The 115,343-nt window shown below is 43.9% G+C and carries 97 protein-coding genes and 1 tRNA gene (2 of these 98 only partly in view); 45 read left to right on the forward strand and 53 right to left on the reverse strand.

What is annotated here, in order from left to right; genetic code table 11:
• Window positions 1-1,227, reverse strand: the 5' portion of a protein-coding gene (gene mutL / locus RHM67_RS19915) for a DNA mismatch repair endonuclease MutL (RefSeq protein WP_322229106.1). It extends 630 nt beyond the left edge of the window; only the first 1,227 of its 1,857 coding nucleotides appear in the window; the start codon lies at window positions 1,225-1,227; its stop codon lies off the left edge, out of view.
• Between the two features lie 219 nt (window positions 1,228-1,446).
• Here mutL and RHM67_RS19920 point away from each other — a divergent pair, with 219 nt between their 5' ends.
• Together RHM67_RS19920 and RHM67_RS19925 are read left to right on the forward strand one after the other, a co-directional pair.
• A complete protein-coding gene (locus RHM67_RS19920) occupies window positions 1,447-3,078 on the forward strand; it encodes an amidohydrolase (RefSeq protein ID WP_322229108.1) in 1,632 nt (543 codons plus the stop codon).
• Complete coding sequence (locus RHM67_RS19925; RefSeq protein ID WP_322229110.1) at window positions 3,065-4,882, forward strand: serine hydrolase domain-containing protein; 1,818 nt, start codon at window positions 3,065-3,067, stop codon at window positions 4,880-4,882. Before RHM67_RS19920 ends, RHM67_RS19925 begins: the two co-directional genes overlap by 14 nt.
• A 586-nt stretch (window positions 4,883-5,468) precedes the next feature.
• Here RHM67_RS19925 and serS read toward each other — a convergent pair.
• Complete coding sequence (gene serS, locus RHM67_RS19930; RefSeq protein ID WP_322229111.1) at window positions 5,469-6,740, reverse strand: serine--tRNA ligase; 1,272 nt, start codon at window positions 6,738-6,740, stop codon at window positions 5,469-5,471.
• A gap of 102 nt (window positions 6,741-6,842) precedes the next feature.
• Between serS and rsmI the strand changes: the two genes are divergently transcribed.
• Window positions 6,843-7,580 (forward strand): 16S rRNA (cytidine(1402)-2'-O)-methyltransferase, encoded by a 738-nt coding sequence (gene rsmI, locus RHM67_RS19935; RefSeq protein ID WP_322229113.1) that lies wholly within the window; start codon window positions 6,843-6,845, stop codon window positions 7,578-7,580.
• Window positions 7,581-7,646: 66 nt separating this feature from the next.
• Complete coding sequence (lnt, locus tag RHM67_RS19940; protein WP_322229115.1) at window positions 7,647-9,260, forward strand: apolipoprotein N-acyltransferase; 1,614 nt, start codon at window positions 7,647-7,649, stop codon at window positions 9,258-9,260.
• 182 nt (window positions 9,261-9,442) lie between these two features.
• On the opposite strand, the gene RHM67_RS19945 is transcribed toward lnt, so the two are convergent.
• From RHM67_RS19945 to RHM67_RS19965, 5 genes are read right to left on the reverse strand one after another with little or no spacing between them, the layout of a single operon-like run.
• Window positions 9,443-10,291 (reverse strand): N-acetylglucosamine kinase, encoded by an 849-nt coding sequence (locus tag RHM67_RS19945; protein ID WP_322229117.1) that lies wholly within the window; start codon window positions 10,289-10,291, stop codon window positions 9,443-9,445.
• Entirely contained in the window at window positions 10,288-10,671 is a 384-nt protein-coding gene (locus tag RHM67_RS19950) for a response regulator (protein ID WP_322229120.1), read from the reverse strand. Before RHM67_RS19950 ends, RHM67_RS19945 begins: the two co-directional genes overlap by 4 nt.
• A 40-nt stretch (window positions 10,672-10,711) precedes the next feature.
• Complete coding sequence (locus RHM67_RS19955; protein WP_322229121.1) at window positions 10,712-12,025, reverse strand: TolC family protein; 1,314 nt, start codon at window positions 12,023-12,025, stop codon at window positions 10,712-10,714.
• A 5-nt stretch (window positions 12,026-12,030) separates the two neighbouring features.
• Window positions 12,031-15,153, reverse strand: coding sequence for an efflux RND transporter permease subunit (locus RHM67_RS19960; RefSeq protein ID WP_322229123.1), 3,123 nt, complete (start codon window positions 15,151-15,153; stop codon window positions 12,031-12,033).
• A 5-nt stretch (window positions 15,154-15,158) separates the two neighbouring features.
• Window positions 15,159-16,232 (reverse strand): efflux RND transporter periplasmic adaptor subunit, encoded by a 1,074-nt coding sequence (locus tag RHM67_RS19965; RefSeq protein WP_322229126.1) that lies wholly within the window; start codon window positions 16,230-16,232, stop codon window positions 15,159-15,161.
• A gap of 237 nt (window positions 16,233-16,469) precedes the next feature.
• On the opposite strand from RHM67_RS19965, the gene RHM67_RS19970 reads away from it, so the two are divergent.
• The 4 genes from RHM67_RS19970 to RHM67_RS19985 all read left to right on the forward strand — a co-directional run bounded on the left by RHM67_RS19970 (window position 16,470) and on the right by RHM67_RS19985 (window position 19,315).
• Window positions 16,470-18,254, forward strand: coding sequence for a peptidase M61 (locus RHM67_RS19970; protein WP_322229128.1), 1,785 nt, complete (start codon window positions 16,470-16,472; stop codon window positions 18,252-18,254).
• Window positions 18,255-18,383: 129 nt separating this feature from the next.
• A complete protein-coding gene (locus tag RHM67_RS19975) occupies window positions 18,384-18,539 on the forward strand; it encodes a lmo0937 family membrane protein (RefSeq protein ID WP_322229129.1) in 156 nt (51 codons plus the stop codon).
• Between the two features lie 84 nt (window positions 18,540-18,623).
• A complete protein-coding gene (locus RHM67_RS19980; protein WP_322229130.1) occupies window positions 18,624-19,037 on the forward strand; it encodes a hypothetical protein in 414 nt (137 codons plus the stop codon).
• Window positions 19,001-19,315: a PAS domain-containing protein gene (locus tag RHM67_RS19985; protein WP_322232210.1), complete on the forward strand. Its 315-nt coding sequence runs from the start codon at window positions 19,001-19,003 to the stop codon at window positions 19,313-19,315. Before RHM67_RS19980 ends, RHM67_RS19985 begins: the two co-directional genes overlap by 37 nt.
• Before the next feature lie 109 nt (window positions 19,316-19,424).
• On the opposite strand, the gene RHM67_RS19990 is transcribed toward RHM67_RS19985, so the two are convergent.
• Together RHM67_RS19990 and RHM67_RS19995 are read right to left on the reverse strand one after the other, a co-directional pair.
• Complete coding sequence (locus RHM67_RS19990) at window positions 19,425-21,371, reverse strand: TonB family protein (RefSeq protein ID WP_322229132.1); 1,947 nt, start codon at window positions 21,369-21,371, stop codon at window positions 19,425-19,427.
• A 2-nt stretch (window positions 21,372-21,373) separates the two neighbouring features.
• Window positions 21,374-21,745 (reverse strand): BlaI/MecI/CopY family transcriptional regulator, encoded by a 372-nt coding sequence (locus tag RHM67_RS19995; RefSeq protein ID WP_322229134.1) that lies wholly within the window; start codon window positions 21,743-21,745, stop codon window positions 21,374-21,376.
• 130 nt (window positions 21,746-21,875) lie between these two features.
• Between RHM67_RS19995 and RHM67_RS20000 the strand changes: the two genes are divergently transcribed.
• Window positions 21,876-23,279: an MBL fold metallo-hydrolase gene (locus RHM67_RS20000; RefSeq protein WP_322229136.1), complete on the forward strand. Its 1,404-nt coding sequence runs from the start codon at window positions 21,876-21,878 to the stop codon at window positions 23,277-23,279.
• A gap of 52 nt (window positions 23,280-23,331) precedes the next feature.
• On the opposite strand, the gene RHM67_RS20005 is transcribed toward RHM67_RS20000, so the two are convergent.
• From RHM67_RS20005 to RHM67_RS20015, 3 genes are all read right to left on the reverse strand, one after another.
• Complete coding sequence (locus tag RHM67_RS20005; protein ID WP_322229139.1) at window positions 23,332-26,163, reverse strand: hypothetical protein; 2,832 nt, start codon at window positions 26,161-26,163, stop codon at window positions 23,332-23,334.
• A 103-nt stretch (window positions 26,164-26,266) separates the two neighbouring features.
• Complete coding sequence (locus RHM67_RS20010; protein WP_322229141.1) at window positions 26,267-26,458, reverse strand: hypothetical protein; 192 nt, start codon at window positions 26,456-26,458, stop codon at window positions 26,267-26,269.
• Between the two features lie 18 nt (window positions 26,459-26,476).
• Window positions 26,477-26,758 carry a hypothetical protein gene (locus RHM67_RS20015; protein ID WP_322229143.1) on the reverse strand — a complete coding sequence of 94 codons (282 nt, stop codon included), beginning with the start codon at window positions 26,756-26,758 and terminating at the stop codon, window positions 26,477-26,479.
• 149 nt (window positions 26,759-26,907) lie between these two features.
• On the opposite strand from RHM67_RS20015, the gene RHM67_RS20020 reads away from it, so the two are divergent.
• From RHM67_RS20020 to RHM67_RS20050, 8 genes are all read left to right on the forward strand, one after another.
• Window positions 26,908-28,230 (forward strand): sigma-54 dependent transcriptional regulator, encoded by a 1,323-nt coding sequence (locus RHM67_RS20020; protein ID WP_322229144.1) that lies wholly within the window; start codon window positions 26,908-26,910, stop codon window positions 28,228-28,230.
• Between the two features lie 501 nt (window positions 28,231-28,731).
• Entirely contained in the window at window positions 28,732-28,809 is a 78-nt protein-coding gene (locus RHM67_RS20705) for a potassium-transporting ATPase subunit F (RefSeq protein ID WP_369124773.1), read from the forward strand.
• Window positions 28,810-28,821: 12 nt separating this feature from the next.
• Window positions 28,822-30,540: a potassium-transporting ATPase subunit KdpA gene (kdpA, locus tag RHM67_RS20025; protein WP_322229146.1), complete on the forward strand. Its 1,719-nt coding sequence runs from the start codon at window positions 28,822-28,824 to the stop codon at window positions 30,538-30,540.
• An 8-nt stretch (window positions 30,541-30,548) separates the two neighbouring features.
• Window positions 30,549-32,582, forward strand: a complete 2,034-nt coding sequence (gene kdpB, locus RHM67_RS20030; RefSeq protein ID WP_322229147.1) for a potassium-transporting ATPase subunit KdpB — start codon at window positions 30,549-30,551, stop codon at window positions 32,580-32,582.
• Window positions 32,583-32,593: 11 nt separating this feature from the next.
• Complete coding sequence (locus tag RHM67_RS20035) at window positions 32,594-33,160, forward strand: K(+)-transporting ATPase subunit C (protein ID WP_322229149.1); 567 nt, start codon at window positions 32,594-32,596, stop codon at window positions 33,158-33,160.
• A gap of 86 nt (window positions 33,161-33,246) precedes the next feature.
• Entirely contained in the window at window positions 33,247-33,657 is a 411-nt protein-coding gene (locus RHM67_RS20040) for an outer membrane beta-barrel protein (protein ID WP_416182877.1), read from the forward strand.
• A 59-nt stretch (window positions 33,658-33,716) separates the two neighbouring features.
• Entirely contained in the window at window positions 33,717-34,841 is a 1,125-nt protein-coding gene (locus RHM67_RS20045) for a sensor protein KdpD (protein WP_322229151.1), read from the forward strand.
• Window positions 34,838-36,601 (forward strand): ATP-binding protein, encoded by a 1,764-nt coding sequence (locus RHM67_RS20050; RefSeq protein ID WP_322229153.1) that lies wholly within the window; start codon window positions 34,838-34,840, stop codon window positions 36,599-36,601. Before RHM67_RS20045 ends, RHM67_RS20050 begins: the two co-directional genes overlap by 4 nt.
• A gap of 10 nt (window positions 36,602-36,611) precedes the next feature.
• Here RHM67_RS20050 and RHM67_RS20055 read toward each other — a convergent pair whose 3' ends face one another.
• A complete protein-coding gene (locus RHM67_RS20055; protein WP_322229154.1) occupies window positions 36,612-37,589 on the reverse strand; it encodes a GlxA family transcriptional regulator in 978 nt (325 codons plus the stop codon).
• Window positions 37,590-37,802: 213 nt separating this feature from the next.
• Between RHM67_RS20055 and RHM67_RS20060 the strand changes: the two genes are divergently transcribed.
• Together RHM67_RS20060 and RHM67_RS20065 are read left to right on the forward strand one after the other, a co-directional pair.
• Window positions 37,803-38,384: a dihydrofolate reductase family protein gene (locus tag RHM67_RS20060; protein ID WP_322229156.1), complete on the forward strand. Its 582-nt coding sequence runs from the start codon at window positions 37,803-37,805 to the stop codon at window positions 38,382-38,384.
• A gap of 248 nt (window positions 38,385-38,632) precedes the next feature.
• Entirely contained in the window at window positions 38,633-38,986 is a 354-nt protein-coding gene (locus RHM67_RS20065; protein WP_322229158.1) for an SRPBCC domain-containing protein, read from the forward strand.
• Between the two features lie 110 nt (window positions 38,987-39,096).
• Here the strand turns inward: RHM67_RS20065 and RHM67_RS20070 are convergent, their stop codons facing one another.
• The 3 genes from RHM67_RS20070 to RHM67_RS20080 form a co-directional block, all read right to left on the reverse strand.
• Window positions 39,097-39,345: a GIY-YIG nuclease family protein gene (locus tag RHM67_RS20070; protein ID WP_322229159.1), complete on the reverse strand. Its 249-nt coding sequence runs from the start codon at window positions 39,343-39,345 to the stop codon at window positions 39,097-39,099.
• 99 nt (window positions 39,346-39,444) lie between these two features.
• On the reverse strand, window positions 39,445-39,693 hold the full coding sequence (locus tag RHM67_RS20075; RefSeq protein ID WP_322229161.1) for a GIY-YIG nuclease family protein: 249 nt from the start codon (window positions 39,691-39,693) through the stop codon (window positions 39,445-39,447).
• A 37-nt stretch (window positions 39,694-39,730) separates the two neighbouring features.
• Window positions 39,731-39,805: transfer RNA gene (locus RHM67_RS20080), tRNA-Val, on the reverse strand.
• Window positions 39,806-40,858: 1,053 nt separating this feature from the next.
• Here RHM67_RS20080 and RHM67_RS20085 point away from each other — a divergent pair.
• The gene (locus RHM67_RS20085; protein ID WP_322229163.1) at window positions 40,859-42,826 is read left to right on the forward strand and encodes a KUP/HAK/KT family potassium transporter; all 1,968 of its coding nucleotides are present in this window, start codon (window positions 40,859-40,861) and stop codon (window positions 42,824-42,826) included.
• Window positions 42,827-43,618: 792 nt separating this feature from the next.
• Here the strand turns inward: RHM67_RS20085 and RHM67_RS20090 are convergent.
• Window positions 43,619-44,017: a hypothetical protein gene (locus tag RHM67_RS20090; protein ID WP_322229166.1), complete on the reverse strand. Its 399-nt coding sequence runs from the start codon at window positions 44,015-44,017 to the stop codon at window positions 43,619-43,621.
• 330 nt (window positions 44,018-44,347) lie between these two features.
• Between RHM67_RS20090 and RHM67_RS20095 the strand changes: the two genes are divergently transcribed.
• Both RHM67_RS20095 and RHM67_RS20100 read left to right on the forward strand, forming a co-directional pair.
• On the forward strand, window positions 44,348-45,037 hold the full coding sequence (locus RHM67_RS20095; RefSeq protein WP_322229167.1) for a ferritin-like domain-containing protein: 690 nt from the start codon (window positions 44,348-44,350) through the stop codon (window positions 45,035-45,037).
• 12 nt (window positions 45,038-45,049) lie between these two features.
• On the forward strand, window positions 45,050-45,901 hold the full coding sequence (locus RHM67_RS20100; RefSeq protein ID WP_322229169.1) for a ferritin-like domain-containing protein: 852 nt from the start codon (window positions 45,050-45,052) through the stop codon (window positions 45,899-45,901).
• A gap of 116 nt (window positions 45,902-46,017) precedes the next feature.
• Here the strand turns inward: RHM67_RS20100 and RHM67_RS20105 are convergent, their stop codons facing one another.
• Window positions 46,018-47,667 (reverse strand): DUF6600 domain-containing protein, encoded by a 1,650-nt coding sequence (locus tag RHM67_RS20105; RefSeq protein WP_322229171.1) that lies wholly within the window; start codon window positions 47,665-47,667, stop codon window positions 46,018-46,020.
• A gap of 179 nt (window positions 47,668-47,846) precedes the next feature.
• Between RHM67_RS20105 and RHM67_RS20110 the strand changes: the two genes are divergently transcribed.
• Window positions 47,847-48,809: an isopenicillin N synthase family dioxygenase gene (locus RHM67_RS20110; RefSeq protein ID WP_322229172.1), complete on the forward strand. Its 963-nt coding sequence runs from the start codon at window positions 47,847-47,849 to the stop codon at window positions 48,807-48,809.
• Window positions 48,810-48,868: 59 nt separating this feature from the next.
• Here RHM67_RS20110 and RHM67_RS20115 read toward each other — a convergent pair whose 3' ends face one another.
• Window positions 48,869-49,042: a hypothetical protein gene (locus tag RHM67_RS20115; RefSeq protein WP_322229173.1), complete on the reverse strand. Its 174-nt coding sequence runs from the start codon at window positions 49,040-49,042 to the stop codon at window positions 48,869-48,871.
• Between the two features lie 54 nt (window positions 49,043-49,096).
• Entirely contained in the window at window positions 49,097-49,378 is a 282-nt protein-coding gene (locus RHM67_RS20120; RefSeq protein WP_322229175.1) for an ATP-dependent Clp protease adaptor ClpS, read from the reverse strand.
• 104 nt (window positions 49,379-49,482) lie between these two features.
• Between RHM67_RS20120 and RHM67_RS20125 the strand changes: the two genes are divergently transcribed.
• Window positions 49,483-50,319, forward strand: coding sequence for a hypothetical protein (locus tag RHM67_RS20125; RefSeq protein WP_322229176.1), 837 nt, complete (start codon window positions 49,483-49,485; stop codon window positions 50,317-50,319).
• 66 nt (window positions 50,320-50,385) lie between these two features.
• On the opposite strand, the gene RHM67_RS20130 is transcribed toward RHM67_RS20125, so the two are convergent.
• The 3 genes from RHM67_RS20130 to RHM67_RS20140 all read right to left on the reverse strand — a co-directional run bounded on the left by RHM67_RS20130 (window position 50,386) and on the right by RHM67_RS20140 (window position 53,975).
• Window positions 50,386-53,088 carry a TonB-dependent receptor plug domain-containing protein gene (locus RHM67_RS20130; protein ID WP_322229177.1) on the reverse strand — a complete coding sequence of 901 codons (2,703 nt, stop codon included), beginning with the start codon at window positions 53,086-53,088 and terminating at the stop codon, window positions 50,386-50,388.
• A 63-nt stretch (window positions 53,089-53,151) separates the two neighbouring features.
• On the reverse strand, window positions 53,152-53,688 hold the full coding sequence (dcd, locus tag RHM67_RS20135) for a dCTP deaminase (RefSeq protein ID WP_252759311.1): 537 nt from the start codon (window positions 53,686-53,688) through the stop codon (window positions 53,152-53,154).
• A 164-nt stretch (window positions 53,689-53,852) separates the two neighbouring features.
• Window positions 53,853-53,975, reverse strand: coding sequence for a hypothetical protein (locus tag RHM67_RS20140; RefSeq protein WP_322229178.1), 123 nt, complete (start codon window positions 53,973-53,975; stop codon window positions 53,853-53,855).
• A gap of 111 nt (window positions 53,976-54,086) precedes the next feature.
• Between RHM67_RS20140 and RHM67_RS20145 the strand changes: the two genes are divergently transcribed.
• The 4 genes from RHM67_RS20145 to RHM67_RS20160 are packed head-to-tail and all read left to right on the forward strand — an operon-like array spanning window position 54,087 to window position 56,926.
• Window positions 54,087-54,755, forward strand: a complete 669-nt coding sequence (locus tag RHM67_RS20145) for a 4'-phosphopantetheinyl transferase family protein (protein WP_322229180.1) — start codon at window positions 54,087-54,089, stop codon at window positions 54,753-54,755.
• Between the two features lie 5 nt (window positions 54,756-54,760).
• Window positions 54,761-55,489 carry a lipoyl(octanoyl) transferase LipB gene (gene lipB, locus RHM67_RS20150; protein ID WP_322229181.1) on the forward strand — a complete coding sequence of 243 codons (729 nt, stop codon included), beginning with the start codon at window positions 54,761-54,763 and terminating at the stop codon, window positions 55,487-55,489.
• A gap of 26 nt (window positions 55,490-55,515) precedes the next feature.
• Window positions 55,516-56,211 carry an SGNH/GDSL hydrolase family protein gene (locus tag RHM67_RS20155; protein WP_322229183.1) on the forward strand — a complete coding sequence of 232 codons (696 nt, stop codon included), beginning with the start codon at window positions 55,516-55,518 and terminating at the stop codon, window positions 56,209-56,211.
• Window positions 56,212-56,233: 22 nt separating this feature from the next.
• A complete protein-coding gene (locus tag RHM67_RS20160; RefSeq protein ID WP_322229185.1) occupies window positions 56,234-56,926 on the forward strand; it encodes an SGNH/GDSL hydrolase family protein in 693 nt (230 codons plus the stop codon).
• A 65-nt stretch (window positions 56,927-56,991) separates the two neighbouring features.
• On the opposite strand, the gene RHM67_RS20165 is transcribed toward RHM67_RS20160, so the two are convergent.
• The 9 genes from RHM67_RS20165 to RHM67_RS20205 form a co-directional block, all read right to left on the reverse strand.
• On the reverse strand, window positions 56,992-58,422 hold the full coding sequence (locus RHM67_RS20165; RefSeq protein ID WP_322229187.1) for an L-serine ammonia-lyase: 1,431 nt from the start codon (window positions 58,420-58,422) through the stop codon (window positions 56,992-56,994).
• A gap of 123 nt (window positions 58,423-58,545) precedes the next feature.
• Entirely contained in the window at window positions 58,546-59,199 is a 654-nt protein-coding gene (locus RHM67_RS20170) for a mechanosensitive ion channel family protein (RefSeq protein WP_322229189.1), read from the reverse strand.
• A gap of 485 nt (window positions 59,200-59,684) precedes the next feature.
• Window positions 59,685-61,322, reverse strand: a complete 1,638-nt coding sequence (groL, locus tag RHM67_RS20175; RefSeq protein WP_369124766.1) for a chaperonin GroEL — start codon at window positions 61,320-61,322, stop codon at window positions 59,685-59,687.
• Between the two features lie 100 nt (window positions 61,323-61,422).
• Window positions 61,423-61,716, reverse strand: a complete 294-nt coding sequence (locus RHM67_RS20180) for a co-chaperone GroES (RefSeq protein ID WP_322229192.1) — start codon at window positions 61,714-61,716, stop codon at window positions 61,423-61,425.
• A gap of 242 nt (window positions 61,717-61,958) precedes the next feature.
• Window positions 61,959-62,318, reverse strand: a complete 360-nt coding sequence (gene secG, locus RHM67_RS20185; protein WP_322229194.1) for a preprotein translocase subunit SecG — start codon at window positions 62,316-62,318, stop codon at window positions 61,959-61,961.
• Between the two features lie 11 nt (window positions 62,319-62,329).
• Window positions 62,330-64,252, reverse strand: a complete 1,923-nt coding sequence (locus RHM67_RS20190; protein WP_322229196.1) for a hypothetical protein — start codon at window positions 64,250-64,252, stop codon at window positions 62,330-62,332.
• Window positions 64,253-64,270: 18 nt separating this feature from the next.
• Window positions 64,271-64,795 (reverse strand): LptE family protein, encoded by a 525-nt coding sequence (locus tag RHM67_RS20195; RefSeq protein ID WP_322229198.1) that lies wholly within the window; start codon window positions 64,793-64,795, stop codon window positions 64,271-64,273.
• Between the two features lie 13 nt (window positions 64,796-64,808).
• A complete protein-coding gene (locus tag RHM67_RS20200) occupies window positions 64,809-66,056 on the reverse strand; it encodes a sigma-54 dependent transcriptional regulator (RefSeq protein WP_322229200.1) in 1,248 nt (415 codons plus the stop codon).
• A gap of 72 nt (window positions 66,057-66,128) precedes the next feature.
• Window positions 66,129-67,610 carry a MiaB/RimO family radical SAM methylthiotransferase gene (locus tag RHM67_RS20205; protein ID WP_322229202.1) on the reverse strand — a complete coding sequence of 494 codons (1,482 nt, stop codon included), beginning with the start codon at window positions 67,608-67,610 and terminating at the stop codon, window positions 66,129-66,131.
• 144 nt (window positions 67,611-67,754) lie between these two features.
• On the opposite strand from RHM67_RS20205, the gene RHM67_RS20210 reads away from it, so the two are divergent.
• Both RHM67_RS20210 and RHM67_RS20215 read left to right on the forward strand, forming a co-directional pair.
• The gene (locus tag RHM67_RS20210) at window positions 67,755-68,408 is read left to right on the forward strand and encodes a hypothetical protein (protein WP_322229204.1); all 654 of its coding nucleotides are present in this window, start codon (window positions 67,755-67,757) and stop codon (window positions 68,406-68,408) included.
• A gap of 553 nt (window positions 68,409-68,961) precedes the next feature.
• Window positions 68,962-69,537: a hypothetical protein gene (locus RHM67_RS20215; RefSeq protein WP_322229206.1), complete on the forward strand. Its 576-nt coding sequence runs from the start codon at window positions 68,962-68,964 to the stop codon at window positions 69,535-69,537.
• Window positions 69,538-69,549: 12 nt separating this feature from the next.
• Here RHM67_RS20215 and sprA read toward each other — a convergent pair whose 3' ends face one another.
• The 13 genes from sprA to RHM67_RS20280 all read right to left on the reverse strand — a co-directional run bounded on the left by sprA (window position 69,550) and on the right by RHM67_RS20280 (window position 90,327).
• On the reverse strand, window positions 69,550-76,770 hold the full coding sequence (gene sprA / locus RHM67_RS20220) for a cell surface protein SprA (RefSeq protein ID WP_322229208.1): 7,221 nt from the start codon (window positions 76,768-76,770) through the stop codon (window positions 69,550-69,552).
• A 24-nt stretch (window positions 76,771-76,794) separates the two neighbouring features.
• Window positions 76,795-77,379, reverse strand: a complete 585-nt coding sequence (ruvA, locus tag RHM67_RS20225; RefSeq protein WP_322229210.1) for a Holliday junction branch migration protein RuvA — start codon at window positions 77,377-77,379, stop codon at window positions 76,795-76,797.
• Between the two features lie 6 nt (window positions 77,380-77,385).
• A complete protein-coding gene (locus RHM67_RS20230) occupies window positions 77,386-79,683 on the reverse strand; it encodes an NADP-dependent malic enzyme (protein WP_322229212.1) in 2,298 nt (765 codons plus the stop codon).
• A 108-nt stretch (window positions 79,684-79,791) separates the two neighbouring features.
• Window positions 79,792-81,015 carry a lytic transglycosylase domain-containing protein gene (locus RHM67_RS20235; RefSeq protein ID WP_322229214.1) on the reverse strand — a complete coding sequence of 408 codons (1,224 nt, stop codon included), beginning with the start codon at window positions 81,013-81,015 and terminating at the stop codon, window positions 79,792-79,794.
• Window positions 81,016-81,076: 61 nt separating this feature from the next.
• Window positions 81,077-82,501: an Asp-tRNA(Asn)/Glu-tRNA(Gln) amidotransferase subunit GatA gene (gene gatA, locus RHM67_RS20240; RefSeq protein ID WP_322229216.1), complete on the reverse strand. Its 1,425-nt coding sequence runs from the start codon at window positions 82,499-82,501 to the stop codon at window positions 81,077-81,079.
• Window positions 82,502-82,604: 103 nt separating this feature from the next.
• On the reverse strand, window positions 82,605-82,793 hold the full coding sequence (tatA, locus tag RHM67_RS20245; RefSeq protein WP_252759340.1) for a twin-arginine translocase TatA/TatE family subunit: 189 nt from the start codon (window positions 82,791-82,793) through the stop codon (window positions 82,605-82,607).
• Window positions 82,794-82,831: 38 nt separating this feature from the next.
• On the reverse strand, window positions 82,832-83,350 hold the full coding sequence (locus RHM67_RS20250) for a Sec-independent protein translocase subunit TatA/TatB (RefSeq protein ID WP_322229219.1): 519 nt from the start codon (window positions 83,348-83,350) through the stop codon (window positions 82,832-82,834).
• Between the two features lie 52 nt (window positions 83,351-83,402).
• Entirely contained in the window at window positions 83,403-84,695 is a 1,293-nt protein-coding gene (locus tag RHM67_RS20255; RefSeq protein ID WP_322229222.1) for a murein hydrolase activator EnvC family protein, read from the reverse strand.
• 16 nt (window positions 84,696-84,711) lie between these two features.
• Window positions 84,712-85,509 carry a DUF4292 domain-containing protein gene (locus tag RHM67_RS20260; RefSeq protein WP_322229224.1) on the reverse strand — a complete coding sequence of 266 codons (798 nt, stop codon included), beginning with the start codon at window positions 85,507-85,509 and terminating at the stop codon, window positions 84,712-84,714.
• Entirely contained in the window at window positions 85,487-87,223 is a 1,737-nt protein-coding gene (locus RHM67_RS20265) for a tetratricopeptide repeat protein (RefSeq protein ID WP_322229227.1), read from the reverse strand. Before RHM67_RS20265 ends, RHM67_RS20260 begins: the two co-directional genes overlap by 23 nt.
• Window positions 87,224-87,242: 19 nt before the next feature.
• A complete protein-coding gene (locus RHM67_RS20270) occupies window positions 87,243-88,748 on the reverse strand; it encodes a lipopolysaccharide biosynthesis protein (RefSeq protein ID WP_322229230.1) in 1,506 nt (501 codons plus the stop codon).
• A gap of 19 nt (window positions 88,749-88,767) precedes the next feature.
• Window positions 88,768-89,049, reverse strand: a complete 282-nt coding sequence (locus RHM67_RS20275) for an acylphosphatase (protein ID WP_322229232.1) — start codon at window positions 89,047-89,049, stop codon at window positions 88,768-88,770.
• A gap of 105 nt (window positions 89,050-89,154) precedes the next feature.
• Window positions 89,155-90,327: an amidohydrolase family protein gene (locus RHM67_RS20280; RefSeq protein ID WP_322229234.1), complete on the reverse strand. Its 1,173-nt coding sequence runs from the start codon at window positions 90,325-90,327 to the stop codon at window positions 89,155-89,157.
• Between the two features lie 140 nt (window positions 90,328-90,467).
• Between RHM67_RS20280 and rlmN the strand changes: the two genes are divergently transcribed.
• Window positions 90,468-91,538, forward strand: a complete 1,071-nt coding sequence (gene rlmN / locus RHM67_RS20285) for a 23S rRNA (adenine(2503)-C(2))-methyltransferase RlmN (protein WP_322229236.1) — start codon at window positions 90,468-90,470, stop codon at window positions 91,536-91,538.
• A gap of 204 nt (window positions 91,539-91,742) precedes the next feature.
• Entirely contained in the window at window positions 91,743-92,441 is a 699-nt protein-coding gene (locus RHM67_RS20290) for a ComF family protein (protein ID WP_322229237.1), read from the forward strand.
• Between the two features lie 121 nt (window positions 92,442-92,562).
• Here the strand turns inward: RHM67_RS20290 and RHM67_RS20295 are convergent, their stop codons facing one another.
• The 3 genes from RHM67_RS20295 to RHM67_RS20305 all read right to left on the reverse strand — a co-directional run bounded on the left by RHM67_RS20295 (window position 92,563) and on the right by RHM67_RS20305 (window position 97,871).
• Window positions 92,563-95,691: a PAS domain S-box protein gene (locus tag RHM67_RS20295; protein WP_322229241.1), complete on the reverse strand. Its 3,129-nt coding sequence runs from the start codon at window positions 95,689-95,691 to the stop codon at window positions 92,563-92,565.
• A 14-nt stretch (window positions 95,692-95,705) separates the two neighbouring features.
• Window positions 95,706-96,980, reverse strand: coding sequence for a serine hydroxymethyltransferase (gene glyA / locus RHM67_RS20300; protein ID WP_322229243.1), 1,275 nt, complete (start codon window positions 96,978-96,980; stop codon window positions 95,706-95,708).
• A gap of 141 nt (window positions 96,981-97,121) precedes the next feature.
• Window positions 97,122-97,871 (reverse strand): segregation and condensation protein A, encoded by a 750-nt coding sequence (locus tag RHM67_RS20305; RefSeq protein WP_322229245.1) that lies wholly within the window; start codon window positions 97,869-97,871, stop codon window positions 97,122-97,124.
• A gap of 136 nt (window positions 97,872-98,007) precedes the next feature.
• Here RHM67_RS20305 and dxs point away from each other — a divergent pair, with 136 nt between their 5' ends.
• On the forward strand, window positions 98,008-99,939 hold the full coding sequence (dxs, locus tag RHM67_RS20310; RefSeq protein ID WP_322229248.1) for a 1-deoxy-D-xylulose-5-phosphate synthase: 1,932 nt from the start codon (window positions 98,008-98,010) through the stop codon (window positions 99,937-99,939).
• A 71-nt stretch (window positions 99,940-100,010) separates the two neighbouring features.
• Here the strand turns inward: dxs and RHM67_RS20315 are convergent, their stop codons facing one another.
• Window positions 100,011-101,585 carry a M28 family metallopeptidase gene (locus tag RHM67_RS20315; RefSeq protein WP_322229250.1) on the reverse strand — a complete coding sequence of 525 codons (1,575 nt, stop codon included), beginning with the start codon at window positions 101,583-101,585 and terminating at the stop codon, window positions 100,011-100,013.
• 112 nt (window positions 101,586-101,697) lie between these two features.
• Here RHM67_RS20315 and RHM67_RS20320 point away from each other — a divergent pair, with 112 nt between their 5' ends.
• The gene (locus RHM67_RS20320) at window positions 101,698-101,904 is read left to right on the forward strand and encodes a hypothetical protein (RefSeq protein ID WP_322229252.1); all 207 of its coding nucleotides are present in this window, start codon (window positions 101,698-101,700) and stop codon (window positions 101,902-101,904) included.
• Window positions 101,905-102,085: 181 nt separating this feature from the next.
• Here the strand turns inward: RHM67_RS20320 and RHM67_RS20325 are convergent, their stop codons facing one another.
• Window positions 102,086-102,778: a response regulator transcription factor gene (locus RHM67_RS20325; RefSeq protein WP_322229254.1), complete on the reverse strand. Its 693-nt coding sequence runs from the start codon at window positions 102,776-102,778 to the stop codon at window positions 102,086-102,088.
• A gap of 90 nt (window positions 102,779-102,868) precedes the next feature.
• Complete coding sequence (locus RHM67_RS20330) at window positions 102,869-104,686, reverse strand: HAMP domain-containing sensor histidine kinase (RefSeq protein WP_322229256.1); 1,818 nt, start codon at window positions 104,684-104,686, stop codon at window positions 102,869-102,871.
• Window positions 104,687-104,824: 138 nt separating this feature from the next.
• Here RHM67_RS20330 and RHM67_RS20335 point away from each other — a divergent pair, with 138 nt between their 5' ends.
• The gene (locus tag RHM67_RS20335) at window positions 104,825-105,706 is read left to right on the forward strand and encodes a T9SS type A sorting domain-containing protein (protein ID WP_322229258.1); all 882 of its coding nucleotides are present in this window, start codon (window positions 104,825-104,827) and stop codon (window positions 105,704-105,706) included.
• A gap of 131 nt (window positions 105,707-105,837) precedes the next feature.
• Here RHM67_RS20335 and RHM67_RS20340 read toward each other — a convergent pair whose 3' ends face one another.
• Entirely contained in the window at window positions 105,838-106,200 is a 363-nt protein-coding gene (locus RHM67_RS20340; protein WP_322229260.1) for a DUF3127 domain-containing protein, read from the reverse strand.
• 84 nt (window positions 106,201-106,284) lie between these two features.
• On the opposite strand from RHM67_RS20340, the gene RHM67_RS20345 reads away from it, so the two are divergent.
• The 10 genes from RHM67_RS20345 to RHM67_RS20390 all read left to right on the forward strand — a co-directional run bounded on the left by RHM67_RS20345 (window position 106,285) and on the right by RHM67_RS20390 (window position 114,654).
• Complete coding sequence (locus RHM67_RS20345; protein ID WP_322229263.1) at window positions 106,285-107,460, forward strand: THUMP domain-containing class I SAM-dependent RNA methyltransferase; 1,176 nt, start codon at window positions 106,285-106,287, stop codon at window positions 107,458-107,460.
• Window positions 107,457-107,948, forward strand: coding sequence for a hypothetical protein (locus RHM67_RS20350; RefSeq protein WP_322229265.1), 492 nt, complete (start codon window positions 107,457-107,459; stop codon window positions 107,946-107,948). The genes RHM67_RS20345 and RHM67_RS20350 overlap by 4 nt, the downstream gene beginning before the upstream one ends.
• A 170-nt stretch (window positions 107,949-108,118) precedes the next feature.
• Window positions 108,119-108,358 (forward strand): helix-turn-helix transcriptional regulator, encoded by a 240-nt coding sequence (locus RHM67_RS20355; RefSeq protein WP_322229268.1) that lies wholly within the window; start codon window positions 108,119-108,121, stop codon window positions 108,356-108,358.
• A gap of 61 nt (window positions 108,359-108,419) precedes the next feature.
• Window positions 108,420-109,064 carry an HD domain-containing protein gene (locus tag RHM67_RS20360; RefSeq protein ID WP_322229270.1) on the forward strand — a complete coding sequence of 215 codons (645 nt, stop codon included), beginning with the start codon at window positions 108,420-108,422 and terminating at the stop codon, window positions 109,062-109,064.
• A gap of 30 nt (window positions 109,065-109,094) precedes the next feature.
• Complete coding sequence (locus RHM67_RS20365; RefSeq protein ID WP_322229272.1) at window positions 109,095-110,405, forward strand: carbohydrate porin; 1,311 nt, start codon at window positions 109,095-109,097, stop codon at window positions 110,403-110,405.
• A 65-nt stretch (window positions 110,406-110,470) separates the two neighbouring features.
• The gene (locus RHM67_RS20370; RefSeq protein WP_322229274.1) at window positions 110,471-110,998 is read left to right on the forward strand and encodes a YceI family protein; all 528 of its coding nucleotides are present in this window, start codon (window positions 110,471-110,473) and stop codon (window positions 110,996-110,998) included.
• 99 nt (window positions 110,999-111,097) lie between these two features.
• Complete coding sequence (locus RHM67_RS20375) at window positions 111,098-112,162, forward strand: sensor histidine kinase (protein WP_322229276.1); 1,065 nt, start codon at window positions 111,098-111,100, stop codon at window positions 112,160-112,162.
• Between the two features lie 50 nt (window positions 112,163-112,212).
• Window positions 112,213-112,863: a DUF47 domain-containing protein gene (locus tag RHM67_RS20380; protein ID WP_067059170.1), complete on the forward strand. Its 651-nt coding sequence runs from the start codon at window positions 112,213-112,215 to the stop codon at window positions 112,861-112,863.
• Window positions 112,864-112,884: 21 nt separating this feature from the next.
• Complete coding sequence (locus tag RHM67_RS20385; protein WP_252759367.1) at window positions 112,885-113,892, forward strand: inorganic phosphate transporter; 1,008 nt, start codon at window positions 112,885-112,887, stop codon at window positions 113,890-113,892.
• Between the two features lie 39 nt (window positions 113,893-113,931).
• Window positions 113,932-114,654: a DUF4197 domain-containing protein gene (locus RHM67_RS20390; RefSeq protein WP_322229281.1), complete on the forward strand. Its 723-nt coding sequence runs from the start codon at window positions 113,932-113,934 to the stop codon at window positions 114,652-114,654.
• Between the two features lie 121 nt (window positions 114,655-114,775).
• Here the strand turns inward: RHM67_RS20390 and RHM67_RS20395 are convergent, their stop codons facing one another.
• Window positions 114,776-115,343, reverse strand: the final stretch of a protein-coding gene (locus RHM67_RS20395; protein WP_322229284.1) for an energy transducer TonB. It continues 737 nt past the right edge of the window; only the last 568 of its 1,305 coding nucleotides appear in the window; its start codon lies beyond the right edge, outside the window; the stop codon is at window positions 114,776-114,778.

Below are 115,343 nucleotides of genomic sequence, written 5' to 3' on the forward strand. Positions count from 1 at the left end.
GGTTTCTTCTTTCTTACTTATCTCATATAACGTATCCCAATTACGCGGGATGGCCGTATGATGATTCTTGTTATCGCGCAGAAAAGGGATCTCCCGCTCGCTCGTTCTTTTTTCGGAAGCGAAGGGGTTAAAGTCCGGATTAAAAGCGATGGTCGGCTGTTTAATTTCCTCAAAAGGTGTTGGGGTGATGAGGTGGCCGATGCTGTTCTCCTGGTCAAAATCTAACGTGGGTGTAATATTATACTTACCCAACGAGCGCTTTACCGCCGAGCGGATGATGGCGTAGATGGATTTCTCGTCCTGGTATTTGATCTCGGTTTTTGTAGGGTGCACGTTGATATCGATCTTGGCCGGGTCGATATCAATAAATAGCACATACAGCGGGAAAGTTTCATCGGGCAGCAACTCCTGGAAAGCCGTTAGCACCGCGTGGTTTAGGTAAGCATCTTTAATGAAACGGTTGTTCACAAAAAAGAATTGCTCGCCGCGGGTTTTACGCGCAAATTCGGGCTTGCCCACAAAACCCCGTAAGTTTATGATGGTAGTTTCCTCTTCAACAGGCACTAACCTTTGGTTATAGTTATTACCAAACAGGTGCACAATGCGCTGTTTCATAGCAGATGCAGGCAGGTGGTAAACCTCCTGCCCATCGTGGTGCATGGTTAAAAACACTTGCGGATTAGCCAACGCCACGCGCTGAAACTCGTCGATAATGTGGCGCATTTCTACCGGGTTACTTTTTAAAAAGTTACGGCGGGCGGGCGTGTTATAAAAAAGGTTTTTGATGGATATAGATGTACCAAAGTTGGCCGAACAAGCCTCCTGGTTCATCACTTCCGATCCTTCTATCTGGATGCAGGTACCCAATTCATCTTCGTGGCGGCGGGTTTTTAACTCCACCTGGGCAATAGCGGCTATCGAAGCCATAGCCTCGCCCCTGAAACCCATGGTACGGATCGCAAAAAGGTCTTCGGCCTTGCGGATCTTTGATGTGGCGTGGCGTTCAAAACACATGCGCGCGTCGGTAAGGCTCATACCGCAGCCATTGTCAATAACCTGTATCAGTGATTTCCCGGCGTCCTTTAATATCAGTTGAATTTTATCGGCACCTGCATCTATCGCATTCTCTATTAATTCTTTTACTGCGGATGCAGGGCGTTGTACTACTTCGCCCGCGGCAATCTGGTTGGCAACGGCATCCGGTAAAAGCTGAATTATATCTGGCATTAAAAATATTTCCCTTCTCTGTTTAGCCTCTCCCCGCCCTCTCCAAAGGAAAGGGGTCAAAAAGGTAATTCCCTCTCCTTTGGAGAGGGGTTTGGGTGAGGCTTTTATTATACACCCTTTTTCAGGTGCTAAATTAATTATTTGATTGCATAACTTTACCTTTACATACTTGTATATAGTATTTACGTTATTATTATTTACATCTACCTGTTTATTAACATGAAGAAACTCTGGCCCGTGCTGCTTTTGCTTGCCGCGGCATGCAAGCAAAAAGAATATAATGCCGATCTGATCGTAAAAAACGCCCTCGTATATACGGTTGACAGTACCTTTAGCACCGCGAATGCCTTTGTGGTAAGCAGTGGTAAGATAACCGCCGTTGGCGATATTGGCACCCTCGAAAAAAAATACTTAGCCCGCGAAGTAATAGATGCCGGCGGCAAAGCCGTTTACCCCGGCTTTATTGATGCCCACGCCCACTTTTATGAATATGGCTTAGGCCTGCAAAACGTAAACCTGGTTGGCCTAAAAAGCTGGACAGCCATAGTTGATACCGTAAATAAATATGCAAGCCATAAAACCGATGGCTGGATAATAGGTGGCGGCTGGGACCAAAACATTTGGGATAATAAAGCATTCCCCAACAAAGCGAAGCTCGATTCCCTTTTCCCGGTACGCCCGGTGATCCTTAATCGTATTGACGGCCACGCCGCCATTGCCAACCAGGCGGCCCTGAACATTGCAGGTGTAAAACCGGGCCAAAAGATCATCGGTGGCGAGGTAGAAACCATTAACGGTAAACTTACCGGTATACTGGTAGATAATGCCGTTGGTATTGTTACACGCAAGATTCCCGAGCCTACCGAACAACTTACACAAGCCGCCTTGCTTGATGCACAACGTAATTGCTTCGCGGTTGGTTTAACCACGGTTGATGATTGCGGCCTGCCTTACACCATGATAAGTACCATAGCGGCATTACAACACAAAGGCGACCTTAAAATGCGCATGTACGTAATGCTGGCCGACCAGCCCGCGAATTATGAATACCTGTTTAAACGCGGTGCCTACAAAACACCCGGCCTAAACGTGCGCTCGTTTAAGGTTTATGCCGATGGTGCTTTAGGCTCGCGCGGTGCATGTTTGCTGCACCCTTATGCCGACCAAAAGAACTGGAATGGTTTTTTATTAAGCAGCAAAGCGCATTTTGAAGAGGTCGCCAAAAAGATAGCGGCCAAGGGTTTTCAGATGTGTACGCATGCTATTGGCGATAGCGCTAACCGGGTGATCCTGAAAATTTATGCCGAGAACCTGAAAGGTAAAAATAATAAACGATGGAGGATAGAGCACGCGCAGATCGTATCTCCGGATGATATCAAAATGTTCGGCGCTAATAATATCATCCCATCGGTACAACCAACACACGCTACATCTGATATGGCCTGGGCAGTAAAACGCCTTGGTGCCGACCGATTAAAAACCGGTTACGCTTACAAAAGCCTGATGAAACAGAACGGATGGATCCCGCTGGGGACTGATTTCCCGGTAGAGAATATAAACCCCATGTACACGTTTTATGCTGCTACCGAGCGCAAAAATTTACAAGGCCAGCCCGCTGGTGGTTTCCAGATGGATAATGCGCTTAGCCGTATAGAAGCCCTGCGCGGCATGACCATGTGGGCGGCAAAAGCCAACTTTGAGGAAAAAGAAAAAGGCAGCATTGAAGTTGGCAAATACGCCGACTTTGTAATACTTGACCAGGATATAATGAAAACCAAGGGCAGTAATTTGCCAAATGTTAAAGTTTTAAAAACGTATATAAATGGTGTTAAGGTTTATGAGAAAAAATAAGCAGCGTATGTATCTCCTGCTGCTATCCGGGTTCGCGCTTTTCAATTCGGCATGTGCGCAAAACCCGCCATTAACGGGTAAGGCTTATGTAAAAGAGCAGCTGTCGGTTGAGCAAGCCACGGTTTTACTGAATAACGAAAAGCAACTTATCCCCCTGCAAAACCTGGACAATAACAAGATAGCCAGCATCCATTTCTCGTCGGTTAACAGTACATCTTTTGATAGCCTGCTTAACAAGTACACCAAGGTTGATGCCTTTAACGGTAACGATTACATGAGCGTTAAAACGCTTGATATGCTGGTGCAGGATACCAAGTTCTACAACATGCTTATCGTTCAGTTAACTGATGCCGAAGCGGGCAACCCGGCTATCATCGCTTTCATCAACAATAATCAAAAGATGAAGAATGTGGTGGTGTCGTTGTTAGGTACTAACTCATCACTTACTAAGTTGAACGATGTAACATCGCCCATTATCTGGTCGACCAAAAAATCGCAGATAGCGGCGTTTTACAGCGCGCAAGTCATTTTTGGCGGGGTGGCTATTACGCAAAAGCTAACTAAAACGTACTCGCCAAAGTACGCTACCAATACAGGATACCTAACCTCCAAAACCCGTTTGCAATACACGGTGCCCGAAGACGCCGGCATTAACGCCGACAACCTGAAAGAAATTGATGCCATTGCGCAGGAAGCGATCAGCAACAGGGCTACACCAGGTTGCGTGGTACTGGTTGCTAAAGATGGCAAGGTAATTTTCAACAAAGCATACGGTTACCACACCTATGACAACAGCATCCCCGACAGGATAACCGACATCTTCGACATCGCGTCCATGACCAAGATCTCGGCTACCACAATGGAGGCCATGCAGCTTTATGATCAGGGCAAATTGAACCTGGATTCGACCCTGGGAACTTACTTAGCCATATCTCGCAACAGCAACAAAAAGACTTTGGCCGTTCGTGAAATACTGGAACACCAGGCAGGGTTGATCCCGGATATTTCCACCTTCGAGATGATTAAACCGGCCGATCATAGTACCGATTCGTCCGCGGCGTTCCCTGTTAAGGTGAGTGATAACTATTATGTTAGTAAAGGATACTTTGATGAAGTGATGCTGCCTGCAGCGCTGCGTTCGCTGGTGAAAACCCGTGGGCAATATGTGTACAGTGATGTGGGTATGATATTTATGCAGCAAATTGAGGAAGCAATCACAGCTATCCCACTAAATAAATATGTGCAGGATAAATTTTATAACCCGTTGGGGATGCAAACTGCAGGCTTCTTGCCGCTGTACCGTTTCCCGGCCAACCGGATCCCCCCAACCGAGGACGATAGAAAAGACCGCAAAACATTAATTGATGGCTACGTGCACGACCCAACCGCCGCCCTGATGGGTGGCGTTGCAGGCCATGCGGGCGTATTTGCAGGCGCTAATGATGTTGCTATCATGTACCAAATGATGCTTAACCGCGGCACCTATGGCGGCGTACAATATGTTAAAGCCGCAACGGTAGACCTTTGGACATCCAAACAATCGGCAGTTAGTCGCCGTGGTTTGGGTTTTGACCGCTGGGACCCGATAGCCGACAGAAATTACCCATCTAAATTAGCATCAGACCAGGCATATGGCCACACCGGTTTCACCGGCACCTGCGTTTGGGTAGATCCTAAATATGGGTTGGTGTATGTGTTCCTTTCAAACCGCGTGCATCCAAATGTGGGCAACAAACTGGGCAGCCTAAACATTCGCCCAAGGATACAGGATGCAGTTTATGAGGCGATACAGAAGGGGATGTAAGGAACACACTGCGCTCGTCTTTGACGAGTGCTTAACTTGCGGGATTAACGGCTTTTGACGGCTTTTATTCGCTCATAAACGACTTGAACAAAATTTTCTTTTTTCGGATAAATATTGATAAAAAGCGTTCACGTTCACTGCCGTGAACACATATTAATACTTGTAAATCAAGTGTTAACGTATTTTAACAAAGATCATTTAACAGTCTTTTTGGATTATGTAAACAAACCTGAAGTCGCGTCACAGAGCTAAACCATTTTAAGCACTCATCATAGACGAGCGCAAGTAAAGCGGGCTCCTTTCACTATATTAGCATTCTAAACCTTTTGTAATGAATAAAATTTATGCAATGTTACTCTATTTAGCTGCGATAGTTTTATGGATAGTAGCAGTAGTAGCGTTCATCACGGTGCTTCTTCAACGCGACAAAAACGGGGATTTTTTCTACAATATTGGCTATATAATCGGAACTTTCATTGTGCCATCGTTAATTATATATCTTGGTATTAAAGTATTCAAGACAGGTAACAAGTTTGTAAAGAAAGTGAGCCTTTAATTTTTTTCATAGGGGGAGATCAAACTCTTTTTAATCTATCCACTCAAACTTCGTATAAGGCACAAGCGCCTCAGGTATTTTAATACCTTTCTCCGTTTGGTTATTCTCTAACAACGTAGCCACTATACGTGGTAAAGCTAAAGCGCTACCATTAAGTGTATGGGCCAGTTGAGTTTTACCCTCGGCATTACGGAAACGTAATTTTAAGCGGTTGCTTTGGAAGGTTTCGAAATTTGATACAGATGATACCTCTAACCAGCGTTGCTGCGCGGCGCTCCAGGTTTCCATATCATAGGTTAGGGCGCTGCCGAAACCCATATCGCCGCCGCAAAGGCGCAATACACGATATGGCAAGCCAAGTTTTTGTAACAGGCCCTGTACATGTGCGCTCATATCTTCCAATACCTCGTACGAATTATCGGGGTGTACCACCTGTACTATTTCTACCTTATCAAACTGGTGCAGGCGGTTTAGGCCACGTACGTGTGCGCCGTAAGAACCTGCCTCGCGGCGGAAACAGGGCGTATGTCCACAATTTTTAACAGGCAGTTCATCGCCTTTCAAGATCACATCGCGGTACATATTGGTGATAGGCACTTCGGCAGTAGGGATCAGGTATAGATCGTCCACACCTACATGATACATCTGTCCTTCCTTATCCGGCAATTGGCTTGTACCAAAGCCCGAAGCCGCGTTCACCATTAATGGCACACTTACTTCGCTATAACCTGCTTTTTCGGCTTCGTCAATAAAAAAGTTGATGAGCGCGCGCTGCAGTTTGGCACCTTTGTTTTTATACACAGGGAAACCGGCACCGGTTATTTTAACACCCAGTTCAAAATCTATCAGATTATATTTCGCGGCAAGCTCCCAGTGCGGCAAGGCATTGGCGGGCAATTCCGGGATGCTACCATTCTCCAGTACTACTTCGTTCTCTTCGGGCGTTAACCCTTTGGGTACTGATGAGTGCGGCAGGTTGGGTAACTGCACAAGCGCGTCATAAAGCTCTTTTTCTGCTTTTGCTAATTCTTCATCAAACTTTTTAATACTCTCTTTTGAATTGCCGGTTTGAGATTTTAGCACTTCTGCCTCTTCCTTTTTACCGGCACGCATTAGTTCGCCAATTTGTTTGGCAGATGCATTGGCCCTTGCTTTTTCTTCTTCTCCACCGCGTTGCGCAATCGAACGTTCGCTATCCAGTTCAAGGATCCTATCTACCAATTCGGGCTGTTTAAAATTTTTTACAGCCAAACGTTCTAAAACCTGTTCCCTGTTATCGCGGATATAACTAACTTGCAGCATTGATTTTATTTTAAAAGGCAAAGATATAAATTAGTTGATGGTTTGTGGTTCATGGTTCATAGCCGAATTACACTTTTGACCATCAACTATCAACCATCAACTATGAACCCAACACCCACCGGCAAACTATATTTAGTACCCACACCCATTGGCAACCTGGAGGATATGACCTTTAGGGCTATCCGCATTTTGAAGGAGGCCGACCTAATACTGGCCGAGGACACGCGTACCTCCGCGCCTATGCTAAAGCACTTCGACATCCAGAACAAGGTATTCGCGCATCATCAGCATAACGAGCGTCAAGCCAGCAACGAGATCATCAAATTCCTGCTGATGGGCCAAAACATCGCGCTGATCTCTGACGCAGGTACGCCTGCTATATCCGATCCGGGGTTTTTCCTGGTGCGCGAGGCTTTGAAGTTCAACATAGCTGTAGAGTGCCTGCCCGGTGCAACGGCTTTTGTGCCTGCACTGGTTAATTCTGGTTTCCCTACCGATAAGTTTTGCTTTGAGGGGTTTTTACCGTTGAAGAAAGGCCGCCAAACCCGCTATAAATTCCTGGCGACAGAAGAGCGCACCATTATACTTTACGAGTCGCCGCACCGTTTATTAAAAACGCTCGACGAAATGGCCACCTTTTTCGGTGCCGACCGCCAGCTGTCCGTATCGCGCGAGCTGACAAAAATGTTCGAAGAAACTGTAAGGGGTACAGTAACCGAGGTAAAAGCATATTTTGAAACCCACCCGCTTAAAGGCGAGTTTGTAATGTGCGTTGCCGGTGCCGCGCCCGCCGAGGATAAAAAGAAAAAGAAATATGCTGAGGAAGAGGAGGAGGATTAGCCTCAGTCCACTTCCCCACACGTCATTACGAGGCGCGAAGCAATGACGTTAGTTTAATAAAACCAAATGAAAAAAAACCTATTACTCTCTATATTCTCCGGACTGCTGCTTTGGGTTGCCTGGCCGCCTACACAGTACACCACGTTTTTTTTATTTGTGGGCTTAGTTCCGATGCTGCTGGCGATGGAAAACATTATTCAATCTGATGCTAACGGGAAAGGCAAAAAGATCTTTAATACCACATTCATAGGGTTTTTCATCTGGAATACGCTTTGTATCTATTGGGTGTATAACTCATTAAAAATTATTGGGCCTATTGTTGCAATACCTATTACTTTAATACCTTACGCGCTTGGGCCCTTGTTAATGGCTACGGCTTGCTGGTTGTATTACAGGGCAAGGCTGATAGCCGGCCGTACGCTTTCACTTATCGCGCTGGTTTGTTTTTGGATAGGCTACGAATACCTGCACCAAAGCTGGGACCTTAACTTCCCATGGATGACGCTTGGTAACGGCTTTGCCACTTCGCATAAATGGGTCCAGTGGTATGAATACACCGGCGTTTATGGTGGCACCATCTGGGTATGGGCAATAAACATCCTGCTGTTTTTACTTTATGTTGGCTTACGTGAGAAACAGGCTAAGCACACCCAGAAAAAGCTTATTATCAGCATTACTTTAGTTTTAATACTGCCTTTAGGCCTGTCGCTTTTTAAATATTATAGCTACAAGGAACAGATCAATCCATCAAATATTGTAGTGGCTCAACCCAATATTGATCCTTATGAGAAAGAGGGCATCATCCCTATTCAAACGCAAATAGAAGCGCTTACACATCTTTCAGATTCTATTGGCCAACGCAATACCGAATACTTTATCTGGCCCGAAACCGCCCTTTCGCAGGACATGGACGAGGATCATATTTATACCGAAGCCAGCTACCTTCAAGTAAGGAAGTTTTTAACCCGTTTTAAAAACGCTAACGTTTTAACAGGTGGCGAAACACATAAATTCTACAACAAACGCGCTACAAATACGGCAAGCGAAATGCCAGGTCAGCCGGGGGTATTTTATGACCGGTTTAGTACGGCCATCAATATCGAAAACTCATCTAAAGTACAGTTCTATCATAAATCGAGGTTAGTGCCCGGGGCAGAATCATTGCCCTTTGGCAATACTTTATCATTCCTGAAACCTGCCTTTGAACATTTGGGGGGTGCAACGGGCGCTTATGGCATCCAAACGGAACCAACCGTACTGTACTCGCAAAGTGGGATAGGCGCTGCACCAGTAATCTGCTATGAATCTATCTGGGGCGAATGGGTATCTAAATACGTAAAGCAGGGCGCGCAATTCATCGCCATTATCACCAACGATGGCTGGTGGGAAAACACCTCGGGTAAAGACCAACATTTGGATTACGCCAAGCTCCGCGCCATTGAAACCCGTCGCTGGGTTTGTCGCTCGGCTAATACAGGTATTTCGGCATTCATTAACCAGCGTGGCGATATTGTGCAGCAAAGCAAATGGTGGGTACGTACCGCATTAAAGCAGGATATCAATCTAAATTCAGATATTACTTTTTACGTGGAGTATGGCGATTACCTGCCTAAGATCGCGAGCTTTTTAGCCGTGCTTGGGATATTTTTGATCGGGGTAAAGAAGGGGTTTAGTCACTAAGCAAGCTACCCCAATACTGGTCTAAGTTTTCAATTTAGACCTAAAACAAAGCAAGCTTTCGGCTTGCGAAACAAGCCACTAAATAGGTTTAAAATTCATTGGATAGTACTGTTAAGCTGAAAGCTTAACTCATTTTGGGTCTAAGTTGAAAACTTAGACCAGTGATGGAGGCCAGTAATAGCCTATCCCCTTTTCAAAATAAATTCCATCAAATCTGCAATGGGCTGGCGGATGATCTTGCCTATATGCACATCATTTTCTTCGCAAACGGCTTTTAGCTCATCGGCAAAAACATAGGCAATAGAGCCTACAAAATGGCATTTGAATTTATTGAATTGCGGGTAAGATTTGATGTTGGTATCTACAAATTCAAGCAAGCCTTTTCTCAGCAGCTCCTGCCCATATTCCGATGCGCGAATCTCTGTTAAAAATTTAGAGAAACTTGCCAGGTAGGAATTTGGCCGTTGCTTTTGATAGGTATTAATAATAACTTCTTCCTTCTGCAGGTTATAAGCAGCCTTAAATTTGGCATTGATCTCATCGGGCATATTGCCGTACAGGTAGTCGGTTACCAGGGCTTTGCCAAACCATGTGCCCGATCCTTCATCGCCCAGTGCATAACCCAGGCCGTGCTGCCCGTCGTGGATGTCCTCGCCATCAAAAAAAGAAATATTGGAGCCTGTACCTAACACACAACAAAAACCCTTCTCCTGCCCGCAGGTGGCGTACGCCGATGCCAGCAGGTCGCTGTCTACACTTACATAGGCATTCGGGATCAAACTGCTGATAGCATTAGATACGATCTCGTGCCTGTCCGGGCTGGAGCAGCCCGCGCCAAAAAAATAGATCTCGGTAATATCCGCGGCCAGCGCTACCATATCAGGCACTTGCTCCTGGATGATCTTGGTTATTTCCTTTTCAGTTAAAAAGTATGGGTTTAATCCGGCGGACTTAAAAGCTTTGTTTTCCTGGCCCGGTGCTGAGAGTAGCCAGTCTGTTTTTGATGATCCGCTATCTGCTACTAATATCATGTAATAAGTTCCTCAAGCGCCTGGAGGGTAAGCGGCTTATGAACAAACTGGGCAACGTATTTATTGCTTTTTGAGTTGTTCATGTCGGTTGGATTCAGAGACGAGGAAAGCATAAAGATCTTCACTACGTCCTTATTGTCCAGATCAAGCGCTTCGTACTCCTGTAAAAACTCAAATCCACTCATCATAGGCATGCGGATATCCAGGAAAATAGCGTCGGGCTTAACGCTCCCATCGCGCAAGGCGTTTATAGCATCTTGTGCTGATTGTATTACAATTATGTTATCTGCGAAGTTGGCAGTCTCTAAAATTTTACGCGTGACAAAGTTGTCAATAAAATTGTCATCAATGAGCAGGCATGTATTAAAGCGAATAGGCATCGTTTTTCAAAAATAAACTTTTAATGCAATTAAATATAGTTTATTGAATATTTATGCTGTTGGTTATTTGCTGCAAGGTTACTTCGGCCATTTTTGCCTGGTATTGTGCCGAAAAGAACTTGGATTGTGCATCCAGGTAGTTCCTTTGCGCTTCGCGGATCTCTAATTGGGTGATGTTACCTATCTTATATTTCTCTAACGAGATGTCCAGGTTTTTTTTAGCCAGTTCCACGCTGGATTGCCCTATCTTGATCAGATCCAACCCCGAAATGTAGGCCACATAAAAATTGCTGATCTGCGCTTCCACATCCAGCATCACCTGCTTTTGGCTTAGGTCGGCATTGGCAATTTGCAGTTTGGCATTGCGTTCGCGTCGCCATTGGTTAAGGCCGTCGAATATATTTACAGAAGCCGTTAAGCCATAAGCAAAACCATGCGCATTTTGGCTAAGCGTAAAGCCTGCCGGTGTTTTGCTATTGCTGAATGTATAGCCGGATGTTACCCCAATAACCGGGTATCGGGTTGATTTTACCTGGCGCAGACTGATCTCGGCAAGGCGCTTATTTATTTGTGCCGATAATATGTTAGGATTTTGCGCCTGGGCTTTGGTGATAATATCGCCTAATATCAACATGTTGTTTACCGCTATGGTATCGCCAACAACAAAATCTGTTTGCAGGTTGCGCACCAGCAGTTGGTTCATCTGAATTTTTGTTTGCCGGTACTGTTGCTGTTGTGTTATCAGGTTTGCCGTATCGGTATTCAAATTCACCTGGGCATTGTAAACATCCAGTTTGGAAACGCGGCCTACGGTAAACTTATCGTTAGAATAGCGCAGTTGCGTGCGCGAGATCTCTATCGCACCGCGTAAAGCTTTTATCTGCTCAGTTTGGTTTATGAGGTTATAGTAAGTATTGATAACATTGGCAACCGTGCTTTGAATGGTATCCTGCAAACGGATGGCGCCCAGTTTATCCTGCTCCTTCAGTATATCATAATTAGCGAACATATTAAAGCCATCAAATATGGCCCAGTTAAGGTTTACGCCGTAATTATTGTTGTTGTTATTGGCGGTAAGGTTATTAACCGTACCATCGCTACGGGTTTGCTTTATTTTTTGATTACTGGCGTTAAGCGCACCACCGCCGGTTACTAAAGGCAGGAACCCGGCATTACCAAGCGTTACATTATTACCCGCTATGGTAGCGTTATTTTGCGACAGCTTAATATTGTAATTGTTCTTTAGTGCTATTTCAACGGCTTCTTTCAGGGTAAGCATAGGGCCATACTGCGCCTTTGCACCCGCAACGGTAGCAACGCAAAAGATCAAGCAAATTATTTTTTTAAGATTCATATTGCTTAAAGTTTTTCGATTAATAAAGGCGCTTTGGTTTCCACTTCCTCTTCCGGCTCATGATCAGGATCGCGGCGGGTTTTAGCGGCGAACACCATGTACATGGTTGGGATAACATATAGGGTTAATACCAGCGAAAACAACATCCCCCCAATAATTACAATACCTAACGATACGCGGCTTTTTGCACCTGCACCCAATGCTAACGCAATAGGTACCGAACCTAGTACCACTGCCAAACTAGTCATTAATATAGGGCGTAAACGCGATGTGGCCGCCTCAACAACAGCTTCATATTTACTGAGGCCATGCTCCATACGCTGGTTGGCAAACTCTACTATCAGGATGCCGTTTTTGGTTACCAAACCTACCAGGGTAATGATACCTATCTGGCTAAATATGTTAAACGTTTGATCGAACAACCAAAGCGACAGGAACGCCCCAGATATTGCCAATGGCACGGTAAGCATCACAATAAACGGATCCACAAAACTTTCGAACTGGGCGGCAAGCACCAGGTAGATCAGCAATAAGGCAAACCCAAACGCGAACAGGATGTTTGACGAACCCTCGGCATAATCCCTTGATGGGCCGCTCAATGCGGTGCTAAAAGTATCATCCAATAATTTAGCTTTTATACGTTCCATTTCGGCAATACCATCGCCTACTGTTTCGCCCGGTGCAAGGCCTGCCTGTAGCGTTGCCGATTTATACCTATTAAAGTGATAGATAGACGGCGGGCTGGCGCTTTCTGTAACCTTCACCACGTTATCAAGCTGTACCAAGCCACCTTTTGTGCTGCGTACATAAACAGATTTCAGATCCAGCGGCTGGTCGCGGTTGGCGCGGTCTACCTGGGCAATTACCTGGTATTGCTTACCGTTGATGAGGAAGTAATCTAACCTGCCGGCGCTATAGTATAATTGTAGTGTTTGAGCGATATCATCTACCGAAATACCAAGGTCGCGGGCACGGTCACGATCTGTAGTAACCCTAAGCTCCGGCTTGGTGAATTTTAAGTTAACGTCCGCTCCCTGGAAGACCGGGCTTTTAGATACCTCGGCAAAAAACTCGGGCAGTACCTTTCTTATTTTTTCAAAATCCTGGTTTTGAATCACATACTGCACCGGTAATGATGTACGTGCGCCGCTACCACCGCCGCTTATGGTTTGCTCCTGCACCACTATGGCGCGGGCATCGGGCATTTGGGTTAATTTTTTGTTGAGCCAGTCGGCAAGTTCTTGCTGGGTGCGTCCGCGCTGGTCAGGAGCTACCAAACCCACACGGCCAAAGCCCGAATTGGCAGAGCCACCGCCGCCAAACGATGGGGATACAATTTCCAGGTTAACATTTGCTTCGGGAATAGAATCGGCAACCAGGTTGGCAACCTTATCCATATAGCGGGTCATATACTCGTAAGTGGCACCTTCAGACCCGGTAACCGAGTAACGCAACAGGCTACGGTCATCAAGCGGTGCCAACTCTGACGGGGTTATTTTAAACAGCACGCCGGTTAGTGCCAACGAACCGCCAAGTATCACCCATGAAACCCATGTTTTCTTCATGAAGTTAACCAGCGTTTCGGTATAGCCGGTGGTCATGCCTACAAAGAATGGTTCGCTCCACTCATAAAACTTCGATTTCTTTTGGTTCTTGCGGATCAGCTTTACGTTCAGCATCGGTGTTAGCGACAGCGACACAAACGCAGAGATCAACACCGCCCCGGCGACGACGACCGCAAACTCGCGGAATAACCTCCCGGTAAAGCCCTGTAAAAATACGATAGGTAAGAACACCGCGGCCAAGGTTACCGATGTAGATACTACCGCGAAGAAGATCTCTGCACTACCTTCAAAAGCCGCCTTGCGGACGGCCATACCGGCTTCTACTTTTTTATAAATATTCTCGGTTACCACAATACCATCATCTACCACCAAACCCGTTGCAAGCACAATCCCCAGCAGCGTTAGTATATTGATAGAGAACCCAAACACATACATAATAAAGAATGCACCGATCAGCGATACCGGGATATCTATCAGCGGTCGGAAAGCGATCAGCCAATCCCTAAAGAACAGATAAATGATAATTACCACCAGGATGAACGAGATCAGCAAAGTTTCTTTTACCTCGGCAATAGAGTTGTTAATGAACTTGGTATTATCTAAAGCCACCTTTACGGTAATATCGGGCGGTAAGTCTTTTTTGATCTGATCTAAACGCTTATAAAAATCTTCGGCAATTTGCACATAGTTGGCACCCGGCTGCGGCACAATGGCCAAACCAACCATCGGGATACCAGATTCTTTCAATGATGTTTCCTCATTTGCAGAACCTAATACGGCATAGCCAATATCGTTAAGCCTGATCACCCGATTGATATCTGCACGAATGATGAGGTTATTAAAATCTTTCTCTGTAGTAAGTTTACCCAATGCACGGATGGTGATCTCGGTATTGTTACCTTCAATTTTACCTGCGGGCAACTCTACGTTCTCACGGGCTAATGCTGCACCAATATCGGTGGCAGTAAGGCCAAGGGATGATAATTTATTAGGATCGATCCATAAACGCATGGCGTACTGGCGCTGGCCTTGCACGTTAATGGTACTTACACCGGGGATAGTCTGCAAACCTTCCAACAATACATTCTCGGCGTAATCATCCACCTGGGTAATGTTACGGGTGTTACTGCTTACGGTAAGGGTGATGATCTGGTCGGCGCTGGCATCGGCTTTAGTAACTACCGGCGGGGCATTAATATCCTGCGGTAACTGGCGCTGCGCCTGGCTTACTTTATCGCGCACGTCATTGGCAGCAGTTTCCAGATCGGCATCCAGATCAAACTCTACAGTGATGTTACTGGAACCTACCGAACTTGTGGATGATATATTACGGATACCCGGTACACCGTTAATGGCTTTCTCTAAAGGTTCGGTAATTTGCGATTCGATAACATCCGAGTTGGCACCCGAGTAACTGGTAGATACTGAAATAATAGGAGGATCTACCGAAGGGAAATCCCGCACACCCAAAAACTTGTACCCAATTATACCAAATACAACTATCACAACAGATAATACTGTTGCCAATACAGGTCTCTTTATACTTACGGAAGATAAACTCATATTGGTTATTTGATAACTTTAAGTATCCTAACCGGCGCTTTGGGGCGAATTTGGATCAAGCCTGATACGATGATACTATCTCCGGCTTTTAAACCATCTATGATCTGGATCTTGGTATCGGTACGCAGGTCTGTTTTTACATCTTTAGCTACCGCGATACCGTTTTTATACAGGTATATCTTGCTGCTCTTCAGATCGGGAATCACACATTCGGTTGGTACCATAATGGTTTTAGGGATCTGATCGAGTGTTAACTTTATCTTGGCGAAAGCGCCTGCTGTTAAAATATTTTTAGGATTAGGAGATTTTGCACGCACGGTTATGGTACGCGAGTTGGCATCCAAAGCCGGCTCAATGGCGTAAACTGTCGCTTTGAAGGTTTCCCTAGAGCTTTCTACCATAAAGCTCACCTTACTACCCATCCCGATAATTGGCAGGTAACGCTCAGGTACCGAAAAGGTAACCTTTGCAGGGTCGATATTTACCAAAGTGGCAATTGATGTAGATGGAGAAAGATAACCACCCGGACTAACAGTTCTTAAACCAATAACGCCAGAGAATGGCGCACGAATTTCGGTACGGCTTATTTGGGCTTTAACCACATCGGCCTGTGCCTGTAACGATTGTAAGGACGATTGCGAGGTTTGATACTCCTCCTTACTTACGGCCTCTTTTTGGTATAATATTTTGTTGCGGTTATTGATATCGCGGGCAAGCACCATTTGCGCCTGGTATTGTTGTAAAGATGCCTGCAAGTCTTGGTTGTAAACTTTAACAAGTAACTGCCCTTTTTGTACACGGGTACCTTCTGTAAAGTATATGCCGGTAATGTTACCCGCGGTTTGGCTAATCAGGTTTACCCTTTCGTTGGCATCAATAGTACCGGTAATATCTATCTGGTTGCTTACAGCGGTATCTTTAACCACCATTACGTTTACAGATACAGGGCCATTTTTACGTTTGCCTTTACCGGCAGCGGCAGCACTGTTTTGTTTACCCCTTTTACTAAAGAATTTGTTATAAATTAAGAATGCAACAAGCAGCGCAAGTAATGTGTAAATAATATATTTGGCTTTCATATCTGCTTATTAGGGGTATAAGTATCCATTTATAGTTTTATTTAGGCAAACCTTGTGTAAATATAAACTGTTAAACCATCGCCTGTATATATTGATGGTAATACATGATATAGTATAACGGGGCCAATTTGCAATATTAATCGCTTAACTATCAATTTAATTGCTTGTATCAAGCATTTTACATCGCAACTATTTTCACCCCATTTATTTAAAAACATAAATTTTATAACTTGCCGCATGAAAAAATTGCAACTATCAGCACTACTTTTAACCCTATTTTTTATGAACGTAACTATGGGCAGCGCAGCTGGCCTTGCTAAAATATCCTACAAGGTTAGTTTCCCCGAAGCACAGGCACATTATGTAGATGTGGAAATGACCATATCCGGCCTTGCACAGCCATCATTGGAAGTTAAAATGCCCGTTTGGGCACCCGGCTCATACCTGGTAAGGGAATTTGCCAAAAACATCGAATCGTTTGGCGTTAGCGCTGATGGCAAAGCGGTATCGGCACCCAAGATCAACAAAAATACCTGGAAGATAAATACTACCGGCCTTACATCGGTAACGGTAAAATATAAAGTTTACGCGTTCGAGTTATCGGTGCGTACGAGCTTTATCGATGTATCGCACGCGTTCCTTTCTACCACAGGCATTTTCCTGTTCCCTAAAGGCATGCTGGCACAACCATCAACCATCACCATAAAACCTTATAAAGAATGGAATAAAGTATCTACCAGCCTGGAAATGGTTAATGGCGATGTGTTTACCCGTACTGCACCAAACTACGACATCTTGTACGATTCTCCGTTGGAAATTGGCACCCAGGATATATTCGACTTTGATGTTGCTAACACCCATTACGAAGTAGCGATGTACGGCGGCGGTAACTATGATAAAGAACGCCTTAAGAAAGATATGGCTAAGATCATCGAGGCCGAGGCGGCTGTTTTCGGCGAAAACCCTAACAAACACTACACCTTCATCGTTCATAATAAAGCACGCAATGGCGGCGGTTTAGAGCATTTAAGCTCTACAGTTTTAGGCGCATCACGAGATGGTTATACCAACGAGCGTACTTACCACGGCTTTTTAGGTTTGGTAGCGCATGAGCATTTCCACCTGTGGAATGTGAAACGTTTACGCCCAATTGCTTTAGGCCCGTTTGATTATGATAACGAAAATTACACCACCAACCTTTGGATAGCCGAGGGCTTTACGGCCTACTACCAGAACATCATTTTGCGTTACGCTGATCTGGCTAATACAGAAACCTTCCTGGGCGATATGGTAAGCGACATTAACACCGTGGAAAACCAGCCGGGCACCAAGGTGCAACCGTTATCAGAGTCGAGCTTTGACGCGTGGATAAAAAGTTACCGCCCTAACGAGAACTCGTACAACACGGGCATTTCTTACTATGATAAAGGCGCAGTTATCGGCATGTTGTTAGACCTTGAGATCATCAATAACAGCAATGGCAAATACAGCCTTAACGATGTAATGAAGTACATGTACGATACTTATTACAAAGGCAAAAAACGCGGTTATACTGACGCGGAGTTTAAAGCAGGCTTTGAAAAATTCGCGGGTAAAAACCTAAATGATTTTTACGCACAATACATTAATGGCTTATCTGCTATTAAATATGATAAATACCTGGGCTACGCAGGTTACAAATTAGTTGATGACCTTGCAGCTACCAATGATGCAACCTTAGGCATCGCTGTTAATACCCGCAATATCATCACCACTGTTTTCCGCGATGGCGCGGGATGGATTGATGGCCTAAACGTTGGCGACCAGATCACTAACATTGATGATACCCCGGTTACCGACCTAACTGCCATTAAAGGCAAAAAAGCAGGCGACAAAATTGTGGTCACCGTAAGCCGCGATGCGCAGGCATTTAAGATCCCGGTTACGCTAAAACGTAACGATAATGTTAAATACACCATTACCGAACTGCCCAACGCTACGCCACAGCAATTAGCTGTACGTAAAAAATGGTTGAAATTGTAATTGAATAATATCCTTTTTATAAAACCCCTGTTCGGAAACGGACAGGGGTTTTTTCGTTCTAAGCAAAAACCTTAAAACATTTTTAAAGGATTTAATATTAGTATATCAACACTTTAAAAACCATCAACCATGAACTCTTTATTATATACAATAGCCGTTATCCTGATAATTGGCTGGGCAATAGGCTTTTTCTTTACTGCCGTAGGTAGCCTTATCCATGTATTACTTGTAATTGCGGTAATATCCGTGGTATTGGGCATTATACGCAGGCCTACAGCGGTATAACCGTTTCCGGCATAAAATAAAAGGCCGGGCTTTGTCCCGGCCTTTTATGTATCTGCTTGTCTTTTATTAATAGTTCTTCCGATCATGAAAATTCCATTCACCCCGCAGTTATTCGGCGACCTTATTGAAAAGGGTTACACATACGTTTTGGCAAGTACCTCTGCCGCCCCATCGTCGGCAGAGGCATCAAACATGGTTTTAAAACCGGTAAGGGAAAAACCAAAATTGATTGCCCCGCCCTATGGCTACTATACCTTTTACAAAATAACGCGCGAGCCTATGCAGCTTGCCTGTGGCGTTGAAGGGGTAACCGATGAGGTTGATTACGCCACGCTTAACCAAACCATAACCGGCGAAGATATTTTTGAGGATAGCTATTTTAGGATGAGTGAGGATTTTTTCCGCCTGGTGTTGGATAGCCTGGAGGATTACGCCGTTATCATCATAGACAAAATGGCGATATCAACAGCTGGAACAGCGGTGTCGAGCGTGTTTTAGGTTATACCGAAACGGAAGCGGTAGGCCAATGCGCAGATATGTTTTTTACACCTGAGGATGTTGCTATAGGGGCCCCAGAATATGAGCTAAACACCGCGTTAAAAGAAGGGCGCGCTATTGAAGAACGCTACCACATGCGCAAAGATGGATCCCGCTTTTGGGGGTCGGGTTTTGTGTTCCCATTGTTTGATGAGGAAGGTAACCACAGAGGCTATACCAAAATTATGCGCAACCTGAGCGAGGAGGAAAACGCGAGGAAAAAAGGATCACAGCTTTAAATAGATATGAGATTTGAGACCTGAAACCAAATTATTTTCAATTCTAATACACATAAAAAAAGCTGGCCTGTTTACACAGGCCGACTTAGTTAAAATTATAACTGATTGATTATTTAACTTTTAAACCTTTTTTAGTTGTTATTAGCACAACACCATTCTCTCCGCTTGTTCCGTAAAGAGAGACTGCTGATTTATCTTTAAGTATCGATATATTTTCTATCTCGCTCGCTGCAATTAATTGCATTTTATCCTGCTTAATAATTTCGCCATTAAGCACATACAGGGGGTTGGTTCCATACCCATTACGTATTTTTATTAATGGTGATACTTGGCTGGTGTCTGAATAATTATTAAGCGATTTTGAAGGCATATAACCAGTTTTGGTTGGCTTGTCATCAGTAGCCAATGCAAAGTTTATTGGGATTGTGTAAGCTGTTTTAACTGCCTGGCCATCATGTATACCTGGTTTCCAGGCAGGGCTCAAACTTATTACACGTAAAGCTTCCTTATCTATATCAGCACTTACGCTCCTAAGCACCTTTAATCCGGTTAATTGCCCATCTTCCTCAACAAAAAATGTTATAATAACCCTGCCCTGGATGTTTTTTTCCCTTGCATCTTTAGGATACCTAACATTTGCTCCAAGCCATTTGTAAAGTTCTTTATCCCCCCCGGGGAAGCTTGGATACTGGTCAACTTTTGTATAAACCTTGTCGCTTTTTGTAGATGGTGATACTGCGCCAACTTTGCCGTTACTTTTATCAATGGAAAAACTGATTGGCACCGAGTATTGTACACGCACCTTTCTTTTATTTTGTATGCCTGCGTTCCATTTTGGTGAAGCCTTTAATACACGTACAGCCTCTTCGTCGGTACCGCTACCTAAGCCTCTTACTACTTTAATATCCGTAAGAGAGCCATCTTTTTCAATCACAAAAGTTAGAATAGCGCGGCCCTGTACATTCTTTTTTACTGCCTCAGCAGGGTATTTTAAATTTTTAGCTAAATACTGATAAAAAGCCTCCTGCCCTCCCGGGAAGCTTGGTGACTGTTCTACCGCTGTAAAAACAATATCTTTGGCACCGGGTATGGTATCCGGATCCACCTTTGGTAACTTATCCTTTTTAGGGTCGTAGGTAACAATGGTTGTTTTGTAGGTGGTATCGGTTAATACCGCTTTTGCAGGTGCTTCAAAAACCTTTTCGGCTTTGTTGTGGATGGCACTTACCGCCTTGCTATTTTCTATTGTTGCCGATGATAGTACCAGCATCAATATAAATAGCGGTGCCGAGAGGCCATATTTGATCAGCTTTATGCGCTGCGATCTGTTTTTCTGTAACATCATGATCCGTTTTTTTAGTAAACTGTGATTGTAAAATGGGTTAACTAATTGGTGTGCCGGCGTGGCAAACGTTTGGCTCAGCAATAACAATGCGTACTCTGCCTTGTTAGTACCTGCTTTAAGCGTATGCCTGTCGGCGATGTACTCGTGCACGTGTTTAATAGCAAACCGGTATAAGTAAACCACGGGGTTAAACCAATTGATGATCATCACCGCTTCTATGATCAGCACGTCTGCTGAGTGGAATTGGCGTGCATGCACCAGCTCGTGGCTTTCTATAACTTCTTTGCCATTTATACCATCGCTTACCCTTATCTTGCTAAAAAAAGAATAGGATACTGATGGTGAAGGGTCTTTTATTATCTGTCGTAATAGTATCAGCTGTATAATAAGCTTTATAGCTAAGATCAATACCCCTGCCGCGTATAGCGCAACCAGCACCTGGCCTATGGTTACGGGGTTATCTTTAATGGGAGCCAGATCTGTTATGGTGATGGCACTGCCGTAAATACTGTATTGTACCTTTTGGGTAATGAACAGGCCTTTAACCCATTCGCTTTGTATCAGCGGGATAAAAAACGAAAGGATGGCTGTACCAACCAGGTAAACACGGTTAAGCTGAAAAAATGTTTCGCGGCGCAGCAATAAGCTATAGAAGCCGAAAAACAGCGTCAGGTAAATATTTACCAGCAATAAATAATGCCACCAATTCATAACTATTTGTCTTTTAGTTTTTCAATCAATTTCATGATCTCATCAGCCTCTTTCAGGTTAATTTTTTCCTTGTTCACAAAAAAGGAAAGGATCCTGTTTACCGAGTTATCAAAATAGCCGCTCAGTAATTTATCGGCCGCGAAGTTTTTGTATTGCTCTTTGCTCACTATCGGGTAATACTCGTGGCTTTTACCAAATGCGTTATGGTCTACAAAACCCTTGGTTTCCAGTATCCTGATGATGGTTGACACCGTGTTATAGGCGGGTTTCGGCTCGGGCAAAACGTCTAAAACATCTTTTACGAAGCCTTTTTCCAGCTGCCACAGCACTTGCATTATCTGTTCTTCGGCGCGGGTTAAATCTTTTATTTCCATTTAATTAAGATGATTATTGTTACGTTAGTACTAAGGTATATCATATAAACCAAATTTACAACTAAATCTTTAGTTTATTTTATTTAAACTTTTAGTTGTCTATTTGGTTCTCCAAAACAACCTATTATAAATGGATATTACATTTCACGGAGCTGCCCGTAACGTAACCGGCAGCAAGCACTTATTACGTTTACAGGATGGTACAGGCATACTTTTAGATTGCGGCATGTTCCAGGGCCTTGGCGAGCAAACCGAGGACATGAACGAGCACTTTGGCTTCCCCCCTAAAAAAGTTGACCACCTCATCCTGTCGCACGCGCATATAGATCACTGCGGCTTGATACCACGCCTGGTTAAAGAAGGTTTTGAGGGGCCAATTTATTGCACTGCCGCTACTATGGACCTGGCGAGGATACTTCTAATGGACTCCGCCAAGATCCAGATGCAGGATGTGGAGTATAGCAATAAGCAGCGCAAAAAGAAAAATGAGCCACTGCTGGAGGCTTTATATACCGAGGAAGACGCGATAGCCGCTTTAGGCCAATTTAAGATAGTAGACTATAACGAGGAATACCACATTAACCCCAACCTTAAATTTAAATTTACCGATGCCGGGCATGTTTTAGGTAGCGCCGCCGTACATATTGCCGCAACAGAAAATGGCAAAAAAACCTATATAACCTTTAGTGGCGATGTTGGCCGCTACGGCGACCTGCTATTGAACAGCCCGCAAACCTTCCCGCAGGCCGATTATATTTTGCTGGAATCTACCTACGGTGATTCGCTGCATAAGGACATAGGGCCTATTGAGGATGCGTTGTTAGAGATCATCAAACACACCTGTATCGAAAAAAAGGGTAAAGTAATTATCCCTGCATTTAGCGTTGGCCGCACACAGGAACTTTTATACGCCCTGAATACTTTGGAACTGAAAGGTGAATTGCCGGATGTGCCTTATTATGTAGATAGCCCGCTATCTGAAAAAGCTACCCAGGTTTTAAAGAACCACCCCGAAGTGTATAATAAAGGTGTAAAAGAAGTAATGAAGGTTGATGCCGATCCGTTTGGGTTTAAAGGCCTACGCTTTGTGCAAACTACAGAAGAATCCATCGCGCTAAATGACGATGTAAGGCCTTGCGTAATCATTTCCTCATCGGGCATGGCCGAGGCAGGGCGTGTGAAGCATCATATCAAAAACAATATAAACAACCAAAAAAACACCATATTAATGGTTGGCTACGCCGAGCCAAACTCGTTAGGTGGCAGGCTTGCCCGCGGCGAAAAAGAGGTTCACATTTTTGGAGAGCAATATCAGGTGAATGCCGAAGTACAATCCATCAAAAGCATGAGCGCCCACGGCGATTATGAAGACCTGCTGCATTTCCTATCCTGCCAGGACCCAAAGCTGGTTAAAAAGCTTTTCCTGGTACACGGCGAGTACGAGGTGCAACAGCACTTTGCCGAAAAGCTGAAAGAGAAAGGCTTTAATGATATCCAGATCCCTTACCAGCACGAGAAAGTAGTTTTGGAATAGTATAATCAATTTAATGAGCCACCTGTTATCAATAGCAGGTGGTTCATTAACACTAATTCTTCTTATTAATAATTGCCTCTGCCGACCGGCAAACGGCACCCACCTGTTTGATCTCTTTATTTTTAACAAGGCTTTTTTGCATTTGATCTAATGCAAAATCAGAGATCTGCCAGCCTAATGGGAGTACAGGCCATATTTTTTCTCCGGTATTACCAATGGCTTCATTTGTGGGGCGAATTTGGGTGTAGGTATATCCTCTTCTTATCGCTCTGGCATAATTTTGCCCCTCCCTTGCATCTGCAATGGTACTAATAAGGCTCAGTATCCCGCTTGGCGGGGCCAATGGCTCAAATAAATGCGCTGGCTTACTGCTGGGGAACACTTTGATACCATTTGGAAGCGATAAAATATGCACTCCAACGTGTTTATATATCGTATCGGTTAATGCCAGTTTTGCCCTTGCCCGTTCAAATACATCGATAATAGCTCCCGAAGTTTCTGCGGCAGAATTGTCCCACGTGCCACCATCGGTATAATTATGTTCGCCATAAAGTTTTGCGGTTGGGCTTACATACGGGAACCTTGCGCTTAAAAAAGCTGCGGTGCTCAGGCGCAGGTCGTTGTCTTTTCTGATCTCCTGCTCAGGAAACTCTGCCCCGGGGAAATCAAGCGAATCCAATATCAACGATGCAATTACGCCCCTTTGGCCTTTTTTAGCATCGTAAGTATTGGGGAAAAATAATGGCACTTCATAACCCGTTTTATTTAATATATCGTGCATTTTTATACCGAGGTGGATACCTTTATTACCGCAGTGGCGCTCCCAATCTTCTTCCTGTAACTTACTACGGTCGTCCCAGGCTTTGTTTGATAAACCAAATGCGGAGGCAATAGCATCCCTGCCCAACAGCCCCACAACATCCGCCGTTAGATAGTCGTAAGTAAACACCTGTTTAATATTGGGCGGATAAAAGATGCGGTCTTTGCCGGGAGTATTAAATTTTTCTATTCGTGACCCTATAACAAGCGAAAAACCAACCGAACCACCGGAAGCCCCGGAGCATGAAAATACATAATGCTGAAAATCCCGCGCGGTGCTGTCTGCATTGCGGCCATCCATAACAAGGCTATCGAGCGTGCCCATTATCATCGATGTCCACGCGGCTGCACGGATGCCTCCCCCATGTGCGTTCACAAAAAATACCGGGAAGTTTTGCCCGTTGCCATTTTGCACCATTTTAGCGATCTCCGGCCGCCTGTTGCGCAGCCAGTTTGTTGCATAGTTCTCCAGGCTATCGGCATAGGGTTTATAATCTTTTTGCTGTTCTACTATAATATTATGATAGTTGGTTGCTTTGAACACCGCAAAGCAAGTTGTAATAACCAGCAAAATGCTTACATATTGCACATTACGGCGTTTGCCCAAATACATTAAAAAGGCAAAAAATAAAAGATAACCCGCAACACCCGAGAAAACAACAGGCATTGTCCAGAAACGGTCTATCCGGATAGCGTTTTGATAAACAGGTCTAAAATTAAACGCAACAAATATCAACCCTAATGCCAATGCACTAAAAGTTATAAATGGTGCTATCTTCCAGCTATTTAAAGCAATATCACAGGTACGCAGTGTGGTAGTTATCAAAAAGATTAAAGATATGATCAGCAGGTCTAAACTTAAGTAGATCAGGTAATCTGGTTTGTTGATGTGATGCCCGCCACTTATTCCCCAACACAAAATCAAAGCGCCAAGTACAATAACTGTGCCCCAATACAACGGCTTATTTACACTATTCCCTTTTTTGAAGATCTTATCAATGATGTTATATTGCAATATAATGCTGTAAATAATTGCTACTATAATAGGGATAGCCATTGGCGGTATCTGCGAAAGCGGGTACTCAATATGGTACTTTTGCATTGTTTGCAATATGCCGGCAGCGGGTATCACAAATGCTATACAGCCCAGCAGCCTGCCGGCATCAACCTTACCGGATGGGCGGCTATCTTTTTTATCATCCGTTACAAAATCTACCGGCCCAAGCCAAAATTGTTTGAACGTGATTTTTTGAGCATTATCAATTGCTTTTGGTAAATGCCAGCACAATGCGGCCAAAACCGTTACCGAAAATAGGAAATACACACAGGCAACCCGGGTACCATTAATAGTAACCAAAAGGTCCTGCCCCTGGTCACTTAAAAACAACACCAGGAAAAATAAAATGAGCGTTATAAATACGATCCGAAACTGCCATAAATAACCAATGGCACCCAGGAGGTTATCAGATACCAGCTTTATCCAACCGGCCCATTTTTTAAGTTCAAAGGCTTTTTTTATGAGAAATGTTACCAGTACTACAATACATAACCATTTAATTGTGGCCGGCAGAAAGATCCTGAAGCTACTGATGCCTCTGAGGTTGGAGTGCAGTGCCTGGTAAGTGCCCAGGTTTTCTATGATATCTGTTACACATGCCAATATGATCAAACCTGAATAAAAGCCTGCATTTTTAACGTGCTTATGAGCGGCTAACCGCAGAAAAAGCAATGCAAAAACAAGTGTGTAGAATGTAATGAAAAGGTAGTCGGATTTGTTCTGATCTTCGGCTACTTTGATGCCGTCGATAGTTTTATGGGAGGTACTGTCAGAAAATATGAGGACAGTTTCGGTATTGCTCTTCCAGTCCTGCAATATTGCACGCTGAACCGAATCACTTGTGTTAAGTTGCCAAGACACTGGGCCATGTGGCAGGTGCTGCGACTTTAACAACCAGGCATTTTGATTAACGATAATAGCGGCCGTAATTAAGCCACACATTAACAGAAAAAATAGTGGCCTGAAATGCGCTACGCACCAGGCTTGGAACTTTTTAAATATCAGCATGTTAGTAAGGTTTGGGTGCCGGAAATTTAACAAAAAACCAAACCGAAACCAAACAAAAAAAGCCTCACATTTCTGCAAGGCTTTTCAATATTAATTGCTGAAATTACAATCTAAAATTGAGCGACACATATGGGTACCAACCCTCGGTAGAATGGCCTGCCAGCACTTGCAATACTATTAAGGATGCCGGGGCAAAATACAAGCCACCACCTGTGCCGCTATGCCATTGGTTTGAAGTATCGTTATCAACCCACACCCTACCTACATCATAAAAGCCGGCAAACTTCGCCCACAAACCTTTTGCTGTATTCGCCTAATTCGATTTTGTTTGTGTACCGCCCCCCGCTTTAACAACGGTAAGGCCGCCATTAATTTTAGATAACCTTAGCACGGGCAGCTTTACCGGCACAGCCCATTCCTTACGGTAATTTTCGCCGAAGAAGATTTTATGGAAACATTTTGCCTTATTATAAGAAGGGTACACTTTCACCACCATGCTATCCGGGAACTTTTGCCCTGCGGACGGCTTTATCTTTTGTGCAGACGCATTTATATAGGTAATAAGTAATAGAAATGCAATGCAATAGGTTTTCATTGAGGCGATATTTATCACTTAATAAATACTTACATCAAAAGGTTGGGTTGTAAGGCAATTATAATATTAATTGGGTGCCGAATAATATTATAAATCCTTTTGCTTAGTCGTGCATCTTGCCGTTATTTGCACAGTTTTAACATCTAAAAATGCAAGCCACCATCCTCATCATCGACGACGAAAAAAAACTGAACGATCTGCTTTCGCGCATTATCGGTTTAGAAGGCTTCCGCGTGGTGCAGGCTTTTACAGGTAAAGAGGGTTTAAAGCTTTTAGAGAACGAGGATGTGCTGGTGGTGCTCAGCGATGTTAAACTCCCCGATGTTAACGGCTTAGACCTGGTAAAAACCATCAAAACCAAAAAGCCATATGTAGAGGTTATAAACCTTACTGCTTACGGCACTATTAATGATGGCGTGCAATCTATTAAGAACGGCGCTTTCAATTACATTGTTAAAGGTGATGATAACGATAAGATAATCCCCCTGCTAAACCAGGCAGTAGAAAAAGCACAGCTACAACAAAACGCATTTAATGCCGATAAAAAGGTAAACAGCAAATTTAGTTTTGCGCAGATCATAGGGCAATCGCAATCGGTTTTAGACGCTGTAAACCTTGCCCGCCGGGTGGCATCAACCGATACCACCGTTTTACTTTTGGGCGAAACCGGTACAGGCAAGGAAGTTTTTGCATCGGCCATACATTACGAAAGTCAGCGCAGGCAGATGCCTTTTGTAGCCATCAACTGCAGCAGCTTTACCGGCGAACTTTTAGAGAGTGAGCTATTCGGCTATAAAGCAGGTGCATTTACCGGGGCTTTTAAAGATAAAAAAGGCTTGTTTGAAGAGGCCCACCATGGCAGTATTTTTTTAGATGAGATAGGCGAAATGAACCTGGACCTGCAGGCCAAACTACTGCGTGTACTGGAAAGTAAAACCTTCATCAAACTTGGCGACACCCAAACCACCAAAGTAAACATCCGCATTATGGCGGCCACCAACCGCGACCTGCAAAAAGAGGCTGAAGAAGGCAAATTCAGGTTAGATCTATTTTACCGCCTATCTGTTTTCACCATATCACTACCTTCACTTAACGAGCGTAAAGGCGATATAGAGGCACTGGCGAAATACTACCTGAAACAGTTTGCAGACAAGGCAGGCAAGCCCGTTAAAATGAGTGCCGATTTTTTAGCCCTGCTAACCCGCCATCAATGGAAAGGCAATATCCGCGAGTTAAAGAATATTATTGAACGCGCCGTGATATTGGCCGACGATGAACTTACACCATCTGCCCTTCCTCCTCAATTCAACATCCAAAACGCAGACAGTAGCTCGCTCGATCTGCAAAGCATCGAGAAACAACACATCAGCAAGGTATTGGCCTACACCAAAGGCAGTAAAGCCGAAACCGCAAGACTGTTGGGTATTGGGTTGACTACCCTTTATCGGAAGATTGATGAGTACGGATTGTAAAACATAATAATCGACGATTTTACTCACCCGGTCTTTGCTACGCTCGGCCATCCTCTCTACTGCGCAAAGAGGATTTAAGAAACATATTTTCACTCTGTTTTCACCCTCTTTGCGCCGAAGGCGAAGAGAGAATCGCGCACGTAGTGCTGCGGGTGAGTAAACTAACCGCGCGTATTATTTTTTGCCAATCTGAGCTTGTCGAAGAATTATGCACCTTGCTAATGGTTCGACAGGCTCACCATCACAACCCTTCCCTTGCTCCCCAAAACGATAATCGGCCCTTCCAAAATGGAAGGGTTTTTTTGTTTGTTAACGGTTGAAACAAATGCAATTTACTGATTTATAAATAATTACCTTATATAATTTCTCTATGGCATTAGTATTGGCATAGTTGTATTAAATAATAACAATATGATCACAATAATCCTTTTCGTTGCCATCCTGCTGGGATGGTGGTTTATTTTTAAATCCATCGACTGGTTCGAAAAAATCTAACGCATCATGATCGCACTATTTATCATTTCTATTGCAGTTTTCTTATACATGGTATATGTACTGCTTAAACCCGAAAAATTTTAACCTTAACACACAATGAACACAGAACTATTTGGAATCATTGCCTCCTTCGCCCTGATGCTGGTTATCGGCATCCCGCTGGGCAAGTACCTGGCAAAAATGTTTGCCGGCGAAAAGGTATGGACCGATTTTATGAAGCCTGTAGAAAGTGGCATCTACAAATTGTCGGGCATCAACCCTAACGAGCCCATGACCTGGAAACAGTTTTTAAAAGCCATGATGTGCATCAATCTTTTATGGTTGGTTTACGGCTTTTTTGTATTAATGCACCAGGATAAGCTGCCCCTTAATCCCGATGGCAACCCCGGCATGACGGCCGACCTGGCCTTTAATAGCATTATCAGTTTTGTGGTAAACTGTAATTTACAGCAATATAGCGGCGAAAGTGGTGCCAGTTACCTGGTACAGCATTTCATATTTATGTTTTTACAGTTTGTGAGTGCCGCAACAGGTATTGCCTGCGCAGTAGGTTTCTTTAAAGCTTTCCGTGATAAGACCACTAATGACATCGGTAACTTTTGGAACTTTTTTCTAAAAGCGATCACCCGTTTATTATTGCCTCTATCTATAGTAGTAGCCTTAATATTAACCTTTAACGGCACGCCAAGCAGCTACGCCGGTAAAGACCAATTCATATCCCTGCAGGGCGATACCGTACACGTATCGCGTGGCCCGGCAGCGCAGTTCATCGCTATTAAGCACTTAGGTACAAATGGTGGCGGCTGGTTTGGTGCAAACTCGACACACCCGCTGGAAAACCCTAACTACTTAACTAATATTACCGAGATCGTTTCGCAGATGATCATCCCTATTGCGATGGTTCTTTGTTTCGGATACTTCATCCGCCGCAAAAAATTGGGCTGGATAATTTTTGGGGTGATGATGATAGGCGCTTTGCTCCTGCTTATCCCAAGCATCGGTAGCGAAACGGGTGGTAATACCGCTATTGCCAAAATGGGCATCGCCCAGCCAACCGGCGCTATGGAGGGTAAAGAAGTGCGCATAGGGCCAACCGCGACAGCCTTCTGGAGTACATTTACCACCATTGTATCAACCGGTTCAGTTAATGGGATGCACGATAGCACCATGCCACTTACCGGCTTATGGCAGTTACTGGGCATGATGATCAACGGCTTCTTTGGTGGCTGTGGTGTGGGTGTGTTAAACTACTTCATATATCTCATCATCGCCGTATTTATATCCGGGTTGATGGTTGGCCGAACCCCTGAGTTTTTAGGCCACAAAGTAGAAGCCCGGGAAGTGAAGATCGCCGCTTTGATAACCTTGCTTAGTCCGTTTTTAATTATGGCGGGCACAGCTCTCGCAGCCTTTGTATTCACCAACCATGGCAATGCCGACTGGGCAGTTAAGCCATCGGCATGGTTAAATAACCCAAGTTTCCACGGCTTTAGCGAGATGCTTTACGAGATGACCTCAGCTAACGCCAACAACGGCTCGGGCTTCGAGGGTTTGGGCGATAACAATATCTTCTGGAACGTATCAACAGGTTTTGTTATGCTGTTAGGCAGGTTCCTGCCTATAATTGGCCCTGTTGCCATTGCAGGTTTGCTTGCCCAAAAGAAATACATCCCGGAATCAGCAGGTACTTTGAAGGTAGACACGGTGACTTTCGGCCTGATGACCTTCGCTGTAATACTTGTTCTAAACGCATTATCGTACTTCCCTGCTTTGGCCCTGGGCCCTATTGCAGAGTTCTTTTCAATGCCTAAGTAATTAATCACATGAAAACTCAATCTAATAAATTATTTGAAGCTGTGTTGGTGCAAACCGCATTGAAGCAGTCATTCATCAAACTGAATCCAAAGGTCATGCTGCGTAACCCGGTGATGTTCACCGTGGAAATAGGCACCGCCGTTATGCTGTATATGAGCGTTTACAGCTTGCTAAACACCGGCCAGGGTTCGTTCGCCTATAACTTTATCATCTTCATCGTACTGCTGCTAACCCTGCTGTTTGCCAACTTTGCCGAGGCTATAGCCGAAGCACGCGGTAAGGCACAGGCCGACAGTTTACGCAAAACCCGTGAAGAAACACCTGCCAATGTTTTAATGCCCGACGGCAGCGTTGTTAGTAAATCATCAAACGACCTGCGTAAAGGTGATGTGTTCGTTTGTGAGACAGGTGATACTATACCTACCGATGGTGAAATCACCGAAGGTTTGGCAACTATAGATGAGTCGGCAATTACAGGCGAGTCTGCCCCGGTTATCCGCGAGGCGGGTGGCGATAAATCATCGGTAACAGGCGGTACAAAGGTATTGTCAGACAAGATAAAAGTGGTTGTTACCACTGAACCGGGCGAAAGCTTTTTAGATAAGATGATCGCGCTGGTAGAAGGTGCATCGCGCCAAAAAACGCCAAATGAGATCGCCTTAACGATCCTGTTGGCCAGCTTTACGCTGATCTTTATTATTGTATGTGTTACGCTAAAGCCATTTGCAGATTATGCCAACACCCCGATAACCATTGCGGCATTAATATCCCTTTTCGTTTGTTTGATCCCTACAACCATCGGTGGCCTTTTATCGGCCATCGGTATTGCGGGGATGGACAGGGCATTGCGTGCCAATGTGATCACCAAATCTGGTAAAGCGGTGGAAACTGCAGGTGATATTGACGTACTATTGTTAGATAAAACCGGTACAATCACAATTGGCAACCGTAAAGCGACCCAATTTTGGCCTGCACCCGGTGTATTGCCTGATGATTTGGTAAGGGCGGCGGTACTATCATCATTGGCTGATGAAACGCCCGAAGGTAAATCTATCATCGAGCTGGCACAGCAAAGTAACATGCGTATTTCAATGACCCCGCCTGCAGGGGCCGAGTTCATCAAATTTTCCGCAGAAACCCGTGCAAGCGGTATCAACACTACTGAGGGTTTGCGGATCCGTAAAGGTGCTTTTGATTCTATCAGGAACATGTCCGTAGCTGCCGGTAATAAGTTTTCTGCCGATGTAGAAGAACGGGTTAAAGCTATTGCAAGCAACGGTGGTACACCACTGGTGGTTTCACAAAATGAGGTTGTTTTGGGTACAATAGAATTGCAGGACATTATTAAACCCGGCATCGCCGAACGTTTTGAGCGCCTGCGTAAAATGGGGATCAAAACGGTAATGGTGACCGGGGATAACCCGTTAACTGCCAAATTTATTGCCGAAAAAGCCGGTGTGGATGATTTTATCGCCGAGGCTAAGCCCGAGGATAAAATGAACTACATCAAAGCTGAACAACAGGCAGGCCGCCTGGTTGCCATGATGGGCGACGGCACAAACGATGCCCCGGCATTGGCCCAGGCAGATGTAGGTGTAGCCATGAACAGCGGTACACAAGCTGCCAAAGAAGCCGGTAACATGGTGGATCTGGATAATGACCCCACCAAACTGATCGAGATCGTAGAAATAGGTAAGCAATTGCTGATCACACGTGGTACGTTAACCACCTTCTCCATCGCCAATGACGTGGCTAAGTATTTCGCTATTGTCCCGGCATTGTTTATCGCGTCGATACCAGCCCTGCAGGCTATTAATATTATGCACCTGCACAGCCCGGAGAGCGCCATACTATCTGCGGTGATCTTCAACGCGATCATCATCCCGATGCTGATACCACTGGCCCTTAAAGGGGTAGAATACAAACCGATCGGTGCCAGTGCATTGCTTCGCCGCAACCTGTTGATCTACGGTTTGGGTGGTGTTATCGCGCCATTTATCGGCATCAAACTAATCGACTTACTTATTTCATTATTCTTTTAATAACAACGATCATGAAATCAAATATCATCAAATCAATCCGCATCACACTGGTATTAACCGTGATACTATGCGTAATATACCCGGTAGCCATTTCCCTTGCCGGTAAGCTATCAAAAGGCCATGGCGATGGCGAAACCATTATGGTTAACGGCAAAGTGGTTGGCTATGCCAACGAAGGCCAAAGCTTTACCCAGCCTAAATACTTCTGGGGCAGGCCATCGGCTGTTGGCTACAATGCAGCAGGTAGTGCAGGCTCTAACAAAGGCCCAAGCAATCCCGATTATTTGAAAGAGGTAAGCAACCGCATAGATACCCTGCTTAAATACCACCCGTACCTTAAACGTGCCGATATCCCTACAGAAATGGTTACCGCATCAGGCAGTGGACTTGACCCGGACATATCTCCGGCTGCTGCTAAGATCCAGATACAACGGGTAGCAAAAGTACGCGGCCTTGATGCAGAAGCAGTTACCGCTTTGGTAAACCAGCATACCGAAACCCCGCTAATGGGCCTGTTTGGACCCGCAAAAGTGAACGTTTTAAAATTGAATGTAGCACTTGACGAATTAAAAAAATAATTGCCTCTAATTACATATATAGCTTGCCGCACAGCAAATTGTGCTGTGCGGTTTCAATCACACTAATATGAATAAAGTACATCAACCTGTTAAGCGGTAAAACATCAGGTACCATCATCGACCTGACCACCGCTTACCAAATTACCGATGCCTTTAAATTAGGGCTGAATGGCGCAAGCTTCTCGGCACCCGATGCTGTAAAAGGTGGTTTTGAAGGTGTAGCATTATACCCGCAATTAGCAGTGTCAAAAGATGTAACTTTAGGCTTAAGGGGCGAATACTTTAAAACTAAAAACGGTGGCTTTGTAACCGCAGGCCCACCGGCAGGCGAATCTATCACCGCGTTTACTTTAACAGCAAATATTAAAGCAGGCCCGTTAAATTTGATACCCGAGGTTAGGTTAGATAATGGCTCGACAGCGCAGTTCATCAACAAAAATGCAGGGCCAGCAAAACAGGCTTCGCAATTTTTAATAGCTGCGGTTTACGCGTTTTAAGGGCCTCACCTAAATCCTCTCCTTTGGAGGGGGCCGGGGTGAGGTAACAAAATAAAACAATGGCAGAAAAAGACACATCCGTAAAAAACTTCCTCGATCTGGTGAAAAAATCCAGGCGGGGCAAGCTGAAGATCTACATCGGCATGAGTGCCGGTGTGGGTAAAAGCTACAGGATGCTGCAGGAAGCCCACGCTTTGCAACGCAATGGCATAGGCATCCAGATAGGTTATATAGAAACCCATAACCGCGCCGAAACCCATGCCTTGCTGGAAGGCCTGCCCGTTATTGCCCGCCGTAAAACGTTCTACAAGGGCAAGGAATTGGAAGAAATGGACCTGCAAGCCATCATTAACCGCCACCCCGAGGTTGTTATTGTGGATGAACTTGCCCATAGCAATATTGAAGGTAGTAAAAACTCCAAACGCTGGCAGGATGTGTTGGATATTTTAGAGGCAGGCATTAGCGTGATAACCGCGGTAAACATCCAGCACCTCGAAAGCCTGAACGAGGACGTAGAGCAGATAACCGGCATTGCCATTACCGAACGCATCCCCGATAAAATATTAGACCTGGCAGATGAAGTGGTGAACATAGACCTAACCGCCGATGAATTGGTGGACAGGTTAAAGGAAGGCAAGATCTACGAAAAAGCAAAAATTGAACGCGCCCTGCAAAACTTTTTCCAGAGTGATAAGATCCTGCAATTGCGGGAGCTGGCTTTAAAAGAGGTTGCCCACCATGTAGAGCGCAAGATAGATACCGAGATCCCAAAGCAGATCAAACTTCGCCCCGAGAAATTCCTGGCCTGTATCTCATCAAATGCCGAAACGGCTAAGATCGTTATCCGCAAAACCGCCCGGTTGGCTTCCTACTACCGGTCGCCGTGGATTGTGCTTTACGTACAAAGCAGCAGTGAAAGTTTAGACAGGATAAAACTGGATAAGCAACGCCACCTCATTAACAATTTTAAACTGGCTACCGAGCTTGGTGCCGAACTCATCAAGCTGAAAAGCGACGCCATTACCCAAACCATTATGAAAGTAGCCGAAGAAAAAGAAGTGACTACCATTTGCATTGGCAAGCCCCATTTAAATTTATGGCAGGTTATATTAAGAACAGCTATATTTAACGAGTTACTAAACAAGATTGCGCTAACAGAAACTGACCTGGTCATATTATCATGAAAGTAAGAACTAAACTCCGGTTAGGCTTCGGCTTTTTATTTATAGTGGTGCTATTTTTTGGCGCTACCGCCTTGTTTTATATCCGCGATATCTCCGAAAATTCTAAGGTGATTCTGAAGAATAACTACGAATCGCTAAGTTTTGCAAGGGAAATTCGGACTATTTTAGACGACAACGACCTGCCGCTTAGCACCGCAGCTACAATAAAGTTTAACGATTACCTGCTAAAACAGGAAAATAACATCACCGAGCCCGGCGAAAGCAAGTATACAATCAATCTTCGCGCCTCATTTGAAGAACTTAAAAAACTGCCCTCCAACACCCCGGCAGAACAGCACGCAGACCGTACCGTACGCCACAGCCTGCGCGAGATCGAGCAATTAAACATGCAAGCCATCGTCCGTAAGGACAACAACGCCCGTGCATCGGTAAAAAGTGCGACATTGTTTCTTGGGCTGGTGGGCACTTTTACATTTTTGGTGCTGTTTAGCTTTAGCGTGAATTTCCCGGGATACATCGCCAATCCGCTTAAGGCATTGTTAGACGGGATCCGCGAGATTGGCCAGGGCAACTATGGCAAACGCCTGCATTTTGAACAAAACGATGAGTTTGCCGAGGTAGCAAATGCCTTTAACTTAATGGCTGCCAGGTTAAATGATTGGGAGAATAGCAACCTGGCAACGGTAATATCCGAGAAACGACGCATCGAAACCATCATCGATCAGATGCAGGATGCCATTATAGGCGTGAACGAAAAGCAGGAGGTGCTTTTCATGAATGATGCCGCCCGTAAAACGCTGAATATTACGGGTGATAAGGTGATTGGCCAAAACACAGCCAACCTTGCAAAAAATAACGATCTGCTAAAATCTATCCTGAAGGATGATGCCGGTATTAAGCCATTCAAAATTGTGCTGGATAGCCGCGAAATGTATTTCCAGATGCAGAGCAGCGATATTATAGTGCCCAATATGCAGGAGAAAAAAGGCGCGCTGCAACTGGCAAACCGCTCGGCAGGTAAGGTTTATATCCTTAAAAACATCACCGAGTTTAAAGAACGCGACGAGGCCAAAACAAATTTTATTGCAACCATATCGCATGAGCTAAAAACCCCTATCGCATCCATAAAAATGAGCCTGCAATTGCTAAACGACCAGCGCGTGGGCACCATTAATAGCGAGCAGGAACAATTGGTTAACCACATCAAAGATGATAACGACCGCCTGTTAAAAATAACCAGCGAATTGCTGGAGCTATCGCAGGTAGAAACCGGTAATATCCAACTCAACTTTGTGCCGGTAAACCCGATGCAGATAGTGGATTATGCCATCACATCCATCAAGTTCCAGGCAGATCAAAAACAGGTACAGTTGGAGATACTAAAAGATGATAATTTGCCCGAGGTGCAGGTAGATATCGAAAAAACGGCCTGGGTGCTTGTCAATTTCCTATCCAACGCTTTACGCTACAGTGCCGAGAAATCAAAAATAGAGATCCGGGTAACCGCCAAAAACAAGCAGGTGCAATTCGCGGTGAAAGACTTTGGCAAAGGTATCGACGAAACTTACCAGAAACGCCTGTTTGACCGCTACTTCCAGGTACCGACTGATGGGCAAAACAAATCGGGTTCGGGCCTTGGCCTGGCTATTTCTAAAGATTTTATAAACGCGCAAGGCGGTACTATAGGTGTTGAAAGTGAGATTGGGGCAGGCAGCAGGTTTTATTTTGCGTTGCCAATAACCAATGCCTCAGGCGAGTAACTTAAGGCTTTTAAGCCGCGGCCTGCCTGTTATATTTATTTTTATAATCAATAGGCGATAACCCGGTTAACTTTTTAAACACCGTTCTAAACGCTTTTACATCGGTATAACCAACATCGTACATAACTTCTGATATATTCTTAGCGGAATTTTCGAGTTCTTTTTTTGCTGCTTCTACCTTTACCCTTTGTATATATTCGGCGGGGGTATTATTTGTGGCCTTTTTAAAACGCCTTTCAAAATGTCGCTTTCCAATGGCAAACTTATCTGCCAGTTCGTCAACAGAAAATTTTAATGTGTAATTTTCCTCAATATACTCCTGCGCTAATTTAACAGACTCGTCCTCGTGCTTTTTTTGCCCGTTAAACATCACAAACGGCGATTGGCTTTTTCTGTCTATTTCTATCGCGAAAAATTTGGCTGCCATAATAGACATTTCGCGCCCTGCATATTTCTCTACAATGTGGAGCAACAAATTCCAATAACTGCTTGCGCCGCCGCTTGAGTAAAGGCCATCTGCCTCGGTAATGATACTGCCCTCGGTCATGGTAACCTTAGGGAACATCTCCCTAAAATCATTTGCCGAAAGCCAGTGCGTAGAACACGATTTACCATCGAGCAAACCGGTAGATGCTAATAGGAACGCACCAAGGCAAAGTGACGCTACCTCTGCTCCGTTTTTGTGTTGAGTTACGATCCAGGGCAACAACTCTTCGTTAAGCCGTAACATGGTTTTCATATCTCCCGCTAAAGCCGGTATAACCACCAAGTCGGTTTTTTTAAGATCTTTTATCAGCACATCTGTTTTAACCGAAAAGCTACCGCTGTTTAATGGCACATGCTCGGTAAGCCCTACTAACTGCACATTAAACAAGGGATGCTTGCCCGAATTAATGAGGAATTGATTTACCGCGGTAAACATATAGCGAGGATCAACCACAGATGAAGGCACCGATTCATACGGCACTAAAATAGAAATGTGTTTCATAATTACCTGATGATGTTACAGGATGGGGTTTATTCTATCAAATTTAATGAATTAACCTTAAATAAAAATTAAAAAGCTACGGCACTTCTTGCCAGGTGCTGTCTGTTTTGTATGTCGTAAATGCCCCCTAATAAAGTCAGTATCGCACGCCGTTAGCATTTTTGGGGCAGGTTAACTTTGTATTATTAAATAGGTTTTAACCAGGTGCAGGAAATGAGGAATATAGTAGTGTCAATGAATGTTACCGCAGATGGTTTTATGTCGGGCCTTAACGGTGAGCTAAACTGGCATTTTAACTTTTGGGATGATGAAATGTGCGAGTGCGTATGCGAACAACTGTACCATGCCGATGCGCTTTTGCTTGGTAAGAACACTTACAATGCGCTGGCCCGTTATTGGCCTTATAAAGTAATTGACCAGAGTATGCCACGCGGAGACATCATCCTTGCAGATATGATGAACCGCCACCAAAAAATTGTTTATTCACACATGCTTACCCTGTTGCCCTGGGCAAACTCATCCCTGCTGCGGGGTGATTTAAAGCAACGGATTGAAGAATTGAAACAAACAGATGGCAGGAATATAATAACGTACGGCAGCGGGCAGCTTATTGCTTCGTTGTTAAAAGAAGACCTTATTGACCGCTTTGAACTTTGGACGCACCCGGTTAGGATCAGATCGGGTATCCCACTGTTCAGATCCCGGCATGCCCCCCCGGGCATGCTCCTTTCCAATACCAGGAAACTAAGATCAGGCGTTGAGATCCTTTATTATGAACGGAATTATAAGATTTGATTTATGTGTAGCAGCATCCGGGTATATACTTAATGCATTCCCATAAGTCGCAAACAAACCCTAAAGAAGCCGCAATTACACGCTATTGCCTTTTAACAGACGCCTTATCTTTACAGAAATAAATAACACATCAATTATAATACCTTAAAAATCAAAGATATGAGCAATAAGATCACTGTTTCCAATACGGTAAATGCAGACACAAAAAAAACATGGGACTATTATACCCAACCAAAACACATTACACAATGGAACTTTACAGACCCTTCATGGCAATGCCCTCTGCATCTAATGATCTGCAGGTTGGTGGGAAATACACTGCCCGGATGGAAGCAAAAGACGGCAACTTCGGTTTTGATTTGGGGGGCACATACACCGAATTTATCGATGGTAAAAAATTAACCTTCAAATTGGATGATGGCAGAGATGTTACCGCATCTTTTACCGCTAATGGTAATGTTACCCATGTAAGCGTAGTATTTGACGCGGAAGATATAAGCCCTGTTGAAATGCAAAAAGGTGGCTGGCAGCTATACTCGACAACTTTAAAAAGTATACCGAAGGAAACTAACGATCACCTGCAACGATGGCGAAATATATAAGTGAAAAACATGCTATACAAAAAAGCCTCACATTTCTGTGAGGCTGTGTGGGAGTTACTGGGTTCGAACCAGTGACCCTCCCGATGTAAAATCGGGATGATCTGGACCAGCTATTTTATTGTAGAAATTAGTTGTTCTATCATTTTTCTGCTTTTCCAAGCCTTTATTTGCCGCTCTCTTCTTCCAGCTTCTTCTTTCGTAAGATGTGGCTCCGACCATTTGATTACACAATCTGGTGCCCTGCCTGTAAACCCTTTATGATTAGAATTATGTTTTTTTAAACGCTCTTCCACGTTGGATGTTGATCCGACATAATATTTATTAAGAGATTGCGAATAAAGTATATAAGTGAAAAACATGCTATACAAAAAAGCCTCACATTTCTGTGAGGCTGTGTGGGAGTTACTGGGTTCGAACCAGTGACCCTCCCGATGTAAAATCGGGATGATCTGGACCAGCTATTTTATTGTAGAAATTAGTTGTTCTATCATTTTTCTACTTTTCCAAGCCTTTATTTGCCGCTCTCTTCTTCCAGCTTCTTCTTTCGTAAGATGAGGCTCCGACCATTTGATTATCCAATCTGGTGCCCTGCCTGTAAACCCTTTATGATTAGAATTATGCTTTTTTAAACGCTCTTCCACGTTGGATGTTGATCCGACATAATATTTATTAAGCGATTGCGAATAAAGTATATAAGTGAAAAACATGCTATACAAAAAAGCCTCACATTTCTGTGAGGCTGTGTGGGAGTTACTGGGTTCGAACCAGTGACCCTCTGCTTGTAAGGCAGATGCTCTGAACCAGCTGAGCTAAACTCCCTTTGGTTTTCCTTTAACATTGGGCGAATGCCTGTTCGTTTTGGGATTGCAAATATAGAAATTACAGCCTATTCGTCAAAAAAATATTTCAAATAATTTATAATTAGTACATATACAGCTTATTGTATTTAATTACATGGCTATATTCTTCTCTAAATGTTGTTAAAATTGATTGTTCTCTCAATAAAAAGAAGTTGTATGACTTTACAGAGAATAATTAGCACTGGTCAAAAACGGACTAGTGTTTGCGCACAGTTTGCACAAACAGGGTAGCCACAAACACGCAACCCACCTAATCAACTGGCACCGCCAGTTTTTTGTGAGCATACTGAGCAGTCGTACTGCGTACTATTTCTGCTCAGACCCTCGCTCAACTCGCAGGACGTCTCGCGTAAAAATAAACTTATTCTTACGACTCAGCAATATTATATGGCTTTCATTAACTTAGCAAAATGAAAGGAATAATACTTCTAGTTAACGGCTTCGATTTGGCTCATGGACCATGCCATCCCTTCCATTTTGGGAATCGACCCTTCCATTTTGGGAATTGACCCTTCCATTTCGGTAAGCTTTGAAAAAAACTTATAAAGATTAAAAACCATATATGCCTCATATATAAATTATTAGTAGAGCTTTTGCTAAAATGGCATGGTTTTCGCCTATTGAAAAAAATGCAATTTATACCACTCCCCAATTTGGGTTTCCTTAAAGAATTTTTGACAAATGAAATTTCGGATATACAGTTAGGTCATTTGAATTATACAAATAATTTTACAACGCTTATTAACGACTTAGTAAATCACATAGTTATCGTCATATCTTCAGGAAATTCATTAGCGTAAAGTAAAAGTATAGACATATCTGAGCAAATTTTTCTATTAGAAAATAAAGCATTCAACTCAGTTTTGGTAAAAAACTATATTACCGTAATCTTTCCTTTATTAGAAAAATTTCGACCTTCCCATGACTATCACGAAATCTATCCGCCATCACTCACCAATTTATTTAATTATTACATCATACTGGACCATAGCTGGTTTTATTAAATTAACACATGAACTCACATTTAAAGAAACTTTCAGCGGCAGGGGTGCTAATTACATTGGGCATAATTTTTGGAGATATTGGAACATCCCCTTTATATGTTTTTCAAACTTTACTCATCGAGGGTGGAAAAGTTAATGCAGACCTTGTTTTAGGTTCCATTTCTTGTATTTTTTGGACTCTTACCTTACAAACAACATTCAAATATATTATCATAACCTTACAGGCGGATAACCGTGGCGAAGGTGGAATTTTCTCGTTGTATGCGCTAGTCAGAAGATATGGTAAATGGCTTGCAATACCAGCAATTATAGGTGCAGGCACCTTACTTGCAGACGGGATCATTACTCCTCCTATCTCAGTTACTTCGGCTATTGAAGGTTTGAACCTTGTGCCGGCTTTTGCGAAGGAGATTGTTCCAGGAAATAATCTGGTTTTAATTATTGTGATTTCCATAATGATCGTCCTGTTCTTCTTCCAGCAATTTGGGACCAAGATTATTGGCTCGTCTTTTGGGCCTGTCATGCTAATCTGGTTTTCAATGCTTAGCATTTTAGGTATTATGCAGCTGATGCATTATCCGCAAATATTTAAAGCCCTTAACCCATATTATGGTGCGCGGTTATTGATATATCATCCCAATGGTTTCTGGTTATTAGGAGCTGTTTTTTTATGTACAACAGGAGCTGAAGCTTTGTATTCTGATTTGGGCCATTGTGGCAGAAAAAACATTCAGGTAACCTGGATATTTGTAAAAACCGCATTAATGTTAAATTACCTTGGCCAGGGGGCATGGGTATTAATGCAGCCGGTTACTAAAAATTTTAACGGGGTCAATCCTTTCTTCGAGATTGTACCACATTTTTTTCTAATACCAAGTATCGCTATTGCAACCCTAGCAACTATTATTGCAAGCCAGGCGTTAATAAGCGGATCGTTTACGTTGATAAGCGAGGCAATCAGTATGAATTTCTGGCCACGCATAACGGTGAAATATCCGTCAAATATTCGCGGGCAGATCTATATTCCAAGTATCAACTGGATTTTATGTTTTGGCTGTATCGCGGTTTCCTTATATTTCCGCACATCTGCTAACATGACCAATGCCTACGGTTTCTCTATTACTATCGCTATGTTGATGACTACAATATTAATGTATTATTTTATGCGTTACGTAAAGCATTGGCCAGTATGGCTGGTTACTATTATTCTTTGCGTGTTCTTAACTGTAGAGTTTTCTTTTTTTGTTACTAATGCCGTTAAATTACTAAAAAGGTTGTTCTTTCTTGTCTTTGAATTTGGATTGATTTTTACCATGTATATCTGGTTCAGGGCTCGTAAGATCAATAACCGGTTTCTCCATTTTATTGACCTGAAAGAACAAATTCCTTTTCTTAAAGCATTAAGTGCTGATCAGGGTGTTTCAAAATATGCAACACATTTGATTTACTTAACTAAAGCCAACAACAGTAAGCAAATCGAGCAAAAAATAATGTATTCCATATTAAGCAGAAAGCCAAAAAGAGCTGACGTTTACTGGTTCATACATATTGAGCGCACCGATGAACCGTACACTATGGAATATACGGTGGATGAGATGGAAAATGATAAAGTAATCAGGGTGGAGTTCCGGTTAGGATTTAGAATCCAACCTCGTATCAATTTACTTTTTAGAAAAGTTGTAGAAGACATGGTTGCAAGGAAAGAGCTCGATATAACCAGCAAGTACGCATCTTTAAGCCACTTTAACCTCGCAGCCGATTTTCAATTTGTGATCATGGAAAAATTTTTATCCTATAATAATGAATTTAGTGTACGGGAAGGGTTTATATTGACCAGTTATTTTGCGATCAAAAAATTAGCCCAGAGCGAAGCCAAAGCATTTGGGCTGGATACCAGTGAAACCCGTATAGAAAAAATACCGCTTATTGTTAAACCGATAAGTAATATTCTTTTAAAAAGGGTAGAATCGACCTAAATTAGTTTAACACAAATAAAATAGATTATTATATTAATAACAAAAACCTTTCCACAATGGGAAGGTTTTTTTGCTTCACAGAATATTTATTCACAATCAGCCAATTTTTATAAGGTACTGCGAACCTTACCTTTTAAAAAACCAGGGTAAGCTGTATCTATAACTTACATCGAAATCTTAATCAAATAACAGCAATCACAAATTCTACTCAATATTCATCTACTACACATTAGTTAACATGGGGTTATAATAACCCATTTTTGTAAAGCGTAGTAGTAGATTTTACAGAAACTCCATCTCGAAGGTGACCTTTTAAGAAATAAGTTAAAACTGCATCCACAACAATTTCTAACATTCAATCCAAGAAATAGTAAGGGTCTATAAAAGTTAAAACTCGAATTTCTCTGGATTAAGAGAAAAGAGGGTGAGAATTATTATTCATTCACTTAAAACAAATAGATATGGAAGACACAAGTTAAAACAGATTGCCTAAATCAGAGTAATAGCTTAAATTAACTAAATAATTTATTAATTTATTTACAAGGCTGCTCTGTTTGCACAGATTAATAAATTTAGAGAAGAAAGTGCTTTTAAATGATTTGAGAGGATATTGTATGACTGCTTGTAAGGCAGATGCTCTGAACCAGCTGAGCTAAACTCCCTTTGGTTCTCCTTCAACGTTGGGCGAATGCCTGTTTATTTTGGGATTGCAACTATAAAAATTACAGCCTATTCGTCAAAAAAATATTCCAATAATTTATAATTGATACATATACAGCTTATTGTATTTAATTACATGGCTATATTTTGACTTCCGCGGGGGTCTTCGGGTAAAATTTCCATCTTCGGGAACTCGATATAATCTGCATACCACTGTATTGCACCTACTACATCAAGCGCATCATCGGCAGTAATGTTTATGGTTTCAAAGGCATATAGCCTAGCATTGGCATAGCCATAAAGCTGAATTTCGCTTTCGCTTGGGGTAAAACGGTCTTCGGTAAGGCAATATACGCGGATCTTTAATCCGGTATCGCGCGAGTGTATCACATCCCTGCAAGGGTTGTTGGGATCGGTAGCCAATAAATACACATTGTAATCCATAATGTTTATAACATTGGTAGTTATAATAAGTTTCCAATAATTTATTATACCGGTAAATGTATAAGTGTAAGTGTAATTATCTGGCATATAGCTTCAGGGAATATAATTTCTACAGTGTGGGAAGCCAATTCTACATCCAAAATATGGCATATTTAAAAAACATTCGTTTTTAAGCAAACTTGGGCTGTTTGCAATTGGGCACCAGGTTTGTATGTATTTTAAGAGCCCTTCTAAAAGGGCGTTTTTCATAGGTAGATGTAGGGCCGAAATACTGCGAGAGTGTTTCGGCCTTTTTTGTGCCTCTTACTTTCCTCACTCCCTTTTGCTATAAACGGCACTTTTTAAAATCCGAGTTAAAGCTTTGGTCGTAAATGCTTGTATTATAAGTTATATAAAAAACTACTAAACACCAACTTTATGAAAACAGAACTTAACCCAACAACAGACGGGGCAAATATGGCCAGAAGGTCGTTTTTGCGCTATGCGGGTGCAAGCGCAGCGGGTATAGCCCTAATAGGCTCTGCGGCATCATGTAAGAAAGACAAAATCATGACAACCAATGGCATTGACATTGGCAGTGGCGACATTGGTATCTTAAATTATGCTTATGCGCTTGAACAATTAGAGGCTTCGTTTTACCTACAAGTAGTTGCAACCCCTTACAGCGGAATGACTTCCTTGGAAACCACCTATTTGACAGACATTCGTGACCACGAAGTTTTACACCGCGATTTCTTTAAAGCAGCCATTGGCTCTAAAGCGATTGGCATGCTAACAACCGATTTCTCTACAATTAATTTTAGCAGCCGTGCATCAGTGCTTGCTGCAGCTAAATTGTTAGAAGATACCGGTGTACGTGCTTATGATGGTGCCGGCTATTTAATTAAAGACCCGGGTTACTTAACCATTGCAGGTAAAATTGTATCTGTAGAGGCAAGGCATGCTGCCTTAATATCTAACCTGATAGCTCCGGGCAGTTTTGTTGGAGATGATCAGATAGATGAAAATGGCTTGAACAAATCAAATACTATTGCCGAAGTATTAGGCGCTGCTAACGGTTTCTTAAAAACCAAAGTAAACGCGGTTAACTATAATTATAAAGCTTAAAAAAACATCGCCATGAATTTATTTAATATAATAGACGAGATAGAAAAAGTTGATCCCGAAATACGCGACAGGTTAAACCCACGCCGTGCTGCGATCAAAAATATAACCAGCTTTGGTTCAAAAGTAGCTGTTGCTGCTATGCCATTTGCAATTGGTACCATGTTCAAAAAAGCATATGGCCAAAGTTCAACCTCTGTTACTGAAGTTTTAAACTTTGCCTTAACTTTAGAACACCTTGAGGCTGCATTTTACAATGCAGGTGCTGCAAAAGCTGGTTTAATACCTGCTGCCGACATCGCTTATTTAAACCCGATCAAAAGGGATGAGAATGCTCACGTTAAGTTTTTACAAAGTGTTATTACTACCCTTGGCGGTATGCCTGTAACCCCGGCTACTTATGATTTTACCGGTGGTAATAACAAAGGTAACGGCCCGTTTGCAGATGTGCTTTCAAACTACGCGACATTTTTAGCGGTAGCACAAGTGCTTGAAGATACAGGTGTACGTGCTTATAAAGGCCAGGCGCCAAATCTTATTGGTAATAAGGATATCCTTACACCGGCGTTATCAATACACGCTGTTGAGGCACGCCACGCAGCTGCCATCCGTCAACTGCGCCGCAGTTTAGGCCAGGCACCTAACATTAAACCTTATATAGTTAGTTCGGCTACTTTAGGTAACGATACCGGTGTACCTGCCGCTAACAACAACTACAAAGGCGAAGAAAACGTAACACAAGGTGGCGTTAATTTAGTTACTGCGCTTGGTGTATCTGTCCAGGTGGCTACCGCATCTTTTGATGAGCCATTATCAAAAGAAGATGTTGTTGCCTTAGTAGTTGGATCATTTATAGTTACTAATTAGTATTTTAACACTGATGTTATAACGAAACGACCGTCAATATGCCGGTCGTTTTTTCGTTTGACATAATGTGGCAACAAAAAAGCACGGGAATAATACCCGTGCTTTTTGCTTTTATTTTAGTTTCTTACGGGCCTGCCACTACTTGCCGGTGCTGATTCTGCCGGTTGCGGTTGTTGCCTTTGCTGTTCCTGTTGCTGGCGTTGCTGCTCTTGTTGTTGCTGGCGCTGTTGGTCCTGCTGTTGGCGGGCTTGCTGCTGCTGAGCCTGCTGTTGCTGGCGCTGTTGATCCTGTTGTTGGCGCACTTGCTGTTGCTGATGAACTTGCTGTTGCTGGCGTTGCTGATCCTGCTGTTGGCGTACTTGCTGTTGCTGCTGAACTTGCTGTTGCTGGCGTTGCTGATCCTGCTGCTGGCGGGCCTGTTCGCGTTGTTGCGCCTGTGCATCGTCGCTAACCCCGGGGCGTGTACCTCTGCTTGGTCGTCCCTGTTGTTGCCTTTGCTCATCGGGGGCTTGCTGCTGCTGTTGGCGTTGCTGATCGGCAACTTGCTTTTGCTGGTCGGTTTGCTGCTGGGTAGCTCGTTGTTGCTGCGTTTGTTGTTCGCGCTGTTGCCTTTGCTGCTCACGTTGCTGTTGTTGGCGAACCTGCTGTTGCTGCGCATCACCCTGTTGCCTGTCAACATTTCGCTGTTGCTGTACATCACCGGATACCGGGCGGCTACCACGGCTTGGCCTGTTACCATTGTTGTTATTATCGGGCAATACATTGCACGGGGTTGTGCCGGGGCTGTTGTTATTGGCCGGGTTATTACGCTGTGGCCTGCCATCAACATTTGCATTGTTATTATTTACCCTTACAATTTTGCCATCGGGGTTATTGGTCCTTGCTGCTTCGGCCAGTTTAGAGGCATTGGCAGGGTTATAACGTGTACCACGGCTGCGATCGGTGCCGCCAATACGCTGTGCAGGGTTTTGCTGCCTGTAGGCCGCGCCATCTACCACCCTTGCAGGGCGTGCATTAGTATTATCCCTAACCCCCGGCCTGTATACATTAATATTATTGTTATTAACTGTAGTGCGCGATGGCCTGCTTACGTTAGTAATATTATACACCCTTACCGGCCTGTTGCTGTAACGCTGTATATCCTCGCGCCTTGGGCTGTAGTAGCTATGGTTATTATAAGTATAGCGGTTACGCACCCAATTGGTGTTGCGGATAATTACGCTTACCCTATTATATGGCACATAGTAATTATATACGTTTGGATAGTTGATGTATGCATAAGGCGCAAACACCCAATAATTATTACTTATAGCATAATTGTTATCATCATAATAGGTATCATAGTTCATATTGGGTTGCATTGGCGCCCAGCCGTAATAACCGCCGCCATCTCTCCAGTTTACCCAAGCCGGTGCCCATTCGGTTCCCGGCGACCATTCCCAGCCATAGTAATTATCGTAGTGCCACCTGCCGTAGTGGAAGGCTGCCCATCCCCATGGGTAATCAGACACCCAAGTATTACCGGCATCCGTCATAGCCCAATATCCGCGGGTAGCATAGGGTTTAAAATCTTCTTCAACATTCGGGATCCAAACATTACCATATTGCTGGTCGTAGATCCAGGTGCCGTAGGGTTGCAGCTCGTCATAAAATTGCTGGTCGGATATATATTGGCCCTCCTGCTGGGCCATGATCCTGCTTGATGCGCAGGATGTGAACAAAAACGCCAATACCGCTATGCCCAATATTTTATTTAAGATTTTCATACTATGAGATTTAATATAACTGGTATATTGTATTCGACTGGTTATTAATTCAAACGTTTAACCGACTATTTGTTTTAAAGGCAATGTTATAAAACAAATCCGTCAAAACAGATATTTTATATACTGTCACCATTATCTACGCAAAAAATAGATAATTTTGTCTTATAATATTCAACCCTATGAGTACAGTAAACATCCCGCGCCTGGATCTTAACACCTATATAAATGGCACTGCCGATGAGCGCAAAGCGTTTTCGGACAGTATTGGCCAGGCATTTAACGAAACCGGTTTTGTAACCATTACCAACCACGGGCTAAGTAAGGAGTTGATCGATAAGCTTTATACAGAAGTTAAAGCGCTTTTTGCTTTATCGCAAGATGTAAAAGACAAATACGAGATCCCGGGATTGGCAGGCCAGCGCGGTTACACCGGCAAAAACAAAGAAACCGCCAAAGGCTTTAAAGTGCCCGATCTGAAAGAGTTTTGGCAGATTGGCCAAACCGTAACCGATGGCGACCCTATAAAAGAACTGTATCCGGATAATATCCAGGTAGCCGAAAAGCCCGGGTTTAACACCACCACTTTAGAAGTTTATAAAAAGCTGGAAGCAGCCGGCACGCACCTGTTACGCGCCATTGCGGTATACTTAGGGCTTGATGAAAATTATTTTGATGATAAGGTGCATAACGGTAACTCCATATTACGCACCCTGCATTACTTCCCTATAGAAAACCCCGATGCATTGCCTGACGATGCCGTACGCGCCGGTGCACATGAGGACATTAACCTGATAACCCTTTTAATTGGCGCCAGTGCCGATGGGCTTGAATTGCTAACCCGCGATAACCAATGGTTCCCGGTTACTGCTTTTGGTGAGGACCTTGTGGTGAACGTTGGCGATATGCTACAGCGCTTAACCAACAACAAGCTAAAGTCTACCACGCACAGGGTGGTTAACCCACCGCGCGAGCAGATGAAGAACTCCCGTTTTTCGGTACCTTTTTTCCTGCACCCAAAAACCAGTATGGACCTTACCAGCCTGCCATCAACCATTGATGAGCAGCACCCAAAACTATATACCGATACAACCGCCGGCGAATATCTCGACGAACGTTTACGCGAAATTGGGTTAAAAATGTAACCAAACTAAAACGCCTCTTTGTGGAGCCACAAAGAGGCGTTTTAAAGTCGTTTTAAAGTCTATTTTTGGTCATTTAGACCCGTGTTTTCTTCGTCGAAATTACCCTTATTTTCATACCCGATATTTGCTTTATCCCGGGCGTTTTGTTTTGCGGAACGGGCATCAAGGGTTATGCCAACAGCCATGCCTACTATCATACCAATAGCAAGTTTATGGAATACTACCCCCAACACTATTCCTATTGTTAAATACAGGAGGAAATTATTTTGCTTTTTTATGCTAATGGGCTATTCTACGCTAACGGTAAGGCCTTCCTGCTGTAGTATTTTGCGGTAGATCTCCATCTCGGTGAATGAGCCTTCCAGTACCGCGCATTTGCCCTCGTTATGCACCTTCCAGGCAATTTTTTCGCCCTGTGCTTCGGTATAATCCAGGTATTTCATCATGCAGTGGATAACGTGTTCAAAGGTATTATGATCATCGTTCCACAAAATAAGACGGTGCATTTCCTTAAGCCCGGCTAATATTTCCTCTAAGGTGAGTGTCTCTTCCTGTACTTCAGTTGGCATATGTATCAGCAAATTTACTCAAAAACAGCAATAAAAGCGTTAAAATGATGTTTATCGTTTTATAAAAATTACACGAAACACACTTATCCTTAATAAATCACAAAATGAAACGTAGCGCCCCATTGCTGCTAATAGCCGCCTTTGCTTTTGCAGGCACGGCTAAATCGCAATCAAAACTAAGCCAAAAACTTTTACCGCCACCTGCAAGGCTTGTTGTTAACGGCAACCTAAGCGACTGGGGCGATAGCCTGCGTTACCATAATGGCGAGAAAAACATCAATTACACGCTATCCAATGATAAAGAAAACCTATACGCCGCCATCCGCATCAGCGACCGTTTAGAGCAGGCGCGTGTATTAAACGCAGGTATTACTTTAAGCATAGATACCAAAGGCAAAAAGAAGGAAACCTTTAGCATGACCTTCCCACTGCGTTACCCTGGTAGCCCCGCACCTGCATTTACAGGCCAAAAAGATGACGGTGGCGATATTACCAAAGAAGAGCGCGACGAACTGATGCGCGAACGCATTACCACCCTGCGCAGTATAAAAATGACCGGCTTTAAGGATATTGAAAATGAGATGATCACCACATCAAACACCTACGGTATAAAAGCGGCTATCGACTACGATGCAAACGGTAACCTCGTGTATGAAGCAGCTATCCCCCTTAAATTCTTCCATGCCGATGATATTGCCAAAAATGAGTGGGCGTTCAACTTTAAAATAAACGGCATGCAAAAACCCGAACGTGGGACCGAAGGTGGTGATGCCCAAGGGGGCGGCAGAGGAGGAATGGGTGGCGGCGGCCGTGGTGGAAGAGGAGGCGGTGGCGGCCGCGGAGGAACGGGCCGGGGCGGCGCACAAGGCGGCGATGCCAACCGCGGCGAGATCTTTAAATCAATAGATTTTTGGGAGAAGTTCTCGTTAAGTCAAAAATAAAATTCAAAACACACCCTTGTCTCCAAGTCAAAAAATCGCCGGGCGATTTTTTGACTTGGAGACTTACTACTCTACCTTATATCTTAATACTTGCCGCCCAATATTACCTTCACTATCAATCCCTTCAATTACCACACGATAGTTTCCTTTGCCGGCGTTAAAATAATCTACAGATGATTTGCCGCCGACTGTAACTATGTTTGGCTTCCAGTAGATGGTGGTACGCAGGTCGGCCAGGGTTTGACGGTTTTCAACATCGTACTTTGGGGAATAGAACATGCGCGAACGGTAAATGCCCTTAGGCGCATATGGTTTTATACCATTACCAAAAGTTTGTGGATAATACGTTGGCTCGTCGCCTCGCTTAGTGGTAATAACCAAAACCCCGTTACTACCACTGCTCCCGTAAATCCCCCTATTACCAGCATTACGCAATACTTCTATCGATTGTACATCGTTTACGTTGAGGGTATTCATAAATAAGGCGTCGGTATAAGCGCCATCGATCACTATAAGCATACGCCCGCCACCACGGGTGGTGTAAGGTACGCCATTGCGGAATAGCACGCCAAATAACCGGCCCTGCAGGCAATCGGCCAATTGCGGGCAACCCATGTTGTGAAAATCTTTGGCTAAAAGTACCTGGTCGGCATTACCCGGTCCGTTTAGGTTTGCCGAATGCTTAAGGGCATTCCGTTTCTCTATTATTATCACCTCGCGCAGGCTGATCACATGGTTACCCAACCCATATTTCATTTGCTCGTAATACAAGGCCTTGCTGCTTTGCGCATAGGTGGTAAGGAAGGCATTGGTGGTTAGCTTAAAATCGGCTATGCTTTTATAATTAGCCGTCGGCGGCGGCGGGATGCTATCCATGGTGATTACCACATCGCGCTTATTTTTGGCCGTACGTGCCTGGATCAAAAACTTAACACTATCAGAAAACATCACATCGTCAAAGGCAAAGCCGCCGTTTTGGTCAGTAAGCGTATCCACCTGTAGCAGGCCGTCGTCAAAGTTTATCAACTCTACCTTACCCTTGGCAACCGGGCTGCCCGATGGCGTGGTTACCCTGCCGGATATGGTAAAGTTCTTTTGAGCCAGGTACTTGTTTTTAGTTTGATTTGCACTTAATACATCTTGCCACTCGTATCTATGATAGCCCTGGGTAAGCATTAATGCGTCAAGATCGGCGCGGGTTTTATCGTTTACGTTGTTAAAATAATAAGTAGGCTGCTCTATGTATCCTTTAAGATCAGACGTTAGCAGCAGGTTAGCTAAAATATTATTCTCGCTGGTTTCATCAACCGGCACTTTGCTTTCATCAGTTACGGCTATAGAGAAACTGCCCACAGCGGGATTACCCTCGTTATCTTTTGCATCGATATTTAAACTTATCTTTTGCCTTGGCGAGTAGCTTTGTTTATCGGCATTTACGGTTAAATTAAGCCTGTCTTCGGGGTTATCTATAAACACCAAACGTTCGTTTAGCGGTGTGCCCGACGATGAAAATAGCGTAAACTGTGCTATCCCCGATGGAAATTTATTCTTTGCCACCGTTGCCACCGTTGCCGAGAATGCCGTACTGCCCGGCTTGCTCTTAGCCGCATAATAAACCTTGCCGCCGTTTTTGCCAATTAAACTAAACTGGGCGCTATTTTGCTTTGTAGTACTTACTACCACTTTTAAATCCGGGCCGGAGGTGGAAATATTGAGCACAAAACCATTATCAGCAGCTACCGGCAAACTAACCGATGCTTTTGAACCATCGGCATAAATCAGGTTTGCTTTATAAGTATTTCCTACCTCAGGCGTAAAGTCAAATAAACCCATGCCAAGGTGGGCAGTGCTTAACATTGCAACCTGCTTGCCTTTACTATCCGTTATATTTCCTTTAATATCAACACCAAGGCCATCGGTGCCTATTGCCTTAAAAGCCACTTTGGTTTCGATGCCGTTAACCATCACGCCGCCTTCCGGGAAAAACTGCACATCGGCATGCCCGGCCATCACCCTTATGGGGATGCTTTTATAAACCATGCCCCCCTGGCCTGTTCCGCTTAAGCCGGTCACTATTCGTCCCGATTTAAGCAGTGCGGCGTTATCTGCGGGCAAATTAACATGCAGGTTACCATTGGCATCCGTCACACCTTTGCCTTTTGCAACAACAGCATTGTTAAGCATAATAGAATACCTTACCGCATTGCCGGAGTACGCCGCGCCGTTGGCATCGGTATAATTAATATCGGCAGTAATGGCATTGCGCCCGTTTTGATTAGTACTGGTAAAAGTTGTTTTGGTAAATACTTTATTGGTGATGATGTTGGTGATGCTAATGGCCCTATCAAAAATATAATCACTACCCGCATTAAGCATGTATTGGGTGTACGCTCTAATTCGATAGTTTCCCTCGTGTAGGGTATCCGGCAGTGCGAAATCGCCGTAGGCAAGGCCATCTCTAACCTGCAGTTTTATGTTTTGTTTGATGGCGTCCTGGTCATCTATCAGCTCCACATTCAATATGCCGCTATCGGGTTGCAGGCGGTGCTGCGGGCCGGTAATTACGTAAGCCTTAAACCAGATATCATCTCCTGCGGCGTAGTATGGTTTATCAAATTGCAGGTGTACTTTTTCGGTGGGATGCGTGCCCGTCCATTTATCCAGCTGGCGCTGTACGGTGGCAATTATATCGTCATCGGCGCTAAAACTATAAGCGACAATACTGCCAATGGCCAGTAACAGGCCGGCTATAATACGTTTGTAAGCCATACATTTACAGGTAAATCACAATATAAAACAATGCTACGCAATAATTGTGATTTACCTGCAGTATTAAAACTTATTCTTCCACATCATGCTCTCTACCGGGCGGGTGGTAGGGTTGTTATATTTGGCGTTGCTTTTGGTGTTATATAGGGTTTCAATCTCGCCCTCAACCACAAAATAGATCAGTTGACCGATTGGCATGCCGGCATATATCTTAACAGGTTGGGCGCATGAGATCTCCAGCGTCCAGGTATTACAAAAGCCCACATCGCCTTTACCAGCGGTTGCATGGATATCAATACCCAAACGGCCTGTACTTGATTTCCCTTCCAGGAAAGGAACGTGTTTGTGCGTTTCGGTATATTCAACCGTTACACCCAGGTACAGCGTATTGGGCTGTAATACAAAGCCTTCCTTTGGGATCTCGAAACCAATAATTTCATTATGCAGTTTGGCATCCAGCACGCGGTCTTTATAAGTGGCCAAGTGCTTGCCCAAATGCACATCGTAAGAGTTTGTGCCCAGGCATTCCGGTTTAAACGGCTCAATTATAATACTCCCTTTTTCAATCTCTTCGAGGATGCGCTTGTCTGATAAAATCATATAAAAAATACTGGGCTTAAAATTAAGATTATTTGCCCTAACCGCCAACAGGTATTACACTCTTTATCGCCCCAAAAACGACAAAACCGCTTTGTACTTTGTACAAAGCGGCCAATTGTACCACCGTTTGGCAATACTCACTCACACTAATCCTACCCCAAATTTCAAAGCGCTTTTCGTACGCTGATATGTTTTGCTGCACTGCTTTCGGCAACGCGTTGTTTGATGCAGCCTTCTGTTATGGCCACAGCCAATAAAACTGCGGCCGATATGTATATCTTCTTCATTTTGTGTTAATTGTGATGCAAAAAATGTTTAGTGCCTGTATGACGTACGTTTATACCCATTAGTTACAGGCCGAATAATTAACGTTAATTATTATATTTAGCTGATACAATTTGGCTACCTTTTTTGCAATTTTACCATCCATGGCTATAGCGTACCGACAACAGATTGACGATGATACAGAGTTTGCGCTGTGGAGGATAGAAGAAACCGCCGACGAACTATACAAACAACTCCAGCTAAACGATACCGAGAAAGCCTACACAAAAATAATAAGCAAAAGCAAGCGCTACCTGCACTGGCTGGGCACCCGCGTACTACTCCGCAAAATGCTGGGTACCGATGATTACATCGATGCTAAAGTCGACAGTCATGGCAAGCCTTACCTGGTGAGCCTGCCCTATCATATCTCGCTTAGCCACTCATATGATTATGCCGCGGTGATGATCAGCAAGACGCGCCCTGTGGGTATTGATATTGAACAGATAAAAGAAAAGGTAGAGCGGATAGCCCACAAGTTTTTACTGCCGCACGAATTAAATTTTATAACCGATCAGCATAAAATTCAGCAGCTTTACGTTTGCTGGTGCGCTAAAGAGGCCGTTTATAAATGCTACGGACAAAAAGAGGTATCATTTGCAGATAATATATCTTTGCAGCCCTTTACGTTTCAGCACCACGACGTGCTGCAGGCCAAACTTCACAAGGGCAAAGTTGATATTGACTATGAGGTTGGCTATATGCAGTACGAAGATTACATGATAGGATACGTGAAGGGATAATGCATATGCAGAACAAAAAAGTAATTTTTCAGGATTGGGGATTAACGGATTACCAGATGGCCTGGGACCGCCAGGAAAAGCTATTTGGCGAAACCGTTAAACTGAAGACCGATATCCGTAACCGCAACTTGGCGCTTGCCGGTGGCGATGAGCCGATTGAAGATGCCATTACCCCCAACTACCTTATTTTTTGCGAACACCCGCACGTTTACACCCTCGGCAAAAGCGGCAAGGCCGAGCATTTGCTTTTAGATGAGCAGGGATTAAAAGATAAAAACGCCGTTTACTACCCCATTAACCGCGGTGGCGACATTACATACCATGGCCCCGGCCAATTGGTGAGTTATCCTATTTTAGACCTCGACAACTTCTTTACCGATATACACCTGTACCTGCGCACGCTGGAAGATGCTATTATTCTTACCCTGGCAGATTACGGCTTAACCGCAGGCCGTTACTCCGGCTATACCGGTGTTTGGTTTGATGCCGATAACAAGCGGGCCCGCAAAATTTGTGCGATGGGCGTGCGTTGCAGTCGCTGGGTTACCATGCATGGGCTGGCCTTTAACGTAAACCCCGATCTTGACTATTTTAAGAACATCGTCCCTTGCGGGATTGATGACAAGGCGGTAACCTCCATGCAGGCCGAACTTGGGCGCCCGGTTGATATGAACGAAGTGAAAAAAATCCTAAAGCATCATATTTCCGTACTTTTTGGTATGGAGATGATATAATGCGAATACTAACAATACTATTTTTGATGGCAACGTTTGCGGCCTGTACCAAAGCTACTGTGCCTACACAGGCGGCCGTGCAAAACACCAATAACAATATGCCTGCAACAGACATTTTAACTTACCTGGCCCTTGGCGATTCGTATACTATTGGTGAATCGGTTCCTGCTGCACAATCATTTCCTTATCAGTTGGCAGCAAACCTTAGGGCAGGCAACCATTTAGTAACCAATCCCGATATTATTGCCGTTACCGGATGGACCACCGGCGATCTTAAACAAGGCATAATCCAGCGCGGCATCACCAAACACGACTATAACATCGTTACCCTGCTTATTGGTGTGAACAATCAGTTTCGCGGGTATAGCCAGGATGATTACCGTAAAGAGTTTGCCGAACTATTAAACATCGCCATTAACTATGCAGGCGGAAACAAGAAGCATGTTTTTGTACTCTCTATCCCTGATTGGGGCGTTACACCATTCGCCAAAAACGGTGGTTATGATGCCCATAAGGTAGGTGCCGAAATTGACCAGTTCAACGCCATTAACAAACAGGAAACCGAAAAACTGGGCGTAAGCTATGTAGACATCACCCCTGCATCCCGCCGTGCAAGCTATACCTCGGATCTGATAGCTAACGACGGATTGCACCCATCGGGCAGTATGTACAGCCTTTGGGTAACGCAACTATTACCAATCGTAAATGCGCAGGTAAAATAGCAGGTTTATATTAAATTTAAGTATGAAAATTACGCTTTGCTTTCTATTGGCTATTATGGCATCGGGGACGATTTTTTGCCAACCTACTAAAGCAAACCATGCAATTACCGATTCGGTGAGATACTTGGCCATGGGCGACTCTTACACCGTGGGCCGCTTTTTGCCAACTGCGCAAAGCTTTCCTTACCAGCTTGCAGCCACCTTAAAAAGCAAGGGTATAAATGTGGCCGTGCCTGTTGTGCTTGCGCAAAACGGCTGGCGTACAGACGAGTTGTTGCAAAGGATTGTCGGTACTGCCAAAAACGAAACTTTTGATTTTGTAACCTTGCTGATTGGTGTTAATAACCAGTATCAAAACAAAAACCACGAAACCTACCAAACAGAATTTACCCAAATACTTACTGCAGCCATTGTTATGGCAAAAGGCAACCCCCAACACGTTTTTGTACTATCAATACCCGACTGGGGGTCTACCCCCTTCGCCAATGGCCGCAACCTGGATAAAATCACCACAGAAATTGATGAATATAACATGATAAACAAAGCAGTGGCCGATGCTGCAAAGGTGCATTATATTAATATAATAGGCCTCTCCCGTACAGACGGCATGAACGCCGACCTGGTTACTACCGACCATCTACACCCATCCGCTAAAATGTACAGCTGGTGGGTACAAAAAATCGCCAAAGAAGTTGGAAAGGAATTTAAGAAATAACACTCATGATTTATTAAACCACGACCTTATGTCTATAGAAAGTTTAAAATCCTTTTTAAACTAAACTAACACTCCGGTAAACTGATAGGGATATTGATTGCCAGCCCCCCGTCGGATGTTTCTTTGTATTTGGAGTTCATATCTTGCGCGGTTTGCCACATGGTGCGTACTACGGCGTCGAGGCTTACTTTGGCTTTATCGGGATTGCTTTGCAGGGCCAGTTGAGTTGCGGTGATGGCTTTTATAGCACCCATGGTGTTACGTTCTATGCAGGGCACTTGTACCAGGCCACCAATTGGGTCGCAGGTGAGGCCAAGATGGTGTTCCATGGCAATCTCTGCCGCCATTAATACCTGGCGCTGGCTGCCGCCCAAACACTCGGTAAGGGCTGCTGCAGCCATGGCTGATGATACCCCGATCTCGGCCTGGCAACCACCCATCGCGGCGGATATAGTAGCACCTTTTTTAAAGATACTGCCCACCTCTGATGCGGTAAACAAAAACTGGGTTATCTTCTCGTCATCAAAACCATCACAAAAGCTGATGTAGTATTGCAGTACCGCAGGGATTACTCCAGCAGCACCATTAGTAGGCGCGGTAACTACCCGGCCAAAGGAGGCGTTCTCCTCGTTTACGGCAAGCGCAAAACAGCTTACCCAGTCCAAAATGTTTTGGAAGCCGTTACCGGTTTGACGCATGGCCTGTACCCACTCGGTATAATTACTATAGCTATGACCTTTTAATAACCGTGTATTTAATGCTGATGCACGGCGGGCAACATTAAGGCCGCCCGGCAGGTTACCAGCGGTGTGGCAGCCGCGGTACATACATTCCTGCATTACTCTAAAAATATTTAGCACACTGTCGCGGGTTTCCTTTTCGCTACGCCAGGCAAGTTCATTTTCTAAAACAACTTCAGATATTTTGAGGCCTGTTTTACGGCACCAGTGCAGCAGGTCGCCGGCGGTATCAATGGGGAATGGCAGGTCCACCTCCGTTTTATGGCTGGTTTGCTCGCCTTCTTTCACCACAAAACCACCACCAATCGAATAAAATGTGGCAGATACCGCCGTCTCGTTACTTAAAAACGCCTGGAAGGTTACCGCATTAGGGTGAAATGGCAGGCTCTCAGTAAAAAGGAACAGCAGGTCATCATCCGCAAAAAAGCTAACTTCTTTTTCGCCGCGTAATTGCAGTTTGTGGGTTTGGTTAATGTCGGCTATTTTGCTGTCAATTTTATCAACCTCAAAAGTAACGGGGTCATCGCCGCTTAGGCCAAGCAATATTGCAATATCGGTACCGTGGCCGCGGCCTGTTTTAGCCAATGATCCGTACAGCAAAATCTTAACCTGTACAACAAGTGGCAGGGCATCTTTCTGTTTAAGCAACTCAACAAATTGTTGCGCGGCCCGCCAGGGGCCAAGCGTATGCGAGCTGGACGGGCCAATGCCTATCTTAAACATATCAAATACCGAAATCTGTTCGCGCTGTTGCATCAATTTTTATGATTGAGATTGTCCCTTATCCGAATAATGTAAAAATAGGTAACATTTAGAGATTAGTGGTTAAAGATGGGAGATTAGTTTGTTGCTGTAACAGGCTAATCTCTAATCACTTCCCTACGCCATCCCCGGGAATTTAATCCCCGCGGCTTTAACATCATTGATGATTTCTTCCTGCAGGGCTATTTGGGTGGCTAAGAAGTAAGCGGGATCTACCCATACCCGTACGGTAAAACGCATACCATCACTTTCTAACAAAAGTACGCCAATTTTAACGGCAGGTTCGCCCATTATATTAGGCACTTTCTTTATAGCTGTGGTTAATATTCCTTTTACCTGTTCGATATCAGCCCCATAATTTAGCTTAAAATCAACATCTAAACGGCGTTTGCCCTGGCGGGTAATGTTGATGATAACCTCGTTAAAAAGCTTCCCGTTGGGGATGATAACCGTTTTGTTATCGGCGGTCAATATCTCGGTATAAAAAAGCTGGATAGCCTGTACGCGGCCGTCCTGGCCCTGGGCTATGATATGGTCTTCTATCCCGAAAGGTTTTAATAACAGGATCAACACCCCTCCCGCAAAGTTTTGCAAAGTACCCGATAGGGCTAAACCCGCGGCCACACCTAATGCACCAATAACAGTGCTTATAAAAGTAAGCTGGAAGCCAATAATATTAAATACGCTGATGATAAGCACCGCGTATAATGCAGTTATAGAAAGACTTAAGAAAAATGGTTGTAGTGAAGAATGAACTTCCCGTTTACTCATGCGGCTGGTAAGGCGCGATTTAATAAACGCTATTACCCAAAGGCCAACAAAGAAAAGGATTATTCCGAATAAGTATCTTGGCCCGTTTGCGACCAACCAGATATGTAATTGACTATAAAAATCTTTTAGCTCCATAGATAGGAGCCAAAATTAAGAATTTTTATTAACTGTACAGGGTCACAAACAGCTCGGGGCCTTTAAACAAAACCCACTCTACAATGCGGCTGTGTATGTTCTTCCTTTTTTTAACTATTTGTTTCATACCAGCACATATTCAAAAGCTGTGCCTAAGTAGTAAAACACCAATAATGTTACAAAAGATTAATATAGACGCACAAAACGAGTTATTAAAAGCCAATAAACGCCCCCGAACCACAAAAAAACCCCTTTGAAGCGATGTAAAAAACACGACAATAAAAAACCCCTGTCTGCTTTAACAGACAAGGGTTTAATATTTATTAAGCGATGCTTAACAGGGGAAATGATTACATCATGCCGCCCATGCCGCCGCCGCCCATTGGTGGCATGCCACCTTTGTCATCATCAGGCTCGTCTGCCAACACACACTCGGTGGTTAACAACATAGCCGCGATAGATGCTGCGTTCTCTAATGCTACACGGCCTACTTTAGTAGGGTCGATAACACCTGCGCCAATTAAGTTCTCGTATTTGTCGGTACGTGCATTATAACCAAAGTCGGCAGTACCTTCTTTAACTTTTTGCACAACTATCGAACCTTCGATACCAGCATTCTCACAGATCTGGCGAAGAGGCTCTTCGATAGCACGACGGATGATCTGGATACCTGTGTTCTCATCTTCGTTAGCACCTTTAAGGTCTGTTAAAGCAGCAACCGCACGGATGAAGGCAACGCCACCACCTGCAACAATACCTTCTTCAACAGCCGCTCGGGTTGCATGTAAAGCATCGTCAACACGGTCTTTTTTCTCTTTCATCTCAACTTCTGAAGCTGCACCAATGTACAATACAGCAACACCGCCAGATAATTTAGCTAAACGCTCTTGTAATTTTTCCTTATCGTAATCAGAAGTGGTAGTTTCGATCTGCGCACGGATCTCACCAACACGGCCTTTGATCAAATCTGCATCACCTGCACCGTTAACCAGTGTAGTATTGTCTTTATCGATAGTGATCTTTTCTGCCTGGCCCAACATAGATAGGTCTGCACTTTCTAGTTTGTAACCACGTTCTTCAGATATTACGGTACCGCCTGTTAATACAGCGATATCCTCTAACATTGCTTTACGACGATCGCCAAAGCCTGGTGCTTTAACAGCAGCAACTTTTAACGAACCACGAATTTTGTTAACTACCAAAGTAGCTAATGCTTCGCCATCTAAGTCTTCAGCAATAATTAAAAGTGGTTTACCTGTTTGTACTTGTTTTTCCAGGATAGGAAGCAATTCCTTCATTGAAGAGATTTTTTTATCGTAGATAAGGATGTATGGGTTTTCTAACTCAACTTCCATTTTATCTGAATTGGTAACAAAGTACGGAGAAAGGTAACCGCGGTCAAACTGCATACCTTCTACAGTTTTAACTTCAGTTTCGGTACCTTTTGCTTCTTCAACAGTGATAACGCCTGAAGTACCAACCTTAGCCATAGCTTCAGCTATTAACGCACCGATAACTTCATCGTTATTAGCTGATATAGATGCTACCTGTTTGATCTTGTTGTTATCCTCACCAACGGTTTGTGATTGAGTTTTTAAGTTTTTTACAACTGCAGCAACCGCTTTATCAATACCGCGTTTCAAATCCATTGGGTTTGCACCAGCTGCAACGTTTTTAATACCTGCAGTAACAATAGCCTGTGCTAAAACGGTAGCAGTAGTAGTACCATCACCTGCAATATCAGCAGTTTTTGATGCAACTTCTTTAACCATTTGCGCGCCCATGTTTTCGATAGGGTCTTTCAGTTCAATTTCTTTAGCTACAGTTACACCATCTTTAGTAACAGCCGGTGAACCAAACTTTTTGTCGATAATTACGTGACGGCCTTTTGGGCCTAATGTAACTTTAACCGCGTTAGCCAAAATATCAACACCACGCTTTAAAGCGTCACGTGCCTCAACATTATATTTAACTTGTTTTGCCATGATTTTTTATTTGAATATTTAAATGTTGTAAAGTTAAAATGTTATGAAATTCAATATTGGAAGGCAACTTTACAACCTTTCAACATTGCAACTTTACAACTAATTATAATACCGCGTAAATGTCAGATTCGCGCATGATCAGGTATTCTTTGGCGTCTACGTTGATCTCGGTACCTGCGTATTTTCCGTATAAAACAGAATCGCCAACCTTTATGGTCATTGGGATAAGCGCGCCAGAAACATCAGCATACTTACCAGGGCCTACAGATACTATAGTTCCTTTTTGTGGTTTCTCCTGGGCTGTTTCAGGAATATAAATACCAGAAGCGGTTTTGGTTTCAGCAGCTGCTGCTTCTACAACCACTCTATCCGCAAGGGGTTTAATGTTTAATGACATAGTAATACTATTTTGATTTTATAATTTTAAGTTTTCGTATATGGATTTCACATCAATTATGCCAAGCAGCAATTATTTTTTGCATTGGCATATTTACTGTTTAATTGTCACCTTTTAAAGCTAAGGTTACAACCTATTGGTTTTATCTTAACAGCCGTGTGCCAACGTGTCAGTCAACACTATTTCAGCAAAAAAGGCTTTGGAGTATAGTCCAAAGCCTTTAAGTATTTCTTATAAACTTATTACTTTTTAGGTTGAGCAACCGGTGCAGGTGAAGCAGCTGGTGTGCTTAACGGTGCAGGTGCCGCGGTTGTACCCTTTGGTTTAGAATCTTTTCTGATCTGCTCTAATAAAGCCGGGTCACTGCCTTTTTGAGAACCATCTTTAACAGATACGTTGATCATCAACGATAAAACCATAATACTGATAGCCAAGACCCAGGTTCCTTTTTCTAAAAAATCGCCGGTCTTTTGCACGCCCATTAGTTGTGACGTACCTGAAAAATTTGAAGCTAAACCGCCGCCTTTAGGGTTTTGGATTAATACGATCAGGCCTAAAAGGACACATAAAATGATCGTGATGATGATTAAAACTAAATACATTTCTTATTATATCAATTGGTTTTCTTTTCTAACTGTTCAATCTGGACTACAAAGTAAAGCTTTTTTTCCGGAAATTTCAATATCAATTTTTTATAAGTAGCTATCGCTTTATGATATAGCATTTGGTCGCAATAAATACGTGCCAGCGTTTCGGTCACAAAATCGTTCTGGTCTTCAGAGCTTCTTTTGGCTTTATTCTCATTATCCAGTTTATCTGCCGACAGCGGTTTTATCTGCGGCTCTGTATGGATGAAACGTTCTATAATAACATCTTCCTTTTTACCGGGATCAAACGCCACAGGTGCAGCCTCAGCGCCCCTTTGCACCCCACTTATTGATGTAAGGCTAAAAATATTCTCGTAATACTGCTGCTGTAACTCATTGCCGCTGCCTCGTTTTGCCGGCCTTGCTGCCTCGCCTCCGTTAGGTTTTGTATCAGCTGAAGGAGCTTCGCCATTCGTGTACGGCTGGAAGGTTTCGGCATGCTCCTTACGGGTTTTGTTTAGCCACCACATAAAAGTGTACGGCATTTTATCATCATAGTAACGGGATACCTGCTGCACGGCAGGCTCTGCCAATTGCGCTGTTGGCTGGGTTGCTACGGGGAATAAATTTTCAACCGGTGCAGCTTCCTGAACAAACGGCGCAGTATTGTTTACACCACGTAACTCATCAAGCTTTTTATCAAATGACAGGAAATCGGCACCTATGGCGCTATCCATTATCAGGCGTTCTTCCTGTTCCTGGATGTGCTTATGTTCGGCACGCAAAGGCTCTACAACCGGCTGCGGCTGGTGGAACAACACTTCTGATGCTTCCTCTTCTTCGGGGCTGCTATCTATATGCGGTTCGCTAAACCTTGCCTCAACAGGCGCGGTAGCTACCTCGTTAGGGGTGGCTTTAAAGCCAATATCTTCTATACCTACTATCTCGTCGTAAACGTCATCTTCAATATCCTGACGCGTTTGCTCCGGCTCCGGTGTATTTTGCGCGCCCGGTTTAGGGAAACGCGAATTAAATCTTGGACCTTCGTATTGGGGGATGGGCGGCGGTGTTTGCTGAACGGGTTGCTGTTCGGCAACTGGTGCAGGCTTTTCTACCAGAGATTGCTGTGTAGTTGCTTCCGGCTCGTTATATTGGTAAGCGTTTTCAACAGGCGTTTCTGTTACAGGTTGTTCTATATTTTCAGGTTCGCTGTTCTCAAACGCGTGATAGGTATGGTGATATTCGCTGCCAATAACCGGGGCTTCGGTAATTTCTTCAACAGCTTCTTCCTCATTTGCGTCCTGCGTTTTCGCCGCATTGTCTGTTTCAGGGTGCTCGTAATTATCAACAGGCGCAAAGGCAACTTCTTCAGTTACTTCGGGTTGCTCAACAACTTGTGTCGGCTCTTCCTCTTGTTCTTCAATAATTTGCAAAGGCTCGCTTACGGGTTCATCGGCAACAATAACTTCTTGTTGTTCCGGCGAATTGTATCCGTTATTGTCAAAAGCATTTGCATCATCAAATTGTGCTGTGTCACTTTGTGGTTCTTCGGCAACAATACTTTCCTGCTTTGCAGGGGCATCGTATCCGTTATTATCAAATGCATCGGCATCAATAGATTTAGCCGTAGCAGTGCCAGTGTTAAAGAAGTTTTGGGTTGTTGTGTAGATACCTTTTATAGAATGGATGATGCTTGCATCATTAACTACTGCAAGCTCTTGCGGATGGTTAACCACTTTATGCAGCGTGCGCGGGTTAAAATAAACCGTTGCTTTGCTTAGTTGCTTTTTATCACCTGCGCGGGCAAACAATACTTGCAATAAACCACTCTGCGGGTTATCCTGAACCAAAAGCTCCAGGCTTTGGATATACGACGATCCGTTATCGGCCGGGTTAGCCAACAAGTCCCATAAAATTTCTTTCTGCCTGCTATCTACGTATTGATCCACGTTTTATAAACTATATGCCTACCAATTGGCAAAGGCCCTGTTAAAAATATCGTCTGTTAATTGTTTAACAATTTCTGGTATCAAAGTTTGTTCCTGCGATGCACTATCGCCGACAAACTCCTTGTATTTTGTAAACGTTTCCTCAAAATTAAGCTTTTTATCGGCTTCGTACATATATTTTACGGTAACAGTAATGCTTAAACGGCTGGCACCTGCAATTGGCGCGGTGTTACTATTGGTTGCCTGTATAGAAACCGGTGCAATACTGTAGCCCGTAATTGCCCCGCTCATGGTAGCGTTAGCCTCGCCTCTGGTAATGCTGATGCTGGTTTGCGAACGGATGCGATTTTTTAGTGCTTCTGTAAAGGTTTGGCTTAAGGTAGGCACAACCAGTTGAGCGTTATTTTCAAAAAACTGAACATCAATTGTTTTTAGACCTACTGGTATGGATGCACCATTAAGCGACAACTTGTAGGCACACGAGTTAAAAAGCATCACTACCATGCCCAACGTTAATACATTTAAAAATAACCTTTTCTTCATTTGATATAGTACCCTATAAATCTAATTCTTTTATTTTACGATATAAAGTTCTTTCTGAAATGCCCAGCTCATTTGCAGCCAGTTTGCGCTTGCCTTTGTGCTTTTTAAGCGCTTTGCGGATCAGGTCAGATTCCTTTTCTATCAGCGACAGCGATTCCTCCACCTCTTCGGCTTCGTGCGTTATGTTATAATCGTTATTATTATTGCTGCTAACGTTATTGTTAACGGGTTGCTGTAGGGTAAATTGTGCTTCGCGGTTATTGGTGGGCAATTCAATATCGCGGTAAAGCTGGGTTACAGCCGGCGAATTATTTGCGTAGTGGGTACTTACACCGCCATGCTCAATAATATCTGCTACCAGCTTCTTCAACTCAACCATGTCGCGCTTCATATCAAACAGCACTTTGTATAGGATATCCCGCTCAGAAAAATCCTCTTTCGGCTGATTGTCCAGGCGCATTGGCAAATTGCTGCGGCTTGCTTCGTGTGGTATATAGGTTAGCAGTGTTGGCGCAGTTATTACGCGGTCGCGTTCTAAAACGGCTAATTGCTCGGCCATATTTTTCAACTGCCTAACATTACCCGGCCACGAATAATTGATGAGTACCTGCTGCGCTGCTTCATCTAATTGGATAGGCGGGCTGCGGTACTTATCGGTAAAATCTGAAGTAAACTTGCGGAACAGCAGGAATACATCTTCCTTCCTTTCGCGCAATGGTGGAATCTTCAACGGAACAGTGTTTAGCCTATAGTAAAGATCCTCTCGGAACTTACCGGCTTTAACCGCATCGTAAACATCCACGTTGGTTGCTGCAATAACACGCACATTGGTTTTCTCAACCTTAGATGACCCCACCCTAATGTACTGGCCCGATTCTAAAACCCTGAGCAAGCGCGCCTGGGTGCCTAATGGCATTTCGGCAATCTCATCTAAAAAGATAGTACCACCATTCACGGTTTCAAAGTAACCTTTACGCTCGCCAACGGCACCTGTGTAAGCGCCTTTTTCGTGCCCGAATAGTTCCGAATCGATGGTACCCTCGGGGATAGCCCCGCAGTTAACCGCTATGAACGGCCCATGCTTACGCGGGCTCATCTGGTGGATAATGTGCGAAAAAACCTCTTTACCGCTACCACTCTCGCCGGTAATTAATACCGAGATATCTGTAGGTGCAACCTGGTTAGCTATATTTATTGCCCTGTTCAACAACGGCGAGTTGCCGATGATACCAAAGCGTTGTTTGATTTCTTGTACTTCCATTTATTAAATTTGAAGATTCGGCAATTTGAAAATTTGGAAATGAGCTCATCTTCAAATTTTCAAATCATCAAATTAATCTACAATTCTTCCTATCAACGTCGCCGATGTAGTCCGCTCCACCACCACATTAACGTACTGGCCCGGCTTGTAAGCTTCGCTTACCGGGAATATCACCATAGCGTTTTGATCGCTGCGGCCACAGTAGTCTTTGTCCGATTTTTTGGAAAAGCCTTCTATCAGCACTTTTTCTATCCTGCCAATACGTGCCTGCATCCTGTAGAAAGAATATTCCTGCTGCTTAGCCACAATTTGCGACAAACGGCGTTGTTTTACTTCTTCGGGGATATCATCCGCATAGCGTTTGGCGGCTAAAGTTCCCGGCCTTTCGCTGTATTTAAACATGTAGGCAAAATCGTATTTCACGTAATCCATCATGGTTACGCTATCGTTATGCTCTTCATCAGTTTCGGTACAAAAACCGGTGATAATGTCTGTAGATATCGCGCAATTCGGTATTATCCTGCGGATGGCATCAATACGGTTCATGTACCACTCACGGTCGTAAGTACGATTCATGATATCCAATATGCGGCTGTTACCGCTTTGTACCGGCAGGTGTATGTAATTGCAAATGTTATCGTATTTGGCAATGGTATATAAAACTTCGTCGGTGATATCTTTAGGGTGCGATGTTGAAAAACGTACGCGCAATTCTGGGCTGATCAAAGCAACCATTTCTAACAGGTTAGCGAAGTTTACTGCCCCCTCTAAATCTCCCCCGGCAGGGGAGACTTTTTGATTGGCTTTGGTTTCTAAAGCACTCCCTTCCGGGGAGGGTTGGGTGGGGCTCCATTTGTACGAATCTACATTCTGCCCTAACAAGGTAACCTCGCGGTAGCCTTTATCAAAAAGGTCTTTACACTCGGCAACTACCGAGTATGCGTCGCGACTGCGTTCGCGGCCACGGGTAAACGGCACCACGCAAAACGAGCACATATTGTCGCACCCCCGCATAATGGATACAAAGGCGTTTATGCCATTGCTGTTTAAGCGTACCGGGCTGATGTCAGCATAGGTTTCTTCGCGACTAAGTAATACGTTTACTGCTTTTTGGCCGCTATCAACCTGTTCTATAAGGTTTGGCAGGTCGCGGTAAGCATCGGGGCCTACTACAACATCAACCAGTTTTTCTTCTTCTAAAAATTTGGCTTTTAAGCGTTCAGCCATACAGCCTAAAACGCCAACCACCATACCGGGGTTCCTGAATTTTGCCCCTGCAAATTCTTTCAGGCGATTACGTACGCGCACTTCCGCGTTCTCTCGTATCGAGCAGGTGTTGATGAAGATCACATCCGCATTGTTAAAATCTGATGTGGTTTCAAAGCCTTTTTCGGCTAATATTGAAGCTACTATCTCACTGTCAGAAAAATTCATGGCGCAGCCATAGCTTTCTATATAAAGCTTACGGCCATTGTGTTTACCAACAGGTTCTAATACTAAAGCCTCGCCCTGCCTGCTCTCATCATGCACTTTATCCGGTATAAGAAAATCCATCGTCATCGTAAAATTGAACCGCAAAAATACAATTTTTTTATATAATGAAGTGACAGTTTGTCAGCATTTAACAATTTTCAGTTTTTATTGTTATAGTACCACGCAAGCAGCCATAGAGTCGCTAAAGTTTAACGAACCGAAACCATGGCTAATAATATTCTCAAACAACGCTGGCTAAAAATACTACTGATAGTAGTTGGAGCACTGGTTATAATTATGCTTGTTGCAGCCCTTTGTATTAATAGCATCCTGGCACCTAAACTATCCGCCAAGTTAAAAGAGGCTATTTTAAAAGGCACCGATAGCCTTTACACGATCAATTACAGCGACCTTGACCTGAACGTACTGCAAGGCAAAGCCGTGTTATACGACATCACGTTTAAAGCCGACCCCACTGTTTATCAGCAAATGAGAAAGCGCGGCGCAGCACCCGGTAAACTTTACGAACTGCATGTTAAACGCCTCGTAATATCCGGCGCACACGCGTTTGAACTTTACTTTAAAAAGAAACTCAACATTAGCCGCATCACACTAAATTCTCCGGAAATCGCCATCGATAAATATTCGGATAAGGACACTGATACGGCCAGGAAGGATAAACGTACATTATATCAAAAACTATCAAAAAGCTTTAAGCTGGTGCATGTAGGCGAGATCTTACTGACTGATATTAACTACAAGCAGCGCAATCACACCGCGCCAAAAATCGCTATTTCAGAGCTTAAGGAGATGGATGTAAAAGCTACCGATCTGCTGATAGATTCGACTACGCAAACAGATACCTCGCGGTTTTTATAAGGATGTTACTACACAACTAAAAAACTACAGCAGCAAATCAGTTGATGGCTTGTATACTTTTAAAGTGAGGACAGTTAAACTCTCCACCCAAACTAAAAAACTTACCGTTCGCGGGTTGAATTTGCAGCCCATTGATCACACGATATTTTTCAAGCGAAGCAAAGCGACCGTTTTACCCTGCGGATAGATTCCATTCAGTTAAATAATTTCGATTACATCACATATCAAAAAGATCAATCGCTGGATGTAAAGCGCCTGGTAATGGACAACGGTTATTTTGAGGTTTACAGCAATTACAACGGCCAACTGCAAACCACCGACAGGCTGGTAACCTTTCCCTACTGGGCTATCCGCCACGCCAAAAAGCTACGCTGAATATAGACACGCTCGACCTGAAACATTTTGCCTTTACTTATACGCAACTAAACGAGGGGCCAATGAAAACAGGTTCGGTTGTGTTTAACAATATTTCTGCTCGTTTACGCAACCTTACCAACAGAAAAGATTTACTGGCAAAAAAAATATTGCTACGGCTAACCTTACCAGCTATTTCATGGGCAAAGGCAAGCTGGATCTCTCCTTTACATTTAATCTTAACGATGCCGGTTACAAATATAGCTACAAAGGGCACCTGGAGCCAATGGACATTGCTGCCGCCAACCCCGCAACTATGCCGCTATCTATGGTTAAAATAACATCCGGCAGGGTAAAAAGCCTCGACTTTAATTTCAACAGCACACAAAAAACATCTACCGGCACGGTTAACTTTTTATATAACGATTTGAATGTTGATGTATTGAGGAAGGACGATGAGAAAGGCTATAGCAAAAAATCCATCTTATCTACGCTTACCAATGCCGTCATCATCAAACACGATAACCCGGATGATGGCAAAACCGCGCCGCGTACGGCTAAAGTTGTTTTCATTCGCCCTGCTAATTTCCCATTCTTTAAAACGGTGTGGCTTTCCATATTGAATGGCATTAAAGCCTGCGCCGGCGTGGGTGATGCAAAGGAAAAAGGCAAGAAAGAAGATGCTGATAAGCTAAAGAAGGAAAAACGGCTGAAGGAAGCGAAAGAAAAGAAAGAGAATGAGGAGAAGAAGTTTAAGGAGAAGAAAAAATCTTAATCTACACCTGCGCTACTGCAACAGCAACTTCAAATTAATACCAAAATTAGTGAACGAGGTATTGAACGACTGCGAGGTATATGGCTTGGTGATGTTGCTATCGTAAAACAAATTCAAGTTAAAGCGTTGATTGATCACGTAATCAATAGAAGGGCGCATCGTGATATTCTTCGCGCCCGATGATACTTCAGCAGCGGCTATATCTGCACGATAGATCAATGTTTTGTTATCCCGTACGGCAACATCAAGCTTAAAGTTAATGTCGTTATTATCCTTGTTGCCTGTGCCGAATAAGCCCCATGGCATCCTGAAGTTTTTAGGGCGGTAGCCGAAACCAAATACCAAAATATTTTCGTCCTGCTGGGCCAGCTGGCTGTTTAGTAAACTTAGGTTTAACGAGCGGGTTTTACGGTACTCGAAGTTGGCCGTCATGCTGTTTTTGAAACGTACGTCGGCACCTAACAACGGCACAAACTGCTCAAATATGGCCACCTGCGAGAACTGGTAGAACGGCAGGAAATCGTTATTAAAATCTCTCGAAGCTACTGCGCCGTTGGCCTCCTGGTATTGCAGCAGGGTGGTAAAACTACTCACATTATATGATGAACGGTAACCATGTTTCAAGTCGAACGAGTCGAACAGGTCTGCAAAGAACGGCATCTTGCCCAACCCTGCGTACGAGATCTGCCAGTTAGGGATAGGCATCTTAGGAAACTGACTAGTGCCCGACTTGCTTGCATCTTTGCCAGAGTAAGCGGCCAAAAATGCAGGCACCAATACGTTTTGCGCATTAGGCCCGTAACCATCGGCATAACCATTAGCGGCTACGCCCGAGTTTGGATTAGTAAGGCCAAGCCTTTGCGAAACAATAGTACGGTTATCTAAAAACTTTTGATAAGTAGGCGACCTGCTTGTAACCCCTCCGGATTTTGCAAATGCTGTACCTAATGAAAAGAAAGAGATGCTGTAGGTGCCCGTTGTTACCGGGCTCAGGTTTTCGATACTATTGGTTGATGCCAGGTATTTAAAGTTGGTTTGGTAATTTTTATCCTGTGTTTTAAAGGCGATCAGCTCGATACGCAGGTCTGATACCGGCTCAATAATGCTTCGCAGGCGGATGTCCTCGTTAAACGATTTTACATAAAGCTGGTTCTGTAAGGTATCCGTGGTTATCCATCCGTTGGCTATGGCGCGCTGGCGGATATCGGCCTGGCTACCTAACAGGAAGCCTATGCCCGGCGCGTCATACGTCAGATCTTGCCCAAAAAGATTCGATTTAGGCAAATATCCCGGCAGGAATGTACCCTCTGTACGGGTATAGGTACCGCTGATGTTTTTGATGCCCGTTAGTATCCCCAGGAAGAATTTTGCCGCGCCCGTTTTCTCATCCTTACCCTTCCGCAACCCCTTAAATTTATTATAAAAGTTGGAGAAATTAAGGTTTGGATTCAACTGTATAGTCCGCGCGTTTTGGATGCTGTTACCAACATCATACGTTGGGTTAATTATAGCAAACTTGGGCTGGCTTTGCCAGTTAAAGTTGGTGCTGTAACGCACGGTTAGGGCTGTCCAATCGAGGCCCGGCAGCTTGTTTATTGGTGCTGACCAGTTTAAATTGATGGTGTGGTTATAGTTGGTGGTACGGCCCAGCTTCCAAAGGTTTTCCCAAAGGGTATCGCGTTTTAAACCATTGATCCGGCCAGCCGGTTCATCCACAACAGATAGGTTTGTAGCATCTATATCCAGCGTTAGGGCTTTCGACAAATTCCATCCTATACCGTAAACCCGGGTAATGTTAAAGTTTTTATTGAATGCTGTTGGGATAGCGATAAAATTGTTCGGGTCATTATTACGCAGGGTATTCTCCGAGTAAAAACGATCAAAGTTGATACTAAAATTTAACCTCGATGGCAGGATGCTAAAGTTAAAATCGCGCGCCAGGGCAAGCAGGTTACTTTTGATGATTTTGGCAAACGGCGTATAATATTTAGGGTCTTTATTATAATTATAATTCAGCGCTACGCGATAAGTTTTAGCAAAGTCATTCTCTACATTAAAATCGTGGTGCTGGTATTCGGTATAGGCATACGTAGCTGCAAAGTTCTCAATATTCCAAACGTGCACAGGCGCGGTGGTATTTGTACGCTCTTTGTGCACATTGGTAAAGTTGATGCTTTTACGTGTGGTAAAATCTTGCGTAACATTCTTTATCGAATCCCGTGCTTTATTACTCGGCGCTGCGGCAAGCGATTTCTTCAGCTCCACATCAGGCGAACCAGGGTCATATTGCGGGGTGCTTATCTGGGTAGAGATGTTTACATATGCCGGGATCCGGATCCCGCTTTTTTCCGGGAAAAATTTGCCCAGCTCGATACTTGCCGATGCATCTACCGCCTGGTTATCGCTTCGGCTACGGTCGCTCACCCTTGAATCCAGCGTACCGAACCCCACGGTGCTTTTACTGCCCGATACTGTGATATTCGCAAAGTCTGCCAGTGCGGCATCTACCCTCGCGGTAGCAGCCCAGCCACCACGCTGGTCAAAGTCTGTTAAACGCAATTCATCAAACCAAACAGTACCTGTTTTATTCAATCCGTCATCTCCGGCAAGTCCCCTGGGTTTGTATGGGTTGCGTACACCCAGCATAATGGTGCGCAGTCGGCTCAGGTCGGGCTGGCCTTTTATGGTTACCTTATTGGTGCCATCAGTATATACGAACGGGATGGTGAACGGCCACGGCTGCCCGTTTAACTTGGCATTGTTACGGGCAAGTTTAGCATCTATCAAAATGGATAATTGCAGATCCAGCTCGTTTACTGCCGGCCATATGGCTCCAGGGTCGCGGGTGCCGGGCTGGGTAACAGCCAAAGGCACTTCGTATTCGTAATAGTTATCCTGGTAATCGACACCCAAACGCACAAATCCGTTAAGGTCTTTATCCCTTAACTGGTCACCTTCTGCGTGGATAAACATTTGGATGCGTTTGTAAGACCGCAGATCGTTAAAGAAAGTACGGAACGCCGCCCTCGAATAACCATCGCGCAGGTTGGTCACATTTAAGGATAACGATTGCTCATTTAGCTTGGTATCGGTTTGTAGGTTATTATAGTTACGCTGGCGGTTAATGCCCGGCGGTACTACGTAAGGTATTGGTGTGCGGTTACCATTCTCCTCGATGTTTACGGCCTGCACATCTAAAGTTGAGCCATCAATAACAGGGCTTACAATGGCAGGGTCGGCAATAACACTTTGCAGGTTGTTTTCAGCATTAAAGGTACGCCACTCGCCCCTTACCAGTTGCAGGGTAGCAAAACGCAGGATAGAGGTATCGGCAAAATTGGTCATGAACATCCGCATAAAACGGATGGCCTTAAAATCCTGGATGTTACCAACCTTGCTTTGGTACTCGTTTATAGGCACCCTAAACTGGTACCAGGTAACGGCCTGCGTAGTACCGTTTGGTAGCTTTACGTTAGATGTAATTTTATCGTTGATGAAATTTTGGCCAATAACCATATCCTGCGGACGGATAGAAACGCGGTACTGGAAGTACTCGTCCGTTTGGCTCATGTTGTTATCTCGGTTAATGTCCTCACCATCTGGTAAAGAGGTTGACGCCGACGTCTGGATGCCCAGTTCCGCTTGCGATTGCTCCGCTGTTTTAGAGTTACCATCTGTACCATTGTAACGGCTGTAACGTTCCAGGATGCCGGCATTTCTTTGGTCGAGCGCACCACCCTGATAGTATTGGTAATCATCTGTTGATGGATCGGCAGTCAGCGCAGCTATAGCCAGGGGACTTAATACACCCTGCGCCTGCTGTAGTATCGGCGCGAATTTTGTTTTCTCATCATTATCGTTCAATCCATCCAACCCCACATCCTGCAAACGGCGCGAATCCGGATTGTTATCAAAAGCATTGATAACCGGCTGTAGTTTTGACACCTTACCCCAAACAGTTTCATCAACATTGCCGGCGTTGGCAGCATCAACAGGCAGGCTGTTCTCTAAACTTTTGCGGCCATCTTTTAAAATATCTTCTGATACGCTACCCAGGTTGAAATAAAGATCACCACCTGCCGAGTTTGGTTTGTAGATGAACGGATCCATCATCCAAAACTCAATGTAGCCTACGTTAAGCGATTCAAAGTCATTAGTTTCCAATTTACGGAACATACCACCCCATCTTGCTTTGGGATTTTGTAAAGTGCCGTCGGTGTTTACGCCAGTAGTAGCATAGTTATACGGACCACGAACGGTTGGGTAAAACACCATGTTCAAGGTTGAAAGGCTCAAAGGCTGGCCGGTTGTAGATTGCTTGTAAGGAAAAACTTCCTGCTCAATAACCTGTCTAACATAATGGTTTGATAATTCGCTGCGCGATACCGGGATGGTATTAGAACTGGTATAAAATATCGGGTCGATGTTAAAGTAGGACAGCCGCGCGCGGTTAAAGCCGTAGCTCAGATCGTTAAAGGCATCGCTTTCGGCAAACATCTGCGGCGTGCCCGAAATTTGCCAGTTAATAGCGCTTTTTATATCGATAACCGAACGGCTATTCTCAAAATCGTCCAGGTATGATGTGCCGTTCTTAGACCCCGCGAAATTTAACGCACCCGGGCTGCCCGGCATCAGTTTGGCAAACTCACCGCTAAAATTAATGGTTGATGGCGCCTTGGTGTTGATGAACGGGATCTTATCTACCAAGCGGGTTAAAAAGCGCGATTGGGTGCTGTAATTTGCATCAAGCCCCCAGATGGTATTGGAGATAGATTCCTCGCCAACAATTTCGTTTTGGGTGATGGGTTGCTCGGTTAGGTGCATAATGGTACCACCCAACAATAATTTATCGCTTACGTGGTAATCCAACCGCGACCCAAATAAGGACTTTTGCTGTACACCAAAAAGCTCGTTATTCTCTAACTTAACGTTAATGGTTTGTCCGGATGAAAGCAAGGCTTGGTTTAAGATCCTAATCCGGCCCGCGCTGTAATCAATAGTATAATCTGAACCTTCCTGTAATTTAACCGACCCTGCAGTAACTACTACCGAACCCTGTGGCACATTCACTGCGTTCAATTGATACTCCGATCCGCTTTGCGAAGTGTATGTACCCTTTATTAAATACCTGTTCAGTTTTGGGAAAAATTGCTGCGCGATGATCTTGGTAGAATCATACAAGGGCTGGTAAACATAACGGGCAACCAGGTCTGGTTCACTGGCGGTGAACTGTTTGGCAAGGTCGCTGCCAAAAGGCTCCAACACGGGGAACATGATGCGCCCCTGCTGCGAATCGATGGTTACACCTTCTAAAAAGTCGAAATAACCATCGGGGCGTTTATCATTTTGCTGATCCAGGTTATCTACCCCCGTTATTTGCATCCACCGTTTACTTTTGGTGTTTGCGCCATCGTCCATAATGGTTTTCTCAATACCCGATTTATCATCCAAACGAGAAATGTTCAGTTTAAAGTTGGTAGGGCTTATCTGGTACGCGCCAAGTGAATAGATGTTCTTCATCATCAGGCCCCAGGTTGGTAGGTTGGTTTTAAGCAATTCGTTCTTTAACAATTTGGTGTACAAAACCGTAGGCGTATTTGGGTCAACCGCCCTGTCGCTGCTGAACTCACCCACCTGGTACTGCACCCCGTTAACTGAATATTGGTAGGCCACGGCCAAAACCTCATCGTTATTTAAAGGGTAATTTAAGGAGATATAACCTAACTGCGGGTGCAGGGTAAATTCTTTATCCGTTAGTTTACGGGCATAAGTAAGTTTCGCGTAGTTGTCTGTAGCGCCTGTAGTCCGGAAATATGCCGCCGCGTCGTTAGAGTTGGTAGTACGCGTGCCCGGCGGCAAATTGTTTAATAACGAGTTTGACTGTTGTGTAAAGCCAGGGCCTTTGAAGCCTGCGGGCAAGCCGCTAAAGCCCGCGCCGCCCTGTATTAAGGTTGTATTGTATGGCTTGTTCTCACCAAGGTCAATAAAGGCCAGTATGTCTCGAGAATCAGTAGTTACGTTGGTACGGTTAGTTGTCCAAACCTCAATTTTAGTGATGTTTACATTAGAGCTAATGATGGGGATATTCGCCAGCGTTCTGTTGTAGGTATTGCGGAAATATTGTGATAGGAAAAAGTGTTTATTGCCCTCGTAATCGGCAGCGGTAATGTTTATATTTTGCTGCTGCGAGCCATTGGTAATGGTAATATTTTTTGATTGCGAGCGCTGTTGCGAGAAAATGCTCGTTACGTCCAGCTTGCCAAACTTCAACTTGGTTTTAACACCAAATAACGCCTGGCTGCCCGATATGAGCGTAGTGTTCAAAGGCATGCTTACGGTACCAGCCTCAATTTTCTGGATGATCTCGTCCGGGTGGCCGGTATAATCCAGTTTTATCTGGTTCTCAAATTGGAATTGTGCCTCGGTATTATAGTTGGTAGTGATCTTTAACTTATCACCTATCTCGCCGGTAACATTCAGTTGGATGCGCTGATCGAAATTAAAGTTGAACTGGTTACGCTGGCGGGTGTTGAACAGCGGGTTCTCGTTCTTGTTGATCTGCCCGGCCAATATTACCTCTGCCGATCCCTGCGGGCGGATATTGATGTTTGAGCTACCGAAGATCTGCTCAAAAGTTTTGCTCCTGATCTTCATCTGCGGGATAAAGCCCGGCTTTTCAGATTCGATATTGTAATTGTCTGACAGCTGCTTAAAGTATTCGCGCTTTACACCGCGCTGTTGCAGCAGAAGGTATTCGCCAAAGGTTAAATACTGCGGCGCACGGTACAGCAGGTTGCCTACCCGTTCGTATAAAATATACTTGTTGGTTGCAGCATCGTATTCAACGGTACGTACAAGCCCCGGGGGATCGGTAAAAAATATGCCGTTACGTTCCCTTTTACTATGTGCTTCCGACAAACTTATTGGGCCCAGCTGGATGCTGGTATCAACTTTTAAAGTAGAGGTTGTAGTAGTAGTTTTGGGTACCTGCTGACCTTGGCCCGGTTGGCGTTGTTGCTGCCCGGTAGTTTGCTGTTGTTGGCCCGGAAGTTGCTGCTGCTGTTGTTGTTGACCGGGGAGCCCTTGCCCCGCAATTTGAGTGCCCGGCTGCCCCCGCGTTGGCTGGGGTATTTTAGGCGTGTTTACCGGCGTTTGTGCATATGATTTACCCACTCCGCTTAAAGCAGATACAAAGAGTATAACTACAAAAAGCTTAGTAAAAAATTTTATCAAGTGGTATAAATTATTGCAAGGTAATTATAAGCTTTTTAGTGCAGCTTTAATCAATTGTTCTACAGTTAAGACACCTGTATTTTTGCTTATTTCCTGATCTAAAACTTTCTCTGCAACGTTACGAACAAATCCAAGCATCACAAGGGCAGAAAGGGCTTCATCTTTTGCCGTTTTTAACCCTGGCATTACCGTTAATGTGTCTGGCCCTTCTTTTTTAAGCTTGTCCTGCAGCTCTAAAATCACGCGCTGGGCCGATTTTGGGCCGATACCTTTTATGCGCTGGATAGCCGCCACATTACCCTGCACAATAGCCGCCTGGATCTCGGCCGGGGTAATTGATGAGAGCATCATTCGCCCCGTGTTTGGCCCGATGCCGGATATAGAGATCAGGTGCGTAAACAGCCTGCGCTCGCCCTCGGTAGCAAAACCATAAAGGGTGTGCGCATCCTCTTTTACGTGCATCCAGATGTATAATTTACAGCGCTCACCCTCGGGCAGCTGGCCGTAAGTATTTAACGATATATTGATGTGGTAGCCAACGCCGCCTGCATCGATCACCACGTGCGCACCACCTCTAAAAACTAATTTACCATCAATATAATCGTACATCGTTTGTTATTTTTTAGCTTTTGATGGTTTTCCTTCAGCACATTTTACCTGGGCATCTATTACGGCAATGGTAACCATGTTCACAATTTCGCGAACCGAGCTACCTAACTGCAACACATGCACTGGTTTTTTCATACCCAATAGGATAGGGCCAACAGCTTCTGCACCGCCAATTTCCTGCAATAATTTATAGGCAATGTTACCTGATGCCAATCCCGGGAAGATCAATGTATTTGCCGGTTTGCCATTCAATACCGAAAACTTAAAGTTATCCGCAAGTAGTTCGGAGTTTAGCGCAAAGTTGGCCTGCATTTCACCATCTACTACGATCTCGGGATATTTCTCGTGAAGGATGCGTACGGTTTCCCTGGTTTTCTCAGGGATCTCACCCTCGTTAGAACCAAAGTTGGAATAGGACAATACGGCGATGCGTGGTTTGATATTCAGCTGTTTGATAGAGCGGTCCATCAATACGGTAATATCAACTAATTCCTGCGCGGTTGGGTTGATGTTTACGGTAGTATCACCAAAGAAAACAGGGCCTTTTTCTGTGATCATCAGGTACATTCCTGCAACGCGGTTTACGCTTGCTTCGGTACCGATAATTTGCAGGGCCGGTTTAATGGTGGTTGCGTAGTCTTTTGTTAAGCCGGAGATCAATGCATCCGCCTCGCCAAAATGTACCATACAGGCACCAAAGTAGTTACGATCCACCATCAGCTTTTTGGCCTCAATCATGGTGACACCTTTACGCTGGCGTTTTTTGAATAAAAATTCAGCGAATTCCTGCGAACGCCCGGTTTCTACTTTAGGGTCGATGATCTGTACATCGTCAAGGTCAAGTTCGTTCTCGCGCATGATCTCGCGGATGCGCTCGGCATTCCCCAAAAGTATCGGGGTAGCAATGCCTTCGTCTTTAACGATTTGGGCTGCGCGTAATATTTTGTAAGTATCGGCCTCGGCAAATACCACACGTTTTGGCGCTTGTTTAGCCTTATTGGTCAGGTCGCGCAGCAACTTATTGTTAGTACCAAGGCGAGATAGTAGTTCTTCGTTGTAAGCATCCCAGTCGGTAATGGTTTTACGCGCCACGCCAGACTCGATAGCGGCCCTGGCAACCGCCGAAGACACCTCGGTGATCAAACGCTGGTCCATTGGTTTGGGGATGATGTAATCGCGGCCAAACTTTAGGTTGGTAATGTTATATGCTAAATTAACAGCCTCGGGAACGGGCTTTTTAGCCATTTCGGCTATGGCCTTTACCGCGGCTATCTTCATTTCTTCGTTAATGGCAGTTGCCCTAACATCCAACGCACCGCGGAAGATGTACGGGAACCCCAACACGTTGTTCACCTGGTTAGGGAAATCCGACCTTCCGGTTGCCATGATGATATCCTTACGGGCGGCAATTGCCAGGTCGAAGTTTATCTCCGGCTCGGGGTTAGCCATCGCGAAAACGATTGGGTTTTTGGCCATGCTCACCAGCATTGCCGGAGTAACCACATTACCTGCCGAAAGACCAACAAATACGTCGGCATTTTTCATAGCATCGGCAAGGGTGGTAATATCCTTACGGTTTGTGGCGAACTGAAGGCGCATTTCGTCCAGATCGGTACGTTCCGGGGTCAGCAAACCATTGATGTCAAACATCACCAGATTCTCTTTTTTAACCCCAAGCGAAAGGTACATTTTGGTACATGATACCGCTGCCGCGCCGGCGCCATTCACTACTAATTTTATTTTATCAAGCTTTTTACCCTGTATCTCGCAGGCATTCATCAAGGCTGCCCCAGATATGATGGCGGTACCATGCTGGTCATCATGCATCACCGGGATCTTCATTTCGGCCTTTAACCGGCGCTCTATTTCAAAGCAGGTTGGAGCAGAGATATCCTCAAGGTTAATACCACCAAAAGTTGGCTCTAAAGCTTTTACTATGTTTACAAATTCGTCAACCGTTTTGGCGTTGATCTCTAAATCGAACACATCAATATCCGCATAGATCTTGAACAAAAGGCCTTTACCCTCCATTACCGGCTTACTGGCTTCGGGGCCGATATTGCCCAGGCCAAGTACCGCTGTACCATTACTAATAACGGCTACCAGGTTACCTTTTGCAGTATATTTATATACATCATCTACATTTTCGGCTATGCGCAGGCATGGCTCCGCCACACCCGGGGAGTATGCTAATGTTAAGTCGCGCTGAGAGTTGGTTGGCTTTGTAGGCACTACCTGTATTTTACCGGGACGGCCTTTTGAGTGGTAGTTTAGGGCGTCCTGTTTACGATTTGGTTTATTCATGATCTCAAAAATTCAAGCGCCCAAAATTACGATTACTTTTCCTGAACTATCTAATAAAAAAAGCCCGGCTTCGAAATGCATCAAAACCGGGCTTCATTAAAAATCTATCTATCCCCTGCCTATATTAACGGCTAATCCCGGCAAAAGTGGCAGGGTGGTATTGGTGCCTAAAGTTTTATTCCATTGCAGCAGATCGCCAATTTTAACATTGTACTTAGTTGCTATATTGGCAAGGGTATCCCCTTTTTTTGTTATATAAATGGCTGGCGCAACACCGTTTACTGTGTTTGTTGTAGCGGCAGCAGATGCCTGCACAGGAGTAGGGATCGCCACGTACTGGATAGGTTTTGGCGTACGGGTAGGCGCCGACAAGTCAGCAATGGCATCCCTTAAAATGGACAGCCTTTCCTCGTTCACCACCGGTATCACAATTTTGCGCGGAATAGCCGCCGTACCATTCACCAACTGCTGGCGGTACGATGGGTTCAGCGTACAAATATCTTTTAAAGTCATTCCCAAAGCCTGAGCTACCCGACTTAACGACACGAATTTGTTCACCATAACGGTATCGGTTATGATAGCCAAATCGCTGGTTTGTAGTACTATATGATGATACTTGTGATATTTCATTACATAATTTATAGCGATAAATGCCGGTACATAACCACGGGTTTCGGGAGGTAACAGTTCACGTATCGACCAATAGTCGTGCGTGCCTGTTTTCTCCAGTGCATGTTCCACATTACTTTTACCACAGTTGTATGATGCTATGGCTAAAAGCCAGTCACCAAATTGCTGGTAGGCATCTTTAAGGTATTCGGCAGCGGCGTTGCTTGCGCGTACAGGGTCGCGTCGGTCATCAACGTAATCCGTCATGGCAAGCCCGTAGATCTTGGCCGTTTCTGACATGAACTGCCATGGGCCAGCCGCACCAACCCGTGAAATCGCATTCGGATTAAGCGCCGATTCAACTATTGACAGGTATTTGATTTCGTCGGGGATACCGGCATCCTGAAAAGCCTTTTCGTAGATAGGGAAATAGTATTTAGAAAGGCCTATCATACGGCCCATTTCATCTTTACGACGCACATAATTATCTATGTAAGCCTGCACATAGCCGTTATAATCTAAAGACACTTCCTTTTGAATGGTATCCAGCCGGCGTTTAATAATATTGTTTTTGTAGATATACACCGGCGCTTGTATCACCGTGAGCAACACATTTGTGTCCTGCTGAACCATTTCTGCCTCTATGGCAAACTCGGTTTTGATATTTGCTTTAACTACTTGTAGGAATAATGCACAAATAATAAAAGTAAACAGTCTCTTCATATTTTAGGGTTAGCCATCTGCCGCGATGGGCTTTACAGTTATTTACTAATGTATTAAATTTCTATAGTTGCAGGAAATATTCCGAGAAATTTAACAGTTGCTGTTCGCCAAAACTCTTGGTTAATAATTGTAAACCTAACGGCAAACCTTTTCCATTATTGCCTGCCGGAAGCGATATAGCGGGCATCCCCGAAAGCGATGCTTGAACCGTAAAAATATCATGCAGGTAAGTTACCACGGGGTCTTTTTCATTTACGCCGATGGCAAACGCAGGTTCGGGCGCGGTTGGGGTTAGTATAAAATCGAACTCTTTTAAGATCTCATTGGTTTTATCCTGTATCAGTCTGCGAACCTTTTGGGCTTTGGCGTAGTAGGCATCGTAATAACCGGCACTCAGCACAAACGTACCCAGCATAATACGGCGCTTAACCTCTTTACCAAACCCTTCGGAACGGCTTAACTTGTAGGTCGATTCCAAATCGGTGGCATTAGGGCTACGGTAGCCATAATGTACACCATCATACCGGGCAAGGTTTGATGAAGCCTCGGCCATGGCTAAAATATAGTAGGTTGGCACCAGGTAATCCAGATGCTCAAACAAGATAGGCTTTACGGTATGCCCATCGGCACGCAACTTCTCGATATACTTAGTAAGTGTGACTTTTACCTCGGCATCCACACCGGGGCTTGATAAGGCCTCCTGCATGTAGGCGATCTTCTTTTTACCTGTTTCCTTTTTCAGGTTCTTAGCCTCGGGTACGGGTTGATGCGATACCGTACCATCAAATTCATCGGCACCTGCCAAAACCTCTAATAGCAGCGCAGCATCTGATACTGATTTGGTAATTGGACCAACCTGGTCGAAAGATGAAGCATAGCTAATGATACCATGGCGTGAGATACGCCCATAAGTCGGCTTTAAGCCAATAACTCCACAAAAGGCGGCCGGTTGCCTAACCGAGCCACCGGTATCTGTACCGATAGCCGCATGGCACATACCAGCCTGTACAGCAACTGCCGAGCCACCCGATGAACCACCCGATACGCGGGTTTCATCAGCAAAGTTTTTTACCGGGCCAAAAAACGAGTTTTCGTTAGCGGCTCCCATGGCAAACTCATCACAGTTGGCGCGGCCTATTATGATGGCATCCTCTGCCAGCAAGCGCTCCACTACGGTTGATGAATATATTGACGTGAAATTTTCTAAAATTTTTGATGAGGCGGTTACTTTATGCCCCTTGTAACAAATATTATCCTTTATAGCGATAACCATACCGGCCAGTTTGCCGGCGGTACCATTACTTATTTTTGCGTCAACTTCTTTTGCAGCAGTAAGCGCTTCGGTATCAAAAACCTCATTAAAAACGTTAAGATGTGCGTTTTGCTGTATTTGCTGAAGGTAGCCTTTTACCAGGCTTTCAGCTGTGATCTCCCCACTGTTCAACCCGCTCTTAATTTCTGTGTAAGCGGTATAGTTTTTAGCCATGGGCCTAAAATAAAAAACTTATCCGTTGAAGCATAACAATTTCAACAGATAAGTTTATACGTTTAAACAGCTAAGGTTAGCTGCAGCAATAAATGGCAGAAAATTAAACCTTAGGTTTATCTTCTGTTGTAGTAGTGTTTGTGTTTGCAGTGGTTTCGCCGTTCTGCGCGTCTTTAAATTCTTTAACGCCTCGGCCTAAACCTTTCATTAGTTCAGGTATTTTTTTACCACCGAACATAATTAAAATTGCAACGATGATCAAAATGATCTCTGGTGCGCCTAATCCACCCATGATTTTTAAGTTTTATGTAATGTTAAATATTTTTGTTGTTATTTATGCTCTTTCTCAACTACCCTTTTAACCGGCTCTTCTTCTGTTTTGGTTAAATTGATAGTACTGTGTGCCGTTTCTGCCGCCGGCTTTGCTTCGGCATTGTGCTCAAATGTAGCATCTTCGGCAATTTCCTTTATTATTGCACCTTCTGAATGCTCAGTGCTGGCAGGTGCACCATGGCCCCTAAAAGCCGGTATTGTACCCGCTACCGGTTCGTAACCATGCTCAGGCACTTCTTCGGTTGTTTTATGTGCTTCTTCCGTTTTAACTTCCTCAGCTGCCGCTTCAATCTCAGCAGCTTTTTCAGTTTTCTTTTCTTCGTAATTATTTATCTGGTTGTTTATCTCGCGCTTTACATCTTCAGACGCATCCTTAAAATCGCGGATACCTTTACCAAGGCCGCGTGCAATTTCAGGCAGCTTTTTGCCACCAAAAAGCAGTAATGCAGCAAAAACAATCACTACCATTTCGCCGCTACCTATATTTAAAAATAATAGAACTGAATTTAACATCATATTAATTTAAGATTACAAATATACACAATTACGTATTGCACGAGATTAGAAATCAATTAGGAGCGAGCCATAACCTTGGGTCAACAAAGGTTGAACTTTTTGACAGTGTAAATATGGTTGTCGCGTCACCTGTCGAAGGGTCAAGCGCAACAGTACCCAGCATTTGTTTTGTACTTACCTTTTGCCCTTTAGAAACGTTTACCGTTCTTAAATTTTGATAAGCGGTAAAATACTCGCCATGTTTAATAATAACAAGGTAAGTACCACTAATATCCATAATTGTTTTTACCTCGCCTTCAAATACAGCCCTTACAGGTGCGCCGGTGTTGGTCCTTATCTCGTAACCATTACTTTCGTTACGGATACCGTCGTCATTATAAGTACCGAAACCATGTACCAACTGCCCTGTAGCAACCGGCCACGGCAGGCGTCCTTTGTTACCTAAAAAGTCGTTACTCAGTTTAGCTGCCTCCGGCGTCGAGTTCAGCACCTCGCTGTTTGTCGACGTTTTTGTTATCGCTTTTTTGGTTGGTGCAACTACCTCGCGGTTTTCTGCCTTGGCTTTCGCCGCGGCTATCCTTGCTGCTTCCCTCGCTTCTGCTTCGGCCTTGCGCCTTGCCTCTTCTATTTCTCTTCTAATAGTATTAACAATTTCTTGCCTGTTACGTGCCAACCTTTTCTGCACATCGCGCTGCTGCGTTTTCAGCTCGCCCTGGTGCTTGCTCAGGTCGGTAATTACTTTTACCTGGTTGTTTTTGGCTTTACCTAACTCTTTTTTTTCTTTCTCCTGGCTTTGCAGCAGGTTATTTTTCTCTTTCTTATCCTTATCAAGTTCCACAATTTTCACATGCAGGTCCTTTTGAGTGCCTTGTATGTAACCAGCCTGTCGCTCACGATAAGTGCCAAACTGCTGTAAATACTTTAAACGCCTGTAAGCCTGGTTAAAGTCTTTTGCTGCAAAAATAAACATTAGCTTATTATAGGCGCTTTGGTTACGATATGCAAACAATACCATGCCGGCGTATTCTTTCTTAAGCTGGTCTAACTGGTTTTGCAAACTATGTACGGTGTTATTGCTCTCAGAGATTTGATTATCTAAATTTCTTACTTCGGAGTTGATGTTGGTTATCTTCTCTTCGCGCAGGTTTATTTGAGCTTTAAGAATGTTAAGCTGTTTTAAAGATACCTTTTTATTATTCTTGGTTTCATCAAATTCACGATTTAAATGATCCAGTTCATCGGTCAATTTATCGCGCCTGCGTTTTAGCTCGGCACTGCTTTGTGCAAATACGCCCGAGGCTGCAAGCATCAAAACAAAAAATAATGCGGCTCTAAAAAACTTCATCCACCAAAAATATAATTTAATTAGCAGGTTCGTAACTTTTTGGGACACTAAAAGGATATTCGAGCTGCTTATCAAACTCGGCCTGTGTGTAACGCAGGTTTACCTGGATCTTTTTATCACCCGCCATCGACGAAATATCTATCTGCGAAGGTATTACCCGGTTGTCTGCCTGGATAAAAACCTTATTTGCCACCTGTAGCGATTGCCCTCCAAACTTGTTGTTTAGGTTGGTTTGCGTAACCTTCAGATCCGGGCCAAGCAATAGTTTATAAAGCAAATCCTGCAGGGTGCCACTAAGTGCCGTATTATTACCCTCTGGCTGAAAATCGCCTATATTATTTAACAGTTCGGGCATTGCATTACCAACCAGCAGTGACTGCAATGTTTTAAAGTTTATTTGCCTGCTTGCATAAGTGTATACATAGCTAAAAGGCTTTTTAAGATATACGCTTTGCAGGCGGTTAACCACTATAATACTATCGGGGGTTATTTGCGCGCGGGCAACCTCGATGCCTATGATGGCGGTTATAGAGATCCAAATCTTTTGATCTCGTGCTACGCGGATATTTAGCGTAACATCATTACTGTTGCCGTTGATATCCAGCTTGGTTTTTGCCTTGCCGGAAAAGGTGTTGAACGATACCTGCTTTGAACGGATAGCTGCCAGCCTTGCTTTTACACTGTTCTCTTTATTAATAGCGGCAGAATCTACCGTGGTGGGGCGGTTAACAACAACCAGTTTTTTCGACTTACAGGCTACAAGCGCTATAAGGCAAAAAACAACGGCTATTTTATTCAATGTATTTCTTTTCATTTATCTTACGATCTAATACCGGCGATTTTGAGCCCTGCATTTTGGCTTTAGTCCAGTTTTGTACCGCGGCATTGGTATCACCCAGCAAAAACAGGATATCGCCATAATGTTCTGTTTTTACGGCGCTATCGCCTTTATCATGTATGAGCGATTTTTCTATCCAAAGTTTAGCATCGGCATAATTTTTCTGCTTAAACAAGATCCAGGCATATGTATCTTCGAACGATGCCGTGTTGGGCTGCAAGTTGTTACTATGCTTGGACATTAGCGCCGCGCTTTCTAAACGCTCATTCCTTAACGACAAATAGTAGGCATAATTGTTCAGCGTGAAAGCATTATCAGGGTTTATGGCGATGGCTTTTTCGTAAGCGCTGTCTGATGCTTTATTATCGTTGATAGAATGGTAGCAATCGCCAAGTGCAGAGTAACCTTGAGTAAGCAGATCTTTGTCCTGCGTTTCTAACGCCACGGCATTTTTAAGATAACTTATCGCTTTGTTATAATCGTGCTTTTGCTGCCAGGCAATGCCCACCATATAATTCATCCACGATTGGTTAGGGAAGAACGACAACGAACTTTCACCATCTTTTATAGCAGCATCCAGGTCGTTCTCACCAAGGTCTATCCTTACCAGTTGCTCCTGCACATTGTAGGCTTGGTTATCTAAACTAACGGCTTTTTTGTAAGCGGTTTTGGCTTCGGCTATTTTCTCGCTTTGCAGCAGCATATCGCCATACATGGCATAAGCTTTACTGTTAGTTGGATGCGCTAGGGTTAAAATACGGCTTAGTTCAAGCGCGCTTGCCCTTGCATTTGGCTCGGGGAATTTTGGCACATAACCTAATATGATCCTTATCTTTTGGTCAATGTCCAGGTCGGGGATAGCGAAAGCTATCTCCAGTTCATCGTAGCTGGCTTCGGGTTTATTTTGTTCGCGGTAAATATCGGCAAGCGCCAAATGGATGGTACCATTTTTAGGATCGATGGCTTTTGCTTTTTGCAGGGTAGCCAGCGCTTTATCATTTAAGCCGTTAGAATTATAAACCTCGGCCTGCATGAGGTAATATTTCACCTGCGTTGGGTTAGCCGCTATCAGCTCTTCTAAAGAAGCAGCCGCTTTTTTAACATCGCCCTGGCGGATGTATATTTTTTGTCGGTTTACCAGTAACTCCTCGTTAGACCCGTCAATTTGTTCAACTTTGTCGTAGAGTTTTAAAGCCTCATCATACCGTTTTTGCAGGAACATGGCGTTAGCCTTGTCGTAGTAGTAATCAGATTTATCGGGGTTAAGGCGGATAAGCTCATTAAAAACGTTCACCAGTTTATTAAGGTCGTTGCTCTTTTCGTAAGTGCCGGCAAGGGCTATCCAATACCACTCGTTGTTGGGGTTAACCGTAACGGCGCGTTCCAACAAGTTTTGTTGCGCGGGTATATTGTTCTGCGCCTTCTCCAGGTTGGCCAGTTCAAACATGGTGGCATCATTGGTAGGGTCTATCTGCAGGATACGGTTAAAAAGTTCGGTAGCCAGTTTTGGGTTATCCACTGTTTTTTCGCGCAGGGCCGAAAAGAATAGTTGCTTAACCATCCCGCTATCGGCATTGGTCATGGGGCGGGCAGCGATTATTACAGCAGCTTTACTCTTGCCCGGTTTGTTTTGCGCAAACCCGGTTAAGCTTATCGCCGTAAATAATATAAATGCTGCCGCTTTTTTCATACCCGATGCAATGCGTTTGCTATTGCCTGTTAAATATAGTTTTTAGTTCGTTCCTTTCGGTATAGAGGGCGCCTAATCCAAATAAAATTAAAAGCCCGTTACCAATAAAGATATTTCGTTTAAATACCGAGAACGACAGATAAACGAGCACTGCCGATATAATGATATACGCAAGGTTCTTTTTTAAGTTGTATGGGATAGGATAATTTTTTTGACCCCAAATGTAGGACAGCACCATCATGCTGCTGTAAGCTGTAAGCGAGATCCACGCCGAAGCGATATATCCGTAGCTTGGGATGAAAATAACATTAAGCACTATTGTTACCAAAGCGCCTACACCGGATATGTAAAGACCGTATTTTGTTTGATCGGTAAGTTTATACCATACGGATAGGTTCATGTAAATACCCAGGCTTACATAGCCAAACAGCAATACCGGGATAACCTTAATACCCGACCAGTAAACCGCTGCCTGCGCGGCATCTTTACCCTTTATAAAAAACTTCAATATCTCTATGTTTGCAACCAGGGCAACAAATATCAAGCATACGGCTATCACAAAATAATTCATGATACGGGCGTACGTTTGAGTAGCGTTTTTATTTTTAGCATGGCTAAAAAAGAAAGGTTCGGCACCTAATCTAAAAGCATTTACAAAAATGCTGAGGAAGATAGAGATCTTGGCACAGGCGGTGTAAATACCAACCTGGGTGGCACTCTCGTTAACAGGCAATAACTTACCCAGCAAGATCTTGTCGAGGTTTTCATTTACCAGGTAAGAAAAGTTGGCGATGAGTACAGGCCAGCTGTATACCAGCATCTCTACAAATAACTCCCTGCTAAATTTAGGCCTCAATTTTAAAAATTCGGGCAGCAGCATTAGCATGGTGGCTACACTTGCAATAAGGTTCGACAGGAATACATAGCCCAACCAACCTTTTTGATACCATGTGTTTAGCCACGCCGTACCCGGCAGATTGTGTTTTATAACTAAAGGCAACCCGTATATAAACATCAGGTTTAAGCCTACAAATATTACGATGTTTAAAAATTTGACCAGTCCGTATCTGCCTGGGCGCCCTTCGGCACGGATCTTGGCGAACGGTATTACGCAAAGCGCATCAATTATAAGGATCCCGATAAAATATTTTGTGTACAGGATGTATTCTGCAAAGGGTGTGCTGGAGTCTATCCTGATCCAACCGGTAATTAGGCCGGCAAACGGAAAGGTAAGCAATAAAAATACCGCCGAAATGGAAAGTATTGCTCCGAAAGAATTATTGTATACCAGCTGTTTATCATCCGGCCTTTTGTTCAGATACCTGAAAAAGGTGGTTTCCATACCAAAGGCCAGCAAGGCATTCAGCATTGATGCGTAGCTGTATAAGTTACCAAATATACCGTATACCTTGGCCGAGTAGGCACGGGTGTATACCGGGGTAAGGAAAAAACTAAGTACACGCCCCGCTATGGTGCTTAACCCATAAACCGCAGTTTGCCCGGCAAATTTTTTAGCTGTTGACAATTAGGAAAGGTTAAAAGATTTATAAACGCTTTTTAACGATCTCAAAATTACGATAGTTTTTCAATTCGCCCTCATGCGCCTCAACGCTGTCTACAATGGCATACTCGGCACCTTCGTGGCACCACTCCAGGAACATATCCATCATCATATTCTCGGCTTCGGCGGCAATAAACACATCGCCATTAGGCTCGTTACTTACAAAGCCACGCACGCCAAGCTGGTCGGCAACGGCCTTTGCACCCGCCCTGAAAGATACGCCCTGCACTTTGCCCTTAACCGTTATATCCAGATGTTTTGTCATTATTTGAAAATTACTTAATTTGAAAATTGCCTCTCCAATGATTTTCAAATTACTTAGTTATTATCTAAAATAAGAAATCCATCTTCAAATAATCTCATTTTCAAATTAAATCAATTTTTTTACCTTGGTATCGGGGGTAAGTTTAAAGCCGCCCATACCGGTAAGCAAGTTAAGTCCCGGGGTTTTACCGGCTTCAATAGTTCCTTTATCACCATCAATGCCCAGAAATTTGGCGCCGTTGATAGTTCCCCATTCCAGCAGGGTATCGATACTCAAGCTTGGGAAGTTTTGCTGCAGCGTATGCATCTCGCTTAAAATACAAAGCTTATCGTTTGATGCAAGACTATCGGTACCAAGGGTAATGTTCAATCCCTGGTTTAAAAAAAGGTCAATTTTAGGAAGGCGTTTTTCGATATACAGGTTTGCATTTGGGCAAAAGCACCAGTTTATCTTCTGGTCGAACCGTTTGATGAAGTAAATATCTTTAAGATTGGTGCAGGTATTATGAACCAGCAATATCTTTTGCCTGTTGGTTAACAGCGGAATAATAGATTGCAGCGAATTACGCGCCTGAGGCCTAAAATAGCCTATATCAACCCCTAGGTGTTTGTATAGATCAATAAAGCCGCCCAATTTATAGCGGTAAAATTTATTCTCGTCCTCGCACTCCTGGTTATGGATACTTAGTAGGTTTGGGCCTGCATCGCTGTGTTTTTTGATCAGTTTAAACAGTTCCTTAGAAACTGAGTAAGGCGCATGCGCGGTTATTGAGGTGGGCTGCGGCTTAAACTCATCAGCGGTTAAAAGCGCTTTTTCAAAAAGTTCGTCGGCTTTGTTGGGCAAAAAACCCAGGATTTCAATAAACGTGTGGTAGTAAAGCTTGCTTTTTACTTTTAAGGGCGCGGTAAGGCTGGTGTTAGAAATATCGCCAACTGCCACAATGCCATTATCATACATCTGTTGGTCGGCGGCTTCAGCGGCGGCAATTACCTCCGCCTGGTCGGCTGTCCTAAATGATAAAATATCTTTTATAAAATCTATCAATCCGCCGCCTGCAGCTATTTTGTCTTTCATGTGCGAAAGCTCGGTATGGCAATGGGTGTTGATAAAACCTGGTACAATTATACCGCTAAGGTGTTCAATGGGGGTGTCTGATGTGGGGGGATTTGTATCGTCGGTAACTGAGATGATCTTTCCGGTATCATCCACAGTAACAATTCCATTCTTTATCGGATCGGCATAAACAGGAAAAACGTAATCGGCTTTAAAAATTTTCATTAAATATAACTTAGCATCAGCATGTTTTTTTAAACCCAATTCATAGCAATCACAATTAACTTTTAGTTACTGTTTTTAATGTTAGAAAAGAATGACTTTAAAAAAAGAACAGAATTTTTAAATTTAAGTACTTTTGCATTGTGAATAACAAAAAAGATAAAATAGATATCCGCAGCCTAAGCCTCGAAGCCTTACAGCAGCAATTCATCAGCATGGATGAAAAGGGCTTTAGAGCTAAGCAGGTTTATGAATGGCTTTGGGAAAAATCATGCATATCTTTTGACGCTATGAGCAATATTTCAAAAGAACTTCGTACAAAACTTGATGAGAAATTTGTAATTAACGATGTTAAAATACATACTTCGCAAGTTAGTGCTGATAAAACTATAAAAAATTCTTTTATATTACATGATACACACCTAATTGAAGGTGTTTTAATTCCAACAACCGATAGAATGACGGCCTGTGTGTCATCACAAGTGGGTTGCAGCCTTACTTGTAAATTTTGCGCTACAGGATATATGGAGCGTAAACGTAACCTTAATCCCGACGAAATTTACGACCAGGTAGTGCTCATAGATAAACAGGCCCGAGAAAATTACGGCATCCCGTTATCAAACATTGTGTACATGGGCATGGGCGAACCTCTGCTTAATTATGCTAATGTGATGAAATCGATAGAGCGCATTACATCCGAGGATGGTTTGAATATGTCGCCTAAACGCATTACCGTATCAACCGCAGGCATTGCAAAAATGATCCGCAAACTTGGCGATGATCAGGTCAAGTTCAATCTGGCCCTTTCGCTGCACGCCGCTAACGACGAGAAACGCAACGCCATAATGCCAATAAACGAGCAAAACTCGTTAAAGGCATTAGCCGACGCCCTTAAATATTACTACGCCAAAACCAAAAACGCCGTTACCTACGAGTACATTATTTTCGACGGCGTAAATGACAATATACTAGATGCTATGGAACTTGCCCGTTTTTGCAAGCACCTGCCTTGTAAGGTTAATATAATTGAGTACAACCCTATCTCGATGGCTGCATTTGTTAATGCAGGAGAAGATAAGGTAGAAGCCTTTGCCGATTACCTGCGCGGCCAGGGTATTAACACCAACCTGCGCCGCAGCCGTGGTAAAGATATTGACGCCGCTTGCGGGCAGTTGGCTATCAACGAGACCGAAAAGGAAGTAGCGAAAGCGTAAGAGCCTTTTTTAAGATATTGGTGAGTTAACTCATCCCTTACCCCCTCTCTGCTTCGCAAAAAGGGGGTTGTTTTTTAAACGAGCTTTACCTTTTTTCCGCGCAGCGAAGCAGAGAGGGTCAACCAGCGAAGTATTCGCTATAGCTATCGAGATGGGATGAGTAAACTATTGGACTAATTAAAAATTTCTGCCTACCTTAATCCCATGCAAGCCCTACGCACTTACCTAGCCGATTTTGTGTCGCTAATATTCCCGCAGCTTTGCCCGGCATGCCACGCCAGTTTGATGGCCAACGAGGATGTTTTGTGTACCGATTGCCTGTATAATCTGCCTTTTACCAATTTTCATCAACAGCCGGATAATATTGTTGCGCAGCAATTTTGGGGAAAGCTGAATATTGAAGCAGCCTATGCCCTTTACTATTTCAACAAAGGCGGCAAAGTGCAAAATATGGTGCACGAGTTTAAGTACAATGGGATGCAACGCATCGGTAACAAGCTGGGCAATATAGCAGGTAAGCAGTTAATGCAGAGCACAGTGTTTGCTACTGTTGATTACATCATCCCTGTACCACTTCACAAAAAGCGGATGAAATCGCGCGGATATAACCAAAGCGCCTGCTTTGCCGAAGGGTTGGCCGATAAGTTAAACGCCGTTATAGAAATTGATAATTTGATCAGGACGGTTGCTACGGATACACAAACCCATAGATCACGCTTTGCCAGGTTCCAGAACATGCAGGAAGTTTTTGCAGTAGCCGATACAGATAAGTTGGCCGGGAAACATGTTTTGCTGGTTGACGATATTATCACCACCGGATCTACCTTAGAAGCTTGCGGGATAGAACTATTAAAAGTACCGGGATTAAAGCTGAGCATAGCAACAATTGCGTATGCGGAGTAGTACCGAAATTAAACGATTTTGATTTGCATACAGCATACATATCAGCTATTAGATGCATCGATATCGCTCAGCATCACAAATGCGGAAACCACTCACTAATCAACTATTCACCACTCACCAATTATTGTTTCTGATACCTGCTTAGTTTTTCGAAAAGTGTGGTTGGGTCGAAAGGTTTCAGGATGTAATCGTTCATCCCGGCGTTTTCTATCTGGCCCATTTGGTTGCTCAGCATAGACGCGGTAAGGGCTATTATTGGTAATTTTTGGAAGTAGGCATCCAATTTGGAGCGGATAATACCTGTTGCTTCCAGGCCGCCCATAACGGGCATGTGGATGTCCATCAGTACAACATCAAAGTTTTTGTGCATTTCAAGCTTATCAATTGCTTCCTGTCCGTTCTCGGCAAAGTCGGCGGTTGCGCCCCATTTTTTTAGCACTTTATTAATTAGCAACCTGTTTATTTGGTTATCATCAACCACCAATACATTGATATTTAATCCTGTGTTCACGTTGTTTTTTGTATTTGTTTGATGGTTTACTAATTTATTAAAAGTTATGGTAAACCAAAAAGTTGAGCCTTCCCCAAGTACGCTGTCTACGTTTATACGTGAGTCGTGCAGTTCTATTAAACGCTTGCTAATTGCCAAACCTAAACCCGTACCGCCATAATTTCGGGTAGTATCAGCCTCGGCTTGCTTAAACAACTCAAATATGGTGTTTAATTTGTTCTTAGCAATGCCAATACCGGTATCAGATACGCCAAAGCGGATCCGTACGGTTTCTTTTGTCTGCTCAATTACTTTTAAGTCGATATTAACACCACCTTTGGCGGTAAATTTAACAGAATTACTCACCAAATTCAACAATATCTGAACAAGGCGGGCCCTATCGCCCAAAACCATATCGGGCACACTTTCGTCAATGCTTTGAGTGAGGTATATATTTTTCTCGTCGGCCTTATACTTCATGGAGCCGATTATGCTTTGCACCATATCGCGCATGTTTACGTTGGCTTTCTCCAGTTCGATGTTGCCGGTCTCTATTTTTGTAAAATCGAGCACATCGTTTATCAGCGTCATTAGGTTCTCAGCCGAGAATTTCAGTATACTCAGGTTCTCTTTTTGCGATTCCAACGGGTTATCGTTCAGCAGCAAGTGCGACATACCGATAACCGCATTTAGCGGCGTACGGATCTCGTGACTCATCACCCCTATGAACATATCCTTTGCGCGGCTTAATTGTAATGCCTCTTCTTTAGCAGATATTAGCTCCAGCTCGGCCTTCTTTTTGGCTGTGATGTCAATAATAGTTTCGATGTATTTATCCACCTTCCCATCTTCGCCCATAATAACCGAGTTGATGACCGAGATCCATAACGGCAGCCCATCCCTGCGGTATATCAGCAAGTCAACCTCAAAAGATTGTTTCTTTTCGGACAGTTCCCGTGCTTTGGTAATGATGCTCACATCAGTCAGTTCACCTTTCAGCGAATCACCAAGGTGCTTGTCCTTAATATCATCGAGCGTATAGCCTGTAATTTTTTCAAAGGCATTGTTTACCCATTCAACCTTGCCCGCGCTATCGTTTATCACTACGCCACTGGTGGTTTTGCTGGCCACAAGCGAAAGCATGGTTAACTCCTCTTCCACTTTTTTACGTTCGGTAATATCTACCATCACACCTATCTGGCGCTCAACGTAACCTGTCTCGTTAAACAGCGGACTATTTGATATAAATACCCAGGCCGTCGAACCATCACCTTTATAGATCTTTATTTCGACCTCGTAAGGCCTATTTTCTTTAACCGCCTGTACAGCATCCTGATAAACTTCCAGATTAGTGTCCGGGCCGATAAGCTTAGTGCCTACAATTTGGCCTTTTAGTTCATCCATAGAATACCCGATAATATGCTCCATTGCTTCGTTCATCCAAATAATCTCGCCTTTGGCATCACGGATCATGATCCCGCTTGGCGATTTACGCGCGGCGAATGACAGAATCTCTACATCATGCTCGGCTTGTTTACGGGCGGTAATATTAGTAATGATGCGGATGTATTTCTCAAATGTGCCGTCCTCCGCATAAATAACGGTATTGGTAACCAATATCCATACGGCGCGGCCATCTTTACTTGTCATGGATAGCTCAACCTCGTAAGGCTGTTTGTTTTTACGGGCTTCTACCAATATGGCTTCGGCCTCGGCATCTTTTGGCCTGCCTTTTAAAACTTCCCCTAAAAATTTGCCTTGCACATCCTGCAGGCTGTAGCCCGTTATGTTTTCAAAGGCATCGTTTATCCAAAGAACTTCGTCATTAATGTTACTGATAACAACACCGTTGCGTATTTTACTGGCAACTAATGATAGTTGCCTGGTTTCGTCTATTAAGTTTTGTTGAAAAGTAGTATCTCGGCCGCTGGCAAACCATTTGCCGCCTTTGTTAACGGCTGTCCAACTGATGTGCTTAACTTCACCGGTGCGGGTAACTGTCTTGGTTTCCAGGCCGAAAGGCTTTTGAGATTGGATGGCTTTTTGTATCAGCGGCACATAAAGGTCGCGGTTTTTGCCGGCCACAAAATCCCATAAGCCACGGCCAATGGCTTGTTCCGGGGTGTAGCCCAGGATAGTGAGCACCGCATCGTTTATGGTTTCGATGTTAGAATCGGCACCGGCTATAAAATGAATCTCGGACGAGCTGTTGAACAGGTTTGAAAACTCTTTATGCAGCTCCAGGCTTTTTTCAAGTTCCTTTTTTTGCTTCCGCAACGTCAGGTGCGACATCACCTCGTCAGCCAAAGTACGCAGGGCATCACGCTGTTCGTCGTTAAGATGCTTTACTTTTTGGTCGAATACGCAAAGGGTACCAATGCGGTATCCGTCGGGGTCTATCAACGGCGCGCTCGCGTAAAAGCGGATGCCAAATTCACCGGTAACCATCTCTGCCTCGCAAAACAATTCGTTTTGGGTAGTATCAGGTACTTCTACCAAATGGTCTGTTAAAATGGTGTACCTGCAAAAGGAATCAGAGATAGGGACAGACTCGATATCCAACCCTACACTTGATTTAAACCATTGCCTTTTATCATCTATAAAAGATATAAAAGCCAATGGCGCCTGGCATATATAGGAAGCCAAACGGGTGATAGCATCATACTCTTTCTCGGGCAACGTATCCAGTACGCCGTATGAATTAAGCGCTTGTAACCGCTTACTTTCAATATCCAAAGAGTTTTCCGGCGCTATCCCCATTTATTACTGTAACGTTAATCCTTGTACAACGGAAAATCTTCCATCAAGTTATGAACCTTTTTACGGATTTTATTGATAGAAGTTTCGTTTTCAGGATCTAATAATACCGCATCTATCAGGTCAACAATGGTTTCCATATGCTTCTCTTTTAGGCCACGGGTAGTTATAGCAGCAGTACCAACACGGATACCCGATGTTACAAACGGCGACTTATCATCATAAGGCACCATATTTTTATTAGCGGTGATATCTGCCTTTACAAGGGCGTTTTCGGCCGCTTTACCGGTGATGTTTTTATTACGAAGGTCTATCAGTATCAGGTGATTGTCTGTACCGCCTGAGATAATATCATAACCTTTAGCAACTAACGCTTTCGCCATTGCGGCACCGTTTAGTTTAACCTGGGTAATGTATTTCATATAGCTGTCAGACAATGCCTCGCCAAAAGCAATTGCCTTAGCAGCGATGATATGTTCTAACGGGCCACCCTGTGTACCCGGGAACACAGCCATATCTAACAATGCCGACATCATTTTAACCTCGCCTTTTGGTGTTTTTAAACCCCATGGGTTTGCAAAATCTTTACCTAAAAGGATAAGCCCGCCACGCGGGCCGCGGAGTGTTTTATGGGTAGTGGTAGTAACAATATGTACATGCGGAAGTGGATCTGTTAACAAACCACGGGCAATTAAGCCTGCCGGGTGGCTAATATCTGCCAGTACCAAAGCGCCAACTTTGTCAGCAACTTTACGGATAAAGGCATAATCCCAATCGCGTGAGTAGGCCGAAGCACCGCAAATGATCAGTTTTGGTTTTTGCTCCAAAGCAACCTTTTCAAGCTGTTTGTAGTCGATAAGGCCTGTTTCTTTTACAACACCGTAAAAATGCGGTTCGTATAGTTTACCCGAAAAATTTACAGGTGAACCATGTGTTAAATGCCCACCATGAGAAAGATCGAAACCTAGTATTTTATCGCCGGGATTTAGCACCGCAAGCATTACTGCCGCGTTTGCCTGCGCGCCGCTGTGTGGCTGCACGTTTGCCCACTCGGCATTAAACAATTGTTTGGCGCGTTCGATAGCAATGGTCTCAATCTCATCAACCACCTCACAGCCGCCATAATAGCGCTTGCCCGGCAAGCCTTCGGCGTATTTGTTGGTAGCCACAGAACCTGCTGCTTCCATTACCTGCTTGCTTACAAAGTTTTCTGATGCAATAAGCTCAATTCCTTCTTCCTGGCGTTGTTGCTCTTCGTCTAACAACTTAAATATTAATTTGTCTCTTTTCATTGTTGTGTGTAAAACGCTGCTAATTTAGATATTAAGATTAGATTTGAGATGGGAGATATGAGATTTGAGATGAAAATACATTATTCGAGCTTACAAATTGTTTTATTAACGTAACTTGTCTCATATCTCACATCTAAATTCTCAAATCTCCCCTTTAGGCACTATCCAAAAGTTATTGTATCCCAACCCAATAGTTATATCTATCATTTCCTGCTGAAGCATCTCCAGCACGGCTAAAAAATTATATACAAAGTGCACCTTGTTCTCGCTGTTGCCGGCGATGTTCTTAAAATCCATTTTTTTATTGATGCGCAGCAGGTTGTTGATGGCTTCCTTTTGTTTTTCGATGGTGTACGGGTATTGCACTACAGTATGGTGTACTTCCTCGGTGCGGGTCATGTACTGGCGCATCATGCGGTTATAAACCATCATCAGCTTGTATAGGTTCAGCTCGGATAACTCCTCGCCGGGCACGGTTACTTTTTCTACCTGTTCCAGGTCGAGTTTGATATTGCCGCGTTTCTCCTGCTGAAAGCGCTCGTCCTCAAAAGGGCGGATCTCATCGCAAAGCACCTTGAATTTTTTGTACTCGATAAGTTTACGGATCAGCCCCTCTTTGGTATCCAGTTCGTTCTCTTCTTCATCTGCATTGTATCGCGGCAGCAACATTTTGGCTTTGATACGCATCAGGGTGGCGGCAACAAAAATAAATTCGCTGGCCAGTTCCATGTTCAGTACCGTCATTTGGTGAATGTAATGCAGGAAATCGTCGGTAATTTTAGCGATGGGAATATCGTGGATATCAAGCTCGTCGCGCTCGATAAAAAACAGCAAAAGATCGAATGGCCCTTCAAACTGTGATAACTTTATGGAGAACCCATCTTCGGTCATGTGTCAAAAATACAGCTATTTACATTTAAAAAGATTATAAATTATGAAATTCAAAACAATAATTACCTTTAATGTATTCCAATTATTAGTAATTAAATAACTTACTTTGTAGATTATAAAAGAGTGAATATCATACATGCAGGTACCCGCCGGTGAATTTTTAAAACGCATAAACTATCCATCTGATTTAAAGGAATTTAAAGAAGACGAACTGGAGCAGGTGTGTAACGAGCTGCGCCAATATATTATTGATGTAGTATCGGTTAACGGTGGCCATTTTGCCGCCAGCCTTGGTACTGTAGAGCTTACCGTAGCCCTGCAGTACGTACTAAACACCCCATACGACCAATTGGTATGGGATGTTGGGCACCAGGCATACGGCCACAAAATTTTGACGGGCCGCCGCGAGAACTTCCACACCAACCGTATTTACAAAGGCATTAGCGGTTTCCCAAAACGAAGCGAAAGCATTTTCGACACTTTTGGCGTGGGCCACTCGTCTACCTCAATTTCGGCAGCACTGGGTATGGCCGTTGCATCACAATACAAAGGCGAAACCGACAGGCAGCACGTAGCCGTTATTGGCGATGGCGCCATGACAGCCGGGCTTGCCTTTGAAGCGCTTAACCATGCCGGTATCGAAAACTCGAACATCCTGGTGATATTGAACGACAATAACATGTCGATAGACCCTAATGTTGGGGCGCTAAAGGAATACCTCACCGATATTACCACATCTAAACCCTATAACCGTTTCCGCGATGATATAGCCACCGTGCTTACCAAGATCTCATCAATGGGGCCGGATGCCTTTAAGTTTGCCAAGAAGATTGAAAAGAGCATAAAAGGCACGCTGCTTAAACGCAGCAACTTTTTCGAGGCACTTAAATTCCGCTATTTTGGCCCGGTTGACGGCCACGATGTAAAACATTTGGTGAAATTATTGCAGGACCTTAAAGACATCCCCGGCCCTAAGCTATTACATTGCGTTACCGTTAAAGGTAAAGGCTACGCACTGGCCGAAAAGGACCAGACCAAATGGCACGCCCCCGGCTTGTTCGACAAGATAACCGGCGAAATAAAGAAAACAAAGTACGATAAGCCACAGCCGCCTAAATACCAGGACGTGTTTGGCCATACTATTATAGAACTTGCCGAGGCTAACCCTAAAATTATGGGTATTACCCCGGCTATGCCATCGGGCTGTTCGTTAAACCTGATGATGAAGGCTATGCCAAACCGCGCGTTTGACGTGGGTATTGCCGAGCAGCATGCCGTAACTTTTAGCGCGGGCTTAGCTACACAAGGGCTTGTGCCATTTTGTAACATCTACTCCAGCTTTATGCAGCGCGCTTACGACCAGGTGATACATGATGTGGCCCTGCAAAAACTGAACGTAGTATTTTGCCTTGACCGTGCCGGTTTTGCCGGTGCCGATGGCGGAACGCACCACGGTGCATACGATATCGCCTTTATGCGATGCGTACCGAACATGACGGTATCTGCCCCGATGAACGAGGAAGAACTGCGTAACCTGATGTACACCGCCCAGTTAGATAATATGGGGCCGTTTGTGATCCGTTACCCGCGTGGTAATGGGGTGATGATTGACTGGCAACGCCCGTTAAAGGCTATCCCGGTTGGTAAAGGCCGCATGATATGCGAAGGCGAAGAAGTAGCCATTATAAGCTTTGGTGCTATAGGTAATGAAGCCGTTAAGGCAACCGTTACGCTGAATGCCGAAGGTTATTATCCGGCACACTACGACCTGCGTTTTGTAAAACCGCTTGACAAAGCCTTGCTGCATGACATCTTCAAGAAATTCAATCATATTGTAACGGTTGAGGATGGTTGCATTGAAGGTGGGATGGGTACCGCCATATTAGAATTTATGGCCGATAACCATTACCAGGCACAGGTAACCCGCTTAGGCATCCCCGACCTTGTTATTGAACATGGCGAACAACCCGAACTTTGGGCTGAATGCGGTTATGATGCCGCAGGCATTGCTGAACAGGTTAAAAAGAACGCCATTAAAAGAGATAACACGCATATTATAGCGTCTTAATAGCAATTCGATATCCAACAGAAAAGCCGCTTAATAATTCAAGCGGCTTCCTTTTTATAATTCAACAAACCTTACCTGCCAGTTGTAGCCGGTAAAGGGGTTGGCAATGCTTTACGTGGGATCATATCCTTACGTTCTGATGTATTGTATACAAAAGATGCTACGATGGTAGCCGCTTGTTTTAAATCGTCTTCGCTTAGGCGATCGTAGGTGTCCTGGTTACTGTGGTGGGTACGGGTGTTATAATCCATACCATCCTGAATAAACTGGAAGCCCGGAAGACCAACCGCATCAAACGACTGGTGATCTGTACCGCCTGTGTTGCTAACGGTTACCGTAGTAGCACCAAGATCTTTAAACGGCGCTAACCATTCTTTAAATATCGGCCCTGCTGCGCTGTCGCCCTGTAAGTAAATACCACGAATCTTACCGGTACCGTTATCCAGGTTATAGTAAGCGTCCAATTTAGCCTGCTCTGGTTTTAACACCATCGTTTTAGGGTCGCCAAAGTGCGCGGCCACGTAACCACGTGAGCCAAATAAACCTTGCTCCTCGCTGCTCCAAAGAGCAATGCGGATAGTGCGTTTTGGTTTAAAGCCGATAGTTTTCAGGATACGCATAGCCTCCATCATTACCGCGCTGCCGGCAGCATTATCTGTAGCGCCGGTTGCACCATGCCATGAATCTAAGTGGCCACCTATCATAATAACCTGGTCTTTCAATTTTTTATCAGTACCCGATATTTCGGCAACTACGTTGTAGCCCTGCATATCATTAGTGAAAAATTCAGTTTTAATGTCAGCCTCCATGGTTACCTTTTGGCCAGCTTTCACCAAACGTAAAATACGCAGGTAATCTTCGCCGCTGGTTTCTAATTCAGGGGCAACTGCTTTAGCAGTATCGGCATATGATGAGCCATTGGTAGTAAATGTAGTACCATAGTTACCACGGCCCTGTGCTAATATCAAACCCACTTTTTCGTCCACTAAAAACTTGCTGATAGCACCACGCATCGCTATCATTTTACGACGTGCAGCCATTTGGGGGCTGTTTGGGTCAAACTGGCGGCGCGGGCCACCTGCTGGTGCCATAGTAGCAGTAGCCATTTTATCAAGCTCTTCGTCGGTGTAACGGGAAAGATCTGCCTTGGTACCCGGCATTAATTTTGCCTGGCTATCAAAAATTACAATTTTACCGGCAAGTGTGCCTTTGTATTTGTCAAGATCGGTAGTGGTATCGGCCTTCACCAACACAACATCACCTTTTATAGGGCCGTTTGTGCCCGGTGTCCATGCTTTGGGGATTGCAATGATAGCATGATAGTAAGGTACAGTAATAGCGGCATAGTTCTTTTGAACTTCCCAACCTTTACCAAATTTGCCCCATGGCTCTAATTTAGAGTTTACCATGCCCCAGGTTTTTAGCTGGTTAACAGCCCAATCCTGCGCGCGTTTTAAACCTGGTGAATTAGCCAGACGCGGGCCGGAAACATCTGTTAAATAGAAAGCGGTTTCCATTACTTTTGAATGGTTCATCCCTTCTTCACGAATTTTTTGGACGGCGGCCTGGTCAACAGTTTCCTGCGCGAACGCAGTTCCTGCTATACCTGTAATGGCCATACAAGTGTAGAGTAATTTTAATTTCATAATGAGCGTCAGTTAAGTTTGAACAAACTTATCTATTTGTGCTATAATTTCTTAAGTATCGATTTAACAAAGTTGTTACAAGTGATAATTAGCTTTGAGTTATATCTGAACTATGAGTGAATATCGTTTAGACAGAACTGCTTTTAAAACTCAAACAGCAAAAGAAGCTGCCGACCATGATAAATATTATAAGGAACTACCACTTAAAGAAAGATTAAGCATAGTTAACTATTTGAATAGCATCGCTTATAATTATCCTGAAAACGACCCACCCAAGATGGATCGCACTGCTTTTAGCATTAGAACCCGGAAATTGTAATGGGTAATATTTTCAATGAAGATTTTCGCGAATTTATCGAAGCCCTGAATACCCGCCGCGTCGAGCGTCAACGCTTGATGCAATAGCGTTTGGCAGCGTCCTCGCTGCAGTATATTTTAAGCGTGGATGCTTAAAATGATGTGCGGCCAAGCGTGGGCGCTTTACCGGGCGAACTTGGCAGTTAATTGATTAACAACTTATATCCCCTGCCGTGCACATTGATGATCTCTACCGATGGGTCATCTTTTAAATACTTACGGATCTTGCTCAGAAAAACATCCATACTGCGGCCGTTAAAGTAATTATCATCATGCCAGATGTTCAGCAGGGCTTCCTCGCGGGTAAGCACTTCATTTTTTTTGATGCAAAGCAAACGCAGCAGTTCGGCTTCTTTGGTAGATAGCTTTTGCAGTATGTTATCGCGCGTTATAATTTGCGAGGTATAATCAAAATTGTAGCTGCCCAGTTTAAATTGAGATGGGTTCTCATCGCCTTTTTTCTCGTGGATATCGGTACGTTTTAACAGGGCATTTATGCGTAGTAAAAGCTCTTCGATGCGGAAGGGTTTGGTAATGTAATCATCGCCACCAAGGTTAAAGGCTATGGTTTTATCTTCTATCATGGCTTTCGCCGTAGCGAAGATAATGGGCACATGGGCGTTTATTTTACGGATCTCTTTACCTAAGGTAAAACCATCCTTTTTAGGCATCATTACATCCAGTATCAGCAGGTCGAAGCTTTGTTTGGTGAAAGCACGCAGGCCTTCCTCACCATCTTTACATAATACAACGTCAAACTTGCCCTTTAATGCAAGGTAGTCTTGCAATAGCAAGCCAAGGTTCGGGTCGTCTTCAACAAGTAGTATTTTTTTCATGATGTTTAGTCCGGATGTCGGAAAAGACCGAAAGTCCGTAAGGTTATGGTTAATAATTTATACTTCCGACTTATCCGTCTTGCGGACTTATTACGCAACAGGGAACTTCAATTCAAACTCCGAACCTTTCTCTTTTTCAGACTTTACGCCGATGGTTCCATCAAGGCGTTTAACAATGGTATTCACATAGCTTAAACCAAGGCCAAAGCCTTTTACATCGTGCAGGTTACCGGTTGGTATGCGGTAAAACTGTTCAAATATTTTAGCCTGCTGGTCGCGGTTCATGCCTATGCCTTTATCTGCAACGCGGATCAGCACATGGCCGTTCTTATTTAATGTACTAATGGCAATCTCAGGTGCATCGGTACTATACTTAATAGCGTTATCTATCAGGTTGAACATTACGTTGCTAAAGTGCAGTTCATCAGCAACAATAACCGGGCGCTCGGCGTCAAGATTAAGGGTAACATCAGCATTGCATTTTTGCATTTTAAGCGCCATGCTGTCCAGCACAATCGTGATCATTTCGTTTACGTCAAGCGGCATTTTATCCAGCTTAAAGTCGTTACGCTCAATACGGGCAATGTTTAGCACGCGTTCTATGTGGCTACCTAAACGTACATTCTCTTCATAAATTACATTGGCCAGGCGGGCAACACGCACCTGGTCCTCCGCTATCTCTTTATCCTTTAAAGCCTCGCTGGCTATCATTATAGTTGATACCGGGGTTTTAAACTCGTGCGTCATGTTGTTGATGAAGTCTATCTTCATCTCCGAGATCTTCTTTTGCCTCAGTATCGAGAAGATGGTATAACCGAAACAAAATATCAGCACAAAAAGCAGCCCGCCTGTGGTACCCATAGTCGCGGTCATATTACCTAAAATAAAAGAGCTTTTTTGCGGGAACGAGATCTTGATCTTGCCCGGGTCGTTTATCAACTCATTACTAAAAATGGCCTTTTGAAAGGTGTTGGCCGGGATAAACTCCGGCTTGGCACCCTTTGTATCTAAAGCACTGCTAAAAATAAGCGAATCACTATTGGCGGTGCTTACCTCATAGCTAAAAGGTAAAAAGATGCCGCGGTTATGTAATTCAAAGCGGAGTAATGAATCTATCCAGAAATTATTTAAACGCTTATCAAGGGGCTCATCGCTTTTGCGGTATTCCTCGGCCAGGTTCTCAATAACATTTGCCTTTTTGGTGTTGGGAGTAACGTTCTCTAATGAGTCTGTCTCCAGCATTCGTTTCACCTGCTTAAACTGCCGGTCTTTTTGCAAGCGCTCCTGCTCTCTTAGCCATTCGGGATTAAGGTGCGGTACTGATATGATCTGCGGGCCAAATTGCGGGTCGATATAAGTGTAACGCAGCGTATCGTACTTGTGTAGTTTTTGTTTAAACGGCCTTGGTGCACTTTTTACAATTTCGGGGATAAAACGGCCATGCACTTCGCCAAATTCATCGGTATATTGTTCTATGCGGATGCGCAGGTTAAGCGACCCCTGCTGCATTAGCCCGGCTACATCGTCATCCATCTTTTTATGGAGGATCATCCGTTTCAGGCTATCACGCAGCATGGCCAGTTTACGCTCGCGTTTGGTTTGCTTTTTCTTTAGCACCAGGGCTTCGCCAATAATGCTTTTGCTGCCATTGATACTTATTACGCTCTTTTTGTCGACTGTTTCGGAACGCTTTAGGGTAATTATTTGTGTTTTTGCATTCAGAAAATTAAGGGCATCCTGCTTGGTAACTTTTGATACCACATTGTTTAACGCCTCGTTAACCGACCTGTTAAAAAGCTCGGACTGCATTTGGTACGATTGGCGCAAAAAATACAATTGCATAACCACCACGCCCAAAAGCGCAAATCCCATTAAACCAATGATAAGCCCTATGCTTCTTCTTTTCATGCAATCACAAAAATATTTTAAATTAAATGAGAACAATTGCTTTTAACAATTTTTAACATATTATCACCCAAGTTTTAATCGGTTGATTTGTAACAGTTTCCTAAACTTGCAAGTCTTATACATAAATCAACACAAACAATGAAGAAGTTTATCAAGCCCGGCTTTGAATTTATATTCTCGGTTGCCCTAATAGCCATACTTGGCTTGCCGCCTTTGGTATTGGCGCAATCGCAAAAAAATATTGAGATCCAGATCGTTAATGGCGACACCACCTTTAACGGTAAAAACATAAAAAAACTAACTGTTGCCGAGCGTAAAGACGCGCTTGATGCCATGAACAGCTTACCGCCAACCCCTATTGCGCCGGGTAGCCCAGGTCGTTCAAATTCTAAAGTAGTTATTAAAAAAAGAATAACCGGTGGCAATACCAACGATGTTGTAATTGAAAGAAGCAGCGCCGGCGATGAGCCACAGATAGCTGATTTTGATAGCAGCCGTAAGGATGTAAAGATCCGTTTGAAAAGACTGAGAGGTGCCGATAGCGTACAGGCGTTCACTTACCGTTTTGATAACGAATTACCGCAGACAGACCTGAAAACATTTAGTTTTAATATGCCTAAACGCAAGCAGGGGTTTGAATTTAGCAGCCGCAATTCGCAAACCTTTAATTATTCTAATACGGATAATGATGGCATCAGCACCAATATTAGCTTTTGCGTATCAGAGCCATCAAAAGAGATATTAAAGCGTATTGCCGGTATAGATAAAGCCGAACTGGTTTTAAATGATCTTATCCTAACTCCTGAGTTTTCTACAGGTAAAACCAACTTATCATTCAACCTGCCGGCGAAAACCACCGCTGATATAAAATTTACCGATACCGAGGGAAAAGTATTATGGGCAGATAAAGCAACTGCAGGCAGTTTCAGCAAAAAGATGAGCTTACCGTTAAATGGTGTTTACTACCTGCAGGTTAAGCAAGGTGCAAGCGTTGCTGTGAAAAAGATAGTTAAAGAGTAGTTTGCGGTTAATGGTTTCATTTTGAAACTTTTACCGCAAAGCAAATCCACAAAAAGGCCCTTCTAAATAATTAGAAGGGCTTTTATATTTTATGGCCTGCCTGTTAATGCAAACTGAAAACCGCCAACTTATTAAAACGGCAAATCGTCATCATCCGGTGCCGAGCTGATATCAGCAGGGGCTGCATATTCCGGGGTTGATGCTGCGCCGGCTGCGCTTAAAGCATTAACTTTCCAAAGTTGTAACGAGTTAAAGTATGTTTTTTTACCTGTCTTATCAGTCCATGGGCGGCCTTTCATGTTAAAAAACACTTCTACATCGTCGCCAACCTTAACGTTGTCCAATAAATTGCAACGATCTTGAATAGCTTCGAACTTTAAATACTCGGGATATTGTGGGTTCTCTACGTACTCAAGTATCAATTCTCTCTTTTTTAATGACTCGGTAACCTGTTGGGTTGCCGACACTTCATATACCTTACCTTTAACTTCCATAACTTAAGAAAATATTTAAAATGTAAAGTTAATAGTATGAAATTAAATAGCGGCGTATTTAATTCATAAATTCGCAAAATAATTATGCAAGTTTTCCACACTGAGAGTAAGATCATTATCACCTGCAACAAAAGGCTGTCGCCTTATTTGCAGCAAGAGGTTGAAGCATTAGGCTTTAAACCCACACGCGTATTCCAAACCGGCATCGAGTTGGTTGGTACCGTAACAGATACCATTGCGCTAAACCTTAACCTGCGTTGCGCAAGCCAGGTTTTATACCTGCTTAAAAGCTTTACCGCTGCCGACCCAAAACAACTGTACGACGAGCTGGTACAGATAGAATGGGAAGAACTGATCGATTTTTCGGGCTATTTTTCGGTAACCTCTAACGTCAATAACGAGCATATCCTTACGCCGTTGTTCGCCAACGTTAAAGTAAAAGATGCCATTGTAGATAGGATAAAAGACAAAAAAGGCATCCGCCCAAACTCCGGTGCCGATAATAATAAAACCGTTGTTAGCCTTTACTGGCAGGACGATAAGGCCGATATCTACATAGATACATCGGGCGAAACACTGGCCAAACACAGCTACCGCAAAATACCGGGCAAGGCCCCTATGCTGGAGGCTTTAGCTACATCAACCATTATGGCTACCAACTGGGATAGGGCAAGTACATTTATTAACCCTATGTGCGGTTCGGGCACGTTAGCTATCGAAGCTGCTTTATTGGCGACTGATAAGCACCCCGGCCTCTTCCGTATGAACTATGGCTTTATGCATATTATGGGGTATGATGAGCAGGAGTTTTTTGTGGAGCGCCGTAAATTAAAGGATAAAGCCAAAAAGGCGGTCGACTTTAAGATCATCGCTACAGACATATCTGACGATGCCATTGATATTGCCCGCAAGAATGCGAATACAGCAGGTGTAGAACATTTAATAGAGTTTTACGTTTGTGACTTTGAGGACACCGAAGTACCCGAAGGTGGTGGTGTTATTATGTTTAACCCTGAGTACGGCGAACGTTTAGGCGTGCACACCAAACTGGAAATAACCTACAAACGTGTAGGAGATTTCCTGAAAAAGAAGGCCCTTGGCTACCGCGGATACGTTTTTACCGGCAACCCAGATCTTGCTAAAAAGATAGGTTTGAAGGCCGCCCGCAGGATTGAATTTTATAACGGAAAGTTAGACTGCCGCTTGTTTGAGTACGAGCTTTACGAAGGCAGCAAACGCGAACCAAAAGAAACAGAATGAAAAAACTTATCATATTTGCACTTGTTTTAACATCATTTTGCGCACATGCGCAGCAAGACCTGGCTTTCCCTTTCCAGGGTGGTGCGCCCATTATGAACAAATTTTTTAAGGATAGCCTAACCGTTACTCCCGAAATAATTGCAAAAAAAGCTGCGGGTGTAGCAGTTATAAAATTCACTGCCGATATTAACGGCAATATCCAAAAACTGGTTATTTATTATGCCGACGATTACCTGCTAACTATGCCGACTATCGCCGCGTTAAAAAAATCGACCAAAAAATGGATCATACCTAATAAAGAAAAGTTTCACGATTTTATAATTCCCTTCTCTATCAACTACAATAACCCGGCTACAGGTATAGTGGATGTACAAAAAGCGGCTTACGGTTTTTATAAAAACCGCCGCCCTATCGTAGCTACAGATCAAATCCCGCTTAACGCGGCTACATTGCTGCCAACAGTAGTGATAAAGTATGATATAAATTAATTTATTCCTTTTGGGATGATAAAGAAAAGCGGCTAATAGCCGCTTTTCTTGTTTTAAAAATCCGCTATACTTCCATTATTTACGCGCCCTAAAAAAATCGTTAAAATTTATTTTTTGAAATCCGCACTCACTCCTATTTCGTTTATATGTTAATATCTTAATTAAACATAATGAGTAAGATGCTGAATTACAAAGTTAAAGCCGTTGCTACCAACATTCGTAACAAACGTGAGGAACTGAACTATACACAAGAGTATTTAGCCGCTAAACTGAATATATCCCAAAACGCCTACAGTAAAATAGAGTTGGGCTACACAAAAATTACCGTTGAGCGTTTGTTTCAAATAGCTGAGATAATAGATACCGACCTGATGGAGCTAATCAACACCACAGAAGCGGAAGCCGCTTAACTGGCTAAAAAAGGCTAATTATAATTACCATCCTGTTATATTTGCACACTAATTTGCAGATATGACTACCCCCCCTATAATCCAAAAAACAGTAACCTTTGTTCAGGACACGCTAAAAAATGCCGAAGGCGGGCACGATTGGTGGCATATACAGCGCGTTTGGACCAATGCCAAACACATAGCGAATACCGAGGATTGCGATCTGCTTACCGTTGAACTTGCCGCCCTGCTGCATGATATTGCCGATAGCAAATTCCACAATGGCAACGAAGAAATTGGCCCTGCCACTGCCGGTAAATTCCTACAAAGCATTAATGTTGATGAAGATGTTGTGATCCATGTTCAGCAGATCATCAGGCATATGTCGTTTAAGGCAAGCTTTGATAAAACAACTTTTCACTCCAAAGAATTAGCCATAGTACAGGATGCCGACAGGCTGGATGCTATAGGCGCAATTGGCATAGCCCGCGCATTTACTTACGGCGGCTTTAAGGACAGGGAGATCTACAACCCCGAAATTAAACCCAACCTTACCATGAGCAAGGAAGAATATAAAAACACCAAAGCCCCTACCATTAATCACTTTTACGAAAAGCTACTTTTACTAAAGGATAAAATGAATACCGAAACGGGCAAGCAAATGGCCCTACAACGCCATAATTTTATGGAAACCTTTTTGGAGCAATTTTATACCGAAGTACAATAAACTAAATACCTGACCCAACGTTTCATCAGCATGAAAAAAACTTTACTTTCATTAACCATATTATTAGGCATAGCCAAACTTGCCGCTGCGCAGGATACTATAAAAACCCAGCGTTTTAACCTGCATTTTCAGCAAACGATTATCATGCAGTACAAGCCGCAGTTCTCTGCGCCATACACCGGGCAAAATAGTTTGATCCCAAATGCCGAAACCCAAACATCATTAACAAGTACACTATTTGGCGGCGCAAGGTTATGGAAAGGTGCCGAGGCCTATTTAAACCCTGAATTAAGCGGAGGATCGGGCCTAAGCAAAACGCTGGGCATAGCGGGTTTCCCAAATGGCGAAACTTTTCGCATAGGCGCTGCCGAGCCTAAGATCTATTTAGCACGCCTTTACCTTACCCAGTACTTTAATTTTGGCGATGAGAAAGAATATATTGAAGATGATGTAAACCAGCTGGCAGGCATGCGCAGCAAACGCTACCTAAAAATTACCGCCGGTAAATTTGGCATGGCCGATTTTTTTGACGGCAACGAATTTAGCCATGACCCACGTTCTCAATTCATGAACTGGAGTTTAATGGATAATGCCGCCTGGGATTACCCCGCCAACACCCGTGGTTATGTAATAGGTGCAATGGCCGACTTTGCACAACCCAACTGGAACCTGCGCTTTGCCTTTACCATGACAACTACAACCGCTAACGGATCCACCTGGGATGAGCACCTAAGCCACGCCAACACCCAAACATTAGAGTATGAAAGGCGCTATACTTTAAATGGGCATAAAGGCACATTGAGGTTACTGGGTTTTCGTAATAACGGGATAATGGGCGTTTACCGCGATGCCATTAACCTAAACCCTGCCGCGCCGGATGTGGATGCTACACAGGGTTACGGCCGCCATAAATATGGTTTCGGCATTAATGCAGACCAGTACCTGAGCGATGATTTTGGCGTATTTGCCAAAGCAAGCTACAATGATGGCAAAACCGAGACCTGGGCCTTTACAGAGATCGACCGCTCGATAAGCCTTGGTGCTGTGCTTAAAGGCAACAGGTGGAGCCGTAAGGATGACGAACTGGGCCTTGCTTTTGTAGGTAATGGCATCTCAAATGATCATAAGGATTATTTGGCCGCCGGCGGTTACGGTTTTATTATTGGTGATGGCCAGTTGAACTACTCGCCCGAATTGATCGCCGAGGTTTACTATAAAATAAACGCGTATCAGCATAAACTTTGGATCTCTCCCGATTATCAGTTCATAGCCAACCCCGCTTATAATAAGGACCGCGGGCCGGTAAACGTACTATCGGTTAGGGCGCACGTGGAGTTTTAATATCGGACCAAAGTAAAATTATACCAGCGTTAAACCCGGCCGGGATAAAACCGTCATATTGCAACATGAAAAACATTATAGCAGCTATAGCTTTCCTCATCATTGGCACAAGCGCGTTAGCACAAAACAATATTACGAAAGCTAAGATCTCGTTCGAGTTGAAGAACCTCGGCATTAAAACCGGCGGCGTAATTGGCGGCGTGCAAGGTAATATAACCTTTGACCCCGCTAAGCTGGCAACCAGCAAAATTGAAGCTACTGCGGATGTTAACGCCATTAACACCGATAACGATATGCGCGATGAGCACCTGAAAAGGGACGACTACTTCGATGTGCAGAAATATCCGAAAATGAGCCTGTCGTCGGTATCTTTTAAAAAGAACAGCGGCAATAACTTTACCGGTGTTTTTAATTTGACCGTAAAAGGCATTACTAAACCTATTGAAGTGCCATTTGCATACGCTACAGTAGCCACAGGTAACTTATTTAAAGGCAGCTTTAAAATAAACCGTAAAGATTTTAAAATTGGCGGCAACAGCATGACCATGAGCGACGATGTCACCATTAATTTTGAAGCCGAGGCCGCAAAATAATCCCCGCTTTTTATCCGCGCAGCAAATAATAACAATTAATTAACACAGGGGCCTGCTTCTGTGTTAATTATAACCGTTTACAAATAGTAACTTTATACTATGAAATTGCGCGTATTGATCCTGATTAACGCTGCCGCCGTTGCCATCACCTTATCGGCAGTAAATTACTACTTTCAGCACAAGTGGTACGATGTAATGATAACCTTCCTGGTTACCTTCATCACCAGTTATATTGTTTTTTACTACCTGATAGAGAAATACATCTACTCAAAAATTAAGCTTATTTATAAGCTTATCCATAACCTTAAACTTGGCCGCGACCTGCGCGATGCACTTGGCGAACACGTAAGCGCCGACCCTATAAACGATGTTGAGCAGGAAGTAAAAGAGTGGGCCAAGCAAAAGAAAAGCGAGATCGACGACCTGAAAAAGCAGGAAAAATTCCGCAGGGATTTCCTTTCTAATATCTCACACGAGTTTAAAACCCCCCTCTTTGCTATACAAGGATATATAGAAGCTTTGCAGGACGATGAACTGGAAGATAAACAACTCGCCTTGCAATTCCTCGAAAAAGCATCAAAGAATGTTGACCGTTTAAGCTACCTGATCAACGACCTGGATGAGATCTCGAAGTTGGAATCGGGTGAGATACCTATCAATTACAGCAAGTTTAAAATTAACGACCTCATCAAAGAGGTTTTTGAATCTTTGGAATTAAAATCCAAACAGCACAATATTAAATTAACGTTTAAACAAAAATATGACGACGGCATATTTGTTAACGCCGACCGTGAAAAAATACGACAGGTTTTGGTGAACCTGATAGATAATTCCTTTAAATATGGCAAAGAGGGTGGCAATACCTCGGTGAGCACCTTTACCCTGCACGAGCAAGTATTGGTGGAAGTTACCGATGATGGTATAGGCATCGAAGAAAAGTTCCTCCCGCGTTTATTTGAAAGGTTTTACCGTACAGATACCAGCCGTTCCAGGCAAATTGGCGGCTCGGGTTTGGGGCTGGCCATTGTTAAGCATATTGTGGAAGCGCACCAGCAAACCATTAATGTACGCAGCACCGAGGGCATGGGATCGACCTTTGGCTTCACGTTGCAAATTGCCAAACAAACTTTACCTTTCCCAAACATACCAGCGTTAAAAAATTAACATTAACTTAACATTGCAACTGTACCTTTATCGAAATTTTACGAACCAAGATGTCACTTAACAGTATATTCCAGTATTTTGTACCAAAGGATAAAAAAACCTTCTTCCCGCTTTTTGAGCAGGCAGCAAGTAATGTTGTAAGCATGGCAACCATTTTGGTTGAAGCCGTTAACTCGGTTAACCCTGCCACCCGCGAAGAACTTTTCAGGCAGATTGACAAGTTGGAGAATAAGGGGGATGAGCTTACCCATCAGATTTATCTTGAACTGGGAAAAAACTTTATCACCCCGTTCGATCGTGAGGATATCCATGCTTTAGCTACCGCTATTGATGATATTGCCGATTATATCCATGGCGCGGCTAACCGCATGCTGCTTTACAGGATAGACGATTTTAACGAGCACATCCGTAAATTATCTGAATTGATACTACAAGCCGGTACTGATCTTGAAAAGGCAGTACGCGAGCTTAAAGACCTACGTAACGTACGCGCCATTGCAGATTCTTGCATCCGCATAAACAGTGTAGAAAACCAGGCCGATTACGTTTTTGACCGCGCCGTTGCCGATTTGTTCCTTTACGAAACAGACGCTATCCGCCTGATCAAATACAAAGAGATCTTAGCCGCGCTTGAAACCGCTACAGATATGTGCGAAGATGCCGCTAACGTGATGGAATCTATACTTATAAAAAACGCCTAAGCATAATTTATATCCTTTTAAATGGTTACTACCCTACTTGTTGCTGTAATTGCCCTGGCGCTTATTTTTGATTACACTAATGGTTTTCATGATGCGGCCAACTCTATAGCTACTATTGTATCAACCAAGGTGCTAACGCCCTTCCAGGCGGTATTGCTTGCTGCAGTATTTAACTTTGCCGCTTACTTTTTTATTAAAGACCATAAAGTAGCCAACACGGTTGCTAAAACTGTTCACGAAGAATTCATCACCCTGCACGTGGTACTGGCCGGCCTTATCGCCGCCATCACCTGGAATTTAACTACCTGGTGGTTTGGGATTCCTTCCAGTTCATCGCACACCCTTATTGGTGGTTTTGCAGGCGCGGGTATAACCAATGCATTATTTATGGGCCAGCCTGCTATGGCTGCCATTAACTCCGTTTATATTATCAAGATCGTTGCCTATATCGTGTTGGCGCCTTTTATTGGTTTATTCATTGCTTACTTTATAACCATTTTTATCCTGCATGTTTGTAAAAAGGCCAAGCCGGTTACGGCCGAGCGTTGGTTTAAGAGGTTACAGCTGGTATCTGCTGCGGCATTAAGTTTTGCGCATGGTACTAATGATGCCCAAAAAGTAATGGGTATCTTATACGTAAGTTTAGTAGCAGCGAAGGTTGTGAACAGCGGCGCGCCGATGCCCGAGTGGATCCCACTGTCTTGTTACACTGCAATATCATTAGGTACCATGTCTGGCGGTTGGAAGATCGTGAAAACTATGGGTTCTAAGATAACTAAGATAACCCCTTTAGAGGGTGTAGCAGCTGAAACTGCCGGTGCGATAACCTTATTTATTACCGAGCATTTTGCCATCCCGGTTTCAACTACGCATACTATTACCGGCTCTATCATTGGGGTTGGGTTAACAAAACGTGTGTCGGCAGTGCGCTGGGGTGTTACCATAAACCTGGTTTGGGCATGGATAATTACCATCCCTATTTCGGCACTTATTGCCGGCCTGATGTTTATGTTGGTAAGGCACATCTAATTACTGCATTACTGGCAGTAAATTTGCTTACTTTATATCATGAAAAAAACGCTTATCCTTATCCCGTTCCTGTTCATTTTATTTTGCAGCTGCGATACGCTTAGCCAGGTTGCACAAACCACGGTAAACCAGTTGGGCAACCCCACTAACCTCGAAATTAACAACGGCCTTAAACAAGCCCTTGAAATAGGTACCGGCAAAAGTTCAGACCAGCTATCGGCTGTAAATGGTTTCTTTGGCAATGCCGCTATCAAAATACTTTTCCCGCCCGAGGCACAAAAGGTTGAGAAAACACTGCGTAGCATTGGCTTGGGCAAATTAGCAGATAACGTTATCCTTTCCCTTAACCGTGCAGCAGAAGATGCCGCAGGCAAAGCAAAACCAATTTTTGTTAATGCCATAAAACAAATGACCCTAACGGATGTAACCAACATCCTTTTAGGAAATAAAGATGCTGCCACCCAATACTTTAAACGCACAACCACTATGGCATTGGCCGCTGGCTTTAAACCGGTTATAGAAACCAGCTTAAACAAAGTGGGCGCAACAAAATATTACACTGATGCTGCAAACGCCTACAACAAAGTGCCATTTGTAAGCAAAGTAAACCCGGATATAAGCGATTACGTTACCCAACGCGCTATTGAGGGCCTGTTTGTAGAAATTGCCCAGGAAGAACTAAACATTCGCCAAAACCTTGGTGCACGTACCACACCGCTACTACAAAAGGTATTTGGTTATTACGATAAGAATAAGAAGTAATACGTTTTTACTTGATATGGAAAAAGGCGATAGGTTTTAGATCCTATCGCCTTTTTTGGTTATTTGTCATTGCGCTAAGCAACACCGTCATTGCAATGACGCATGGAGAAATAGCCGCCTACTAATGAAACTCCACCTTAACTTTCACATCTTCAGCTTTCCCAGAGCTATTACCAACCCAAGCCGGGCCATTTTGGATAATGCTGATAGCTTTTACATCGGCAGCGATACTTAAACCTTTGGTTATTGCAACCTCGGTAATTGATCCATTTGGGTTAATGGTTACTTTCAATTCAACCGTTCCTTCTTTACCATCCGGACTAACAGCATTCTGCAGCAGGTATTTTCTATAATCATCCCAGCCAACTAAGGGACGGGCATTCGCGGTTTTGGCAATATTTTTATCGGCGATAGCCACTTGCCTTAAAATCGGTGAAGTTTTATCCTGCGCCGCGGCACTATCATTATTTTTAAATGATTTGGTACCGAAAGACGAAACCTCTGCATTACCATCATCTTTCTTAATATCGGGCCTGGTATAACCATAAGCATTTGCCTGGGCGGTTGTAACCTTTTTTGCATTTACCCTTCCTGATGCATCGGGCAGGGGCTGAGCATCTTTACGGTCTATAACTGCACCTGCCATTAAATTTGGTGGCAGCCCGGCATTGGCCAATGCTGTAGGGTTA

It is taken from the genome of Mucilaginibacter sp. 5C4 (assembly GCF_034345625.1).
GTDB lineage: Bacteria > Bacteroidota > Bacteroidia > Sphingobacteriales > Sphingobacteriaceae > Mucilaginibacter > Mucilaginibacter aurantiaciroseus.

What these genes read in the sequence shown, in the direction of transcription:
- RHM67_RS20365 (WP_322229272.1), top strand. Translation starts at nt 109,095, where the DNA reads ATGAAAAAAACTTTACTTTCATTAACCATATTATTAGGCATAGCCAAA.
- RHM67_RS19995 (WP_322229134.1), bottom strand. Translation starts at nt 21,745, where the DNA reads ATGGAAATAAAAGATTTAACCCGCGCCGAAGAACAGATAATGCAAGTG.
- RHM67_RS20090 (WP_322229166.1), bottom strand. Translation starts at nt 44,017, where the DNA reads ATGCCAGATAATTACACTTACACTTATACATTTACCGGTATAATAAAT.
- RHM67_RS20165 (WP_322229187.1), bottom strand. Translation starts at nt 58,422, where the DNA reads ATGCAACAGCGCGAACAGATTTCGGTATTTGATATGTTTAAGATAGGC.
- RHM67_RS20005 (WP_322229139.1), bottom strand. Translation starts at nt 26,163, where the DNA reads ATGCTGATATTTAAAAAGTTCCAAGCCTGGTGCGTAGCGCATTTCAGG.
- RHM67_RS20205 (WP_322229202.1), bottom strand. Translation starts at nt 67,610, where the DNA reads ATGGATTTTCTTATACCGGATAAAGTGCATGATGAGAGCAGGCAGGGC.
- RHM67_RS19955 (WP_322229121.1), bottom strand. Translation starts at nt 12,025, where the DNA reads ATGAATCTTAAAAAAATAATTTGCTTGATCTTTTGCGTTGCTACCGTT.
- RHM67_RS20380 (WP_067059170.1), top strand. Translation starts at nt 112,213, where the DNA reads ATGTCACTTAACAGTATATTCCAGTATTTTGTACCAAAGGATAAAAAA.
- RHM67_RS20050 (WP_322229153.1), top strand. Translation starts at nt 34,838, where the DNA reads ATGAAAGTAAGAACTAAACTCCGGTTAGGCTTCGGCTTTTTATTTATA.
- RHM67_RS20015 (WP_322229143.1), bottom strand. Translation starts at nt 26,758, where the DNA reads ATGAAAACCTATTGCATTGCATTTCTATTACTTATTACCTATATAAAT.
- RHM67_RS20075 (WP_322229161.1), bottom strand. Translation starts at nt 39,693, where the DNA reads ATGTTTTTCACTTATATACTTTATTCGCAATCGCTTAATAAATATTAT.
- RHM67_RS20260 (WP_322229224.1), bottom strand. Translation starts at nt 85,509, where the DNA reads ATGAAAAGAAATACATTGAATAAAATAGCCGTTGTTTTTTGCCTTATA.
- RHM67_RS20340 (WP_322229260.1), bottom strand. Translation starts at nt 106,200, where the DNA reads ATGGAAGTTAAAGGTAAGGTATATGAAGTGTCGGCAACCCAACAGGTT.
- RHM67_RS20180 (WP_322229192.1), bottom strand. Translation starts at nt 61,716, where the DNA reads ATGTCATTAAACATTAAACCCCTTGCGGATAGAGTGGTTGTAGAAGCA.
- lipB (WP_322229181.1), top strand. Translation starts at nt 54,761, where the DNA reads ATGCAGAACAAAAAAGTAATTTTTCAGGATTGGGGATTAACGGATTAC.
- RHM67_RS20295 (WP_322229241.1), bottom strand. Translation starts at nt 95,691, where the DNA reads ATGGGGATAGCGCCGGAAAACTCTTTGGATATTGAAAGTAAGCGGTTA.
- RHM67_RS20195 (WP_322229198.1), bottom strand. Translation starts at nt 64,795, where the DNA reads ATGAAGAAAAGGTTATTTTTAAATGTATTAACGTTGGGCATGGTAGTG.
- RHM67_RS19980 (WP_322229130.1), top strand. Translation starts at nt 18,624, where the DNA reads ATGAAAATTCCATTCACCCCGCAGTTATTCGGCGACCTTATTGAAAAG.
- RHM67_RS20020 (WP_322229144.1), top strand. Translation starts at nt 26,908, where the DNA reads ATGCAAGCCACCATCCTCATCATCGACGACGAAAAAAAACTGAACGAT.
- RHM67_RS19925 (WP_322229110.1), top strand. Translation starts at nt 3,065, where the DNA reads ATGAGAAAAAATAAGCAGCGTATGTATCTCCTGCTGCTATCCGGGTTC.
- RHM67_RS20385 (WP_252759367.1), top strand. Translation starts at nt 112,885, where the DNA reads ATGGTTACTACCCTACTTGTTGCTGTAATTGCCCTGGCGCTTATTTTT.
- RHM67_RS20350 (WP_322229265.1), top strand. Translation starts at nt 107,457, where the DNA reads ATGAAAAAACTTATCATATTTGCACTTGTTTTAACATCATTTTGCGCA.
- RHM67_RS20140 (WP_322229178.1), bottom strand. Translation starts at nt 53,975, where the DNA reads ATGAAGAAGATATACATATCGGCCGCAGTTTTATTGGCTGTGGCCATA.
- RHM67_RS19920 (WP_322229108.1), top strand. Translation starts at nt 1,447, where the DNA reads ATGAAGAAACTCTGGCCCGTGCTGCTTTTGCTTGCCGCGGCATGCAAG.
- RHM67_RS20035 (WP_322229149.1), top strand. Translation starts at nt 32,594, where the DNA reads ATGAAATCAAATATCATCAAATCAATCCGCATCACACTGGTATTAACC.
- RHM67_RS20265 (WP_322229227.1), bottom strand. Translation starts at nt 87,223, where the DNA reads ATGAAAAAAGCGGCAGCATTTATATTATTTACGGCGATAAGCTTAACC.
- RHM67_RS20705 (WP_369124773.1), top strand. Translation starts at nt 28,732, where the DNA reads ATGATCGCACTATTTATCATTTCTATTGCAGTTTTCTTATACATGGTA.
- RHM67_RS20335 (WP_322229258.1), top strand. Translation starts at nt 104,825, where the DNA reads ATGAAGAAGTTTATCAAGCCCGGCTTTGAATTTATATTCTCGGTTGCC.
- RHM67_RS20215 (WP_322229206.1), top strand. Translation starts at nt 68,962, where the DNA reads ATGGGCAAAGGCAAGCTGGATCTCTCCTTTACATTTAATCTTAACGAT.
- RHM67_RS20210 (WP_322229204.1), top strand. Translation starts at nt 67,755, where the DNA reads ATGGCTAATAATATTCTCAAACAACGCTGGCTAAAAATACTACTGATA.
- RHM67_RS19945 (WP_322229117.1), bottom strand. Translation starts at nt 10,291, where the DNA reads ATGATATTAGTAGCAGATAGCGGATCATCAAAAACAGACTGGCTACTC.
- RHM67_RS20085 (WP_322229163.1), top strand. Translation starts at nt 40,859, where the DNA reads ATGAACTCACATTTAAAGAAACTTTCAGCGGCAGGGGTGCTAATTACA.
- RHM67_RS20325 (WP_322229254.1), bottom strand. Translation starts at nt 102,778, where the DNA reads ATGAAAAAAATACTACTTGTTGAAGACGACCCGAACCTTGGCTTGCTA.
- RHM67_RS20125 (WP_322229176.1), top strand. Translation starts at nt 49,483, where the DNA reads ATGAAACGTAGCGCCCCATTGCTGCTAATAGCCGCCTTTGCTTTTGCA.
- RHM67_RS20280 (WP_322229234.1), bottom strand. Translation starts at nt 90,327, where the DNA reads ATGAAAATTTTTAAAGCCGATTACGTTTTTCCTGTTTATGCCGATCCG.
- ruvA (WP_322229210.1), bottom strand. Translation starts at nt 77,379, where the DNA reads ATGTACGATTATATTGATGGTAAATTAGTTTTTAGAGGTGGTGCGCAC.
- RHM67_RS20130 (WP_322229177.1), bottom strand. Translation starts at nt 53,088, where the DNA reads ATGGCTTACAAACGTATTATAGCCGGCCTGTTACTGGCCATTGGCAGT.
- RHM67_RS20355 (WP_322229268.1), top strand. Translation starts at nt 108,119, where the DNA reads ATGAGTAAGATGCTGAATTACAAAGTTAAAGCCGTTGCTACCAACATT.
- RHM67_RS20065 (WP_322229158.1), top strand. Translation starts at nt 38,633, where the DNA reads ATGGAACTTTACAGACCCTTCATGGCAATGCCCTCTGCATCTAATGAT.
- RHM67_RS20315 (WP_322229250.1), bottom strand. Translation starts at nt 101,585, where the DNA reads ATGAAATTAAAATTACTCTACACTTGTATGGCCATTACAGGTATAGCA.
- RHM67_RS20155 (WP_322229183.1), top strand. Translation starts at nt 55,516, where the DNA reads ATGGCAACGTTTGCGGCCTGTACCAAAGCTACTGTGCCTACACAGGCG.
- secG (WP_322229194.1), bottom strand. Translation starts at nt 62,318, where the DNA reads ATGTATTTAGTTTTAATCATCATCACGATCATTTTATGTGTCCTTTTA.
- RHM67_RS19990 (WP_322229132.1), bottom strand. Translation starts at nt 21,371, where the DNA reads ATGAATTGGTGGCATTATTTATTGCTGGTAAATATTTACCTGACGCTG.
- RHM67_RS20305 (WP_322229245.1), bottom strand. Translation starts at nt 97,871, where the DNA reads ATGACCGAAGATGGGTTCTCCATAAAGTTATCACAGTTTGAAGGGCCA.
- RHM67_RS20200 (WP_322229200.1), bottom strand. Translation starts at nt 66,056, where the DNA reads ATGGAAGTACAAGAAATCAAACAACGCTTTGGTATCATCGGCAACTCG.
- rsmI (WP_322229113.1), top strand. Translation starts at nt 6,843, where the DNA reads ATGAACCCAACACCCACCGGCAAACTATATTTAGTACCCACACCCATT.
- RHM67_RS20120 (WP_322229175.1), bottom strand. Translation starts at nt 49,378, where the DNA reads ATGCCAACTGAAGTACAGGAAGAGACACTCACCTTAGAGGAAATATTA.
- RHM67_RS20000 (WP_322229136.1), top strand. Translation starts at nt 21,876, where the DNA reads ATGGATATTACATTTCACGGAGCTGCCCGTAACGTAACCGGCAGCAAG.
- tatA (WP_252759340.1), bottom strand. Translation starts at nt 82,793, where the DNA reads ATGGGTGGATTAGGCGCACCAGAGATCATTTTGATCATCGTTGCAATT.
- RHM67_RS20070 (WP_322229159.1), bottom strand. Translation starts at nt 39,345, where the DNA reads ATGTTTTTCACTTATATACTTTATTCGCAATCTCTTAATAAATATTAT.
- RHM67_RS20255 (WP_322229222.1), bottom strand. Translation starts at nt 84,695, where the DNA reads ATGAAGTTTTTTAGAGCCGCATTATTTTTTGTTTTGATGCTTGCAGCC.
- lnt (WP_322229115.1), top strand. Translation starts at nt 7,647, where the DNA reads ATGAAAAAAAACCTATTACTCTCTATATTCTCCGGACTGCTGCTTTGG.
- RHM67_RS20045 (WP_322229151.1), top strand. Translation starts at nt 33,717, where the DNA reads ATGGCAGAAAAAGACACATCCGTAAAAAACTTCCTCGATCTGGTGAAA.
- RHM67_RS19965 (WP_322229126.1), bottom strand. Translation starts at nt 16,232, where the DNA reads ATGAAAGCCAAATATATTATTTACACATTACTTGCGCTGCTTGTTGCA.
- RHM67_RS20390 (WP_322229281.1), top strand. Translation starts at nt 113,932, where the DNA reads ATGAAAAAAACGCTTATCCTTATCCCGTTCCTGTTCATTTTATTTTGC.
- RHM67_RS19950 (WP_322229120.1), bottom strand. Translation starts at nt 10,671, where the DNA reads ATGCCTATTCGCTTTAATACATGCCTGCTCATTGATGACAATTTTATT.
- gatA (WP_322229216.1), bottom strand. Translation starts at nt 82,501, where the DNA reads ATGGCTAAAAACTATACCGCTTACACAGAAATTAAGAGCGGGTTGAAC.
- RHM67_RS20320 (WP_322229252.1), top strand. Translation starts at nt 101,698, where the DNA reads ATGAGTGAATATCGTTTAGACAGAACTGCTTTTAAAACTCAAACAGCA.
- RHM67_RS19970 (WP_322229128.1), top strand. Translation starts at nt 16,470, where the DNA reads ATGAAAAAATTGCAACTATCAGCACTACTTTTAACCCTATTTTTTATG.
- dcd (WP_252759311.1), bottom strand. Translation starts at nt 53,688, where the DNA reads ATGATTTTATCAGACAAGCGCATCCTCGAAGAGATTGAAAAAGGGAGT.
- dxs (WP_322229248.1), top strand. Translation starts at nt 98,008, where the DNA reads ATGCAGGTACCCGCCGGTGAATTTTTAAAACGCATAAACTATCCATCT.
- RHM67_RS20275 (WP_322229232.1), bottom strand. Translation starts at nt 89,049, where the DNA reads ATGACAAAACATCTGGATATAACGGTTAAGGGCAAAGTGCAGGGCGTA.
- RHM67_RS20330 (WP_322229256.1), bottom strand. Translation starts at nt 104,686, where the DNA reads ATGAAAAGAAGAAGCATAGGGCTTATCATTGGTTTAATGGGATTTGCG.
- kdpA (WP_322229146.1), top strand. Translation starts at nt 28,822, where the DNA reads ATGAACACAGAACTATTTGGAATCATTGCCTCCTTCGCCCTGATGCTG.
- RHM67_RS20345 (WP_322229263.1), top strand. Translation starts at nt 106,285, where the DNA reads ATGCAAGTTTTCCACACTGAGAGTAAGATCATTATCACCTGCAACAAA.
- RHM67_RS20375 (WP_322229276.1), top strand. Translation starts at nt 111,098, where the DNA reads ATGAAATTGCGCGTATTGATCCTGATTAACGCTGCCGCCGTTGCCATC.
- serS (WP_322229111.1), bottom strand. Translation starts at nt 6,740, where the DNA reads ATGCTGCAAGTTAGTTATATCCGCGATAACAGGGAACAGGTTTTAGAA.
- RHM67_RS20360 (WP_322229270.1), top strand. Translation starts at nt 108,420, where the DNA reads ATGACTACCCCCCCTATAATCCAAAAAACAGTAACCTTTGTTCAGGAC.
- RHM67_RS19975 (WP_322229129.1), top strand. Translation starts at nt 18,384, where the DNA reads ATGAACTCTTTATTATATACAATAGCCGTTATCCTGATAATTGGCTGG.
- RHM67_RS20105 (WP_322229171.1), bottom strand. Translation starts at nt 47,667, where the DNA reads ATGAAAATCTTAAATAAAATATTGGGCATAGCGGTATTGGCGTTTTTG.
- RHM67_RS20290 (WP_322229237.1), top strand. Translation starts at nt 91,743, where the DNA reads ATGCAAGCCCTACGCACTTACCTAGCCGATTTTGTGTCGCTAATATTC.
- RHM67_RS20170 (WP_322229189.1), bottom strand. Translation starts at nt 59,199, where the DNA reads ATGAGTAAACGGGAAGTTCATTCTTCACTACAACCATTTTTCTTAAGT.
- RHM67_RS20100 (WP_322229169.1), top strand. Translation starts at nt 45,050, where the DNA reads ATGAATTTATTTAATATAATAGACGAGATAGAAAAAGTTGATCCCGAA.
- RHM67_RS20250 (WP_322229219.1), bottom strand. Translation starts at nt 83,350, where the DNA reads ATGATGTTAAATTCAGTTCTATTATTTTTAAATATAGGTAGCGGCGAA.
- RHM67_RS19960 (WP_322229123.1), bottom strand. Translation starts at nt 15,153, where the DNA reads ATGAGTTTATCTTCCGTAAGTATAAAGAGACCTGTATTGGCAACAGTA.
- kdpB (WP_322229147.1), top strand. Translation starts at nt 30,549, where the DNA reads ATGAAAACTCAATCTAATAAATTATTTGAAGCTGTGTTGGTGCAAACC.
- RHM67_RS20235 (WP_322229214.1), bottom strand. Translation starts at nt 81,015, where the DNA reads ATGAAGAGACTGTTTACTTTTATTATTTGTGCATTATTCCTACAAGTA.
- glyA (WP_322229243.1), bottom strand. Translation starts at nt 96,980, where the DNA reads ATGAAAAGAGACAAATTAATATTTAAGTTGTTAGACGAAGAGCAACAA.
- RHM67_RS20370 (WP_322229274.1), top strand. Translation starts at nt 110,471, where the DNA reads ATGAAAAACATTATAGCAGCTATAGCTTTCCTCATCATTGGCACAAGC.
- RHM67_RS20060 (WP_322229156.1), top strand. Translation starts at nt 37,803, where the DNA reads ATGAGGAATATAGTAGTGTCAATGAATGTTACCGCAGATGGTTTTATG.
- RHM67_RS20110 (WP_322229172.1), top strand. Translation starts at nt 47,847, where the DNA reads ATGAGTACAGTAAACATCCCGCGCCTGGATCTTAACACCTATATAAAT.
- RHM67_RS20160 (WP_322229185.1), top strand. Translation starts at nt 56,234, where the DNA reads ATGAAAATTACGCTTTGCTTTCTATTGGCTATTATGGCATCGGGGACG.
- RHM67_RS20055 (WP_322229154.1), bottom strand. Translation starts at nt 37,589, where the DNA reads ATGAAACACATTTCTATTTTAGTGCCGTATGAATCGGTGCCTTCATCT.
- RHM67_RS20095 (WP_322229167.1), top strand. Translation starts at nt 44,348, where the DNA reads ATGAAAACAGAACTTAACCCAACAACAGACGGGGCAAATATGGCCAGA.
- RHM67_RS20230 (WP_322229212.1), bottom strand. Translation starts at nt 79,683, where the DNA reads ATGAATAAACCAAATCGTAAACAGGACGCCCTAAACTACCACTCAAAA.